Source organism: Kribbella sp. NPDC058245, from assembly GCF_042882005.1.
In the GTDB taxonomy this organism is placed as follows: domain Bacteria; phylum Actinomycetota; class Actinomycetes; order Propionibacteriales; family Kribbellaceae; genus Kribbella.
Genome location: NZ_JBHVWY010000005.1, coordinates 360,153 through 473,244, shown reverse-complemented (window position 1 = coordinate 473,244; position 113,092 = coordinate 360,153). Strand labels below are relative to the sequence as shown.

The 113,092-nt window shown below is 67.6% G+C and carries 108 protein-coding genes and 1 pseudogene (1 of these 109 running past the window's edge); 42 read left to right on the top strand and 67 right to left on the bottom strand.

From position 1 onward, the window contains the following. The 3 genes in view from ACFVWG_RS14460 to ACFVWG_RS14450 are tightly spaced (each overlapping or abutting the next) and all read right to left on the bottom strand, a layout consistent with a single transcriptional unit that may run on beyond the window. Positions 1-278 carry the 5' portion of an NB-ARC domain-containing protein gene (locus ACFVWG_RS14460; protein ID WP_391543709.1) on the bottom strand. It extends 2,050 nt beyond the left edge of the window, so 278 of the gene's 2,328 nt are visible here — the first part of the coding sequence; its start codon is at positions 276-278; its stop codon lies beyond the left edge, outside the window. After that, a complete protein-coding gene (locus ACFVWG_RS14455; RefSeq protein ID WP_391543708.1) occupies positions 271-2,619 on the bottom strand; it encodes an ATP-binding protein in 2,349 nt (782 codons plus the stop codon). Before ACFVWG_RS14455 ends, ACFVWG_RS14460 begins: the two co-directional genes overlap by 8 nt. Continuing rightward, positions 2,609-3,526 carry an SMP-30/gluconolactonase/LRE family protein gene (locus ACFVWG_RS14450; protein WP_391543707.1) on the bottom strand — a complete coding sequence of 306 codons (918 nt, stop codon included), beginning with the start codon at positions 3,524-3,526 and terminating at the stop codon, positions 2,609-2,611. The genes ACFVWG_RS14455 and ACFVWG_RS14450 overlap by 11 nt, the downstream gene beginning before the upstream one ends. A 223-nt stretch (positions 3,527-3,749) precedes the next feature. Between ACFVWG_RS14450 and ACFVWG_RS14445 the strand changes: the two genes are divergently transcribed. Further along, positions 3,750-5,537: an acetyl/propionyl/methylcrotonyl-CoA carboxylase subunit alpha gene (locus tag ACFVWG_RS14445; protein ID WP_391543706.1), complete on the top strand. Its 1,788-nt coding sequence runs from the start codon at positions 3,750-3,752 to the stop codon at positions 5,535-5,537. Here ACFVWG_RS14445 and ACFVWG_RS14440 read toward each other — a convergent pair. Then, a complete protein-coding gene (locus tag ACFVWG_RS14440; RefSeq protein ID WP_391543705.1) occupies positions 5,534-5,920 on the bottom strand; it encodes a hypothetical protein in 387 nt (128 codons plus the stop codon). The genes ACFVWG_RS14445 and ACFVWG_RS14440 overlap by 4 nt on opposite strands. Before the next feature lie 151 nt (positions 5,921-6,071). Between ACFVWG_RS14440 and ACFVWG_RS14435 the strand changes: the two genes are divergently transcribed. Then, positions 6,072-7,421 carry a serine hydrolase domain-containing protein gene (locus ACFVWG_RS14435; RefSeq protein WP_391543704.1) on the top strand — a complete coding sequence of 450 codons (1,350 nt, stop codon included), beginning with the start codon at positions 6,072-6,074 and terminating at the stop codon, positions 7,419-7,421. Here ACFVWG_RS14435 and ACFVWG_RS14430 read toward each other — a convergent pair. From ACFVWG_RS14430 to ACFVWG_RS14415, 4 genes are all read right to left on the bottom strand, one after another. Further along, on the bottom strand, positions 7,411-7,596 hold the full coding sequence (locus tag ACFVWG_RS14430; RefSeq protein ID WP_391543703.1) for a hypothetical protein: 186 nt from the start codon (positions 7,594-7,596) through the stop codon (positions 7,411-7,413). The genes ACFVWG_RS14435 and ACFVWG_RS14430 overlap by 11 nt on opposite strands. An 88-nt stretch (positions 7,597-7,684) precedes the next feature. Further along, positions 7,685-8,089: a hypothetical protein gene (locus ACFVWG_RS14425; protein ID WP_391543702.1), complete on the bottom strand. Its 405-nt coding sequence runs from the start codon at positions 8,087-8,089 to the stop codon at positions 7,685-7,687. Positions 8,090-8,095: 6 nt separating this feature from the next. Next, positions 8,096-8,596 (bottom strand): hypothetical protein, encoded by a 501-nt coding sequence (locus ACFVWG_RS14420; protein WP_391543701.1) that lies wholly within the window; start codon positions 8,594-8,596, stop codon positions 8,096-8,098. A gap of 78 nt (positions 8,597-8,674) precedes the next feature. Then, positions 8,675-9,331 (bottom strand): hypothetical protein, encoded by a 657-nt coding sequence (locus ACFVWG_RS14415; protein WP_391543700.1) that lies wholly within the window; start codon positions 9,329-9,331, stop codon positions 8,675-8,677. A gap of 236 nt (positions 9,332-9,567) precedes the next feature. Here ACFVWG_RS14415 and ACFVWG_RS14410 point away from each other — a divergent pair, with 236 nt between their 5' ends. Both ACFVWG_RS14410 and ACFVWG_RS14405 read left to right on the top strand, forming a co-directional pair. Then, the gene (locus ACFVWG_RS14410) at positions 9,568-11,484 is read left to right on the top strand and encodes a hypothetical protein (protein ID WP_391543699.1); all 1,917 of its coding nucleotides are present in this window, start codon (positions 9,568-9,570) and stop codon (positions 11,482-11,484) included. A 12-nt stretch (positions 11,485-11,496) separates the two neighbouring features. Then, positions 11,497-12,363 (top strand): peptidylprolyl isomerase, encoded by an 867-nt coding sequence (locus ACFVWG_RS14405; protein ID WP_391543698.1) that lies wholly within the window; start codon positions 11,497-11,499, stop codon positions 12,361-12,363. A gap of 68 nt (positions 12,364-12,431) precedes the next feature. Here ACFVWG_RS14405 and ACFVWG_RS14400 read toward each other — a convergent pair whose 3' ends face one another. From ACFVWG_RS14400 to ACFVWG_RS14390, 3 genes are all read right to left on the bottom strand, one after another. Continuing rightward, positions 12,432-13,583, bottom strand: coding sequence for a glycoside hydrolase family 76 protein (locus tag ACFVWG_RS14400; RefSeq protein ID WP_391543697.1), 1,152 nt, complete (start codon positions 13,581-13,583; stop codon positions 12,432-12,434). 78 nt (positions 13,584-13,661) lie between these two features. Then, positions 13,662-14,882 (bottom strand): SpoIID/LytB domain-containing protein, encoded by a 1,221-nt coding sequence (locus ACFVWG_RS14395; protein WP_391543696.1) that lies wholly within the window; start codon positions 14,880-14,882, stop codon positions 13,662-13,664. Further along, positions 14,879-16,429, bottom strand: coding sequence for an N-acetylmuramoyl-L-alanine amidase (locus ACFVWG_RS14390; protein ID WP_391543695.1), 1,551 nt, complete (start codon positions 16,427-16,429; stop codon positions 14,879-14,881). The genes ACFVWG_RS14395 and ACFVWG_RS14390 overlap by 4 nt, the downstream gene beginning before the upstream one ends. A 163-nt stretch (positions 16,430-16,592) precedes the next feature. On the opposite strand from ACFVWG_RS14390, the gene ACFVWG_RS14385 reads away from it, so the two are divergent. Continuing rightward, on the top strand, positions 16,593-17,432 hold the full coding sequence (locus ACFVWG_RS14385) for a hypothetical protein (RefSeq protein WP_391543694.1): 840 nt from the start codon (positions 16,593-16,595) through the stop codon (positions 17,430-17,432). A 212-nt stretch (positions 17,433-17,644) separates the two neighbouring features. Here ACFVWG_RS14385 and ACFVWG_RS14380 read toward each other — a convergent pair whose 3' ends face one another. The 4 genes from ACFVWG_RS14380 to ACFVWG_RS14365 all read right to left on the bottom strand — a co-directional run bounded on the left by ACFVWG_RS14380 (position 17,645) and on the right by ACFVWG_RS14365 (position 25,801). Then, a complete protein-coding gene (locus ACFVWG_RS14380; RefSeq protein ID WP_391543693.1) occupies positions 17,645-18,031 on the bottom strand; it encodes a VOC family protein in 387 nt (128 codons plus the stop codon). A 143-nt stretch (positions 18,032-18,174) separates the two neighbouring features. Then, complete coding sequence (locus tag ACFVWG_RS14375; protein ID WP_391543692.1) at positions 18,175-22,266, bottom strand: S8 family serine peptidase; 4,092 nt, start codon at positions 22,264-22,266, stop codon at positions 18,175-18,177. A gap of 225 nt (positions 22,267-22,491) precedes the next feature. Next, positions 22,492-24,357, bottom strand: coding sequence for a hypothetical protein (locus ACFVWG_RS14370; protein ID WP_391543691.1), 1,866 nt, complete (start codon positions 24,355-24,357; stop codon positions 22,492-22,494). 64 nt (positions 24,358-24,421) lie between these two features. After that, complete coding sequence (locus ACFVWG_RS14365; RefSeq protein ID WP_391543690.1) at positions 24,422-25,801, bottom strand: NAD(P)H-quinone dehydrogenase; 1,380 nt, start codon at positions 25,799-25,801, stop codon at positions 24,422-24,424. 31 nt (positions 25,802-25,832) lie between these two features. Between ACFVWG_RS14365 and ACFVWG_RS14360 the strand changes: the two genes are divergently transcribed. Together ACFVWG_RS14360 and ACFVWG_RS14355 are read left to right on the top strand one after the other, a co-directional pair. Continuing rightward, positions 25,833-26,294, top strand: a complete 462-nt coding sequence (locus ACFVWG_RS14360) for a gamma-glutamylcyclotransferase (RefSeq protein ID WP_391543689.1) — start codon at positions 25,833-25,835, stop codon at positions 26,292-26,294. A gap of 126 nt (positions 26,295-26,420) precedes the next feature. Beyond that, positions 26,421-28,049 (top strand): phospho-sugar mutase, encoded by a 1,629-nt coding sequence (locus ACFVWG_RS14355; protein WP_391543688.1) that lies wholly within the window; start codon positions 26,421-26,423, stop codon positions 28,047-28,049. A 12-nt stretch (positions 28,050-28,061) separates the two neighbouring features. Here ACFVWG_RS14355 and ACFVWG_RS14350 read toward each other — a convergent pair whose 3' ends face one another. The 4 genes from ACFVWG_RS14350 to ACFVWG_RS14335 form a co-directional block, all read right to left on the bottom strand. Next, positions 28,062-28,508: a hypothetical protein gene (locus ACFVWG_RS14350; RefSeq protein WP_391543687.1), complete on the bottom strand. Its 447-nt coding sequence runs from the start codon at positions 28,506-28,508 to the stop codon at positions 28,062-28,064. 159 nt (positions 28,509-28,667) lie between these two features. Beyond that, positions 28,668-29,585 (bottom strand): neutral zinc metallopeptidase, encoded by a 918-nt coding sequence (locus ACFVWG_RS14345; RefSeq protein ID WP_391543686.1) that lies wholly within the window; start codon positions 29,583-29,585, stop codon positions 28,668-28,670. Positions 29,586-29,708: 123 nt separating this feature from the next. Beyond that, positions 29,709-30,605 carry an alpha/beta hydrolase gene (locus ACFVWG_RS14340; protein WP_391543685.1) on the bottom strand — a complete coding sequence of 299 codons (897 nt, stop codon included), beginning with the start codon at positions 30,603-30,605 and terminating at the stop codon, positions 29,709-29,711. Then, entirely contained in the window at positions 30,602-31,162 is a 561-nt protein-coding gene (locus ACFVWG_RS14335) for a PH domain-containing protein (RefSeq protein WP_391543684.1), read from the bottom strand. The genes ACFVWG_RS14340 and ACFVWG_RS14335 overlap by 4 nt, the downstream gene beginning before the upstream one ends. A 46-nt stretch (positions 31,163-31,208) precedes the next feature. Here ACFVWG_RS14335 and deoC point away from each other — a divergent pair, with 46 nt between their 5' ends. Genes deoC through ACFVWG_RS14320 form a run of 3 tightly spaced genes read left to right on the top strand, consistent with a single transcriptional unit; the run spans position 31,209 to position 34,470 of the window. Next, positions 31,209-32,165 (top strand): deoxyribose-phosphate aldolase, encoded by a 957-nt coding sequence (deoC, locus tag ACFVWG_RS14330; protein WP_391543683.1) that lies wholly within the window; start codon positions 31,209-31,211, stop codon positions 32,163-32,165. A gap of 3 nt (positions 32,166-32,168) precedes the next feature. Then, positions 32,169-33,605: an aldehyde dehydrogenase family protein gene (locus ACFVWG_RS14325; protein ID WP_391543682.1), complete on the top strand. Its 1,437-nt coding sequence runs from the start codon at positions 32,169-32,171 to the stop codon at positions 33,603-33,605. Beyond that, on the top strand, positions 33,595-34,470 hold the full coding sequence (locus ACFVWG_RS14320; protein WP_391543681.1) for an aldehyde dehydrogenase family protein: 876 nt from the start codon (positions 33,595-33,597) through the stop codon (positions 34,468-34,470). Before ACFVWG_RS14325 ends, ACFVWG_RS14320 begins: the two co-directional genes overlap by 11 nt. Positions 34,471-35,215: 745 nt before the next feature. On the opposite strand, the gene ACFVWG_RS14315 is transcribed toward ACFVWG_RS14320, so the two are convergent. Together ACFVWG_RS14315 and ACFVWG_RS14310 are read right to left on the bottom strand one after the other, a co-directional pair. Then, positions 35,216-35,833, bottom strand: coding sequence for a hypothetical protein (locus ACFVWG_RS14315; protein ID WP_391543680.1), 618 nt, complete (start codon positions 35,831-35,833; stop codon positions 35,216-35,218). 44 nt (positions 35,834-35,877) lie between these two features. Next, the gene (locus tag ACFVWG_RS14310; RefSeq protein ID WP_391543679.1) at positions 35,878-36,897 is read right to left on the bottom strand and encodes a serine/threonine-protein kinase; all 1,020 of its coding nucleotides are present in this window, start codon (positions 36,895-36,897) and stop codon (positions 35,878-35,880) included. A gap of 60 nt (positions 36,898-36,957) precedes the next feature. Between ACFVWG_RS14310 and ACFVWG_RS14305 the strand changes: the two genes are divergently transcribed. Beyond that, a complete protein-coding gene (locus ACFVWG_RS14305; protein WP_391543678.1) occupies positions 36,958-37,494 on the top strand; it encodes an RNA polymerase sigma factor in 537 nt (178 codons plus the stop codon). Here ACFVWG_RS14305 and ACFVWG_RS14300 read toward each other — a convergent pair. From ACFVWG_RS14300 to ACFVWG_RS14285, 4 genes and pseudogenes are all read right to left on the bottom strand, one after another. Further along, positions 37,481-38,761: pseudogene (locus tag ACFVWG_RS14300) on the bottom strand (S28 family serine protease). The gene ACFVWG_RS14305 and the pseudogene ACFVWG_RS14300 sit on opposite strands and share 14 nt — an antisense overlap. 43 nt (positions 38,762-38,804) lie before the next feature. Then, positions 38,805-41,261 (bottom strand): aminopeptidase N, encoded by a 2,457-nt coding sequence (gene pepN, locus ACFVWG_RS14295; protein WP_391543677.1) that lies wholly within the window; start codon positions 41,259-41,261, stop codon positions 38,805-38,807. A 10-nt stretch (positions 41,262-41,271) separates the two neighbouring features. Next, positions 41,272-41,634, bottom strand: coding sequence for a hypothetical protein (locus ACFVWG_RS14290; RefSeq protein WP_391543676.1), 363 nt, complete (start codon positions 41,632-41,634; stop codon positions 41,272-41,274). Between the two features lie 10 nt (positions 41,635-41,644). Further along, complete coding sequence (locus ACFVWG_RS14285) at positions 41,645-42,730, bottom strand: FAD-dependent oxidoreductase (RefSeq protein WP_391543675.1); 1,086 nt, start codon at positions 42,728-42,730, stop codon at positions 41,645-41,647. A gap of 70 nt (positions 42,731-42,800) precedes the next feature. On the opposite strand from ACFVWG_RS14285, the gene ACFVWG_RS14280 reads away from it, so the two are divergent. After that, positions 42,801-43,496: a TetR/AcrR family transcriptional regulator gene (locus ACFVWG_RS14280; protein WP_391543674.1), complete on the top strand. Its 696-nt coding sequence runs from the start codon at positions 42,801-42,803 to the stop codon at positions 43,494-43,496. 23 nt (positions 43,497-43,519) lie between these two features. Here the strand turns inward: ACFVWG_RS14280 and ACFVWG_RS14275 are convergent, their stop codons facing one another. Then, positions 43,520-44,395, bottom strand: a complete 876-nt coding sequence (locus ACFVWG_RS14275) for a LysR family transcriptional regulator (RefSeq protein WP_391543673.1) — start codon at positions 44,393-44,395, stop codon at positions 43,520-43,522. Between the two features lie 88 nt (positions 44,396-44,483). On the opposite strand from ACFVWG_RS14275, the gene ACFVWG_RS14270 reads away from it, so the two are divergent. Both ACFVWG_RS14270 and ACFVWG_RS14265 read left to right on the top strand, forming a co-directional pair. Beyond that, positions 44,484-45,221 carry a sulfite exporter TauE/SafE family protein gene (locus ACFVWG_RS14270; RefSeq protein WP_391543831.1) on the top strand — a complete coding sequence of 246 codons (738 nt, stop codon included), beginning with the start codon at positions 44,484-44,486 and terminating at the stop codon, positions 45,219-45,221. Between the two features lie 13 nt (positions 45,222-45,234). After that, positions 45,235-45,504 carry a hypothetical protein gene (locus ACFVWG_RS14265; protein ID WP_391543672.1) on the top strand — a complete coding sequence of 90 codons (270 nt, stop codon included), beginning with the start codon at positions 45,235-45,237 and terminating at the stop codon, positions 45,502-45,504. Here the strand turns inward: ACFVWG_RS14265 and ACFVWG_RS14260 are convergent. From ACFVWG_RS14260 to ACFVWG_RS14235, 6 genes are all read right to left on the bottom strand, one after another. Beyond that, positions 45,486-45,959, bottom strand: a complete 474-nt coding sequence (locus tag ACFVWG_RS14260) for a YkvA family protein (RefSeq protein WP_391543671.1) — start codon at positions 45,957-45,959, stop codon at positions 45,486-45,488. The genes ACFVWG_RS14265 and ACFVWG_RS14260 overlap by 19 nt on opposite strands. 922 nt (positions 45,960-46,881) lie before the next feature. Next, positions 46,882-47,523: a S1C family serine protease gene (locus tag ACFVWG_RS14255; protein ID WP_391543670.1), complete on the bottom strand. Its 642-nt coding sequence runs from the start codon at positions 47,521-47,523 to the stop codon at positions 46,882-46,884. 321 nt (positions 47,524-47,844) lie between these two features. Continuing rightward, positions 47,845-48,783 (bottom strand): VWA domain-containing protein, encoded by a 939-nt coding sequence (locus ACFVWG_RS14250; RefSeq protein ID WP_391543669.1) that lies wholly within the window; start codon positions 48,781-48,783, stop codon positions 47,845-47,847. Continuing rightward, positions 48,780-49,799: a DUF58 domain-containing protein gene (locus tag ACFVWG_RS14245; protein ID WP_391543668.1), complete on the bottom strand. Its 1,020-nt coding sequence runs from the start codon at positions 49,797-49,799 to the stop codon at positions 48,780-48,782. Before ACFVWG_RS14245 ends, ACFVWG_RS14250 begins: the two co-directional genes overlap by 4 nt. A gap of 11 nt (positions 49,800-49,810) precedes the next feature. Continuing rightward, entirely contained in the window at positions 49,811-50,833 is a 1,023-nt protein-coding gene (locus tag ACFVWG_RS14240) for an AAA family ATPase (protein WP_391543667.1), read from the bottom strand. After that, the gene (locus tag ACFVWG_RS14235) at positions 50,830-51,291 is read right to left on the bottom strand and encodes a hypothetical protein (RefSeq protein ID WP_391543666.1); all 462 of its coding nucleotides are present in this window, start codon (positions 51,289-51,291) and stop codon (positions 50,830-50,832) included. The genes ACFVWG_RS14240 and ACFVWG_RS14235 overlap by 4 nt, the downstream gene beginning before the upstream one ends. Before the next feature lie 127 nt (positions 51,292-51,418). Between ACFVWG_RS14235 and ACFVWG_RS14230 the strand changes: the two genes are divergently transcribed. The 3 genes from ACFVWG_RS14230 to ACFVWG_RS14220 are packed head-to-tail and all read left to right on the top strand — an operon-like array spanning position 51,419 to position 55,490. Next, complete coding sequence (locus ACFVWG_RS14230) at positions 51,419-52,114, top strand: response regulator transcription factor (protein ID WP_391543665.1); 696 nt, start codon at positions 51,419-51,421, stop codon at positions 52,112-52,114. Then, positions 52,111-53,364, top strand: coding sequence for a sensor histidine kinase (locus ACFVWG_RS14225; RefSeq protein WP_391543664.1), 1,254 nt, complete (start codon positions 52,111-52,113; stop codon positions 53,362-53,364). Before ACFVWG_RS14230 ends, ACFVWG_RS14225 begins: the two co-directional genes overlap by 4 nt. 59 nt (positions 53,365-53,423) lie before the next feature. Next, positions 53,424-55,490, top strand: coding sequence for a hypothetical protein (locus tag ACFVWG_RS14220; RefSeq protein WP_391543663.1), 2,067 nt, complete (start codon positions 53,424-53,426; stop codon positions 55,488-55,490). Here the strand turns inward: ACFVWG_RS14220 and ACFVWG_RS14215 are convergent. The 7 genes from ACFVWG_RS14215 to ACFVWG_RS14185 form a co-directional block, all read right to left on the bottom strand. After that, the gene (locus ACFVWG_RS14215; RefSeq protein ID WP_391543662.1) at positions 55,487-55,918 is read right to left on the bottom strand and encodes a DUF3592 domain-containing protein; all 432 of its coding nucleotides are present in this window, start codon (positions 55,916-55,918) and stop codon (positions 55,487-55,489) included. The genes ACFVWG_RS14220 and ACFVWG_RS14215 overlap by 4 nt on opposite strands. Before the next feature lie 42 nt (positions 55,919-55,960). Beyond that, the gene (locus ACFVWG_RS14210; RefSeq protein WP_391543661.1) at positions 55,961-56,398 is read right to left on the bottom strand and encodes a DUF3592 domain-containing protein; all 438 of its coding nucleotides are present in this window, start codon (positions 56,396-56,398) and stop codon (positions 55,961-55,963) included. A 26-nt stretch (positions 56,399-56,424) separates the two neighbouring features. Next, entirely contained in the window at positions 56,425-57,840 is a 1,416-nt protein-coding gene (gene xylB / locus ACFVWG_RS14205; protein WP_391543660.1) for a xylulokinase, read from the bottom strand. A 133-nt stretch (positions 57,841-57,973) separates the two neighbouring features. Beyond that, positions 57,974-59,440: a mannitol dehydrogenase family protein gene (locus ACFVWG_RS14200; RefSeq protein ID WP_391543659.1), complete on the bottom strand. Its 1,467-nt coding sequence runs from the start codon at positions 59,438-59,440 to the stop codon at positions 57,974-57,976. Further along, a complete protein-coding gene (locus ACFVWG_RS14195) occupies positions 59,437-60,270 on the bottom strand; it encodes a carbohydrate ABC transporter permease (protein WP_391543658.1) in 834 nt (277 codons plus the stop codon). The genes ACFVWG_RS14200 and ACFVWG_RS14195 overlap by 4 nt, the downstream gene beginning before the upstream one ends. Positions 60,271-60,278: 8 nt before the next feature. Further along, entirely contained in the window at positions 60,279-61,229 is a 951-nt protein-coding gene (locus ACFVWG_RS14190) for a carbohydrate ABC transporter permease (protein WP_391543657.1), read from the bottom strand. 92 nt (positions 61,230-61,321) lie between these two features. Beyond that, positions 61,322-62,713: an ABC transporter substrate-binding protein gene (locus tag ACFVWG_RS14185; RefSeq protein ID WP_391543656.1), complete on the bottom strand. Its 1,392-nt coding sequence runs from the start codon at positions 62,711-62,713 to the stop codon at positions 61,322-61,324. A 118-nt stretch (positions 62,714-62,831) separates the two neighbouring features. On the opposite strand from ACFVWG_RS14185, the gene ACFVWG_RS14180 reads away from it, so the two are divergent. From ACFVWG_RS14180 to ACFVWG_RS14165, 4 genes are all read left to right on the top strand, one after another. Beyond that, positions 62,832-63,785, top strand: a complete 954-nt coding sequence (locus ACFVWG_RS14180) for a sugar-binding transcriptional regulator (protein ID WP_391543655.1) — start codon at positions 62,832-62,834, stop codon at positions 63,783-63,785. 5 nt (positions 63,786-63,790) lie between these two features. Further along, on the top strand, positions 63,791-64,579 hold the full coding sequence (locus tag ACFVWG_RS14175) for a phosphotransferase (protein WP_391543654.1): 789 nt from the start codon (positions 63,791-63,793) through the stop codon (positions 64,577-64,579). A gap of 76 nt (positions 64,580-64,655) precedes the next feature. Beyond that, positions 64,656-65,252 (top strand): uridine kinase, encoded by a 597-nt coding sequence (locus tag ACFVWG_RS14170; protein ID WP_391543653.1) that lies wholly within the window; start codon positions 64,656-64,658, stop codon positions 65,250-65,252. Between the two features lie 60 nt (positions 65,253-65,312). Next, positions 65,313-65,939 (top strand): hypothetical protein, encoded by a 627-nt coding sequence (locus ACFVWG_RS14165; protein WP_391543652.1) that lies wholly within the window; start codon positions 65,313-65,315, stop codon positions 65,937-65,939. A gap of 164 nt (positions 65,940-66,103) precedes the next feature. Here the strand turns inward: ACFVWG_RS14165 and ACFVWG_RS14160 are convergent, their stop codons facing one another. From ACFVWG_RS14160 to ACFVWG_RS14135, 6 genes are all read right to left on the bottom strand, one after another. After that, on the bottom strand, positions 66,104-67,378 hold the full coding sequence (locus tag ACFVWG_RS14160; RefSeq protein WP_391543651.1) for a thymidine phosphorylase: 1,275 nt from the start codon (positions 67,376-67,378) through the stop codon (positions 66,104-66,106). After that, on the bottom strand, positions 67,375-67,767 hold the full coding sequence (locus tag ACFVWG_RS14155; RefSeq protein ID WP_391543830.1) for a cytidine deaminase: 393 nt from the start codon (positions 67,765-67,767) through the stop codon (positions 67,375-67,377). The genes ACFVWG_RS14160 and ACFVWG_RS14155 overlap by 4 nt, the downstream gene beginning before the upstream one ends. Positions 67,768-68,162: 395 nt before the next feature. Further along, positions 68,163-69,449 carry an ABC transporter permease gene (locus tag ACFVWG_RS14150; protein ID WP_391543650.1) on the bottom strand — a complete coding sequence of 429 codons (1,287 nt, stop codon included), beginning with the start codon at positions 69,447-69,449 and terminating at the stop codon, positions 68,163-68,165. Continuing rightward, the gene (locus ACFVWG_RS14145; protein WP_391543649.1) at positions 69,446-70,639 is read right to left on the bottom strand and encodes an ABC transporter permease; all 1,194 of its coding nucleotides are present in this window, start codon (positions 70,637-70,639) and stop codon (positions 69,446-69,448) included. The genes ACFVWG_RS14150 and ACFVWG_RS14145 overlap by 4 nt, the downstream gene beginning before the upstream one ends. After that, complete coding sequence (locus ACFVWG_RS14140) at positions 70,640-72,190, bottom strand: ABC transporter ATP-binding protein (RefSeq protein WP_391543648.1); 1,551 nt, start codon at positions 72,188-72,190, stop codon at positions 70,640-70,642. 85 nt (positions 72,191-72,275) lie between these two features. After that, entirely contained in the window at positions 72,276-73,355 is a 1,080-nt protein-coding gene (locus ACFVWG_RS14135; protein ID WP_391543647.1) for a BMP family protein, read from the bottom strand. A gap of 272 nt (positions 73,356-73,627) precedes the next feature. Here ACFVWG_RS14135 and ACFVWG_RS14130 point away from each other — a divergent pair, with 272 nt between their 5' ends. Then, the gene (locus ACFVWG_RS14130) at positions 73,628-74,809 is read left to right on the top strand and encodes an amidohydrolase (protein ID WP_391543646.1); all 1,182 of its coding nucleotides are present in this window, start codon (positions 73,628-73,630) and stop codon (positions 74,807-74,809) included. 65 nt (positions 74,810-74,874) lie between these two features. Next, complete coding sequence (locus ACFVWG_RS14125; RefSeq protein ID WP_391543645.1) at positions 74,875-75,039, top strand: hypothetical protein; 165 nt, start codon at positions 74,875-74,877, stop codon at positions 75,037-75,039. Between the two features lie 170 nt (positions 75,040-75,209). Here the strand turns inward: ACFVWG_RS14125 and ACFVWG_RS14120 are convergent, their stop codons facing one another. Next, positions 75,210-76,790: a methylmalonyl-CoA mutase gene (locus tag ACFVWG_RS14120; RefSeq protein ID WP_391543644.1), complete on the bottom strand. Its 1,581-nt coding sequence runs from the start codon at positions 76,788-76,790 to the stop codon at positions 75,210-75,212. 119 nt (positions 76,791-76,909) lie between these two features. Between ACFVWG_RS14120 and ACFVWG_RS14115 the strand changes: the two genes are divergently transcribed. Together ACFVWG_RS14115 and ACFVWG_RS14110 are read left to right on the top strand one after the other, a co-directional pair. Next, on the top strand, positions 76,910-77,140 hold the full coding sequence (locus ACFVWG_RS14115) for an AbrB/MazE/SpoVT family DNA-binding domain-containing protein (RefSeq protein ID WP_391543643.1): 231 nt from the start codon (positions 76,910-76,912) through the stop codon (positions 77,138-77,140). Beyond that, on the top strand, positions 77,127-77,567 hold the full coding sequence (locus tag ACFVWG_RS14110; protein ID WP_391543642.1) for a type II toxin-antitoxin system VapC family toxin: 441 nt from the start codon (positions 77,127-77,129) through the stop codon (positions 77,565-77,567). Before ACFVWG_RS14115 ends, ACFVWG_RS14110 begins: the two co-directional genes overlap by 14 nt. Positions 77,568-77,572: 5 nt before the next feature. Here the strand turns inward: ACFVWG_RS14110 and ACFVWG_RS14105 are convergent, their stop codons facing one another. After that, positions 77,573-78,007, bottom strand: a complete 435-nt coding sequence (locus tag ACFVWG_RS14105; protein ID WP_391543641.1) for a type II toxin-antitoxin system VapC family toxin — start codon at positions 78,005-78,007, stop codon at positions 77,573-77,575. Continuing rightward, positions 78,008-78,301, bottom strand: coding sequence for a toxin-antitoxin system HicB family antitoxin (locus ACFVWG_RS14100; protein ID WP_391543640.1), 294 nt, complete (start codon positions 78,299-78,301; stop codon positions 78,008-78,010). It lies immediately after the preceding gene. Between the two features lie 195 nt (positions 78,302-78,496). Between ACFVWG_RS14100 and ACFVWG_RS14095 the strand changes: the two genes are divergently transcribed. Continuing rightward, positions 78,497-79,621 (top strand): glycosyltransferase family 4 protein, encoded by a 1,125-nt coding sequence (locus ACFVWG_RS14095; RefSeq protein ID WP_391543639.1) that lies wholly within the window; start codon positions 78,497-78,499, stop codon positions 79,619-79,621. Next, positions 79,618-80,847 (top strand): glycosyltransferase, encoded by a 1,230-nt coding sequence (locus tag ACFVWG_RS14090; protein ID WP_391543637.1) that lies wholly within the window; start codon positions 79,618-79,620, stop codon positions 80,845-80,847. Before ACFVWG_RS14095 ends, ACFVWG_RS14090 begins: the two co-directional genes overlap by 4 nt. Here the strand turns inward: ACFVWG_RS14090 and ACFVWG_RS14085 are convergent. Further along, a complete protein-coding gene (locus tag ACFVWG_RS14085) occupies positions 80,844-81,659 on the bottom strand; it encodes an MBL fold metallo-hydrolase (protein WP_391543636.1) in 816 nt (271 codons plus the stop codon). The two genes, ACFVWG_RS14090 and ACFVWG_RS14085, sit on opposite strands and share 4 nt — an antisense overlap. A 321-nt stretch (positions 81,660-81,980) precedes the next feature. Here ACFVWG_RS14085 and sdhC point away from each other — a divergent pair, with 321 nt between their 5' ends. Genes sdhC through ACFVWG_RS14065 form a run of 4 tightly spaced genes read left to right on the top strand, consistent with a single transcriptional unit; the run spans position 81,981 to position 85,230 of the window. Beyond that, positions 81,981-82,313 (top strand): succinate dehydrogenase, cytochrome b556 subunit, encoded by a 333-nt coding sequence (gene sdhC / locus ACFVWG_RS14080; protein WP_380106187.1) that lies wholly within the window; start codon positions 81,981-81,983, stop codon positions 82,311-82,313. A gap of 1 nt (position 82,314) precedes the next feature. Further along, complete coding sequence (locus ACFVWG_RS14075; RefSeq protein ID WP_391543635.1) at positions 82,315-82,770, top strand: succinate dehydrogenase hydrophobic membrane anchor subunit; 456 nt, start codon at positions 82,315-82,317, stop codon at positions 82,768-82,770. A gap of 13 nt (positions 82,771-82,783) precedes the next feature. Then, a complete protein-coding gene (sdhA, locus tag ACFVWG_RS14070) occupies positions 82,784-84,526 on the top strand; it encodes a succinate dehydrogenase flavoprotein subunit (RefSeq protein WP_391543634.1) in 1,743 nt (580 codons plus the stop codon). Further along, positions 84,526-85,230 (top strand): succinate dehydrogenase iron-sulfur subunit, encoded by a 705-nt coding sequence (locus ACFVWG_RS14065; RefSeq protein WP_391543633.1) that lies wholly within the window; start codon positions 84,526-84,528, stop codon positions 85,228-85,230. The genes sdhA and ACFVWG_RS14065 overlap by 1 nt, the downstream gene beginning before the upstream one ends. 8 nt (positions 85,231-85,238) lie before the next feature. Here the strand turns inward: ACFVWG_RS14065 and ACFVWG_RS14060 are convergent, their stop codons facing one another. After that, complete coding sequence (locus ACFVWG_RS14060; RefSeq protein WP_391543632.1) at positions 85,239-86,279, bottom strand: hypothetical protein; 1,041 nt, start codon at positions 86,277-86,279, stop codon at positions 85,239-85,241. A 117-nt stretch (positions 86,280-86,396) separates the two neighbouring features. Here ACFVWG_RS14060 and ACFVWG_RS14055 point away from each other — a divergent pair, with 117 nt between their 5' ends. The 3 genes from ACFVWG_RS14055 to ACFVWG_RS14045 are packed head-to-tail and all read left to right on the top strand — an operon-like array spanning position 86,397 to position 88,493. Beyond that, positions 86,397-86,888, top strand: a complete 492-nt coding sequence (locus ACFVWG_RS14055; RefSeq protein ID WP_391543631.1) for an RNA polymerase sigma factor — start codon at positions 86,397-86,399, stop codon at positions 86,886-86,888. Then, positions 86,881-88,137: a hypothetical protein gene (locus ACFVWG_RS14050; RefSeq protein WP_391543630.1), complete on the top strand. Its 1,257-nt coding sequence runs from the start codon at positions 86,881-86,883 to the stop codon at positions 88,135-88,137. The genes ACFVWG_RS14055 and ACFVWG_RS14050 overlap by 8 nt, the downstream gene beginning before the upstream one ends. A gap of 53 nt (positions 88,138-88,190) precedes the next feature. Further along, positions 88,191-88,493, top strand: coding sequence for a hypothetical protein (locus ACFVWG_RS14045; protein WP_391543629.1), 303 nt, complete (start codon positions 88,191-88,193; stop codon positions 88,491-88,493). Here the strand turns inward: ACFVWG_RS14045 and ACFVWG_RS14040 are convergent. The 3 genes from ACFVWG_RS14040 to ACFVWG_RS14030 are packed head-to-tail and all read right to left on the bottom strand — an operon-like array spanning position 88,490 to position 92,314. Further along, entirely contained in the window at positions 88,490-89,317 is an 828-nt protein-coding gene (locus tag ACFVWG_RS14040; RefSeq protein WP_391543628.1) for a M55 family metallopeptidase, read from the bottom strand. The two genes, ACFVWG_RS14045 and ACFVWG_RS14040, sit on opposite strands and share 4 nt — an antisense overlap. Beyond that, positions 89,314-89,535 (bottom strand): SCO4848 family membrane protein, encoded by a 222-nt coding sequence (locus ACFVWG_RS14035; RefSeq protein ID WP_391543627.1) that lies wholly within the window; start codon positions 89,533-89,535, stop codon positions 89,314-89,316. Before ACFVWG_RS14035 ends, ACFVWG_RS14040 begins: the two co-directional genes overlap by 4 nt. A 22-nt stretch (positions 89,536-89,557) precedes the next feature. Beyond that, a complete protein-coding gene (locus ACFVWG_RS14030) occupies positions 89,558-92,314 on the bottom strand; it encodes an AAA family ATPase (protein WP_391543626.1) in 2,757 nt (918 codons plus the stop codon). Between the two features lie 494 nt (positions 92,315-92,808). Here ACFVWG_RS14030 and ACFVWG_RS14025 point away from each other — a divergent pair, with 494 nt between their 5' ends. Beyond that, positions 92,809-93,174, top strand: a complete 366-nt coding sequence (locus ACFVWG_RS14025) for a hypothetical protein (RefSeq protein ID WP_391543625.1) — start codon at positions 92,809-92,811, stop codon at positions 93,172-93,174. Positions 93,175-93,455: 281 nt separating this feature from the next. Further along, positions 93,456-93,629, top strand: a complete 174-nt coding sequence (locus tag ACFVWG_RS14020; protein ID WP_391543624.1) for a hypothetical protein — start codon at positions 93,456-93,458, stop codon at positions 93,627-93,629. Positions 93,630-93,647: 18 nt separating this feature from the next. Here ACFVWG_RS14020 and ACFVWG_RS14015 read toward each other — a convergent pair whose 3' ends face one another. The 4 genes from ACFVWG_RS14015 to ACFVWG_RS14000 all read right to left on the bottom strand — a co-directional run bounded on the left by ACFVWG_RS14015 (position 93,648) and on the right by ACFVWG_RS14000 (position 96,141). Continuing rightward, entirely contained in the window at positions 93,648-93,896 is a 249-nt protein-coding gene (locus tag ACFVWG_RS14015) for a hypothetical protein (protein ID WP_391543623.1), read from the bottom strand. Positions 93,897-93,937: 41 nt separating this feature from the next. Beyond that, a complete protein-coding gene (locus tag ACFVWG_RS14010) occupies positions 93,938-94,399 on the bottom strand; it encodes a hypothetical protein (RefSeq protein ID WP_391543622.1) in 462 nt (153 codons plus the stop codon). Continuing rightward, positions 94,396-95,622, bottom strand: a complete 1,227-nt coding sequence (locus ACFVWG_RS14005; protein WP_391543621.1) for a recombinase family protein — start codon at positions 95,620-95,622, stop codon at positions 94,396-94,398. Before ACFVWG_RS14005 ends, ACFVWG_RS14010 begins: the two co-directional genes overlap by 4 nt. A gap of 156 nt (positions 95,623-95,778) precedes the next feature. Next, positions 95,779-96,141 carry a response regulator transcription factor gene (locus ACFVWG_RS14000; RefSeq protein WP_391543828.1) on the bottom strand — a complete coding sequence of 121 codons (363 nt, stop codon included), beginning with the start codon at positions 96,139-96,141 and terminating at the stop codon, positions 95,779-95,781. A 227-nt stretch (positions 96,142-96,368) separates the two neighbouring features. Here ACFVWG_RS14000 and ACFVWG_RS13995 point away from each other — a divergent pair, with 227 nt between their 5' ends. The 5 genes from ACFVWG_RS13995 (at position 96,369) to ACFVWG_RS13975 (ending at position 99,825) form a co-directional block, all read left to right on the top strand. Further along, positions 96,369-97,010, top strand: coding sequence for a hypothetical protein (locus ACFVWG_RS13995; RefSeq protein WP_391543620.1), 642 nt, complete (start codon positions 96,369-96,371; stop codon positions 97,008-97,010). A gap of 157 nt (positions 97,011-97,167) precedes the next feature. After that, complete coding sequence (locus tag ACFVWG_RS13990) at positions 97,168-97,608, top strand: hypothetical protein (RefSeq protein WP_391543619.1); 441 nt, start codon at positions 97,168-97,170, stop codon at positions 97,606-97,608. A gap of 61 nt (positions 97,609-97,669) precedes the next feature. Further along, complete coding sequence (locus ACFVWG_RS13985; RefSeq protein WP_391543618.1) at positions 97,670-98,020, top strand: hypothetical protein; 351 nt, start codon at positions 97,670-97,672, stop codon at positions 98,018-98,020. Between the two features lie 211 nt (positions 98,021-98,231). Next, positions 98,232-98,801, top strand: a complete 570-nt coding sequence (locus tag ACFVWG_RS13980) for an RNA polymerase sigma factor (RefSeq protein ID WP_391543617.1) — start codon at positions 98,232-98,234, stop codon at positions 98,799-98,801. A 160-nt stretch (positions 98,802-98,961) separates the two neighbouring features. Continuing rightward, entirely contained in the window at positions 98,962-99,825 is an 864-nt protein-coding gene (locus ACFVWG_RS13975) for a hypothetical protein (protein WP_391543616.1), read from the top strand. Positions 99,826-100,270: 445 nt separating this feature from the next. On the opposite strand, the gene ACFVWG_RS13970 is transcribed toward ACFVWG_RS13975, so the two are convergent. The 10 genes from ACFVWG_RS13970 to ACFVWG_RS13925 all read right to left on the bottom strand — a co-directional run bounded on the left by ACFVWG_RS13970 (position 100,271) and on the right by ACFVWG_RS13925 (position 111,643). Then, positions 100,271-101,506: a TniQ family protein gene (locus ACFVWG_RS13970; protein WP_391543615.1), complete on the bottom strand. Its 1,236-nt coding sequence runs from the start codon at positions 101,504-101,506 to the stop codon at positions 100,271-100,273. Next, on the bottom strand, positions 101,503-102,408 hold the full coding sequence (locus tag ACFVWG_RS13965) for a TniB family NTP-binding protein (RefSeq protein ID WP_391543614.1): 906 nt from the start codon (positions 102,406-102,408) through the stop codon (positions 101,503-101,505). The genes ACFVWG_RS13970 and ACFVWG_RS13965 overlap by 4 nt, the downstream gene beginning before the upstream one ends. 5 nt (positions 102,409-102,413) lie before the next feature. Next, positions 102,414-104,063 carry a Mu transposase C-terminal domain-containing protein gene (locus tag ACFVWG_RS13960; RefSeq protein WP_391543613.1) on the bottom strand — a complete coding sequence of 550 codons (1,650 nt, stop codon included), beginning with the start codon at positions 104,061-104,063 and terminating at the stop codon, positions 102,414-102,416. 286 nt (positions 104,064-104,349) lie between these two features. Further along, the gene (locus ACFVWG_RS13955) at positions 104,350-105,873 is read right to left on the bottom strand and encodes an amino acid permease (protein ID WP_391543612.1); all 1,524 of its coding nucleotides are present in this window, start codon (positions 105,871-105,873) and stop codon (positions 104,350-104,352) included. Between the two features lie 82 nt (positions 105,874-105,955). Beyond that, on the bottom strand, positions 105,956-106,675 hold the full coding sequence (locus ACFVWG_RS13950; protein WP_391543611.1) for a FadR/GntR family transcriptional regulator: 720 nt from the start codon (positions 106,673-106,675) through the stop codon (positions 105,956-105,958). Between the two features lie 9 nt (positions 106,676-106,684). Continuing rightward, positions 106,685-107,464: a 3-oxoacyl-ACP reductase gene (locus tag ACFVWG_RS13945; protein WP_391543610.1), complete on the bottom strand. Its 780-nt coding sequence runs from the start codon at positions 107,462-107,464 to the stop codon at positions 106,685-106,687. Next, positions 107,465-108,799 (bottom strand): aldehyde dehydrogenase family protein, encoded by a 1,335-nt coding sequence (locus ACFVWG_RS13940; protein WP_391543609.1) that lies wholly within the window; start codon positions 108,797-108,799, stop codon positions 107,465-107,467. It lies immediately after the preceding gene. Continuing rightward, on the bottom strand, positions 108,796-109,521 hold the full coding sequence (locus ACFVWG_RS13935) for a gamma-glutamyl-gamma-aminobutyrate hydrolase family protein (RefSeq protein WP_391543608.1): 726 nt from the start codon (positions 109,519-109,521) through the stop codon (positions 108,796-108,798). Before ACFVWG_RS13935 ends, ACFVWG_RS13940 begins: the two co-directional genes overlap by 4 nt. Then, positions 109,502-110,857, bottom strand: a complete 1,356-nt coding sequence (locus tag ACFVWG_RS13930) for a glutamine synthetase family protein (RefSeq protein ID WP_391543607.1) — start codon at positions 110,855-110,857, stop codon at positions 109,502-109,504. The genes ACFVWG_RS13935 and ACFVWG_RS13930 overlap by 20 nt, the downstream gene beginning before the upstream one ends. A gap of 60 nt (positions 110,858-110,917) precedes the next feature. Beyond that, positions 110,918-111,643, bottom strand: coding sequence for a BPL-N domain-containing protein (locus ACFVWG_RS13925; protein WP_391543606.1), 726 nt, complete (start codon positions 111,641-111,643; stop codon positions 110,918-110,920). 330 nt (positions 111,644-111,973) lie between these two features. On the opposite strand from ACFVWG_RS13925, the gene ACFVWG_RS13920 reads away from it, so the two are divergent. Then, the gene (locus tag ACFVWG_RS13920) at positions 111,974-112,915 is read left to right on the top strand and encodes a zinc metalloprotease (protein ID WP_391543605.1); all 942 of its coding nucleotides are present in this window, start codon (positions 111,974-111,976) and stop codon (positions 112,913-112,915) included. Positions 112,916-113,092 lie beyond the last annotated feature (177 nt).

Sequence of the window (113,092 nt, the reverse complement as noted above, 5' to 3'; positions counted from 1 at the left end):
GCGATCTGCTCGACCCGGCCAACGAAGTCCGCCACGTCGTTCGGTAGCCGCTCCGCCGACGGCCGCGCAGCCGCCGCCTGCAGCTCAGCTCGCGCGTCCGCGTCGAGGCCCAGCCCGTCGCTCAGCAGCTCGACAGTCTTCACCCGCGGCGACCGCCGACGCCCCGTCTCCAACGTCTTGATCGCCTCGACGCTGACCCCGGACGCCGCCGCGAGCTGCTCCTGCGACAACCCGGCCGCCTTGCGGAACTTCCGGAGTACCGGGCCGAAGTCAGCCATCGGACTTCACCAATCTGCGAATGTCAGCTGCTTGCGGGGAGCCGTGGCGGGTCAAGAGGTCCAGGGCGGATTGCCATTGGGCGCCGGCTTCGATGGGGCGGGCGGCGGCGTGGAGGACGTGGCCGAGGCGTTCGCGGACGCGGGCTTCGGCTTGCCAGGTTCCTTGGACTCTGTGGAGGGAGGCGCGGAGGTGGTGTTCGGCGAGGTCGAGGCGGCCGCGGGCCAGTTCGACGCGGCCGAGGCCTTCGAGGGCCTCGGCGACGGCGAACTCGTCGCCGTCCTCGAGCGCCGCGGTCCGGGCTTCTTCGAGGTACGACGACGCGGAGTCGAGCCGGCCGGTTTCGCGGTAGGACAGGCCGGCGAGGCAGAGCAGCCAGTAGCGCTCGTGGGGCGTGCCCAGGCGTCGTATCACCTCGACGGCGCGGTCGAGCTCGCGGTCCTGGGCAGCGGTGTCGCCTTGTTTGCCGGCGGCCAGGCCGAGGATGAGGCGGCCTTCGGCTTCGGCGACCTCGTCGCCGCTGCGGAGGGCGACGGCGACGCCGCGGGAGGCGGAGGCGATTGCTTCGTCGAGGCGGTCGAGATCGACCAGGTAGTGGCCGAGGAAGACCTCGGCCTCGATGTAGGCCCGGTCGTACGAGCGAATCTCGGGCGCCGCCAACGCCATGGTCATGTAGTCGACCGCTCGTTGGTGCAGACCGGCCGAGGCGCACTGCTGTGCGACCTCGAAGGGCAACAGGGCGGCGGCGAACGGGTCGGTGAGCGACTCCGGTACGCCGAGCGCCAGCGTGCCCAGCAGCACACCGTCGGAGTGCCGGCGGCGGACGTAGCAGTACGGCAGCAGACCCAGTACGACGCGAGCCAGCACCGCGCGAGACCCGGTCGCGGTAGCACGTCGTACGGCGCCGATGATCTCGTCGATCTCCTCGTCGAACCACGCGAAGATCTCGTCGAGGGTGAACTGCTCCGCGCCGGCCACCCAACTGTCGTCGTACCAGGCCTTGGAGAGGTCGTCGGCGAACCGGGCCATCCGGGTACGCCAGCCCATCGCGAGGCACAGCTGGAGGACTCGCAGTTGCGCGGCTTCGCGGGCCCCGGCGTCGGTCAGGGCGGCGGTCGTCTCCTTGACGTAGCTGCGGACCAGGTCGTGCATGCGGTACCGATGCGGGCCGACGGACTCGATCAGGTACAGATCGACCAGGCGCTCCAACCGGCGGCTCACGTCATCGACGGGCAGGTCGAGCAGCGCCGCGGCGACGCGCACGTTGAGTTCGTCGCCCTCGTGCAGCCCGAGGAGCTTGAACGCGGCAACGGCGTCGGTGTCGCGCTCGGTCGCCGCGGCCAGGGAGAACTCGATGCTCGCCCGTACGTCGCGGTCGGCGGTCGCCAGCTCGTCCAGCCGGTGCCGGCTGGTCTCCAATCGCCGTACCAGGTCGGCGACCGCCCAGGTGGGTTCGTCCGCGAGCCGGGCGCCGGCCAGGTGGAGCGCGAGCGGAAGACCACCGCACAACCGGACGATCGCCAACGCGTTCACCGGATCGCGAGCAATCCGGTTGTCGCCGACAATCTGGGCCAGCATCTCGATGCCGTCCTGATCCGGCAGTACGTCGAGCATCACGTGCACGACACCGGGCAGCGCGGTCATCGCCCGGCGGCTGGTGATCAGCACCGCGCAGGTTGATGCCCCCGGCAACAATGGCGCCACCTGGGCCGCATCGGCCGCGTTGTCGAGAACCACCAGGACGCGGCGGCCGGACAGCGCCGACCGGTAGCGCGAGGCTGCTTCGTGGGCGTCGCCTGGATCATCCGGACCCTGTACGCCGAGGCTGTCCATCAACCGGCTGAGAGCCTCCGGCACGGTCATCGGCCGGCCCGGTCCGAAGCCGCCCAGGTTGAGGTACAGCTGGCCATCTGGGTACCGATCGGCGACCAGATGGGCCATATGAACAGCCAAGGCGGTCTTGCCGATGCCGCCCATCCCGCCGATGGCGGACGTCACCACGACACCGGGCCGCGACTCCTGCGCGGTGAAGGTCTTCTCGAGCTCAGCCACCTGGTCCTCGCGGCCGACGAAGGCGTAGACGTCATCCGGCAGCTCACGCGGGATGGTGACCCGGGCCTTCGTCCGGGCGCCGGCCGTGTAGAGCTCCGCGCGCTGCTGCGGAGCCAACCGCAGCCCTTCGGCCAGGAGCCTGAGCGTGCCCGACCGCGGATGCCGGCGGCGGCCGGACTCCAGGGTCTTGATCGCTTCGACGCTCACACCAGATGAGGCCGCCAGCCGCTCCTGCGACAGACCGGCAGCCTTGCGGAACTTCCGCAGTACTGGGCCGAACTCAGTGGTCATAAGGCTGGGTGGCGCCGTTGACCGTCGTGAAAAGGGAGTAGATGGACGTGGTGGCGGTGATGAAGAGACGGTTGCGCTTGGCGCCGCCGAAGGTCAGGTTGGAGACGGTCTCGGGAACGTGCAGCTTGCCCAGCAGCGTGCCGTCCGGGTGATAGACGTGGACGCCGTCCGCGGCCGAGGCCCAGACGCGGCCGGCGGTGTCGATCCGGATCCCGTCGAAGGCGCCGTTCCCGCACTCGGCGAAGACCTCGCCGCCGCTGATCCGGTCGCCGTCCACCTGGAACACCCGCAGGTGCGCGCGCTCGGTGTCTGTGATGTAGATCAGCGACTCGTCCGGCGAGAAGGCCAGTCCGTTCGGTCCGTCGAAGTCATCGGCAACCCGGGTCAGGACGCCGTCCGCTACTCGATAGACATGGCAGCCGTTGGTCTCGATCTCCCCGGCGTTGCCCTCGTAGTCGCTGGAGATCCCGTACGACGGATCCGTGAACCAGACCGAGCCGTCCCGCTTGACCACGACGTCGTTCGGGCTGTTGAACCGGTGGCCCTCGTAGGAGTCGGCCAGCACGCTGATCCGCCCGTTGTGCTCGGTCCGGGTGACCCGGCGGTTGCCGTGCTCACAGCTGACCAGGCGACCCTCCTGGTCGAGGGTGTGACCGTTCGTGTTCCCGGCCGGCGTCCGGAAGGCAGAGACCTGGTACGACGTCTCGTCCCAGCGCAGGATGCGGTCGTTCGGGATGTCGCTCCAGAGCAGATACCGCCCGGCCGGCGAGTAGACCGGCCCCTCGACCCACCGCCCACCCGTCCACAGCCGCTCCAGGTGGTTGTCACCCCGGATCCCGCCGAACCGGTCGTCGAACTTCTCCCACTCCGCCGGAACGGTCCCCGCCAACGGTTCAAGGATGGTCATCCGCACACTCCCAGGTCGAGGCATCAGCGCGAGCCTATTGTGATCGCCGACCGCCATCACCCACCAACTCCCGTGCGACACGCCCGGCCACGCTCAGCGCCGCGCCGGTCGGGGCCGCTGAGCGACGTTGGTGGGTGACCCAGGTCGGCCGACTGTGACGAACAACCTCCCCAGGTCCAGAGTTTGGACTCTAGAGTGGCCCCAGGCTTGGAAGGAGTCGTCTGTGTCTGAGAGCAAGCAGATCACCAAGGTGCTGGTCGCCAACCGGGGCGAGATCGCGGTCCGGGTCGTCCGGGCGGCGGCCGACGCCGGGCTGGGCAGCGTCGCCGTGTACGCCGACCAGGACCGGGACGCACTGTTCGTCCGGCTGGCCGACGAGGCGTACGCGCTGGACGGGTCGACCCCGGCCGACTCCTACCTGAACATTGCCAAGATCCTGGACCTGGCGGCCCGCTCCGGTGCGGACGCGGTGCACCCGGGCTACGGCTTCCTGGCCGAGAACGCCGAGTTCGCCCAGGCCGTCATCGACGCCGGGCTGATCTGGATCGGCCCGCCGCCGTCCGCGATCGACTCGCTCGGTGACAAGGTCAAGGCGCGGCACATCGCCGAGAAGGTCGGCGCGCCGCAGGTCCCCGGTACGCCGAACCCGGTGGCCGGCGCCGACGAGGTGGTCGCGTTCGCCCAGGAATACGGCCTGCCGATCGCGATCAAGGCGGCGTACGGCGGTGGCGGCCGCGGCATGAAGGTCGCCCGCACCCTGGAAGAGATCCCGGAGCTGTTCGAGTCCGCGACCCGCGAGGCGGTCAGCGCGTTCGGCCGCGGCGAGTGCTTCGTCGAGCGGTACCTCGACAAGCCGCGGCACGTCGAGACCCAGTGCCTGGCCGATGCCCACGGCAACGTCGTGGTCGTCTCCACCCGGGACTGCTCGCTACAGCGCCGCTACCAGAAGCTGGTCGAGGAGGCGCCCGCGCCGTTCCTCACCTCGGACCAGCTCGAGACTTTGTACAAGTCCTCCAAGGCGATCCTGCGCGAGGCCGGGTACGTCGGCGCCGGGACCTGCGAGTTCCTGGTCGGCCAGGACGGGCTGATCTCGTTCCTCGAGGTGAACACCCGCCTGCAGGTCGAGCACCCGGTGAGTGAAGAGGTCACCGGCCTCGACCTGGTCCGGGAGATGTTCCGGATCGCCAACGGCGAGGAGCTCGGGTACGACGACCCCGCGGTGAGCGGTCACTCGATCGAGTTCCGGATCAACGCCGAGGACGGCGGCCGCGGCTTCCTGCCCGCACCCGGCACGCTGACCAAGTGGAAGCCCCCGAGCGGCCCAGGCGTCCGGATCGACGGCGGGTACGACGAGGGCGAGACCGTCCCCGGCGCCTTCGACTCGCTGGTCGCCAAGCTGATCGTCACCGGCCGCGACCGCACCCAGGCGCTCGAGCGGTCCCGCCGGGCGCTGCGCGAGTTCGTCGTCGAGGGCATGCCGACCGTGGTCCCGTTCCACACCGCGGTCGTCTCGGACCCGGCGTACGTGGGCGACGACGGCTTCAAGGTGCACACCCGCTGGATCGAGACCGAGTACGACAACCAGCTCACGCCGTACGACGGCCCGACCGCCGACGCGCCTGAGGACGCGGAGCGCGAGAAGGTCACCGTCGAGGTCGGCGGCAAGCGGCTCGAGGTCGCCCTGCCCGCCGGGTTCGGGGTTTCTGCCGGCGGTGCTGCCGCGGGCGCCGGCGCTGGCGCGAAGAAGAAGCCGGCCCGTCGGGCCGGCGGTTCGGGCAAGTCGGCCGCCGCCTCGGGTGACTCGCTGACATCGCCGATGCAGGGCACGATCGTGAAGCTGGCCGTCGAGGAAGGCGCGACGGTCGCCGCGGGCGATCTGATCGTCGTCCTCGAGGCGATGAAGATGGAGCAGCCGCTGAACGCGCACAAGGCCGGCACCGTGACCGGCCTGACCGCCGAGGTCGGCGCCACCGTGTCGGCCGGCGCCGTCCTCTGCGAGATCAAGGATTAGTAGCTGAGCGTGCCCTTGACGACATAGCCACCCTTGCCGGTCACCGGTGAGAGCAGGACGATGAAGCACTCGCCCTTCTCGACGCCGGTGGCCAGGGTGTGGCTCGGGGCCTTCTTGGTGAAGGTCTGGAGGTCGCCCAGGTCGGCTCCTTCACACCGCTCGACGAAGACCTTGGTGTTCTTCTCCAGGGTGGTCAGGTTCAGCTTGATGTCGCCGCCGGTGGCCACGTAGGTGCCACCGGTCGACCAGGCCTTGCTGTCGACCGTGACGAGGTGCTGGTAGGGCTGCGTCGTCCGCGCCTGCACCGGCGCCGCGTGCGCCGCCATCGGAACCACGGCCAGCGCCGCCACGCCCAGTGCCGCCCCGATCGTTCGAACCTTCATGCTGAGCTCCCTTGGTGTGGATACCGAGTATCTAGATACCCAGTATGCACAGCAGAGGGTCACCGCGCCTACCCACTTTTCCTACTTGAACACTGTTCAGGTTCGGGCTACAGTTCCTTGAACGGTGTTCAAGTCGAGAAGGGTGAGGACGATGGAGCTTCAGGAATTCGTGGCCGCCAAGGCTGCCGAGCTGGGCGTGCCAGGCGCGGCGATCGGCGTACTGATCGATGGTCAGGAGGTGTTCTCCGGCCACGGAGTGCCGCGGATCGGCGGTTCCGAGGCGATCGACCGGGACACGCTCTTCCACATCGCGTCGGTCTCGAAGACCTTCACCGCGACCGCGCTGATGCGGCTCGTTGCCGAGGGCAAGGTCGAGCTCGACGCCCCGGTACGGCGTTATGTCCCGGAGCTGCGCCTGGTCGACGAGGACGTGGCTGAGCGGATCACGGTCCTGCAGCTGCTGAACCACACGGCCGGACTCGACTGGGGCGTGGCCGGTAGCTTCGACCTGACGCTGGCTCAGTTCGTCGAGAGGCTGGCCGAGCTGCCGCTCATCGCCGAGCCGGGCGCAAGGTCGTCGTACAGCCAGGCCGGGTTCAACCTGGCCGGCCGGATCATCGAGACCGTGACCGGCCTGCCGTACGAGAAGGCGATGGCCCAACTGCTGTTCGAGCCGCTCGGTCTGACGAACACGGTCTTCGATCTGGACGACGTGATGATGCGGAAGTTTGCCGTCGGCTACAACCCGGACGAGCACGGCGTTCTCCAGCCGGCCACACCATGGAAAGCCTGGGCGGCCGGGGACCACGGCAACAATCCGGGTGGTGGCGTGGTGTCGACCGTTGGCGATCTGTTGCGGTGGGCAAGGTTCCACCTGGGCAGTGGTGACGGACTGATGTCAGCCGCGGTACTGCACAGCATGCGCGACGAGACCATCGCACTGCGGGCCAGCTCGCTCGGTGACGGACTGGGGGTCGGCTGGTTCCGGAAAACCATCCACGGGGTACTGACGATCGGCCACGGCGGTTCGGGAAACGGACAGTACGCCGACCTCCTCGTCGTACCGGCTGCTGGTTTTGCCGTTGTCTCGTTGACGAACTCCGGACCTGAGGGCTATCAACTCAACCAGGCCGTGCTCCGGTGGGCGCTTGAGCACTACCTCGGTCTGGTCGAGAGCGAGCCTTCGCCACTCCCGTACGACGATGCGCGCGCCCGGGAGCTGGCGGGTCGCTATCAGAACGATGCGATGAACGTGGACTTCGTTGCCAATGGCACCGGAATCACCATCGCCGTCGAAATCAAGCCGGAACTCCGGGCCGGCTCTGATGCCGAGATGCCGCCGGACCTCGCGGCCGCGTCGCTCGAGCTCCTGGCGGACGACGAGTTCATCGTCACGGGTGGCGCCTTGGCGGGTCAGCGCGGCTACTTCACCCGCGGTGCGGACGGCCGGATCACCGGTGGTGACCTGGCCGGCCGCCTGTTCGCCCGGGCTAGCGGGTGATGTTCGCCGAGTAGGCGTACCAAACCGTGGCCGACGACGCGACGTACGCGCGATACGCCCGGCTGCGGTTGGTGGCGATGGTGTAAGTCGCGGCACCGGTCGAGCCGGGCACGACGTACCCAAGATCCTTCCAGGTCGAGGAACCCGGGTCCTTGGACTGGAAGAGCACCCGCATGAACCCTCCCCAGTCCGAACGAATCGCCGCAGCATCCTGGTCTACGCCCGAACCCACCAACCACCAACGCACGAGCAGACCTTGGAGATCAATGGCTGCCGAGATCGATACTGATGATGAACACCACCGCATGGGCATCGCTGCCGGGTGATACGCGATAGGTCCGATTGAACCGGTAGTCGATCCGGCCGGCACCAGTGATCTCGTAGTGATAGACACCGGACGTCCCATCCGGCTTGGCTGCGAAGTGCTTGCCCTTCATAGCCGTGACCGTGCCTAGTTTCGGGGGCCTGTCCGGTTGCTGTGTGAGGTGGTCCCATGCCTGCTGCGCATTTTGCAGTCCGCACCGATCCGCCAGATCTCGCCACATCTGCTGATGTTTCCGGTGCACCAGCAAACGCCACTGCGGCGCCTGGTCAGGCCGCCCTTCCGGAGCTCTGGCCGCGACATACGGCCGGTATCGCCCCGGCTGAGGGCCGGTCGATTGATTCACCGCGAGTTACTCCTCGCCTGGACGGCCGACCTCGACCCAGTCATCAGGGTCGATGGAGTCTGCGCTGAGAATCTCTTGTGCTACAGCGTCGTTAAGGGTTCTGGCGCTCCGTTTCCAACCTTCCAGTTCCGCATCCATCAGGCTCATGTCGTCGCCCGCGGCCGCCCTGATGAGCGCCGCATTCATCTCATAGCGGAAGGTGATGAGATCGTCTTCGTCGAACACCGCGACGAAGGCCCACTCTCCGAAGTCGGCAGCGCGACGATCAGCACGCGGACGCGCCAAGGCGTTGTCGAGCATCAAGTACGCAACGGCGTAGTCGCGCATCGCGGCCAGGTGCGTCAAGTTCGCCGCGCGCAGCATCACCAGCGATTCGCCCTCAGGCGTGCGTAGTTGCGCCTGACCATTGCGGGCTGCATCGATGAACTCCCGCCGGGCACTGCCCGCCAGATCGGACGTTTGGTAGATGCGGTCACGCGTTGCGCTCATCGCCACCCCCTCCATCATCACCAAGATCTTACATAAGATCCTGGCAGCAAGGGTAGCGCGTGGCCGGCGCATCGCCCAGGGATCGAGCGAGCCTGCTTACCGGACATCACTCAGAGCAAGCGCTTGCCAGGTCTTCGCGACGTACTCGGAGACAGGCAGGAGGTTGGCCGACGCATGGGCGACCAGTATTCGTTCGACGTGCGCCAGGAGGCCCTTGACCAGGGCGGCAGCGGGTACGCCCGGGCGATTGGCTACGACATACAGAAGGGCGCCGAACTGGTGCACCACCGCACACATGTCATCGAGGTCAAGGTTCTTCTGGATTCCCCACGGCTGACCGCCGGCACGAACCACCACGTGGGCAATCAGACAGGTCTGTGCAGCCGCCAGCCCAAGATTCGCCTGCCGTGCGTCTTGCTCCGTGCCGTCTTCGGGCACATAAACCACTTCGACGAGCTCGCTGATGATCTCCGCGACAGGGCAGCCGGACAGCTCGGACACCATGTCGATCAGATCGCCGAGTGTGGACGACATCGCGAAGTAGCACGCCTCCGCCAATTCGCGATTCACCACATGGCTGAGGTGATGGTTGATGAAACCGCAGACCGTGTTGACCATGTCGTCGCCGTGATCGTCGAGGTACTCGTCGATGAGTCGATCGCGGAGCTTCAGATCGCGCGCTACCACGTGCGCAGCGATGATCTCCTGTGCGCATCGTCTGACCTCACGATGCTGGTCGACAATCTCCCCCACTACTAGCCCCTTCCCCCGCAGTCATGTTGCCACATCATCACCCTGTGTTACCAGTTGCCGCGGACGCTTCCCTTACACCGCTACTCCTCACCGCGCTCGGCACCCCGGTCGGGCACCGGCCGTCTCCCCCGCAACCGCCGTTCGCGTCCGGACGCGGCAAAGGAACTGCCGCCGCGTAGCGGTGTCCTTTGGCTCGCTTATAGTCACCGGGTTCAGGTGAGGGTGAGGAGCGGGTTATGTGGCGAGCGCGGGCTCGGTATTGGTTCGACAGCACGATGTCTCGAGGTACGCCGGCCTTGGTCGGGTGGCTGGGACTGGCGTCGACGTTGCTGGTGCTGATCGTTTCGGTGCTGGTGATCTGGCTCGTGCCGGATGACGTGCAGCAGCACGGGGGCTGGCCCGAGGTCTTCTGGATGACGTTGATGCGGGCGATCGACGCCGGGACGGTGAGCGGGGACTCCGGAAGTCCGGGGTTCATGTTCCTGATGCTGGCGATCACAGTCGGCGGGATCTTCGTGGTGAGTGCCTTCATCGGCGTGCTCACCGCGGGACTGGAAGGCAAGATCGCCGACCTGCGCAAGGGCCGGTCGAAGGTTGTCGAGCGCGGGCACACCGTCGTACTGGGGTGGTCCGAGCAGGTGTTCACGGTGGTGACCGAGCTGGTCCAGGCCAACCACAGCAAGCGGCGTTCGTGTATCGCGATCCTGGCCGACAAGGACAAGGTCGAGATGGAGGACGCGCTGCGGGCGCGGGTCGGCGACCTGGGCCGGACAGTGGTGGTGTGCCGGACCGGGAACCCGTTACGCCCGGCCGATCTCGACCTGGTGAACCTGGCCGAGGCGCGGTCGGTGATGGTGCTGCCGCCGCCGGTCGAGGACGCGGACATCCAGGTGATCAAGATCCTGCTCGCCCTCGGCGACCGGTCCCGCGCCAGCGGCGGTCCGCAGGTTGTGGCCGCGGTCAACGATTCCGACAACCTCGCCGCCGCGCAGTTGGCCGGTGGTCCGCGGACCCAGTTGGTGGGAGCGGACGACCTCGCGGTCCGGCTGATCGTCCAGGCGCATCGGCAGTCCGGGCTGTCGGCGGTCTGCACCGACCTGCTCGCCTTCGCCGGGACCGAGTTCTACCTGCGGGCCGACCCGTCGACTGCCGACCAACCGTTTGGTGAGATCGCGCGGAGCTTCGACCGCGGCGTCCTGGTCGGTCTGCGGACCGCGTCCGGTCGGGTCGACCTCAACCTGGCCGCCGACCGGATCATCGACGCGACCGACGAACTGATCGTGCTCGCGGACGACGACAGCTTGATCCACCGGGCGCCCACTCCGACCCCGATCGTCGCGGCGGCGATCGCTCCGGAGGTACGGCGTACGGCGGCTCCCGCGCGGACCCTGATGATCGGCTGGAACAAGCGCGCACCGCAGATCGTCGCGCTGCTCGACGAGTTCGCCGTACCGGGATCGCACCTGCAGGTCGCCGGACTTGACGAGGTCCGGCTGGGCGAATACAGCCAGCTCACGGCCGGTACGACGTACTGTGACCCGACGAACCGGGCTGAGCTCGAAGCGCTCGACGTGGGCAGCTATCAGCACGTGATCGTGGTTTCGGCCGATACGCGGGGTGAGCAGGAGGCCGACGCGCGGACGCTGCTGACGTTGCTGCACCTGCGGGATCTCGGGCAGCGGCTCGGCGATCCGTTCTCAATCGTCAGCGAGATCAACGACGACGCGAACCGGGAGATCGCGCAGGTCACGCGGGCCGACGACTTCGTGGTGAGCGAGAAGCTGATCAGTCTGCTGCTCACCCAGTTGACCGAGAATCGGCATGTCGCCGGGGTGTTCGCGGAGCTGCTCAGCCCGGATGGGGCTGAGATCTACCTCAACCCGGCGGCGGACTATCTGCTGCCCGATGAGGCGGCGAACTTCGCGACGGTGGCGGAGGCGGCCCGGCTGCGCGGTGAGACGGCGATCGGGTACCGGACGCATGCCGAGTTCCATCGGTCCCCCGCCTACGGCGTGGTGCTGAACCCGGCTCCGGCCGTGGCGCTGACGCTCGGCGTGGCGGATCGGGTGATTGTGCTGGCTGATCACAGTTCAGGTGATTTAACAGACAGTTCTCAGGTTGAAGCTGTAAGTTCCCTGCAGACATCACGGTGAGGGAGGGTTTGCATGTCCAAGAGGACCCACGAGCAGCAGCTCGCGGCGCGGAAGGCCAAACGGCAGGCCGAGCGGCAGGCTGAGCGCGCGCGGCAGCGGCGGAATCTGGCCATCACGGTCACCGCGGTGGTCGCGGTCGTCGCCGTCCTGGTCGGAGTCTTCGTGATCTTCGGTCCGAAGGACAGCGACACCCCGGTCGCCGGCGACACGCCGTCGACGGATGCGCCGGCCGGTCCGGACAACAAGCCGAAGAGCATCCCGACCGCCCTCGCCGCCACGCCGAAGCGGGCGACCGCGCTGCCCGCCGAGGTCAGCTGCAGCTACAAGAAGGGCGCGGAGCCGGCCAGCAAGAAGGTCAACCCGCCGGCCGACGGCAAGACCAAGGCGTCCGGTACGTCGAAGGTCAGCCTGAACACCTCGGTCGGTGACCTCCAGGTCACCCTGGACAGCGCGCTGGCCCCCTGCACGGTGAAGAACTTCCTGAGCCTCGTCGGCCAGAAGTACTTCGACAACACCTCGTGCCACCGGCTGACCGTCGGTGAGGGCCTGCAGGTCCTCCAGTGCGGCGACCCGAGCGGCAGCGGCAGCGGTGGCCCCGGCTACAGCTTCGCCGACGAGGTCTACCCGACCCTGAAGTACGGCCGCGGCATCCTCGCCATGGCCAACTCCGGCCCGAACACCAACGGCAGCCAGTTCTTCATCGTCTACGGCGACGCCTCCGGCCTCGGCCCGCAGTACACCGCCTTCGGCACCCTCGACGAGCCCAGCCTCAAACTCGTCGACAAGGTCGCCGAAGCCGGCGTCAAGCCCCAGAACGGCCCCACCGACGGCGCCCCCATCACCCCCGTCAAGATCAACTCCGCCACCGCAGCAGCCTGACCCGAACACCACCGCGCCGCCCGTCATCACGACGGGCGGCGCGTTGCGTTTGCCCCTCCAACCTTTGGTCAGGCTAGGAGGTGGTACTTCGAGCGGGGCCAGGCGAGGAGGGCGTGGACCTGGGTGATGCCGGACTGCTGGAGGAGTTCGACGGTGCCCTCGCGGAACTTGTAGAGGTTGGTGGCGGGGTCGCGGGTGGTGTTCCAGTTGTCGTCGGCGTAGGCCTGCATGGCTTTGCGGTAGCGGGAGTCCGGGGCTACCGAGTCCAGGATCAGCAGGTTCTTGAACCAGATGGAGTTGAAGGCGGCACCGTTCTTCGCCAGGATCTCGCGGGTGTTGTAGAAGGCGAGCGAGGCGTTCGCGACGGACTTGGCGTCACGCAGGTAGCGGTGATCACCGGTTGCCTTGTACAACAACACGCCGGCCCCGAGCATCACGCCCTGGTTGTAGCTCCACTGCGTCTTCTCGATGTTGCCGGCCAGGTCGATGTGGTCCCAGTAGAGACCGTTCGGCGCGAGCATGCAGTCCTGCGCCCACTGGTACATCCGCTTGGCCCAGGTGAGGTACGACCGGTCCCGCGTCAGCAGGTACAGGTGCGCACCGAGCTCGGCGCCCGGTCCGTTCGAGACCGTGTTCCGGTCCTGACTCCACGGCGCCTGCGTCCAGTAGACGCCACCGGCACACGGATGCGCGGGATCGGTGTCCCACCCGTGCACGACCAGCGCGAAGATGTCCTTGGCCCGGGCGAGCGACGTACGGTCGCCGGTGCGTTGGTAGTTCTGGATCAGGTTCAGCCCGATCCATTCGTTGTCGTCGTAGAACTTGTCGCCGCCACCTCCCAGCGGCGGGCGCACGTAGGAGTCGTACCCCTTCGGCGTCGTCGTGGCATTCCAGTACGACGCGTAGGCGTCGAGCCGTCGTTCCGCCTCAGCCGACGCCTTGTGGCCGGACCCTGGAATCCCGGCGATGTCCTCGGCCGCGATCGCGGCCTGCGAGTACGGCCAGACGTACGAGTACGGGTTGGTCTGCTGGTTCGGGTACTCCTCACGCAGCAGCCCCTGCCCTGCATCGAAGTACGTGTTGATCGCGTCGTACGACGCCTTGGCGCGAGCCGCCGGACTGGTCACGGCGCTAGCGCCTGACGTCGACAGCGACCCGACGACCGCGACCGCCACCAGGCCGGCCACGATCCGAGTTGATATACCCAATTTCCTGCGCATCGACCGGCTCCTCTGTGGGCGGTGGCGGATGACATCGATGTCATGTTCTAACCGTCGCAGGGAGATCTCGTCAATGGCTCAGCGACTGACCGCTTGGTCCGACGCAGTTGACATATCAAGTGGCGTGACCGGGAACGCGATCCACGCCGACTTCAGATGCAGCCGCCCGCGGAGCTGATCAGCGCTGAGCTCACGGCGTCCCTTCGACCCGACCGCCTCGACCCGCGCCGCGCGTCCACCGCTCGGTCCGAAACCGGTTCGAGTGACCACCCGGAGCGAGCGGATCGTCCCGACGTCGAACGCGGCCTGGATGTCGGCCGTCTTCCGCGTCACCGTCCACGTGACGTTCGGATTCCCGTTTCCGGGATACGCATCCCAGCTGTCCACCTTCATCACCTGGTACGGGACCTGACCGGCCGCGGTCGCCCCGCCGTTCGACGAAGAGAACTCGGCGATGATCGGCTTGCCCTTGTAGAGCCGCACCTGATCAGCGGTCGCGGTGATCGCCGCGTTCGTCGCGCTCTTCTCGTCCTCGTATCCGCCGTAGACCTGGCAGGCGATCGTGTCGCAGAGATCGTAGGCACGCTTGGCACTACGACTCCGATGGAAGACCGAATAGGTGCGTGCGGCAACCGCCTGCGCCTGCAATGCGGCAGGACGCCAACTGGACAAGGCTTCTCGCGGTACGACGCCACGAAGGTAGTACTCGAGTGAGACCACGTTCACCGTGTCGAGATGCTTGCCCGGGACATCGATCGCCCGCAGTCCGCCGCGATACCGCCGTACCGCACCGGACGGCAAGATGAGACTCGTCAGGACCGGACCCTCGAACTGCGACATCGAGGTGAACGTCTTCCAGAGCGTCCACTTGCGGGTCTTGGTGTTGTAAGAACTGACCTTCGTCCCGTGCTCGCCGTTCGGATCGATCGACCACTGGTTCCTGGTCGATGCCTTGGGCAACGTATAGAGCTTTTCCTTGGCCAGATCACGAACCCGTAGATTGTTGACCGCGGCAACCCGGATGCCGTCCGTCGTGTCTGCGCTGATCCGGACCCGGATCCGGCCGGTCGCCTTCCCGACGGTCGTGCCCGGGTAGTAGAAGTCGAGGATCTGTTTCGCCGACTTCCCGGCCAGCGCGGCGCCCTGAGCGCCGTACTGGGACATGCCGCGACCGTGGCCGAAGCCGCGGCCGCTGATCGAGGTGTTCGTGCCGGCGGTCGGCTCGAATTCCCGGGCCTCAGCGGTCGCGCTGATCACGGCGGATGCGATGACGACTGCGACAATCAGACGCTTCTTCATGTGACACTCCGGTATTGGACGAGAACCGTACGAGTGTGGGCGTGGTAGGTCAGCCAGCCGCGCTGGTACTTCTGCCGCAGGCCGCCCTTCACCTTGTAGATGTCGGTCATCGGCAGGCCGAGCCGGGAACGCTCCGCACCGATCGCCACGTACTTGCGGTAGATCAGACCGGTCACCGGGCGGACGCCGTACGGCTTGGTCCAGTAGAAGCCGCCGTCGCGGAACGACTGCACGCGCGTCCCGCCGACCCGGCCGTTGCGGACCTCGGTTGTCGGCAGGCCGAGACCGGTGTCGGGACCGATGCGGCGGTAGCGCTGCCGGAAAACGCCCGCGGTCGAGTGCGCGCCGGTGGAGACGGAGTAGTAGATGTCGCGGGTGGCGAACTGCGTCGCCCAGCCGGTCCGGGTCCGGTGCTCACCCCAGAATGGTTGCCCAAGGCTCCGGAATCCGATCGTCTTCGCGAACCGGTAGATCGGCGTCGAAACCGTGCCACCCATCAGTTTCAGTACTCGTTGCTTCAGCCAAGGAAGTTTGGCGTACAGCTGTTTGCCTGGACAGTCGGTCGCTTTGGTATCGCGGTGACCGGAGATGGTGTTCACCCGGTGCCGGGCGAGCACGATGCTCGAGGTCGGCGAACGGTAGTTGGCGTCGAGCTTCCACGCGATCACCCGAGCCGTTGCCTCCAGCATCGAAGCGGGTGGCGCGGCCTTGTCGAAGTTGCCGATCAGCGAGACGCCGAACGAGTTGCTGTTGAAGGATTCCGTGTGCGCGCCGAGGACGGGCAGCTGGGCGCCGCCGTACCGGCCCTCGAAGGCGCGACCGAAGCGGTCGACGAGGAAGTTGTAGCCGATGTCGCACCAGCCGCGGCCCTTTACGTGGTACGCGTACGTCGCGCGCAGCATCGCCGGGACCTGCGCGCGGGTGTAGTCGTTGCGATCGGCAGTGTGGTGGACGAACGCGGCCAGCACGGTCTTCGTGTACTTCGGCCGCGTGCAGCCCTTGTTGACAGCGCGCAGCCGCTCGTCGGCACCCCAGCGCTTGCGGCTCCAGACGTTCGGCATCGGGTACGGCGTTCTGCTCGCGGCCGGCCCGATGTCTTGGACGGCTGGCGATTCGCCGCTGTCGCCGGGGAGCACGCCGGGCTGGATCAGCGTGACCTTGGCACCCTTGATCGTCGTACCGGCGGCGTCGGTCGCGCTGGCCTGGATACCGCTCGCGTCGCCGACCCACAGCGGTTCGGTGCCGGGGTTTCCTTCCGGGGTGTCAGGACCGTGACCGTCCTCAACCTGCAGGGGCTGCCAGTCGGTCCATTTGTCGCCTTGCTTGATCCGGACCTTGGCGTGGACGTTCCGTACGCCGTTCGGCCAGGTGACGCCGACCATCGCGAACGGCGTGGTCTCGGCGGCCACCGACGGCCCGGTGATCGCGATCTCCTGGTACGTCGCCGCGGGCGGATCGTCGGCGTACTGATCAGTCGGCAGCAGGTGCGGAGCGACCAGCGAGAGGCCGGTCACCGAGAGTGTGAGGAGCCGGAGGGTCTTGCCCATCGAACAGCCTTCCAACGCAGGGCAATGCGGTCGCTGGGCGGCGGTAATCGATTATGCGCGCTGCGTGACGACATTCGCGGGATTGGGTCACCCTGCGTGGCGTGCCGGGTTTGCGATGTTCGGTAGGCTCACCGTAAAGCCCCCATTTTTGAAGAGGCCCGACATGACGTACATCCTGATCATCGCCGTCGTGGTGATCGCGGTGCTGGCATATCGCTCGTACCGTCGGACCCAGTTGCAGACCCGCAAGCAGCACGAGATCACCGCCGGTGAGCTCGAGTCGGTCAAGCGCACGGCCGACGAGGACATCACCCGGTTCGGCGAGGAACTGCAGGACCTCGATCTGGAGATGGTCGGCAAGGACCTCGGCGACGGCGCGCGGCAGGACTACCAGCGCGCGCTCGACTCCTACGAGTCGGCCAAGCAGGCCGTCGCGCAGGTCACCGAGGCCGAGCAGATCAAGCACGTCATCGAGATCCTCGAGGACGGCCGCTACGCCTCGGCCTGCGTCCGCGCCCGGGTGAACGGCGAGCCCCTGCCGCAGCGTCGCCCGTCCTGCTTCTTCAATCCCCAGCACGGCCCCTCGGTCGTCGACGTGATGTGGTCGCCGCCCGGCGGCGCACCCCGTGAGGTTCCCGCCTGCGCCGCCGACGCCGAGCGCGTCCGCGCCGGCGCCGAGCCCGACGTCCGCAAGGTCATGGTCGGCCCGCAGCGCGTCCCGTACTGGGAGGCCGGCCCGGCCTACTCGCCCTACGCGCAAGGCATGTTCGGCGCCCTCGGCGGCGTGATGACCGGCATGTTCCTCGGCACCATGCTCGGCGGCATGTTCGCCGGCGGCGGCTACGGCGACTTCGCCGGCGGCGACATGGGCGGCGACTACGGCGGCGGCGACATGGGCGGCGGCGAGATGGAAGGCCTCGGCGGCGGCGAAGGCGGCGACTCCGGTGGCTGGGACTTCGGCGACTTCGGCGGCGGCGGCGACTTCGGCGGCGGCGACTTCTAACCCCAGCGCACTTCCGGGCCCCGGCAACCACCACGGTTGCCGGGGTCCTCTGTTTCCCCCGGCGGTCGCCCTCCTCCCCCGGGACCATGTGAGGGGATCTCCCCCTGAGGTTGTCGGTTCTCTGCCCAAAATTTCAGGGGAGAAGGGGCAACCTCGACGGATATCCGTTCACATTGCCGGTGGGGAAAGTGGGCCCGGACGGTCGAGCGGGGTCAGCACAAGCAGAAGGGGTGACCGTCGGGGTCGAGCATGACGCGGACGTTGTCCTGCGGTTGATCCGGGGCGAGCGTAGCGCCTGCCTGGACTGCCCAGGCGACGGCAGTGTCGAGGTCGTCCACACCTATGTCGAGGTGGATCGTCGCGTGCTGCGTACCGGGCTGGCTCGGCCAGACTGGGCGTTCGTACTCGCGGTCGGACTCGATGTTGATCGTCGGACCGGTCTCGCCCTCGGGTGGGTGGAGCTGAGCCCAGCCACCGCGCGGTCCTTCGTGGGCGATCGGCCAGCCCAGCAGACGCTCGTAGAACCCGGCCAGCTCCCGCGCGCGTCCTCGTGCTGCCGAGATCGTGACCGCACCGACCTGCATCCGTGGTCGTTCCATGCCGCGACCTTACTGAGCGTCCGCACCCACCTCAATGGCTGTACGTAAGAACGGGTAGTGGTCGCCCGTGGCCTTCCGCCCCGGCGTGAGCCGGGGCGGGGAGACCGCTGAAAGGTGACTACTACCCGTTCGTCGGTACGGCGTTATCTGGTGATCTTGATGGGGACTGACAAGGCTGAGGGAGCTGTGGTCGGGCCTAGCAACAATTCGCCGTTGTAGGTCTGGCCTGCGGTCATGGCTTTGGTGTAGTTGACGTGCAGGGTTACGGGGGTGTTGGCGGCGACCGGGCCGGTCGGGAGGCCCGAGACGGTCAGGTCGTTGCCTTGGATGGCGTTGACGTTGAAGGTGAAGGACGGCGTACCGGCGACGGCGAAGCCGTGGACCCAGATCTGGTAGTTGCCGTCGGGCGGGCTGACCAGGTCGACCGCCTCGTTCGCCGTACCGCCGGCGGAGGAGGCGACGATCTCGGACGGCGAGAAGACGCCGTCGTTGTTGGCGTCACGGAGGACGTAGAGGTCGAGGTCGTTACCGGCCATCGCGGTGCTGACGCTCAAGCGGGAGGCGTGGTTCAGGGTGATGTTCCGCTTGAAGCTCGATGAGGCCGGGTCGTCCGCGTTGTCCTGGTGAGCGGTTTCGGTCGTCGTACTGGGCTGGCTGAGACCGAAGGCCGAGGCCTTCAGGCCGTCCAGCGCGACGCTCGACTCGAACTTCACGTCGAACGCGCCGCTGTCCGAAGTCGCAGTCTGTACGACGGATGCCGGGGCGACCGATGCGCTACCGACGTCGACCTTGAACGGGGCGTTGAACTTGTCGCCCTGCCAGCCGACCTGGTGCAGCGCGAACGCTTGCAGGCCTTCCTGGGCCGGTGCGGTGACCACGTCGGCCGGTCCGCCGGTGGCCGTGTTGAAGCGCCAGACACCAGTACGCACGTTGGTGTTCGGGCTCTTCCCGACCGTGTTCAGCGTGTACGGCGCGCCGAACACCGAGTCGGGCTCCACCTGGAAGTGGTTCTGCGATCTGCCCATGATCAACGTGTCGAGGTCGGTCGCCGGGCCGGCGTCTTTCCACGACGTGTTGACCAGGAACTTGGTGCCCTCGGCCGGTGTCTTGGGCACGTCCAGATAGAAGAATCGCCAGTCACCGGATTCGGCTCGCCAGGTCCAGTCGTTCGCACCGAACACGGACCCGTTGTTGTAGGTGTAGTTCTGTTGCGCCCGAGCCACGTCCTCACCACCGAAGGTGGTTGCCCCAGTCAACTTTCCGCTGGCGTCCTGCGCCGCCTTCGCCGCGACAGCGACGGAGACCGGCACGACCATCGAGTCCGAACCACGGTTCAGTACGACGGCGCCCGAGTACATCCCGTACGGCGTCTTCGCGGGTACCTTGATCGACGCCGTGAACGAACCGGTCGTGTACCGCGGCGTGCTGATCCACTTCCAGTCGCTGTTCTTGTACCAGTCGATCGAGATCGTGAAGTGGGTCACCGGGATCGACGCGTTCTTCGCGGAGTGCTGCAGGCCCAGGAACAGGCCGTCCGCCATCCGCGACGCCGGGTCGCGCACCAGGGACTGCAGTGCGTTCGAGCCGGCCCGGTGGTACATGAAGCGGCCGTACTCGCCCTGCTCCATCTCGGACTTCGCGAAGTCGAGGTCCAGGAAGCCGTCGATGTTCGAGCTGGTCGTCTTGTCGGTGTGGTTGACAACGCCGTTGTGGTCCTTGTCGGTCCACAGCTTGCCGTCGTGGTTGACATCGGTCCAGTTGTACGTGAGCAACCGCCACGCCTGGTCCTCGGTCAGGTTCTTGTCACCGTCGAACTCGTCGCGCGGATACTCGACCTTGATCAGCATCAGGTCCGCGTCCTTGTGTTTCTTCACGCGCGACGTGAGATCGAGCAGGTAGTCCGGAGCGTTGAAGTTCCCCGTACTCTCCTGCTTCAGATCCTTGCTGGTAAAGGAGAACGTGTCGTTCGCCGTGCGGACGAGCTGCCGGTCACTGACCTGCCAGACGCCCGGACCCTTGACGGTGAACTTCTGCGAGTCCGTCCCACCCGGTGCGATCACGTTCGCGAACGCCGGATACTCCGTCCCGCGGTAGTCACCAACTCGCCAATCGGACGGCGACACCACGGCCCGGCGGCCGAATGCACTCGCCACTGCCTTACCGGCGTCGATCGACCCCGAGCCCTGCACGTTGGCGTCGTACCCGAGGTCCTTGGCTGACGTCTTCAGGATGTCCTTGGCGGTCTTGTAGAAGCCGGCGGGCAGGTTGGTGCCGTGCGCCTTCTCGTAGGCCTGGTAGATCAGCGCGGTCGCGCCCGCCGCCACCGGAGTCGAGCGGCTCGTGCCACCCCACGTGGTCCAGGCGTCCCGTCCGTCGAGGATCGTGTTCAGCGTTGCGTCACCCGGTGCATAGGCGCCGTCGGCAACTACATCGACGCCGTTGGCGCCGTTCGACTGGAAGCCGCGGTTCGACCACTCGACGACGTCGTTGTCCATGATCTGCTTGGTGCGCACGATCGAGTCCCAGCCGGTCGCCCCGAACTGCGTGGACGCACCGACCGCGATACCGGCCGTCGGCGACGAGCCCGTCGTACCGAATCCTGGCGCACCGTTACCGGTCGAGAACAGCGGCGTCGTCTTCTGGCCGTTGTGGATGACGTCGGCTTCCTGGCTGGCCGCGTCCCAGCCGTCGTTGTCGACGGTGGACTGCCCGTAGGAGTTCGACGTGACGTCGACGCCCTTGCGGGTGGACAGCAGATACCCGAACTGGGTGGAGAAGTCGAAGCCCATGTAGATGTCACCGAACGGCGCGAGCTTGGCGTGCGGCGCACCACCGAGGACGGCACCGGCGTACTTGCCACCGGGGATGTCCTTGAAGGTCGGCGCCTTCCCGTTGATGACGGCCTGACCGACGATGTTCGAGGCGGTCAGCGTGCCGTGCCCCTCGATCTGCGGGTCGAAGTCACCCGTCCAAGCGAGAAGATCACCAGCCCCGTACGACGTGTCGTGGACGCCGAACGCGTCCTGACCACCGGGGACCTCGGTCTTGCCGTCGGAGATGAAGTACAGCAGGCCACCCGACAGGTCGGTGTAGCCATCACCGTTCATATCCCGGTACGACGCCGGCGAAGCCTTGGTGACCGGCTTCTCGTCGGCGAACGAGTGGTCGTCGTCGAGGTCGACGTACACGGTGTCGTAGACACCGGCGGTGTGCGGGTCGGTCACGAGGTAGGCCGGGCGCTCGCCGTACAGCTGAAGCAGGTAGTCGTCCGGGTGACTGCCGACCTTGACCGTGCCGGACTTGCTCCAGGACGCCGGGAAGTCGTAGGCGTGCTCGTTGGTGCCGGTCGGGGCGCTGAAGTTGCGCGAAGGGCCGGTCTTGGTCGCGAAGTTCACCGAGCACGTCGTACCGGTCTTGGCGCACGTGGACGCGGTGGTCTTGGTGTACCAGGACAGGCCGTCGTCGACCTGCGTCGGCGCGGACAGCCACTGCAGCGTGCCGTACGGGTCGAAGGCCTTCGGCCAGCCGTTCCACCCGGCCTTGGTCCCGGTCTGGCCGGTCCAGGTCTGCCAGGTGTTCAGCAGGTCCGGATGCCCGAAGTCGGTGCCACCGTCGAGCACGCCGACGGTGATGCCCTTACCGGTGATGCCGGCATTCCAGGCTCCGGTGAAGTCGTGGGTCTTGGCGTCCAGCAGGTTCTGCCTGCGCAGCTTCTCGAAGTTCGAGCCGCGCGGCGCGGGCGCCTGGTCGTACGGCACCTCGCTGGTCGTCAGCTTGGCCCGAGCGGCCTGCTTCTCGGCCTGCGTCGGAGCCTTGTGCAGGTCCGGGTCGGGGTCGTTCAGCGGCTGCCCGGTCTTGCCGAGCTCCACCGGCCGCACCGACACCACACCCTTCGCGGCGGCCAGCTTGGGCAGGGCCTGGAGCGGGATCGACCCGAGCACCATCCCGTTGTCACCGGACCCGGCCACGCGCACGTTGTCCAGCACGGCTTCGGCCGCCGCAGGATCGCCTTGCACGGTCGCGAACACCGGCACCGACGCGGTCTCACCCTTCTTGACCTTGGCCTCGAGCTTCGGATCCAGCTTCGCCAGTAACGCGTCGGCCGCCGTCTTCACCTGCAACGGACCAACCGGCGTATCAGCCTGGGTGGCAGCCCGTACCGGCGCCGACACCGACGCCAGCACCAGAGCCGCCACCGCCGTCGCGGCAGCACCACGCGACACACGTCGTCTCATGCATTCCCCTCCGGACACGCGAGCGATCCCCCGATCATTCACCGGGAATGTAAGCCCGCCCGGACCCCGCGCAAAAGCGATTGGGCGCAGCCAATTCGCGCAGTTTTCGAGCAGTGGTAACTATTCGTGTCCAATACAAATAACGCCGCGGCGCACCGGCGCCGATTTCTCCCGGAACGCCGCCGAAGTCCCCGATCACGCAGAGTCAGCACAGTGAACGAAGGTTTACCCGTGCTTCTTCCAGGAGGACACCCCGGTCTTCTCGTCAGTGACCAGGCCGCTGTTGAGCTCGAAGTGCATGAGGTCGCCGTTGTCCCCGCCGAGATCCGTCCCGCCCCACTTCATCGCCGGATCGGAGGCGCGGATCGCCTCCACGATCTCCTTGCGGATCGTGAAGGTCCGATCGGCCGGATCACCGTGTTTCTCGTTGGGACCGAAGGGCGCGTCCATCATGTTCGGTTTCTGCTTGTCGACCGGCGTCTTCGACTTGGGGTTGGGTTTCCAGTCCGGGTTGGCTTCCTCCGGCGCGGTCAACTGGGCGTGGTCCTCGGCGATCAGCTGCCGCAGCCGGCCTTCTCGTTCCGCGACCGGCGGCGGTGGGGTACCGAAGACACCACCGATGGCGACCGGGGCGCTGTCCCGGAGCCGCGCCTGCAGCGCTGCGGGGTCCTTGGCCAGCGCGAAGTAGTCGTGCATCGCCAGCGCCTCTTCCTTCTGGCCGTCGTACGACGGTGGGCCGCCTGGAACGATCGAGGCCCGGCCGAGCATCAGCCAGGAGATTCGGTGGTAGATCGGGGCCAGCTTCCGGTCCAGGGCCTTCTCGCCTCTCTCGTTCATCAGGTACGGCATCGTCGCGGAGTTCACGTCGATGGCCAGGCCGTAGGTGTGCAGACCGTGCGCACCGGCCTGCAGACCACCGATATGGGTGATTCCCCAGTCGGAGGCCTCCATCGGCCGGCCCTCGGTCGCGGCGATCTTCTCCCGGGCGCTCGCGTCCGCGCGGATCAACGCGTCGGCCATCCGCTGGTGAACCGCCAACACCGTCACCCCGAAGACGCGGACGCTCTGCATCGAGGCCAGCAGGTCGGCGTACGACATCCCCGTCAGATTCCTGCTGCTCTGGTCGATGGTGCTCGTCGCCCCGGTCGCCGCGACGGCCGTGTCCTTCGCCGCGGCCGGCCCAGCCGCCGCTGCGGGGATGATCGGGGCCGGAATGCCGAGGAAGCCGCGGAGAGCGTTCTTCTGATCGATCGGCACCCCGGTGAAGGCGCGTTCGACCTTCGCGATCTGGCCAGGCTCCAGGTCGCCGCCGATGCGCTTCAGCTGGCCCGCGGTCAGCATGGCGCGGAGTCGGTCGACGCCGGCCCCGCCTGCGGCGTCGAGCGTCTTCTTGCGCAGCATGAAGGTCAGGCGGTCGTCAGGCTGCTCAGCCGCCCAGGCCGCACCCGTCGCCGCCTCCTGCCCGTTCAGCCAGCTGAACGCCGTCATCGCCGAGGTGACCGGAGTACCGCTGACCCCGGCCAGCACCGTGCCCAACCACGGTGCATCGACGCCGACCGCCGTACCGAGTCCGTTCGCCAACTCCTGCCAGTGCGCCTTGTCGAGCATGGCCAGTGCCCTCTCCTGATCGGCCACGGCCAACCCGTTCAAGAGCTCGTACGCCGATTGCAGGTCGCCGCCACGAATCATGTCGTGCAGGCGCTCGGCGCGCGCCGCGGCGGCCCCCGGCACACTGGCCATCTTCAGCGCGAGCGAGAGTCGCGGTACGTCGACCGCCGGTGCGCCGCCGCCGTCCAGGAGCTGCCCAAGCTCCTTGCGCTTCTTCGCGCTCGTCCCCTGAAGGATCTTCACGATGTCGTCGGTCGAGAACCCGTTCAGGGTCGTCAGCGCGGTCGGGTAGTCGGGCGGTGTCGCGGCCAGGGCCTCGATCGCGGCCTGTGCGTGCTCGCGCAACCACGGCCCGACCTTGCCGCCGGCCGCATTCCCGGCCTTGGCCAGCGCCGCCTGCGGGTGGTCCGACGCGTCGTCGGCCGGACGCGGCGCAGCCGTCCGCGCCCGCTCCTCCTCCGCGACAGCGCGCTCCCCAGCCACAGCTCAATGCTAGGAACTGTCACCCCGATCGACCGTGCCCCGAAGGGCACGGTCGCGGGCACGATCAGCTCCGCAGGTGCAGGCGACGAGCCGCCTCGGCGATCGAGCCGGTGACGGAGGGGTAGACGGTGAAGGAGGCGGCGACCTGGTCGACCGTGAGGCGGGCGGCAACGGCCAGGGCGATGGGGTGGATGAGCTCGGAGGCGCGCGGTGCGACCACCACGCCGCCGACGATGATGCCGGTGTTCGGCAGGCAGAAGAGCTTCACGAAACCGTCGCGAACGCCCTGCATCTTGGCGCGGGCATTGTCGGACAGCGGCACCTTGACGACCATCGCCGTACTGCCGCCGGCGTCGACGGTCGCCTGGGTGAGGCCGACCGTGGCGATCTCCGGGGCGGTGAAGACGTTGGCCGAGACGGTGGACTGGTCCAGCGGGGCGACGGCGTCGCCGAGGGCGTGAGCCATCGCGATCCGGCCCTGCATGGCGGCCACCGAGGCCAGCATCAGTACGCCGGTGCAGTCGCCGGCCGCGTAGACGCCGCGGGCCGTGGTCCGGGAGACCCTGTCGACCTGGACGAAGCCGCCGTCGGTCAGCGACACGCCCGACTCGATCAAGCCCATTTCGTCGGTATTCGGCAGCGAACCGACCGCCAGCAGGGCGTGCGAACCCTCGACCGTCCGGCCGTCGGTCAGGGTGACGACGACACCGTCACCGACCCGCTTGACCGACTCGGCCCGGGACTTGCTCAGCACGGTCAGACCACGCCGCTTGAAGACGTCCTCCAGTACGGCGGCCGCATCCGCGTCCTCACCGGGGAGGACGCGATCACGGGACGAGACCAGGACCACGTCGCTCCCCAGAGCGTCGTACGCGCTGGCGAACTCCGCACCGGTGACACCGGACCCGACGACGATCAGCCGCTCGGGCAGTTCGTTGAGCTCGTAGACCTGCTCCCAGGTCAGGATCCGCTCGCCGTCCGGCTCGGAGCCCTTGAGCACGCGAGGCCTTGCACCAGTGGCGATCAGGACCACGTCGGCGGCCAGCCGCTCGTCGCCGACGACCACCGTCTCCGGCCCGTCGAGCCGGCCGCGGCCCTTCACGATCCGGATCTTGTCGGAGTCGAGCCGGCGCTCGATGCCCTCCGACTGAGCCGTCGCCAGCGCCTTGACACGCCGGTTGACCACGCCGAGGTCGACCCGCACGAGGTTCGCCGGGTCGTCGTCGCCGTCATCGACCCGGACGCCGAGCTCGCCGGCCTCCTCCACCTCGGTCATCACCTCGGCGGTGGCGATCAGCGTCTTGCTCGGAACACAGTCGGTCAGGACCGCGGAACCGCCGATTCCGTCGGAATCGACGACCGTCACCTCCGCTCCCAATTGGGCGGCCGCACTCGCCGCTTCGTACCCACCTGGACCGCCACCGATGATCACAACTCGCGCCACGAGACGCCATTGTTCCGTATCCTGATTTCTCGTGACCCTGTACGCCGCGTTTGCGTCGAATTTGGACCCGAACCTGATGGCCGAGCGGTGCCCGTACTCGCCGCTGCGCGGGACCGGCTGGATCGCCGGCTGGCGCCTCACCTTCGGTGGCGAGGAGCTCGGCTGGGAGGGCTCGATGGCGACCGTCGTCGAGGACCCGTCCGACCCCGCCAACCAGGTCTTCGTGGCGCTCTACGACGTCCACCCCAAGGACATCGAGCGCCTGGACGAGTGGGAGTGGATCGACCAGGGCGTCTACCGCAAGATCCAGGTCCGGGTGCAGACCCTGGACGGCGAGCAGCTGGCCTGGATGTACGTCCTGAACGCCTACGAGGGCGGTCTCCCCTCGGCCCGCTACCTCGGCATCCTCGCCGAGGCCGCCGAAGCCGCCGGCGCCCCCGACGACTACGTCGCCGAACTCCGCGACCGCCCCTGCCAATCCTCCGGCCACTGATTTCGCAACGTCCGAAAACACGCCGACCACGCACTGCAGCTGTTCGGACGCTAGCGGTGGGGATTGATGAGCGTCCGAAGAATCGCCGACGACGCCAGCGCGTCCTTCGGACGTTAATCTGCGGGGGTGACTGATGAGCTGCGGGCGGCCGCTGAGGCTTGGTTGAGTGAGGACCCGGACCCGGATACGCGGGCTGAGCTGGAGGGGTTGCTGGCGGCGGGTGACACCGTCGAGCTGGCGGACCGGTTCGCCGGGACGCTGGAGTTCGGTACGGCGGGTCTGCGGGGAGCCGTGGGTGCCGGGCCGAACCGGATGAACCGGGTCGTGGTGATCCGCGCGGCGGCCGGGCTGGCGGCGTACCTGAAGGCGAACGGGCTGACCGACGGCCCGGTCCTGATCGGGTACGACGCCCGGCACAAGTCCGACGTGTTCGCGCAGGACACGGCCGCCGTGATCCGCGGGGCCGGGCTGGACGCCGTACTGCTGGATCGGCACACGCCGACCCCGGTGATCGCGTTCGGGATCCGCCACCTCAAGGCGGTCGCGGGTGTCGTGGTGACGGCCTCGCACAACCCGCCGCAGGACAACGGCTACAAGGTGTACCTCGGGGACGGCTCACAGATCGTGCCGCCCGCGGACGCGGAGATCGCGGCCGCCATCGCCGCGGTCGGCCCGCTGGAGTCCGTGCCGCGCGGCGACGACTGGCAGACCACCGGCGACGACCTCCTGAACGCCTACCTGGACCGCATCGCCGAGCTGGTCCCGGAGGACGCCCCGAGGGACCTCAACGTCGCTTACACGCCGCTGCACGGCGTCGGCCGGATCCTGGCCGAGGACGCGGTCGCCCGCGCCGGCTTCGCCGTACCGGCCGTGGTCGCCTCGCAGGCCGATCCGGACCCGGACTTCCCCACGGTGAACTTCCCGAACCCGGAGGAGCCCGGCGCGATCGACGCGGCCCTGGAGCTCGCGCGCGAGATCAACGCCGACATCGCCGTCGCGAACGACCCCGACGCGGACCGCTGTGCGGTCGCCGTACCGGGTCCTGATGGTTGGCGGATGCTGCGCGGGGACGAGCTCGGCGCGCTGCTCGGCGAGTTCCTGCTCGCCAGCAGCCCGACCGGGGTCGCTGCCTGCTCAATCGTTTCGTCGTCGTTGCTCGGCAAGATCGCGACGGCCTACGGCGTCCGGTACGTCGAGACGCTGACCGGCTTCAAGTGGATCGGCCGGGTACCGGAGTTGGTCTTCGGCTACGAGGAGGCGCTCGGGTACTGCGTCGATCCGACGGCCGTGAAGGACAAGGACGGCGTCTCGACGCTGGTCCGGGTGCTGGAGATGGCCGCTCGGGCGAAGGCCGAGGGGCGAACGCTGCTCGACCTGCTCGACGATCTCGCCAACAAGTACGGCCTGCACGCCACCGACCAGCTGTCGATGCGGGTCGAGGACCTGAGCCTCATCCAGACCGCGATGGCGAACCTGCGGGCCACTCCCCCGACCACGCTGGGCACGCACAGCGTCGTACAGACGGATGATCTGGCTGCTGGTTCGGAGGCGCTGCCGCCGACGGACGGCCTTCGGTACACGTTGTCCGAAGGCGCCCGCGTGGTCGTGCGTCCGTCCGGCACCGAGCCGAAGCTCAAGTGCTACCTCGAGGTCGTCATCCCGGTGCAGAACGGGGATGTCGCCGCGGCGCGAGTCGCCGCGGCCAAGGACCTCGAGGGAATCAAACAAGCACTGTCCACAGCCCTGGGGCTGTAGCAGCAGGAACTCTCAGTGCGCCGCAGCGGCTTCGGCCTGCTCGGTGCGCAGGGAGGCCTGCAGCGACGAGTGCAGGATGCGCAGGGTGCTGGTCGACTGCATCAGCGCGTCCCGCTCGTCGGGGTTCCGACTCGCCAGGCTGGTGATGTCGTTGATGGCCGCGTCGATCCGGCTGATCCGGTCGGCGACCGAACCCTCCTGGCTGCTGGCCCGGCGGATCGCGTCGGACGTGACCGTCCAGACGTCCTCCTTGTCGTTGGTACGCCGGGACATGTCGACCATCTGGCTCAACGCGGCCAGATCACTGGCGACCTGGGTCCGCTCCGCCGGCGTGCTGATCCCGGCGGTCGCCTGGCGGAGCCGGGTGACATGCCCGGACAGCTCCGACCAGCTGCTTCTACCGCTCTGGATCTTGTCCAGCACCTTCGCGTACTCGGTGTTGAACTCGTCGTAGTTCACTGTCCTTGACTCCTGCCGTTCGACCGTTCGACTACAGAACTGTAGGGCGTGCGGATTCGAAACAAGTAACCACACGATCGCAGATCGTGTGGTTGTCGCCAAAACGCAACAGCCGCCTGGTACGGCAACGCGTACCAGGCGGCTGAGTTACGTAGGAAATCAGGAGACCCGCGCCGGCGCCGACTCGTAGGTGTTGCAGCGAGCCGCGGTCGTGGTCGAGCTGGTCGCGTAGAAACCGTGCTCCGACCACCAGCCGTGGTTGGCCATCGAGCCGTGGTCGCGCGGGTAGCCCTTCTGGTCACCCGAGTGCTGCACCAGCCAGCGCCACTCGGTGTAGAGCGCGCCGGTCATCGGGTAGAAGCGCCGGTTCGCGCCGATGTAGGCCGACCCCAGGCAGGACGCCTGCAGCTCCCGGCGACGGTTCTCCTCCAGCTTGGCGGCGTTGGTCTTCATCGCCCGCTGGCGCCACCAGGACGCGTCCATGATGCCGGTCTGCTCCTGGATGTGATGGCCGTACTCGTGCGCCATCGTGTTCGTCGCGTAGACCCGCGCGTACGTCGAGTTCTGCTTCCACAGGCTGACGACGACGTTCGCCGGGAAGTAGATGTTGTTCTCGCAGTAGAACGCCCGCGTCAGCGTGACGACACCACACAGGGTGTTGGCGGTCTTGGCCGTGGTGATGTGCAGCTTGGGCGCCGCCGTGGACTTCGCGCCGGCCGCCTTCAGGATCGGCTTCCAGGCGGCGTACAGGCACTTGTAGACCTGGTTGCTGTACTGCGTCACACCGGCCACCGTGCGCATGGAGACGTTGACCTCCTTGCACCGCGAGGCCGGGATCGGGCCGGTCTTGTAGAGCTTGTTGTAGCGAACGATCTGCAACGCCGACGAACCGGTGTAGCCGGCCTTCGCCGTGGGCGCCTGGACGTCGGCCGCCGACCCGGCGGACTCGCCGACGACAGGGGCCGGCCGGACGTCGGCCGGTGCGGCCTGCACGTTGACCGGGGCAACAATCGCCAGGCCGGTCAGCGCAGCGACGCCGGCCAGACCACGGCGGGTGGTACGGGAGAGGTTGACCATGTGCTCCACTCTCGAAGTTCAGGGGACTGTCTGTGCCCATCCTGGGCTGACCGGGGGTTCATCCACCGGCCGGGACACGAACTCCGACGTCTTTCGTTGGGTCCCAGTTCCCCCGGGTTCGCATCAGTTCCGGAGGCGTCCACCGAGAAAGGCCAACTGCGCCGGTAGCATCCGCCGCCAGTATCCCTGGGTATGTCCGCCGGCCTGTTGCCCACCCGCCGCGTGCAGCTCGGTCCGCAGGTCGGCGGCCGCCGCGGCGAACGGATCGTCCCGTCCGCAATCGATGCGCACGGCAACATCTTGGAGCCCGACCGGGCGTCCGAAGAGCTGGCCGGCCTCGAAGTCTTCCCGGCTGTCGAAAGCGCCCGGGGCGACGTCCTTGTAGTCCCGCCATATCGCCGGGCTGAGCGCGCCGACCGCGACCGCGCGGGTGCCCGGCCGGACCCGGCGCTGCCAGGCATGCAGCGCCGCGAACAACAGGGCGCCGTACCCACCCATCGACCAGCCGAGGACGCCGTACCGGGCAGTGTCGAGACCGCGATTCGCCAGCAGGGGAAGGAATTCCTGGTCGAGCATGAACCCCGGATCCTCGTCGGTCACCCGGCGATGCCAGTAGCTGTCCGGCCCACCGTCCACGGTCGCCAGCGCAAACGGCGGCGACCCAGCCTGTACGGCGGCAGTCAGGTACCGGTCGATCCCGAGATCACGAACAGCCGACGTGTGATCACCACCACGTCCATGCAACACCAGTACGACGGGCAACGGGTCGGACGGCTGATGACCATCCGGGTAGATGATCGAGTACCCGACCGCCGTACGGCGACCGAGCGAGCTGAACGTGCCCGACACCACAGGTCCAGCCGGTACGTCGGGCACCACGCCATCCGGACCCGTCAATCCGAGAGCCTCGTGCACGCGGCCGCGTCCGGGGATCACCCCGGTCTCGAGTCCGACAACTCCCGCCGTACCGGCGACTCCTGCGACCACGCCGGTGCGCAGGAGCGCGCGACGGGAGATCAACGGAACAGTGCGGCGACGATCGCGATGACAGCCAGTACGGCGATCGCCGCCAACTCGGGACGGGCCCAGTTCGTCTTGACCGCACCACCGTCGACTGCGCCGTACTGGTCCATGTGCGCCTCGATCCGGCCGACGACCAGGTCGGCGCGGGACAACGAGCTGTCCGGCCGAAGCTTGCGACCGCCGACGCGCTGCTTGCGCAGGTCACGCATCACGAGCTGCACCCCCGGTGCGCGGAAACGGCCGGCGTCGGTGTGGACCCGGAGGATGTCGGCGACATCGGCACCGCTGACCTGGTTCCACGGGATGACGCGATCGCGCAGATGGTTACGCAGCACGATGGTCTCCGGGCTGAGCGTGACCGACGGACGGATCAGGCCGCAGTACGCGAGCACCATCAGGATGGCGATCACACTGCCGACCATGATCCCGGAGGCGGTGCGCCACTCCAGCACGATGTCCAGCAGTCCGACCGCTCCGATGGCGATCACGATCCACCCGGAGATCCGGTTGGAGGTGGACAAGTACTGCTCGGTCTCGGTGTCGTTCGACTTCACCCGCACAACGTAACCGGTTGTCCGGATCAGCACTATGCTGCCGAGGGTGACCACTACCGACAGCGGCGTCGACAGTCTGGCCGACGTGACCTCGTCCGAGGACCGGCTGCGCCGGTTCCTGCTCGGTCTGCCGGGCGTCGACCAGGTCGGTGCCGAGGCCCGGGCCGCCACGCTGAGCACGCGCTCGATCAAGACCACGGCCAAGGCCTACGCACTGGACCTGGCGATCCAGATGATCGACCTGACCACTCTGGAAGGCTCGGACACCCCGGGCAAGGTGCGCGCCCTGTGCGCCAAGGCCAAGCGGCCGGACCCGGCCGACCAGACCGCGCCCCAGGTGGCCGCGGTCTGTGTGTACCCGGACCTGGTGGCGACGGCGAAGTTCGAGCTGCGCGGGACCGGCATCAACGTGGCGAGTGTGGCGACCGCCTTCCCCAGTGGACGTTCGAGCCTGGCGATCAAGGTCCAGGACACCAAGGACGCGGTCGCGGCCGGGGCCGACGAGGTCGACATGGTGATCGACCGCGGTGCCTTCCTGTCCGGGCGGTACGGCCTGGTCTTCGACGAGATCTCCGCGATCCGCGAGGCCGCGGGTGACGCACATCTCAAGGTGATCCTGGAGACCGGCGAGCTGGTCACGTACGACAACGTCCGGCGTGCGTCCTGGCTGGCCATGCTGGCCGGCGCCGACTTCATCAAGACCTCCACCGGCAAGGTCTCACCGGCGGCGACGCTGCCGGTGACCCTGGTGATGCTGGAGGCCGTCCGCGACTACCACGAGTCCACCGGTCTGCACATCGGCGTCAAACCGGCCGGTGGCATCCGGACCGCGAAGGACGCGATCAAATACCTGGTCACGGTCAACGAGACCGCCGGACCCGACTGGCTGGACCCGGAGCTGTTCCGCTTCGGCGCCTCCAGCCTGCTGAACGACCTGCTGATGCAACGCACCAAGCTGGCCACCGGTCATTACCCCGGCCCCGACTACTTCACGCTGGACTGAGGCATGAGCAGATTCGAGTACGCACCGGCCCCGGAATCGCGGGCCATCGTCGACATCAAGTCGTCGTACGGGCTGTTCGTCAACGGCGCCTTCGTCGAGGCGACGGACGGCAAGCCCTTCAAGACCATCAGCCCCGCCTCGGAAGAGGTGCTGGCCGAGATCAGTGAGGCCGGGCCGGCCGATGTCGACAAGGCGGTTCGCGCCGCCCGCAAGGCGTTCGAGAAGGTCTGGGGCCCGATGGCCGGCCGGGACCGCGCGAAGTACCTGTACCGGATCGCGCGGTTGATCCAGGAGCGGGCGCGTGAGCTCGCCGTACTGGAGTCGCTCGACAACGGGAAGCCGATCCGCGAGTCGCGTGACGTCGACATCCCGTTGGTGGCCGCGCACTTCTTCTACTACGCCGGCTGGGCCGACAAGCTCGAGTACGCCGGTGCCGGTGACGACCCGCAGCCGTGGGGTGTCGCGGGTCAGGTCATCCCGTGGAACTTCCCGCTGCTCATGCTGGCCTGGAAGATCGCACCCGCGCTGGCCGCCGGCAACACCGTCGTACTGAAGCCGGCCGAGACGACGCCGCTGACCGCGCTGGCGTTTGCCGAGATCTGCCAGCAGGCGGATCTGCCGCCGGGTGTGGTCAACATCGTCACCGGTGCGGGCCGCACAGGTCAGGCTTTGGTCGAGCACCCCGACGTGAACAAGGTCGCCTTCACCGGCTCGACCGCCGTCGGCCGCGCGATCGCGAAGTCCGTCGCGGGCACCGACAAGGCGGTCACGCTCGAGCTCGGCGGCAAGGCGGCGAACATCGTCTTCGAGGACGCGCCGATCGACCAGACCATCGAAGGCATCGTCAACGGCATCTTCTTCAACCAGGGCCACGTCTGCTGCGCGGGTTCGCGGCTGCTCGTCCAGGAGAGCGTGTACGACGAGGTGCTCTCGCGACTGAAGCGCCGGATGAGCTCGCTGCGCGTCGGTGATCCGCTCGACAAGAACACCGACATCGGCGCGATCAACTCGGCCGCGCAACTGGCTCGCATTCGTGAGCTGTCGCAGGTTGGCGAGGACGAAGGTTCCGAGCGCTGGTCGCCGGAGTGCGAGCTGCCGGCGCAGGGCTTCTGGTTCCCGCCGACCGTCTTCACCGGCGTCTCCCAGGCACACCGGATCGCCCGCGAGGAGATCTTCGGGCCGGTGCTGTCGGTGCTGACCTTCCGCACCCCTGCCGAAGCCGTGGAGAAGGCGAACAACACTCCCTTCGGGCTCTCGGCCGGGATCTGGACCGAGAAGGGTTCCCGGATCCTCTGGATGGCCAACCAGCTGCGCGCCGGCGTGGTCTGGGCCAACACGTTCAACCGCTTCGACCCGACCTCGCCGTTCGGCGGCTACAAGGAGTCGGGCTACGGCCGCGAAGGCGGCCGTCACGGCCTGGAGGCTTACCTTGCCCACTAAAGACGGTGCTCGCCTCGAGGTGCGCAAGACGTACAAGCTCTACATCGGCGGCGCCTTCCCGCGCAGCGAATCCGGCCGCGCGTACGCGGTGAACAACACCAAGGGCAAGTTCCTGGCGAACGCGTCGCAGGCCTCCCGCAAGGACGCCCGGGACGCGGTTGTCGCGGCCCGTAAGGCGTTCGGCGGCTGGTCCGGCAAGACGGCGTACAACCGTGGTCAGGTGCTGTACCGGATCGCCGAGGTGATGGAGGGGCGGCACGAGCAGTTCAGCTCCGAGGTCGCCGCCTCCGAAGGCCTCTCGATCTCCAAGGCCCGCGCGGTCGTGGACGCCTCCATCGACCGCTGGGTCTGGTACGCCGGCTGGGCCGACAAGCTCGCCCAGATCGTCGGCTCCAGCAACCCGGTGGCCGGCCCCTACTTCGACTTCTCGTTGCCTGAGGCAACCGGTGTCGTCGCCGTACTGGCTCCGCAGGACTCCAGCCTGCTCGGCCTGACCTCGGTGATCGCCCCCGCGATCGTCTCCGGCAACACGGTCGTCGCCGTCTCGTCGTACGAGCGTCCCTTGCCTGCGGTGACGTTGGGCGAGGTGATGGCGACCTCCGACCTCCCCGGTGGTGTCGTCAACCTCCTCACCGGCTCGGCCTCCGAGATCGGCCCCTGGCTGGCCTCGCACATGGACGTCAACGCCATCGACCTCTGCGGTATCGAGAGCCCCGACGAAGCCCGCGACCTCGAAGCCGCCGCCGCCGAAAACCTCAAGCGAGTACGCCGTCCCGCTCTCGAGGACTGGTCGGAATCCCCCGGCCTCTCCCGCCTGACCCAGTACCTAGAACTCAAAACCGTCTGGCACCCCATCGGCGTCTGACCGCCCACGCCACCACTGGTGGCGCGAGACAGTCAACAACCGCCGGAGACCCCGCACCATAGGGCTCCAGCCTCCACAACCTGTCCCCTGCCACCACATGTGGCGGGGGCGGGTCAGCGGATGGTGGTTTGAACAGGAACTGGTGGGCGTGAACAGGTAGTAACTTGTTCAAGGCCCCCGGAACGTGCACGCCCCCGACGACCTCCCGGGTTTCGGACGTTAGGGGTTTGGCGGTGGTGGTGGCCGCTTTGCGGAGATCTACTGCCGCTCCGTGGCAGTAACTCCACGCAAAGCCGCACTCCGGATGTTTTTCGGGCCTATACGCCGAAAAAGTCACTCATCACGAGCTAGCGGACCGGAACGCGGGGGTTGTTCGCGTTAAGTGGTGAGTTTTAGGGACCCGGTGACGAAATCCACCAATTAGCGGCGCGCCAGGGGCAGCCGGGCGCAACCCGCACCCCAAGCAACCCAACCCGCCGTAACCCACCACAACGCGTCACCGTTCAGGCCTCGTTGCTACCGGCCGCAACCGCAGCACGTAACCTCAACCGGCGGGAACGCGGTCACCGACCGCACCACTCTCCCTCAACCAGGCACCCACCCCAGCCACCCTCCACTGTCAATCGGCCGCAGCGGCGAGCAACCACAAGCCGACGAAACCGGCCGCAGTTGGAGCGGCGCGCAACCACACAACTCCGTACGAAAACCGACCTTGGGGTTATCCACTCAAATTGTCGCCGGGCGGTTAGCGGATGGTGGTTCGGGTGAGGGCTGGGTTGGGGTCGGGGTAGCAGCTGACCGGGGAGTTGATGGTGATGAACTTCCACTTGATTTTGGCGGTGAGGGTTAGGCCGGGGTCGTCGTACGAGGTGCCTTTGAGGCGGGTTTCGATTACGGCGCCTCGGCGGCCGGCCTTCAGGCGGACGGTCAGCGTCGGTAACTGGTAGGCGGCGCCGCCGGGGATGGGGCCGGCGACGGTGATAACGGCGACCCGGCCGTCCAGGCGGACCGATGGGGTGGAGTTGAGGCCGGAGCCGCCGGTGAGGGCGGCGCTCACGTACGACGTGTTGGCGGGGATCGGGACGCGGAGGGAGAGGTCGCGAACCTCTTTGAGCGTGAAGCCTTTGACCTCGCCGGGGAGTTGGCCGGGCTTGAGGTCGACGGTGATCGAGAACCGGTGGTTCGGCTTGACCGTCCCGGGCGCTTTCGCGTCGACGCCTTGGCGGAGCGACAGCAGGTGTTTGCCGAACTTGGTGTCGGCCCGGCAGGCGTAGCTCGCCACGGGTTGGGCTGCCGCGGGAAGGCCGAAGATCAAGGGGAGGACGGCGACACCGAGGATCAGCAGACTGCGGTGAGTAGCCATATCGCTACCCTAAGCATCCAAACGACTGCTTGAGGACCCTCGTCTCACTGGCCGAACAGGTACCAGCCACCGGCACCGGCGGCGACGAACACGACCGGCAGCGCCGCTGCGAACCACAGCCACGCGCGACGGCGGCGACGCCGTACAGGTGGGTTGGTCGCGACCGTGGTCGAGACCTCGTCGTCGGTGATGCTGGTGCGCTCCTGGGCGCGCAGCGGCGCCTCTTGCTCCAGCCGGTACGCCTCGGCCTCGAGCCGCTCGGCGAGCAGTTCGGCACGCTCCCAGCGATCGGTCGGGTCATAGGCCAGCGCTCGCGCGAAGATGTCATCCAGCCCGCCGACCGCGTCGTGCAGCAGCGGCTGCAGCGTCCCGGGCAGCAGATCCGGGTCGCGGTTGAGCACATCAGGGATCGAGGCGACGGCGTACGGCGGATGTCCGGTGAGCAGCGCATACGTCACCGCGCCGATCGCATAGATATCCGCGCGCTCGTCGAAACCGCCGTCCCCACGCCCCTGCTCAGGAGCCATGTACGACGGCGTACCGACCGCCTGTGTGAGTCCAGAGGCCTCCGCGGCCCTCTTGGCCAGCCCGAGGTCGGCGAGCACGATCCGGTGCGTACCGCCGCCGGATTCGATGCCAACGTTCTCCCGGAGCAGCAGGTTCGCCGGGGTGACGTCGCGGTGTACGACGCCCTCGTTATGCAGCGCGGCGACCGCCCGAGCCAGGTCCGCACCCCACCACAGCGCGTCGACCGGATCCAGCGTGCCTTGCCTCAGCAGGTCGCCGAGGGTGCCACCGCCCACGTAGTCCATGACGAAGTACGGGCGCCCGTCCGGCAGCCGGCCGAGGTCGAAGACGCGGACCACCCGGTCGCTCGCGATCCGGCGCATCAGCCGCGCCTCGGACAGGAACCGCTCCCGTACGTCGGCGCGCGAGGCCCAGTTGTCGGCGAGGACCTTGACCGCGACGTCCACGTCGAGGTCGTCGTCATACCCTCGCCAGACCGTCGCGAACGCGCCCGCGCCGATCTGGTCCTGCAGCCGGTACCGTCCGATGACATCCATCGCGAGCTATTGTCGTCCACATCCGGTCCTACCGGCGATAACCACACTCTCTGGGGGAGTATGAACGAGGAGCTGGAAGCGCTCGCGGCACGGACTCTGAAAGACGAGTCGAACATGCCCGAGTTGCTGCAAGCGATCCGGCCGCTGGTGCAGCGCCGGGTGGCGAAGTTCCTCCCGTACCGCGAGGACGCCGAGGAGGCGGTCCAGGACACCCTGCTCCAGGTGGTGAACAAGCTGCACACCTTCAAGGGCACCGGCAGCTTCGCCGGCTGGGTGACGATCGTGGCCACCAACCAGGCCCGCCAGACCTACCGCTCGCTCAAGCGGCGCGCCGTCGAGCAGACCTCCGAGTACATGCCGGAGGCCGTCGACCCGCGCACTACCTCGGTCATCGCCGGCTCCCGTCTCGACCTGCTGGAGGCGCTCGAACACCTGGAGTCCAGCCACCCGCAGCTCGTCCAGCCGCTGGTCCTGCGTGACCTGGGTGCGCTCTCGTACGCCGAGATCGCCGACGAACTCGACGTACCGCTGGGCACCATCAAGGCCCGCATCCACCAAGCCCGCAAGGCCGTCGCCGAGCGCCTCACTGTGCGCTGACCCAGCTCCGCAGCAGTTCGGTCGCGGCCGACCGCTGAGCTGTCGGCAGGTTGGCGATCGTCGCGTTGTGGTTTCCAGCCGGTACGACGTACGTGTGGCACTCGTGTGGACACGGCACGAACTGCTCGGCGGACCAGGGGTCGTTGGCGCCGTAGATGTAGAGCATGCGGGTCGCTGTGGTCCGCGCCCAGTGGTCGATGTCGGGCATGGCGTTCGCGTCATGGTGAGGCGGGTGTTGTAGAGCCGCGGGGGCGGCGCCGGCCTCGGGATAGTGCAGGAGACCTTTGAGTCAGGTCGTGCCGGACGCGACGTCGGGCCAGTTGAGCTGCGCGGCCGCTTGGTAGTAGTAAGCCTGGTACGGCGCAACTCCGGCGTCCGAGTACGACGACCAGTCGACGATCTGCCCGATGAAGGTGAAGAGCTGCTGGTCGGTCGCGGATCGACCGGGAACCAGCAGGCAGCTGGACTGGGTGCGGTACTGCCAGAACTTGAACGGGGTGTCGAGGACCGCGGCCTCGAAGGCGCGATCAGCTGAGCCGTAGGCCTGGTCGTAGGTTTCGCCGAGGGCGACCAGCTTCGGGAGCAGGGTGGCGCGGCGGTAGAGGGCGTTGCGCTGGAGGGTCCGCAAGGCTTCGTTGCAGGCCGGGTCAGTACCCGCGTGCTGGATGAAGTCGACGTACGAGTCCTGCTCGTTGACCGTGTCCTGCGGCGCGACGTACGCGATCGTGGCGTCGACATCGGCCGGGTAGAAACGGCGGTGGTAGACCGACGTCATTCCGCCCTTACTCGCGCCGGTCGAAAGCCACTTGCCGCCGTACAAGGGTTTGAAGGCTTCGACGATTCGGTGATGGTCGGTGGCGGCCTGCCAGATGTCGAGCTTGGTCCAGTCGTTGCTCGCCGGGGTGGAGCGGCCGAAGAAGCGCTGCTCGACGTTCAGCTGGTTACCGTCGACCAGGCGGGTTGGTTCGGCGGCGTTGGCCCCCACCGTGCCGGTGTAGCCGGTGGTCTGCAGCACGGTCGGGCGCTCGAATCCCTTGTGCCACAAGGTGATTCGCTGCTCGAACTGCTCGCCGTCGGTCGCATGGTGGTCGGTTGGCTGGGAGTACCAGAGCACGAAGAACGGCTTGCCGTTGAGCAGCTGACCGCTCTCGATCCGGAGGCCGGCGATCGTCTCCAGCCGGGCCCGGACCGCAGCGACCGAGTCGAGGGCCGCTGCGGGAGCCACCGGAAGCAATAGGACCACAAGGAGCAGGCGGAACCATCGCATTCGGTGACCCCTCGAGCGCTAGCCGACACTCTGAGTGATCAGGTTAGCTGTATCGGCGACGAACCTCTACTGCTCTCCGCAGCTCGTCGAGGTAGTTCGCGACCGCCCGCCGGATCCCGGACGTGACCGTCGAGTCCTTGGTCAGCGCTTCGGCCATCCCGATCAGACCGGCGTCGATCGCATACTTGGGCACGATCCGGTTCGCGGTCAGCATCAGCACCATCCCGGCCCGGAAGTCCCCGGTCCCGGCGATGTCGGTGAAGAACCTCGCCACGTACGGCGCGGTGGTCGCCTCCTGCGCGGGATGCCAGAAACCCTCTGCCGTGGCGAGCAGTTCCCGGACGCCGATCTCGGGGTCGGTCATGATCCGCGCCCAGGCCGCTTCCTTGCCATCGGCAAGCGCCGCCCGGCAGCGCGCGGCATGCGTGACACCTTCTGAGGATTGATCTCGTGCCAGCTCAGCATCGATCTCGGCCGCGCCGAAGGCGTCGAGCCGGACCAGCTGGAGCGCGATCGCCCAGCGCAGATCCTGCCCAACCTCCAATCCGCTGGGCGTCCGCTCGCCGGCCAGCCAGCCTTTCAGCAGGTCCGCGTCGTTCGTGGTCGCGACGAACCCGCGGGCGGTGGCGAGCTGCAGGCTGCTACCTGGCTCGGCGGTCGCCAGCTTGGCCTCCAGCGCATCCGCGACCACACCGCGACTCTCGCCGTACGGGAGGTAGCCGCCAAGGACGCGATCCAGCAGCCAGCGGACGAGCGACTCGACGGCGACGTCGCTGTCCTCCGAACCGACAGTGGCGACGAAGAGCCCGAGCGCCTGGCGCGGATCGAGGTCGCCGGCCATCGTCGCGTCCCGGACCGCGTTCCAGATCACTGCGCGCGTCGTACTGTCCGCGATCTTCGGCAGTACGGCGGGCAGGTTGGCCAGCGTGGTCGCGTCGAGCCGGATCTTCACCCAGGTGTCGTCCTGCGCGTCCGGCACGATCACCGCGAGCTCGTTGCTCAGCGCAACTTCCGCCGTGTCGCCATCCAGCACCAGCTCGACGATCGTCGGCGTACCGGCTTCGTCGTATCCGCCGACAGTCAGCGTGTGCGGCCGGCGCGACTCGTCTGGGCTCTGCCGATGCAGGACAACACCGGTCGCCGTGCGCTCCGCGGTCAGCGTGTCCAGACCGGAGGTTCGCAGCCATTGCTCCGACCAGTTCGCGAGTCCGTCCGCCCCGGCCTCGGTGAGCTTGGCGATGAACTCGGCCAGATCAGCGTTGCCGTACTCATGCGCCGCCAGGTGAGCGTTGACGCCCTTGAGGAACACGTCGTCTCCGAGGTACTTCGCCAGCTGCTTGAGCACCGCCGCACCCTTGGCGTACGAGATGCCGTCGAAGTCGTCGAGCGACTGGCGCGCGTCCTTCAGGCTGTCCGGCGCGACCGGATGCGTCGAGCTGCTCTGGTCGGTCTGCATCCCCCACCACTTGCGCACGAAGGCGAAGTCCGTCCAGTTGCCCTTGTACGCCGTCGCATCCTCGGCCACGCGGTGAGCCATGTACTCGGCGAACGACTCGTTCAGCCACATGTCGTTCCACCACTTCATGGTGACCAGGTCGCCGAACCACATGTGCGCCATCTCGTGCACCAGAACCCGAGACCGGGTACTGCGCTCGGCCTCGGTCGCCTGGGCCCGGAACAGGAAGTCGTCGGAGACCGTGACGCAGCCCGGGTTCTCCATCGCGCCGAGGTTGAAGTCGGGGACGAAGACCTGCCAGTACTCGCCGAACATGTACCGCTGCGCGAACATCCGGTGGTACGCGTCGAACGCATCCCGCGTGCTCCGGAACAGGTCCTCCGCATCCGCCTCCAACGGCTCCTTCATCGACTGCCGGCACGCCAGTCCGAGCGGAATCCCGTCGTACTCGCTCCGGATCAAATGGAACGGCCCGGCGGCGATCGCGACGAAGTAGGTCGACAGCGGCTTGGTCTCGGCCAGTGCCCACTCCCCTGGCGCAGTCTGCGTGGCAGCGCCGTTCCCGAGCACCACCCAGTCCTCAGGACACTTCACCGTCACCGTGTACGGCGCTTTGAGATCGGGCTGGTCGAAACACGGGTAGTACCGCGGTGCCGACTCCAGCGACGACATGCCATAGGTGTAGACGCGCCCATCAGCCGCATCGACCGACCGAACCAGCCCCTCACCATCGACCGAGTACTTCTGGACGGCGTGGATCACCAACTCGTTCTCAGCCTGCAGCCCAGCCAGTGGGAAGCGACCAGCGGCGAGCGATTCCGGATCGAGCGACTGACCGTTCAGCTCGACCGAGAGCAGTCGCTCCGGCTTCACATCCACCCAGCTCGTCTCGCCGACCGCCGTGAACCTGATCCGGCTGGTCACCTCGAACGTGTCACCGGGATCGGTCAGATCGAACGCGACCAGGTACGACCCCACGGTCAGATCGGCGGCCCGCTGCCTGGCCTCTTTTACTGTCAGAGCTTCCACTGTCAGAGCACGCATGCCCTGCACGCTATCCGACTGACCGGGCAACAAGCTGAGCCAATGCCCGCACCTCCTCGTTGGTCGTCTCGGCGCTGATCCGGGTCAGCACCTCCGCATCCTCAGGCTGCGCGACACTGGCCAACACGTTCAGCGCGCTCAGGTGGTCGAAGCCGGCGCGAATGTCTTCGCTGGCCTCAACCGGCGGGCCGGCCAGGATCTGCAGCGCGACCTGCCGCGTCTCGTCGGCGAGCTCGCCGAGCGGGTTGCCGCCACTCACCTGCGTGTACGACGCCGCCACCTGGTACATGTTCAGCGCTCGGCACACCATGGCGATGTTGCTGCTGTGCAGCAGGGCCTGGAAGGCCTGCAGCGGAATGGCTTCAGCATCCATGCCCTGCACGCTAACCGAGTGGTTCGCCTTGGAAGAACCTCAGTACCTTCTGGGCCGCATCCGGCCCGCGCAGCAGATCGGCGGTGATGGCCGACATCTTCGCCGTTCTCGATGCGCGTGCCAGCATGGTCGGCTCGTACATCGCGACCGCCGCCTCCAGGTCCTGCGGGTGCGCCGCGATCGCGCGACCGAGGTCGGCGGCGTCCAGCATGGCGAGGTTGGCGCCCTCGCCGACCGGCGGCAGTAGGTGGGCCGCGTCGCCGAGCAGCGTGACTCCGGGCTCGCGCCGCCAACTGAAATTCATCGGCAGGATGCTGATCGGGCGCACCACGAACGGCGCGTCACAGGCCGCGAGTAGGCGATGGAACTGTGGCGCCCAGTCGGCAGGCAGCTCGGCCACCGCGTCCACATCGGTGGGGTCCGGTAGCGACATGCTGACGTCGATGGAGCCGTCGCCCTTGCGCTGCGCGGCCAGGTGCCGGTCCGGCCCGAAGACCCAGTAGTTGCCGCGACCGACCATCGCAGCGAGCTCTGGGTGGGCACGATCGGCATCTGCGATGGAACTCTGAACGAGAGTGTGCCCGCCATACGACGGCCGGATGTCGGACAGCAGCAGTCGAACCCGGGAGTTTGCGCCGTCCGCCCCGACCAGCAGGTCACACTCGACGGAATCACCGTCGACGAAATGAACGACGTACCGGTCGTTGACGCGCTCCGCGTGACTGAAGACGCGATCCCAGCGAACGGCGTCGACGGGTATCGAGTCCAGCAGCAGGTCACGCAGGTCTGACCGATCGATCTCCGGCCGAGCCATCGGTGCGTCATCCGGGGTGGTCTCCTCGAGCAGCATCGTGCCGGTGTGATCGAGGAGCCGTTGGTCCTGGCCCTCACGGCGTGCGAACCGGAGAAACTCCTGCTCGAGGCCGGCTTCCCGCAGCGCCGCTTGCCCAGTTTCCTCATGCAGGTCGAGCGAACTGCCCTGCACCCGGGCCTCCCTCGACACATCTCGCTCATAGACGACGGCCTCAATGCCACGCATGTGCAGCACACGGGCGAGCGTGAGCCCCCCTGGCCCACCACCAACGATCGCAATCATGAAAAGCTCCCTTCGATACGGTGTATCAATTTATACACCGTATCGGTCAGTACGGTGTAGAGTCCAATCCGTGGTGGACCTGATCTGGGAACGAGCCGAACCGCCCGAGCGGCGCGTACCGGGCCGACTGAGCCGAGTGGCGATCGTGAACGCGGCGCTCACGCTCGCCGATGCCGACGGCCTGGAGGCGGTGTCGGTGCGGAACGTCGCCGGCGCGCTCGACGTCGGCCCGATGCGGCTCTACCGGTACGTCGACACCAAGGACGAACTGCTCGATCTCCTGGTCGACGCCGTGTACGCCGAGATTCCGCCCGCGACCGGTTCCACCTGGTCCGAGGTCCTGCGATCGATCGCGCACGGCACCCGGGACGCGGCCCTGAAGCACCCGTGGTTCGCGGAGCTACTCGGCCGCCGCCCGCAGTTCGGGCCAGCCGCACTCGCGCGGACCGAGGCCTCCTTGACGGCCTTACGGGCGACTGGACTCGAGGATGTCGACCTCCTGATGGGATCCCTCGGAGCGCTCAACGCTTACGTGAGCGGCGCGGTCCGCAAGGAGCTCACCGAGCGCCGAGCCGAGGAGTCCACCGGTCTGAACGAACGGGAGTACCAGCACCTGACCGGCCCCTACCTCACCCGCATGTTCGCCACCGGGAACTACCCCAGCCTGGAACGCAGCGTGCGCGACGCCCGCCACCTGAGTCCGGCCGAGTCGTTCGAGCTAGGCCTCGATCTCCTCGTCGATGGCATCGCACCGCGCCTTGGCTAGGACCTGCCTCTTGAGTCCGCGCCCTAGCGCCCGGCCGCGGCGCGAAGATGTTCGGCCAGCAGGAAGGCCGGCTGCGGGGCATTGGCGGCGTAGCAGAGCAGATGCGCGCGGATGGACCACGAGTCCTGCAACGGGCAGATGTCGATCGACGTGAACGCGTCGACGGCTCGACGCGGAACGATGGCGAGACCTGCGCCAGCCGTCGCGAGAGTGATCAGCGTGTGCAGAGTCGGCACGAGGGTCCGATAGCGCGGTACAGGCGCATGAGGACCGAGGCGCTCCTCCATCCACAGCGTCAGCGGCGAGACCCGGTCGAGCGCGACCAACGGGTGCTCGGCAACCTCGTCGTACGCGATCGAAGGTCGTCCGGCGAGGACCCCGCCGGCCTGGCCGATCACCACGAGCGAGTCGTCGGCGAGCGGTTCGGTCCGGAGCGGGGTCGGTTCGTCGTCCAGGATCACGCCGAGATCGGCTTCTCCGGCCGCGAGGATCTTGACGCTCCGGACGGTACGGCGTTCCTTCACATTGACGTCGTACTCCGGATGGTCGCGGAGAAACGTGGCCAGCGCGGTCGGGACGAGTTGGTGCATCGCCGACCCACCAGCGACGAGGCGAACCGGCTCAGACCCAGAGACGGCGTACGACGCGACCGCACTTTCCAGGCGAGTGGTCTCGGCCAGCACCTCGCGCGCATGCCTGGCCAAAGTGGCACCGGCGGGAGTCAGCCGGACCCCTCGGCGCTCGCGGATCAGCAGCGGTACGCCTGCCTGCGCCTCCAGGGCTCTGACCCGCGCACTGGCCGAAGGCAGGCTGAGGTGCATCGCTCGCGCGCCGCCGGTGATCGAGCCTTCGGCGGCGACCTGCGTGAACAGGCGAAGGTCGTCCAGGTCGTACCGCATGGATTCAGCCTACGCCTCAGCCTTAGGCTGGCTACGGGGATCGCGCATTGTGGAGTCCCGATCCAGGCCTGATCCTCGAAGAGTGCTGATGATCCTGCTGGCCGGTATCGCCGCCGGCGCCCTGAACGCCGTGGGCGGCGGCGGGAGCTTCGTCGCACTCTCCGCCTTGGTCGCGGGCGGCATGCCACCGGTAATGGCCAATGCGACCTCGACGGTCGCGCTACTCCCGGGCAATGCGACCAGCGCCTGGGTCTATCGGCGCCAGGTGACCGTGTTCGAGCAGGTGTCGACACTGCGACTGACGTTGGCCAGTGTGCTCGGCGGGGCACTTGGTGCCGGCCTGTTGTTGTGGTTGCCGTCGGCATCTTTCGACCTGGCGCTCCCGTGGCTGCTCGCCTTCGCGACACTGATCCTCGCGTTCGGCAAGCGATTGAACCGCGCGATCAACCTCGGTACCCCAGGGCCGGCGGTCATCCTGGCCGGGCAATTCCTGCTCTCGATCTACGGTGGCTACTTCGGTGGTGCCGTCGGCGTGATGATGCTGGCGTTCTGGACCGCCACCACCTCACTCGACACCGCTCGCGGCACCCCGCTTCGAGTCATCCAGGTCGGCGCTGTGTTCCTGACGGCGGCGGTCATCTTCGTGTTCGCCGCCGATGTGCTAGACGAGCCACGGCATCTGATCTCCATGCTGTGCGGCGCGATCATCGGCGGTTACGTGGGAGCCCATGCGGTCCGGCGACTGCCACACGTCGTACTGCGCACCCTCGTCCTGGTCACCGCGATCGCGATGACGGTCCTGTTCTTCGTGCGAGCGTTCGGATGAACCGAGCGTTCGGATGAACAGGGCCCAGTTGGCGATGGCGTACCAAGCCTGCGAGGTCTCGGACCTGGCTCGCTCGGCGGCCGAACTGGACGACCCGGAGGCGGCGCTGGCCCAAGCGGAGCTCGTGCTGTCCGCGGCGCGGGAGTTGGTGAACGCGGCAACCCGGTTGGCGTACCGAGCGTCCGACGTACCGACTGATCCTTTGCAGTTGTTCGCCTATCAGCATCCTGACGAGGCTGCGGGCGATGTCGAGGACTGGCTCGGTCAGTCGAGTGGGCGCTGACGGATCTCTTGGCGTTCGTGGTTGATGTAGAGGCCGGCCGCGGTCGAGACGCTGGTCAGCAGCCAGACCAGGACGCCGGCGTCGTCGGTGACACCGATGACCGGCAGGAGGTCGGGCAGGATGTCGAACGGCGACACCAGGTAGATCAACGCGAACACCCACAACCCCATCCGGGTCTTCGGTAGGTCGCCGTACGTGCCCTGGCGGGCCGCCCGGAGCATCCGCGGCAACGCGCGCGCCCGCTCGATCACGTCCCCGACCGGCACCGGCTCGCCCTTGGCGATCTTCCGCGCCCGGACCTTCCGCTTCCGGAGGAAGCCGAACACCGACGCCCCGGCCCCGATCACCAGCAACGCCACACCCACCACTGGCGCCGGCAGCCCGATGACGTCGGCGTCCCGGAACACCAACGTGCCCAGCCCGATCAGCGCCAGCAACCCACCGAAATACACCATCCACCCACTCTAGAGCCCGACACGTCCGTCCCGCGGCCCACGCGGATCGCCACTCCGCAACCCGCCGCGCCCGCCCCACCATCTGATGGCCGGGGCCCGGGGGCGCTTGGGTTGCGGCCGCGCCCGGTGGCCCGCGTTAATTGGTGGATTTTCGTCACCGAGTCCCCAAAACTCACCCATTAGCGCGATCAACCAGCGGATCGGTCCGGCTGCTCGTTACCGGTGACTTTTTCGGCGCATGGACCCGAAAAGTTCACCCGTAACGCGGAACATGCCCCCATGCCGGCCGTCCCGTTCGCTGGGTGGAACGTTTGTCCACATGGCGACCAGTACCGTCTGCTCGGCGCGGATCTTGGACCTCAGCCACAACCCGGAAGCCCAGACAACGGGAACGCGATCGCCGGCCGAACCATCCCCCTCAGCCCGCGCCCACGCCAGCCACCCGCCACTGTAAATCGGCCGCAGCGGCGAGCAACCACAAACCCACGCCCCCGGCCGCAGACGGAATGGCGAGCAACCACCCCGCCGTACCGGCCTCGCCGCGGTCGCGGCGGCGAGTGACCAGCACGCCGTACGAGCCACCAACCGGGGGCTTGAACACGAAGTGGTGGGCGGGAACAGGTCATAACTTGTTCAAGGGCACGACCGGGGGTGCGAGCCCCCGACGAGTGCATATGACGAGTGCACGTGAAGAGCGGCGGCGGGGAACCACGTGCGCACATGCCCGGCAGCGGTTGGAGTGGCGAGCGACCATCCGCCCGCACGCAAACACACCGTTCTCGTCCCTGACACATCGTTTCAGCCCGGCCCGATTTCGCTGGCTAGGCACCGAGGTTGGGGGTTCTACACCGAGGTTGGGGGTTCTACACCGTTAACCAGGGTGCAGAACCCCCAACGCGAGTGGCTAGCCAGCCAAATGGGGTTAGTCGATGAGGCCGCGGACGATGGTGGTCATGCGGTCGACGGGGATGGCGAAGCCGATGCCGATGCTGCCGGAGCGGGAACTGCCGAGGGTGGCGATGGCGGTGTTGACGCCGACCACCTGACCGGCGGCGTTGACGAGGGGGCCGCCGGAGTTGCCCGGGTTGATGGCGGCGTCGGTCTGGATGGCGGACTGGCGGGTGTTGTTGTCGCCGAACCGGGCCTGGCGGTCGACGGCGCTGACGATGCCGGCGGTGACGGTTCCTTCCAGGCCTAGTGGTGAACCGACGGCCAGGACCGGGTCGCCGACATGCAGCTGTGCGGACCGGCCGAGCGTGAGCGCGCGCAGTCCCGACGCGTCGGCGGTCGAGACCTGGAGCACGGCGAGATCGTTGTTCGCGTCGACGCCGAGAACGTCCGCGTCGACCTGGCGGCCGTTCGACAGAACCAGTGATACATCGCTCGCTCCTTCCACCACATGGGCGTTGGTGACCACGTGCCCCTGCGGGTCGATCGCAAATCCGGAGCCGGTCGCCTGCCCGGCACGTACCGACACCACTCCCGGCAGCACACTCGCCGCAGCCGCCGAGATCGACCCCTGCTGCGCCCCACCCGCTGGAGCCGCCGCCTGCGGCAACTCCACCGAGTCGGGTCCACGTTCCCAACCTCCCGTCACCGCACCCGCCAACCCACCGGTGACGAGCGAGAGCGCCAACGTCCCAAGCACAAGGCCGGTACGGCGGCCGCCTGACCGGGGCGGTGGGGCGGGGAAGGAATTGAGCGGACCCGTCACCCCGGCCTGAGGTGCCGCCGCCACCAGAGAGGGGGGAGCCAGTGGCGCGGCGGAGGCCGGGGTGACGGAGAAGGTGGGTGGAGCAGGTGGCGGTGCCGCCGGCGGAGGTCCGGGAACGTAGTCCGGGCCACGGAAGGGCTTTCCTAGGTGTGGAGACATGTCGGGCTCCTACTACGGGAGGCGGGAGAACCAGAGGAGAGAGGCCAGTGCGGCCAGGAGCGCCGCGGCCAGGGCGACACCGGCGACGAGGTTGGTGATCTCGCGCGGTTCGGTGGTCCACCCGATCGAGGACTGCAGATCGGAGTAGACGTCTCGGAGTTGCTCATCGGACTCGGCCGCGTAGGACGAGCCGTTGGTCGACTCGGCGAGCGTCTGCAGTGCCTGCGTGTCCGCCGGAACCGGGACCTCGCGCCCATCCAGGTTGACCGTGCCTTCCGGCGTACCGTAGGCGATCGTCGACACCGGAACACCAGCCTGTACGGCGGCCTGCGCGGCCTCGTCGATCGGGCTGCCCGAGGTGTTGCCACCGTCGGAGAGCAGCACGATCCGGCTCGGCGGCGGGTCATCCGGGTCGATCGTCCGGACCGCTTGCAGGCTGGTCAGTACGGCGTCCCCGATCGCGGTGCTGTCCCGCAACTGCAGACCGTTGATCGCGTCGACCGTGGCCTGGTGGTTGGTGCTCGGAGCCGCTGCCACCGTCGCGGTCCGGGCGAACGCGACCAGCCCGACATTGAACTTCTCCGGCAGGTTCTGCACGAACTCGACCGCTGCCTGCTTCGCGACCTCGAACCGGTTCGGCGCCACGTCCGTCGCAGCCATCGAGTTCGACACGTCCATCGCGACCACGACCGTGGCTCGCTCTCGCGGGACGCGGATGTCGGCCACCGGGCGGGCGATCGCAATCGTCAACACAGTAAGGGCTGCGAGGAAGGCCGCGGCTGGCGCGTGCCGGCGCCAGCCGGGCCGATTGGGGGCGACCTTCTCCAGCATCGGCAGGGTCGCGAACCGGATGGCGTACTTGCTCCGTCGGCGCTGGGCGATCAGGTACGCCGCGACCAGGGCCGCGACCAGCACCAGTAGCCAGAGCCACAGGGGTTGCTCGAATCTCATCGGACACCGGTCCTCGAAGTCGGGGGCCGACGGACACTCGCCCGACGGCGGGAGGTGGCGAAGGCGGCGACGTCGCGGACCCAGTCGTCGTCGGTCCGCAACACCAGGTGCGCGGCGCCGGCACCACGGATCGCCTGGGTGGTCCGATCGCGGTGCGCGGCCATCGCTTCGGCGTACCGGCGGCGTAGTCGCTTGCTGCTCGTCTGCACTTCGCGACGGCGACCGGTCTCGGGATCGACCAGCGTGAGCAGACCGACCTCAGGCAGTTCGAGCTCACGCGGATCGAGGACCTCGATCGCCAGCACCTCGTGCCGGGCAGACAGTCGACGCAACGCATCAGCCCAGCCAAGCGCGCCCTCACCTTCACCTGAACGCCGGGCGGCGGCTCGACCGATGGATCCGCCGGCGACGATTCTTGGCGTGAACGGGTCGTCGTGGAAGTCGGAGACGACCACCCGGAGCCCCGGCCTTGGATGTTCGCGATTCAGCCGCGAGATCGCACGGGCGAGGTCGGTCGGCGGGTACTCACCTGGCGTTGCCCTAGGCAACGAAAGGAGCGTGCGCAGCGAGCGCCGGAGCTGGGCCGCACCAGCGGCAGCGGGTACTCGCCGTACCTCGTCACCGATCGCGATCCGGACGCCGAGCCGGTTCCCGGGACCGCTGGCCAGCAGGCCGAGCGCGCCGACGATCGCGATCGCCAGGTCCCGCTTCTCGCTGAGCGCGGTCCCGAAGTCCATGCTGGCGGACGCATCCAGCAGCGCCCAGGTCTCCAGCTCCCGCTCGGCAAGCGGCGCCCGGACGTGCGGGTCGAGCGACCGCGCGGTCACGTTCCAGTCCATCCGGCGGACGTCGTCCTGACCGGCTTGGTACGGCCGCGCCTCGTTCGGCTCACTGCCGGGACCGCTGCGCAGCCCGGTGATGTCACCGTGCAGAAACCCTTCCAGCTTCCGCTTCACAGTCAGCTCGAGCGCCCGCAACGCCCGCTCCCGACCTGCAAGGAGGTCAGGCCCGGTCATGAGGCCCCTCATCAGGCGGCCGAGCCTTGCGCGACGTCGGAGTCGGACGGTACGACGTGCGGCTGCTCGATGGTGTGCAGGATCCGCGCGACGATCGACCGCGGGTCGACGCCGTCCGCGAGCGCGTCGAACGTGAGCACCAAGCGATGCGACATCACGTCGAGAGCAACGTCGTACACATCGGCCGGCAGCACGTAGTCCCGACCGCGCAGCAGCGCCAGCGCACGACCGGCCGCGACCAGACCGAGGGTTGCTCGCGGGCTAGCACCGAACTCCAGTACGCCGGCCAGATCCGCCAGCCCGTATTGCTGCGGAGCGCGAGTCGCGTGCACCAGGCGGACGACGTACTCGGCCACGGCGTTGTGGACGAACACCTCTTCCGTTGCCTGCTGCAACTGATGGACCTGCTCCGGAGTCAGTACGCCGTTCGCGTGTGGACGCCGGGCGCTCATCCGCTGCAGGATCGTCAGCTCCTCGATCGGGCTCGGGTAGTCGACGGTGATCTTGAGCAGGAACCGGTCCCGCTGCGCCTCGGGGAGTGCGTAGACACCGTCGGACTCGATCGGGTTCTGGGTGGCGAGCACGAGGAACGGGTCGGGCAGCCGGTAGCTGGTGCCGCCGATGCTGACCTGGTTCTCGGCCATCGCCTCCAGCAACGCCGACTGCACCTTGGCGGGAGCCCGGTTGATCTCGTCGGCGAGGACGAGGTTGGCGAAGATCGGTCCGAGCTCGGTGTCGAACCCCTCGGTGGACGGCCGCCAGATCCGGGTGCCCATGATGTCGCCCGGGACCAAGTCAGGAGTGAACTGCAGCCGGGCGAACCGGCCACCGATCACCTCAGCCAACGTCCGGACCGCGAGCGTCTTGGCGACTCCGGGCACACCCTCCAGCAGACAGTGGCCTCGGGCAAGCAATCCGACGAGCATCCGCTCGACCAGCTGGTCCTGTCCGACGACGACCCGCTTGACCTCGAACAACGCGTGCTCGAGGGCGGCCGCCGTCACACCGGGACGCGCAACATGTGTCTCGGTCATGCGTCGTCAGCCGGGTTCTGCTCAGGCTGCGCGGGCTGGGTCTGCTGCGGCTGCGCGGGCTCCGTCTGCTGGGGCTGCGTCGGCTGGGCAGGCTGCGTCGGCCGTGCAGGCCGGCCTTGGCTGCCATTCTTGTCCGGGCAATCACCCCGGTGCCGCCCATCACCCTGCTTCGGCTTGGTACTCGGCGCCGTGCTCTGGTCCGGCGTACTCGGCGCCGGTGCGCTCGGGACCGACGTACTGGGGACCGACGTACTGGGGGCCGACGTACTGGCAGCCGACGTACTGGGGCTGGGCGTCGCCGCGGTTCCCTGGTCGGCGGCCGCGCCCTGGTCGTAGGTCACATAGCCCTGTTCCGGCGCCGGGTCGTCGCCTCCCACCGCGTAGGCGACCCCACCGGCCCCCAGGGCCGCCACGGCAACCGCCGCACCGAGGACGAGCCGCTTGCCTGGGATGTTCATCGAGAAGCTCCTTCGGTTGAATTGGTCCCCACCTCATCAAGGACCGCCGAAAACGACCGGAAAGGAGAACGAAAGCCGAGCGAAAGAGCTGACCGGCGGACCCGGCCAACACCGCTACCTTGGTCTGGTGCGACTACTGGTGGTGGAGGACGAGGAAGGCCTGGTCAGCGCGTTGCGCTCCGGACTCGGTCGGGCCGGCTATGCCGTGGACACGGCACTGACCGGAGCCGAGGCGGTGGAGAAGCTGGCGACGACGGCGTACGACCTGGCGATCCTGGACATCACGCTGCCGGACACCAGCGGGCTCGACCTGTGCCGCGCGGTCCGCCGCGGCGAGATCGAGGTCGCGTCCGGGCGGGAGTTGCGGGTGCTGATGCTGACCGCGCGCGCCTCGCTGGCCGATCGGGTCCGCGGTCTGGACGAAGGAGCCGACGACTACCTGACCAAGCCGTTCGCGCTGGTCGAGCTGCTGGCCCGGATCCGCGCGCTGCTGCGCCGCGACGTGACGAACGGCAGTACCCAACTGCACGTCGGCGACCTCGTCCTCGATTCAGCCCGCCACCTGGCCACCCGGAACGGTCGCGAACTCGCGCTGACCCTCAAGGAGTTCGGCGTACTGCGGTATCTGATGTCGCGGCCAGGTCATGTGGTGTCGGCCGAGGAACTGCTCGAACATGTCTGGGACGAGAATGCGGATCCATTCACCCAGAGCGTCCGGGTGACGGTCGGGACCTTGCGTCGCAAGCTCACCCAGGACGGTGAAGAAGCAGTGCTGGAAACAGTGATCGGCCGCGGCTACCGGCTCCGAGGTGAGGACACATGAACCTCCCGCCGTTCACCCAGACGATCCGCTTCCGGCTGACGCTGACCTACTCGGCAGTGCTGATCGCCCTGTCCGCGTTGGTCCTCGGCGGGGTCTACTTCGCGCTCCGGGCCTATCTGAACCCGCAACCGCTGAACCCGATCACCGTGAAGCCGTACTACAAGGACCACAGCGGCAAAATCCAGGTCCAGGTCGGATCGAAGTTCGAGGCCGCGGATATCGCCAGCTTCCAGTCGGCGGTCAACTTCCAGACCCTCGAGACGCTGCGGAACTACTCCGCGGCAGGCATGGGCGCGCTGTTCCTGGTGAGCCTCGGGACCGGCTGGTGGTTGTCCGGGCGCGCACTACGGCCGGTACGACGGATCACCGAGACCGCACAGGAGATCTCCGCGACCGACCTCTCCCGGCGAATCGCTCTCGAAGGTCCACGCGATGAGCTGCGCAACCTTGGTGACACCGTGGACGACATGCTCGAGCGACTCGAGTCCGCGTTCGTCGCGCAACGGCAGCTGGTTGACGACGCTTCCCACGAACTACGCAATCCACTCGCGGTCATCCAGGCGAACGTCGACGCCGTACTGGCGCATGACGACACCCCGTCCGAGGAACGCGCGCAGGCGACGGCGATGGTGAGCCGCGCGATCCAGCGGATGACCCGGCTGGTCGAGGACCTGCTCGCGTCCGCCCGCCGCTCGTCACCCGCGTTCGTGGACGCCGACGTGGACCTCGCGACGATCGCGAGTGAGGCGGCCGAGGAGTACGACCTGCTCACCGCGGATCGCGAACTCCACGTCGTACGACGTCTGTCTCCCGGACCGATCGCCGCGGGCGACGCGTCCGCGTTGCGCCGCGCGGTCGACAACCTGCTCTCGAATGCCGTCCGGCTCGCCCGTGGCGGCAGTCAACTCATCCTGGCCGTCGGCAGCCAGAACGGCTGGGCGTGGATCGCCGTCCGCGACGAAGGCCCCGGCATCGCCGCCGACGACGCCGACCGCGTCTTCGACCGCTTCTACCGGGCCGGCCGTCCGCAACCGCCCGCCACCGTTCCCTCCACCGGCCAACGCCGCGCGGGCCTCGGTCTCGCCATCGTCCGCCAGATCGCCGAGTCCCACAGCGGCACCGTCGCCCTGCACTCCGAGCTGGGTGTCGGCAGCACGTTCGTCATCTGGCTCCCCGACCGCTCGCTGACCGACGATGTCCGCCGTACACCCGCTCCGCCCGCGGAAGATCCGCTCGGCCCCAGGATCTGACGTTTCGGCTGGAGTCGAAGGGGTTCTCCACCTGCGGGTCACTGCGGCACCGTCAACACATGCGCAAAGTGCTTGCTGGGTTGGTCGTGATGTTCCTGGCGGTCTGCCTGCCGATACCGGCACAGGCCGTGCCGATCGGTGGCGGGACGCCGATGGCGGCCGGCTATGCCTTCTATCCCAGGGTGATTCGGCTCGAGCATCAGCAGCAGGGCAACGGGATGCTGGTCGCCGCCCTGGTCACGAACAACGGCAAGGACTGGGTCGGCGCGATCCACCACAGCACCGACAACGGCCTGACCTTCACCAAGGTCGGCGAGGCCAACGATCCGGACAACAAGTTCGGCATGTGCTGCCACACGCTCTACGAACTGCCGCAGGCCGTCGGCGCGATGCCGGCCGGAACCCTGCTGTGGGCGGCGTCGATGGGTGCCGACGCGGGAGCCGGCCGGCAGATGAGCGAACACGTCTGGAAGTCGGCGGACCAAGGCCGGACCTGGACGTTCCTGGCCGAGGTGGACAAGTCGCCGAGCGCGGCCGGGACCTGGGAGCCCGAGTTCACGGTGGCGACCGACGGTCGGCTGGTGATGTTCTACTCCGACGAGACCGACGGCGTGCACAGCCAGAAGCTGGTCGAGCATGCCTCGGTCGACGGCGTGACCTGGACGGGACCGCGGGACGTGGTGGCGTTGACCGATACGACGGCCCGGCCGGGGATGGCCGTCGTACGGAAGGTTCCGGACGGTAGCTATCTGATGAGCTACGAGATCTGCGGCGGATCGCACGTCTGCGAGGCCTATGTCCGCTGGTCGACCGACGGGTGGAACTGGGGTACGGCGACCGATGCCGGCACCCGGGTCCGGACGGCGGACGGGCGATATCCAGCCAGTACGCCGACGATCACGGTCAGCGGGAATACCGTCGTACTGAACTCGATGCGGGTGCGGAACGCCGACGGGTCCTTCGCGGCCGGGGACGGGAAGATGTTCTTCGGGAACGCGGCGAGCGGGCACGGGGACTGGTTCGAGGTGACCGCGCCGGTGCAGATTCCGGATCCGGGGAACGGGGTGTGCCCGACCTGGAGCAACCCGCTACTCGGTTCAGCGGACGGGAAGTCGGTGTTCCAGATCGCGACCGACTACGACGCGGGTGGGTTGTGTCGCGCCTGGCCCGGCGCGGGAGCCGCCGTACCGGTGGGAAGTCGGTCGGCGGTCGAGGCGGGGCAGGTCTTCCTGACGCAGTACCAGCAGCATCTGTTTGCGACGAGCTCGACCGGCACGCTGCGGCACTGGTTCTGGGACAGCCGGGACGGGATGCACAACGACAGCTGGGGTACGGCGGTCGCCGGGCAACCGGTCTCACTCCTGTACGGCGCGCAGCAGCACGTGTTCTGGCGATCGACGAGTGGTGCGTTGGAGCACTCGTTCTGGGACCCGGCGAGCGGCAGCTACCACGACACCTGGGGAACCGGGCTGGCCGGCGACCCGGCCGCACTGGTGAACGGGAGTGCCCAACACACCTGGGCGGTCGATGCCTCCGGCAACCTTCAGCACTGGTGGTGGTCACCCGGCCAGGCCGTCCAGCGCAACACCTGGGGCAGCGGGCTCGCGGGACGGCCCAGTGCCCTTCTGGTTGCGGATGCCGAGCATGTCGTCGTACGAACCACCGACGGTCGCATCCGGCACATCTGGTGGACGGGACCGCAGGGTTTCCGGAGCGAGACGATCGGCAGCGACGTCACCGGGGATCCCGTCACCGCGCAGATCGGCGACGCCCAGCACATCTGGGCGACCACCTCGAACGGCGACCTCCGGCACTGGTGGTGGAACGCCCGCGAAGGCTGGCGAACCGACGTATGGTCCACGGGCGGCGCGGTCGGCCGCCCCGCGTTCCTCCAGGTCGGCGACGCCCAACACCTCTGGCACCGCACCACGGCCGGAGAGTTGGTCCACGTCTCCTGGTCCCCCAGCACCGGCCTCGTCCGCGAAACCATCGGCACCGGCATCACCGGTGACCCAACGGCCGCGTCCGTCGGCTCCTCCCAACACGTCTGGTCCCTGGACGCCGCCAACGCCGCCCAACACTGGTGGACCGAAGGAACCACCCTCCGCCACGACACCTGGAGCTAGTACCGCAACTTCACGACCCCGGCGATCGCGAACCCCACCGCTACCACCCCGTACAACCCTGCGGGCAGTCCGTAGTCAAGGCCGTAGTCGGCGGTCTGCATGAGCTGAGGGTGGTCGCGATCGTAGATGACTTCGATCGGCTGCCCGACCTCGGCGTCGAAGAAGTGGGTCGTGTCCGCCTGCACCTTCGCCCCACCGCGAGTCACGAACTCGACCACCAGGTGCTCGGTCTTGCCCCCGTACCGGTCGACCACCGTGCCCGTGACCACCTCGCCGCGATGCCGAAGCGCGTACAGATCGTCCACCTCGGACCAGCCGACGCCGACGAAGACGAACGCCATGATCACCAGCACCACGCCCTCGTACCCCAGCCGCCACCGCCGCGGCGGCCGCGGTCGCGGAGTCCCCTCCGGTCTGCTGTGCTTCACGGCTGGTACGACGCACGGCCTGGCGCGTCGGCTCCCGAGCTCTTAGCGGACGGCGATTCCCCGGAGGCGGTTGATGACGTTGTAGCGGAGGTCGACGAGGGAGAAGAGGACCACAAAGACCGCGAAGCCGCCGTACACGAGGACGGGGAAGGTGTAGGCGAGGCTGTAGTTCGCGGCCTGCATGCGGTGCGGCTTCTCGCGGTCATAGCGGACCTCAATCGTCTTACCGACCTCGGCGGAGTAGTAATGCGAGGTCTTCGCCGTCACCGGTTGGCCGTCGCGGGTGAGGTAGTTGACCTTCATCGTGTCGGTACGGCGACTGTGCTGCACGTCCACCACCGTCGCCGTGACCACCTCGCCGCGGTGCCGCAGCCAGTACACGTCGGCAACCTGCATCGACCCCAGCACCAGCAACGCCAGCGCTCCCACCAAGGCAACGACGAATCGAACGGTTACGCGCGGTTGCTGTTGCTGGGTCACGCCGCCACAATGCCCGATCGACCGGGTCAGCTCCCGTTGTACGGCGACGACAGGAGGGGGCGGGTGTTGGTGAGGACCTGGGCGTAGTTGGCGCGGATCTGGGCGGCGTCGACCGACACGGCCGGCTCGGGCTTGCCGAGGGGGTTATGCCAGGTGGGGAGGGTTCCGGTGAGGGCCCAGGCGGCTTGCCGGGCGGCACCGAGGGCCACGTACTCAGCCGGTTCGGGGAGGACGACCTCAGCACCGAGCAGAGCCGGAGCGAGAGCCTGTACGGCGCGGGAGCGGGCGCCGCCGCCGAGCAGGAGCAGGCGGTTGACGGGGATGCTTTGGGCGCGGAGGGCGTCGACCGCGTCGGCCAAGCCACAGAGCAGGCCCTCGACTGCGGCGCGAGCCATGGTGGCGGGCTGCATGGTGGCGCGGGTGAGGCCGTAGACGAGGCCGGTGGAGTGCGGGAGGTCAGGCGTTCGTTCGCCGTCAAGGAAGGGCAGCAGGACGAGCCCTTGGCTGCCGGGTGACGAGAGAACGGCTTCGTCGAACTCGGGCAGCGTCATGCCGAGCAATTGCGCGGTCGCCGACATCACGCGGGCGGCGTTCAGCGTGCAGACGAGCGGCAGGTACTCGCCGGTCGCGTCCGCGAACCCGGCGACAAAGCCACTCGAGTCTGCGGTCGAGTGCGCGGAACGGGCGAACGCCGTACCGCTGGTTCCGAGCGAGATCGCGACATCGCCGGCCTGCAGGTCGAGGCCGAGCGCGGCCGCCGCGTTGTCCCCGGTCCCCGCGGCCAGCGCCGCGCCGGACGCCGTACGACCGACAATCTCGGCCGGCCCGGCGACGCGCGGAAGTTTTAGCGAACGCCCGAAAGCGCGCTCAACCAAGTCTTCGCGGTAGCTGTTCGTAGCCGGCGACCACCATCCCGTCCCGGATGCGTCACCACGGTCGGTGGTGATCCCCTCGATGCCGGTCCGGTCAGCGGCGAGCTGGTGGGTCATCCAGTCATGCGGCAGTACGACGGCCGCAGCGCGGGCAGCCGCTTCGTGATCGCGGATCCAGCGGAGCTTGGTGACCGTGAAGGACGGAACCGGGACCGAGCCGACTGCTTCGGCCCAGGCTTCGGGGCCGCCGAGTTCGGCGATCAGCTCGGTGGTGGCGTCAGCGGAGCTCGTGTCGTTCCACAAGACCGCTGGGTGGACGACTGAACCGGCCTCGTCGAGCAGGACCATGCCGTGCTGCTGCCCACCGATGGCGATCGCCTCGACGCCGTCGAGCAGGCCGGCCGACGCGATCTCCCACGCCTTCCACCACTCCTGCGGGTCGACCTGCGTCCCGTCCGGATGCGGCGCCCGGCCCTCACGCAGTACTGCGCCGGTCTCGGCATCGCACACGACCACCTTGGTCGCCTGGGTGGAACAGTCCACCCCTGCGACCAGTCTCGGCTCGGGCATTTCGGCTCCTTGATCTCGACGGCGGACCTCCACCACCGTCTAACCTCCGCCGAGCCGGCCCTCGCACGCTCAGCCGAGCGTGCGGAAGGGCCTTCGGGACGACTTAGTGGGTGATGGCGGTCCGGGTCTCACCCTAAAGCGCTTCGAGCGTCGCCCGCGCGCCCATCTCGTGGAGCGACTGCAATGCCGCCTTGTACGTCGTCACGAACCGCTCGTCCGAGGCGACATCCCCGAAGAGATCGGGGTCCGAGATGAACACCAGCGGGTCCTCGCGGTTGTGTTGCGCCCGCTCAACGAGCTTGTCGCGCAGCCGGTCAACCACCTCGATCGGCTCGCCCTGTTCATCCACACCCTCGGCGTACCGGGCCCACGACGCGACAACCAGCGCCGAGCGCTTGATCTCTCGGCCGGCCGCGAGCTGCTCGCGGATCACCGGGACCAGCCACTTCGGGATGCGGTCCGAACTCTCCGCGCACAGCCGCGCGAGCGTGTCCTTGACCTCCGGATTCGCGAACCGCTCGATCAGCTGATGCCGGTACCGATCGAGGTCGACCCCAGGCACCGGCGGCAGCGTCGGCGTCCCTTCCTCGGTCATGTAGCCGAGCAGGAAGTCGATGAAGAGCTTGTCCTGGCACACCTCGTGCGCATACCGGTAGCCGGACAGATACCCGAGGTAGCACAGCGCCTGATGCGACGCGTTCAGCAGCCGTAGCTTCATCAACTCGTACGGCTCGACGTCGTCGACGATCTGAACGCCGACCTCCTCGTACGCCGGTCGCTCACCGCCGAAGTCGTCCTCGAGCACCCACTGGGTGAACGGCTCACACACCACCGGCCAGCCGTCCTCGATCCCGAACCGCTCAGACAACGCAGAGCGGTCGGCATCGGTGGTGACCGGCGTGATCCGGTCCACCATGCAGTTCGGGAACCGGACCTCATTCTCCAAGTGATCCGCGAGCGCAGGATCCTTCAACCGGGCAAAGGCCGCGAGCATCTTCTTGGCCACATGCCCGTTCCCCGGGATGTTGTCGCACGACATCACCGTGAACGGCGGGACCCCGGCCGCCCGTCGCCGGGCCAGCGCCTCGACCACGAACCCGAACGCGCTCCCCGGCGTCGCACCCGGTTCGAGGTCGGCGGCCAGCCCGGCGTCGGACGTGTCCAGCTCCCCCGTCACCTGGTTCACGTGGTACCCGCCCTCGGTGATCGTCAGCGAGACGATCCGCGTGGACGGATCCACCAAACGATCCAGTACGGCGTTGGCGTCGTCCGGCGCGAACAGGTAGTCCACGATCGAGCCGATCACCCGCGGCTCGAGGGTCCCGTCCGGGTGCTTGATCACCAGGGTGTACAGGTGATCCTGCGCGGATAGCACGTCGTACATGCGCTTGTCCTGGGGCAGTACGCCGACACCGACGATGCCCCAGTCGAGCGCCTTGCCGTCGTTCATCAGCGCGTCGAGGTACATCGCCTGGTGGGCCCGGTGGAATCCGCCGACCCCGAAGTGCACGATGCCCGGGCGGACCGCCGTACGGTCATAAGCCGGTACCGCGATCTCCTTGCCAAGGGCCCCTAACGCGGCCGTGTTCAGGTCGGTCACTTGACCGCCCCCAGCGACAGACCCTGGACGAGCTTGTCCTGGGCCGCGAAGCCGGCGATCAACACAGGCAGCGAGACCACGATCGACGCGGCACACACCTTGGCGAGGAACAATCCTTGGCTGGTCACGAACCCAGTCAAGAACACCGGCGCCGTCTGCGCCACTGTGCCGGTCAGCACCCGGGCGAAGAGCAGCTCGTTCCAGCTGAAGATGAAGCAGATCAGCGCCGCCGAGGCGATCCCCGGTGTCACGACCGGCGCGACCACGGACCGTAGCGTCCTGGTCAACGACGCGCCGTCGACCGAGGCCGCCTCGAGGGTCTCCACCGGAACCTCGGACAGGAAGCTACGCAGCATCCAGACCGCGATCGGCAGGTTCATCGAGGTGTAGAGAATGATCAGCAGCCAGATGTTGTCCAGGAACCCGACCGACTGCGCGAACAGGTAGATCGGCAGCAGACCGGCCACCACCGGCAGCATCTTCGTGGACAGGAAGAAGAACAGGACGTCGGTCCACTTACGAACCGGCCGGATTGACAGCGCGTACGCGGCCGGGAACGCCAGCAGGAGCACGAGCAGTGTGGACAGCACACTCGCCGTCAACGAGTTCGCCAGTGACGGCCAGGGTCCGGTGTCGAAGAACGCCTTGTAGCCGCCGAGGCTCAACGGGGCCGCGATGTCCGGCGGATTCTTGGCCGCGTCCTCCTCGGAGTGGAACGAGGTCAGCAGCATCCACAGCACCGGCATCACGAACAGCAGGCCGACGACCCACGCGAGCCCACTGAGGACGAACCCACCGCCCCGATTCTTCTTGCCAGTAACGATCGTCACGCCACCGCTCATCGGCCGGTCTCCTCTCGGAACAGCGTCGACACCGACCGCAGGGCGAACGTCGCGATCGCGATCGTGCCGATCACCACGATGACGCCGGCCGCGGAGGCGCGTCCGTAGTCGTGAGCGGTGTAGAAGGTCTGGTAGATCGTGTACGGGAGGTTCGCCGTACCGAGGCCGCCCGACGTGATCGTGAAGACCGCGTCGAAGTTCTGCACCACGTAGATCGAGCCGAGCAGCGCGGAGAGCTCCAGGTACTGCCGCAGGTGCGGCAGCGTCATGTAGCGGAAGATGTCCCACTGGCTCGCACCGTCGATCCCGGCCGCCTCGATCACGTCCAGCGGCCGGCTCTGCAGCCCGGCCAGCAGGATCAGCATCATGAACGGCGTCCACTGCCAGACCAGCGCGAAGATGATCGACCACAACGGCTGGTTGCTGATCCAGTCCGGCTGTGGGGCGTTGTCCCCGAAGATCCCCTTCAGCAATCCGTTGAAGAGCCCGTACGACGGGTTGTACAGCGCGTGCTTCCAGAGCAGCGCGGCCGCCACCGGTACGACGAGGAACGGCGTGATCATCATCGTCCGGACCGCACCGCGGCCGCGGAACTTCCGGTCGAGCAGCAGCGCGATCCCCAGCCCCAGCAACAGGCTGATCAGTACGACGCCCGCCGTGAGCAGGATCGTCACCCAGATCGCGTGCCGGGTGTTCGCGTCGGTGAGCACGCGGCGGAAGTTGTCGATCCCGGCGAACCCGCGCTCGTCGGGGTAGTACGCGTTCCAGTCCATGAAGGACGTGATCAGCGTGACCACGAACGGCAACTGGGTCACGACGATCATGAAGATCAGCGCCGGCATCAGCGGCGCCCGCCGGGCCCAGTCGCCGGTGGCGCGCATCAGCGACTTCTCGCCACCGGAGTGCTTCGGCTTCACCGCAGGACTCGCTTTGGTGTCAATGCTCATCGACGTCCTCGCTTCGCTCCGGGCGCCGACAAGACACGGAGCAGGCTGTGCTCAATGATGAATTCGCTGCGCTCATTCATGGCTCACTCCCCTCACTTCGCCGCGCGCGAGCGATACCGCTCGGCGACGTCGTCGGCGAGCACTTGCCCGCGTTTCAGCGCTTCGTCCACACTCATCCGCCCGGCGATCGCCGAGCTCACGTCCTGGCTGACCTGGGTGCCGAGGTCCGGGAACTCCGGGATGTCGACGAACTGGATCCCGAGGGCCGGCCGCGGCTGCGTTCCGGGGTTCTTCGGGTCGGCGGTCTCGATGGCCGCCTTGGTCGGCGCCGCGAAGGCCGCCGCGTCCTTCAGGTACGCCGGGTTCTCGTACGTCGATGCCCGCTTGCCGGCCGGGACCCGGGACCACCCGAGCTTGTCGCCGACGAGCTGCTCGTACTCCTTGCTGGACGCCCACGAGATGAACTTCCACGCGTTGTCCTGCTTCTTGCTGGCCTGCTGGATGCTCCACGACCACGCGTACAGCCAGCCGGAACTGTCGGTCTCCTTGACCGGGGCCGGGGCGTAGCCGATCTTCCCCTTGACGGGTGAGTTCGGTGCCTCGAGTGATCCGGCGGCCGAGGTCGCGTCGTACCACATCGCGACGTTGCCCTGGATCAGGTTGTTCAGGCACTCGGTGAAGCCGGCCTGCGGTGCGCCCGCCTCGCCGTGGCTGCGGACCAGGTCGACGTAGAACTTGGTCGCCGCGGTGAACTGCGGCGAGTTCACCTGCGCCTGCCAGTCCTGCGTGAACCAGGTGCCGCCGAACGTGTTCACGACGGTCGTGAGCGGGGCGAAGATCTGGCCCCAGCCGGGCTGACCGCGCAGACAGATCCCGCGCATGTCGGCCTGCGCCTTGTCGACCTTCGCGGCGATGTCCGCAACCTCGTCCCAGGTCGGCTTGGCGGGCATCGTGACGCCCTTCGCCGCCAGCACGTCCTTGCGGTACATCAGGAACGACGACTCGCCGTAGAAGGGTTCGCCGTACACCTTGCCGTCCTCACCGGACAGCGACTGCGTCATCGGCTTCAGGATGTCGTCCTGGTCGAACTTCGGGTCCGCCGCGATGTGGTCCGACAGCGGGGCGATCCACTTGCTCTTGGCGTAGATCGGGATCTCGAAGTTGCTCAGGGTCGCGACGTCGTACTGACCGGCCTGGCTGGAGAACTCCTGGCTGATCTTGTCCCGGACGTCGTTCTCCGGCAGCACCGTGAAGTTCACGTGGATGCCGGTCTCTTTGGTGAAGTTGTCCGCGGTCAGCTGTTGCAGGTCGACCATCTGCGGGTTGTTCACCATCAGCACGTTGATGCTGTCCGCGCCGCCACCGCCGGCGCCACCACCCCAGCCGGCACAACCGCTGACCGCACTCACCAGAAGTGCGACACCGATGGCCCCGACGCGTTTGCGCTGTCCCAGCACAAGCCACTCCTTCGCTGGTCTGCTCATTTGAGCATGCCTCTGCTCACTGCCCCGAGTGAATCGGAACGGGGGTTGACCTGTCAAGAGTCTGTGCAACACTGGTGCACGGCTCTGCTCATATGAGCGACTTGTCTTGGGAGGTGTGATGGAGCCCATCGCGGGGGGACCGGCCCAGCTGGTGCTGACGGCGTCGATCGCGCGCCGGTACTATGTCGACGGCCGGTCCAAGGTGGAGATCGCCGACGAGTTCCGGCTCAGCCGGTTCAAGGTCGCGCGGCTGCTCGACCAGGCCCGCAGCAGCGGTCTGGTGCGGATCGAGATCAGCCACCCGGGCAACGTCGATCTCGACCTGTCCGCCCGCCTCCAGGAGACCTTCGGCCTGCGTCGCGCGATCGTCGTGGACACCCCCGAGGACGACCCGGCCGCGTTGCGACTCCAGCTGGGCAAGGCCGCCGCGGAGCTGCTCACCGAGATCGTCACGGCGGACGACGTACTGGGGCTTGCTTGGGCGCGCGCCGTCACGGCGATGACCGATCAGCTCACCTCGCTCGCCGCGGTCCCCGTCGTACAGCTCACTGGTGCGTTGACGCGTCCTGATGTCGAGGCGAACTCGGTGGAGCTGGTGCGGCACACCGCGCGGTTGTCCGGAGGACCGGCGTACCTGTTCTATGCCCCGCTGGTGGTTCCGGATGCGACCACGGCGCGCGCCTTGCGGCAGCAGCCCGAGGTCGCCGAGGCGATCGGGCACTTCGACGCGGTCACCAAAGCCGTTGTGGGGTTGGGTTCCTGGGCACCCGGTCAGTCCACTCTGTACGACGCGATGGACGAGAACGCGTGTGAGCAACTGCAGAAGCGCGGCGTGGTGGCGGACATCTCCGGGGTGTTCGTCGACGCGAAGGGTGTGCCGGTCCAGAGCAAGGTGACCGACCGGGTGATCGCGATCAACGCCGAGCAGATGAACGCGATCGACGAGGTGATCGCGATTCCGTACGGTCTGGGCAAGGTCGAGGCGGTGCGCGCGGCGGTTCGCAGCGGCCTGGTGAACGGCATTGTCACCCACAGTCCACTGGCCAGGGCTTTGCTCGACGCAGTGGACTGACCACAATGAGCGAGGTGGAAACTCCTCTGCTCGGTGGAACGGCCAACCGCGGGCTCGTCGTACGGGTTCGCGACACGGTACGACGGCCGCTGCGCGCGAGCAGTCCCGCTGTTCACGCCGTACTGCGGTATCTCGCGGAGGTGGGATTCGAGGGTGCGCCGCGGTTCCTGGACGTCGATGCGCAGGGGCGTGAGGTGCTGACGTACCTACCGGGCGAGACGGTCACTCCGCCGTACCCGGCCTGGGCGATGACGGACTCCGCGCTGGACAGCGTGGCCGTGCTGCTGCGGGAGTACCACGCGGCGATCGCCGGGTTTCCGTCCGCGGACTTCGAATGGTCCGAGCCGGTGCCGGCGGCGTACGTGGACGGGACGGTCAGCCACAACGACCCGAACCTGGACAACATCGTGTTCCGGGACGGCGTCGCGGTCGCCCTGATCGACTTCGACCTGGCCGGACCAGGGTCGGCGTTGTGGGACGTGGCCGCGGCCATCCGGTTGTGGGCTCCGCTACGGCCGGAGGACGACATTCACGACGTACGGCGGGGTCGTGTGCTCAGTCGGCTGCGTCGCTTCGCGGACACCTACGGACTGGACGAGGCTGATCGCCGGCGGCTCGTCGCGGCAACGGCCGACAATCACGTCTGGTGTATGGACTACGTCCGCCGCGGCTCCGAGACCGGGCACCCCTGGTTCCACCAACGCTGGACCACCGGCGAAGCCGCCCTGACCGCACGCACTGACGCATGGTTCACTCGCCAGGCCCAGGCACTACAGGACGCTCTGCTGCGATAGCCGCTTTCAGCTTTGGCACACCTGGTTATCGGTGGGTGGGCTCCGGTGTTACCGGGTGGTGGCGGAGAATGGGCGGGTGAGTTCGCGTGTGGTGTTGCTGGCCGGGCCGTCGGGGGCCGGGAAGTCGCGGTTGGCGGAGCTGACCGGGCTACCGGTCGTGCGGCTGGACGACTTCTACCGTGACGGTGACGACGAGGCGATGCCCCGCTCGCCGCTCGGCATCGTCGACTGGGACGACCCCGCCTCCTGGGACGGCGACCGGTCCGTCGCCGCTCTCGAACAGCTCTGCAAGACCGGTCAGGCGGATCTGCCGATCTACGAGATCTCCGCCGACGGGACCGTCGGTCACCGTGAGTTCAGCACCCAGGGCTCACCGTTGATCATTGCCGAGGGCATCTTTGCCGACCAGATCACCAGTGCCCTGAAGGATCGCGGTCTGCTGGCCGCCGCCATCTGCGTCCGGCATCACCGTTTGGTCACGTTCGCCCGCCGCTTCCAGCGGGACCTCCGCGAGCACCGCAAACCGCCGTTCACGCTGCTCCGCCGCGGCCTCCTGCTCCTGCGCGACGACCCGCAGGTCGTTCGCCGCTGTGTCGAAGCAGGCTGCGAACCCATGATTCCCAAGGCGGCGCGCCGACGGATCGCTGCACTGTTGGCCGAATCACAGAGATAGTTCGGTCTTTGTTCACTTGCGCCTGCTCGGATGGGCCTTGTGAACCGATCGGCTCCTGGTATGGCCGCCGTCGTGACCGCCCTGCTGCTCGGTGCAACCGCCTGTGGCAGTGACGCGGGCGCCGCCGTGCGCCCTGCCGATGCGCCCGCTCCCAGCTCCGCTGTCGACCAAACCGCCAAGAGCGCCCTGGCCGGCCTGATCGTCCTCCCGACCGGTTTCATCGCCGACCCGAAGAACACCACGGGCCCCTTCAGCACCGAGACCTACCTCGAGAGCTACTCCCCCGAACCCGCCCTGGACCGAGCCCTCCTCCTCAACGCCGGCTTCGCCGAGGGCTACCGCGCCACCCGGCTGAGCCCCGACAAGAAGAAGCGCTACATCATCCAGCTCTTCAAAGCGGAATCCCCGGCCAAGGCAAAGGCCCTGCAAGAAGGCTTCTGGCGCCAAGAGTCCCGAACCCACCCCTTCCGCGTTCCCGGCGCCCTCAGCAACGCCCACGCCGCCTACGACGCCGGTACCGAGAAGAACGAGGCCACAGCCGAAGCCAGCGTCGTAGCCGGCTCCCTGGTAGCCCTCCTGACCGTGCGCCAGTCAGCCCCCCTCGGTACGACGGTCCACCCAGACACCGCCCTCATCACCACCCTGGCCGCCCAACAACGAGCCCGCCTAACCAGCAAGTCCAGCTAACCCCAGCTCGCGTTAGCCCCGGCCACCACTGCTGCCCCGAGACAGGGAGATATGGCCGGAGACCTGTGGCATGAGGTCTCCGGCCAACGGAAGGTGTCTCCGGCCACCACTGGTGGCGTGGGCCGGCGTCAGTGGCGCCTGAGCCCGCCGGCTTCCGCTTGCTTCTAGCCGATGCGGTCGATCACGAGCGGCCCAGCCTCGTACGACGCTGAGACCTCGACCGCGTCGGCCAACGACTCCAGCGCACGCTCAAAACGGCTCGAGTCGTCAGCGTGCAACGTCAGCAACGGCTGACCGGCCGTGACCGTGTCACCCGGCTTCGCGTGCATCACCACGCCGGCAACCGCCGAGACCGGGTCCTCCTTACGCGCCCGACCGGCCCCGAGACGCCAGGCCGCCACGCCGACCGCCAACGCGTCCAGCTTGGACAGCACCCCAGAAGCAGGGGCCGGTACGACGTGCTGCTCCGGAGCGACCGGCAGTACGGCGTCCGGGTCACCACCCTGAGCCGAGATCATCGCGCGCCACGCGTCCATCGCCGTACCGTCACGCAGCTTCTCCGCCGGATCGACATCCGTCACTCCAGCAGCGGCGAGCATCTCGACCGCGAGCGCGATCGTCAGCTCGACGACGTCCGAAGGTCCGCCACCCGCCAGTACTTCAACGGATTCGCGAACCTCCACAGCGTTTCCGGCGGTCAGCCCGAGCGGCACCGACATATCGGTGAGCAGGGCAACGGTCTTCACCCCAGCATCGGTGCCGAGAGCAACCATCGTTTCGGCCAGCTCGCGGGCATCGGCCAGGTCCTTCATGAACGCGCCCGAACCGACCTTCACGTCCAGCACCAGCGCGCCGGTACCCTCCGCGATCTTCTTGCTCATGATCGAACTGGCGATCAGCGGAATCGCCTCGACAGTGCCGGTCACATCGCGCAGCGCGTACAGCTTCTTGTCCGCCGGCGCGAGCCCGTCACCAGCCGCACAGATGACCGCCCCGACGTCCTCGAGCTGCCGCATCATCTCGTCGTTCGACAGCGCCGCTCGCCAGCCCGGGATCGACTCGAGCTTGTCCAGCGTGCCACCGGTGTGACCGAGGCCGCGACCGGACAGCTGCGGTACGGCGACGCCGCAGGCCGCGACCAGGGGCGCCAACGGCAACGTGATCTTGTCACCGACCCCGCCGGTGGAGTGCTTGTCGGCGGTCGGGCGGGAGAGCTTCGCGAAGTCCATCCGCTCGCCGGAGGCGATCATCGCCGCGGTCCAGCGGGCGATCTCGCGGCGGTTCATCCCGTTCAGGAGGATCGCCATCGCCAGCGACGACATCTGCTCGTCGGCGACATCGCCGCGCGTGTAGGCGTCGATCACCCAGTCGATCTGCCCGTCGCTCAGCTCACCGCGATCCCGCTTGGTACGGATCACGTCGACCGCGTCGAAGCTCACTTCTCCTCCAGAAACTCGGGCCCGAAGGCCTCGGGCAACAACTCACGCAACGGCCGGCTCCCGGTCGCCGTCTCGATCTGCAGGTCCGGCCCGCCGTGCTCGTGCAACAACTGCCGGCACCGCCCGCACGGCGTCAGCAACGCCTCGTGCTGATCCACACAGGTGAACGCGACCAGGCGCCCACCTCCCGTCCGGTGCAGCTCCGAAACCAGTCCACACTCAGCGCACAAGGACAACCCGTACGAGGCGTTCTCCACGTTGCACCCGGCAACCACCCTGCCGTCCTCCACCAGCCCCGCCGCCCCCACGGCGTACCCGGAATAAGGCGCATAAGCCCGCCCCATCGCCTCCACCGCGGCTTCCCGCAGTACCTTCCAATCCACATCCACCACCCCAGCATCCCCCACAACCCCCCTCCTTCCCACAACCCGCCACCCGCCCCATCACCGAACCCCCATTTGATGGGCCCACCCACCCCATTTGATTGGCGGGCCCACGCGAATGTGGGTCCGCCCACCGCATGCGACTAGCCCACCCACAACCGGATAGGCCAGCCCACCAAACGCCCGGGACTGCCCACCGGCTCAGGGCCGCTCTACCTCGACCACCATGCTTGGTGGTCCCACCGATCCCCATTTGATGGGCTGACCCATGCGAGTGTGGGTCTGCCCACCGCATGCGGCTCGCCCACCCACAACGGGATGGGCCAGCCCACCAAATGGGATCGGGGGTGGGGCGGGGTGGGGCGGGGCAAAGGGGCGGGGGGGCGGGGGGCGGGGTGGGGTTACTCGGTGACGTAGGGTTCGCCGTCTGCTTTGGGGGCTCGGACTCGGCCTACCAGGCCGGCGACCGCGATGATGGTGGCCAGGTAGGGGGCCATCAGCAGGAGCTCGCCGGGGATCGGGGTCTGGATGATCTGGAGCTGGGACTGCAGCTGGGTGGCGAAGCCGAAGAACAGGGCCGCGACCATCGCGCCGATCGGGTGCCAGCGGCCCATGATCAACGCGGCCAGCGCGATGAAGCCGTTACCCGCGGTCATCTCCTTCGCGAAGGAACCGGCGTACCCGACCGTGAAGAACGCGCCACCGAGCCCGGCGAGGACGCCGGCCCACAGCACTGCGGAGTACCGGACTCGCTTGACCCGGATACCGACGGTGTCGGCCGCCTTCGGGTGCTCGCCGACCGCGCGGACCCGGAGGCCCCAGCGGGTCTGGAAGAGCACGAAGGTGACGATCGCGACCGCGATGTAGGTCAGGTAGACCAGCACGGTCTGGTTGAACAGGATCGGTCCGATGAACGGGATGTCACCCAGTCCGGGGATCTTCACCGCCGACAGCACGTCCGGCGTGTTCAGGTGCGCCGCGTCCTCCTGCAGGAACTGGTCGAACAGGAAGCCCGTCACGCCGGTCGCGAACACGACCAGGACGACGCCGAGCACCACCTGGTTCACCAGGTACTTGATCGAGAACACCGCGAGCAGCAGAGCCATCAGTACGCCGGACGCCGCTGCCGCGATCAACGCCGCGACCGGGCTTCCCGTCGTACTGGCGACAACCGCCGCCGTGAACGCGCCGACCAGGAACTGCCCCTCGATCGCGATGTTGATGACACCGGCCCGCTCACACAGCACACCGGCCAGCGCGCCGAGGATCAGCGGGGTGGCGAAGTTCAGCGTGCCCTGGAACTGGTTGGCCAGCGGGAAGGTCTTGCCGGCCGCGGCCCAGCACAGGAAGGCGCCGATGAAGCTGACGCCCAGTACGACGGCCAGCCAGCCGGACCACTTCTGCGGGACCCGGCGTAGTACGTAGGCGACCGCGGCGAGGACGCCGAGGGCACCGAGCAGCAACGCGACCGGCTTGGCCGGCAGACCGAGCAGGTTGCCGGTCAGATCGCCGGAGACCAGCTGGAACGTCGCTTTGCCGCTCTTGGTGAAGATCGCCAGACCGAGGCCGATCAGCGCGAAGACCAGCATCAGACCGCCGACGCGCAACCGGCGAACGCGGTCCGCCGGTGCTTCGATCGCCACCGGAGCGGCGGCCGGTACGGCGTCCTGAACCGTCGAGGAGCTCATCCGTTCCAACCCTTCGCGAGGATGGTCCCGGATCCGGGATCCTTCGGCAAAAACCGGAAGACCGAGCGGACCAGTGCGGGAGCCGCCACGAACAGCACGATCGTTGCCTGCAGCACCGTTGTCAGCGTCAGCGGGGTCTGCGTGATCAGCTGCATCTGCAGACCACCCGCGTTCAGTGCACCGAAGAGCAGACCGGCCAGCACGGTGCCGAGCGGCGTACCGCGGCCGAGCAGCGCGACGGTGATCGCGTCGAATCCGACCGAGGCGGCCACGCCGTCGGTCAGCGGCAGGTCGGTACCGAGGACCTGCTGCGTCCCGGCGAGGCCGGCGAGTGCACCGGCGACGACCATCGCGATCACGTAGGCCCGGCCGACCGACATACCGGCTGTCTTCGAGGCGTCCGCGTTCGCACCGACCGCGCGGAGCTCGAAACCGATCGTCGACTTGTTGAGCAGCCACCAGACGAAGACCGCGGCGACCAGCGCCAGCAGGAAGCCGAGATGCAGCCGGGTGTCACCGAACTGCGGGTACTGCGCGTTGGCGTCGACGACCGGTGAGATCGGGTCAGCTCGGCCGGGCCGCTGGAACGTCGTTGTCGTGAGCAACCACTGCAGCAGATAGATCGCCACATAGTTCAGCATGATCGTGACGATCACTTCGTGAGCGCCGGTACGGGCCTTCAACAGGCCGACCACACCGCCCCAGATGGCGCCACCGATCAGACCGGCGACGATCGCGACGATCAGGTGCAGGACCGGCGGCAGGTGCCACGCGAATCCGACGTACCCGGCGAGGACCGCGCCCATGATCAGCTGGCCCTGGGCGCCGATGTTGAACAGTCCGGTCCGGAACGCGAGCGAGACCGCGAGGCCGCCGCAGATCAGCGGGGTGGCCTGGGTCAGCGACTCGCTGATCGGGTCGATCCCGCCGATCGCGCCGACCGCGAGCGCCTTGTAGGCCTCGCCGACCGCCGAGAGCGCCGCGGAGATGGTGTCCATCGGCGCCGCGCCGAAGTACCCGACCGCTGTCTTCACGTCGTCGTCGCCGACGATGATCAGGATCGCGCCGACCAGCAGCGCCAGCACGATCGCGCTGAGCGAGACCAGCCCCTGGACCGCCCACGACGGCAGCCCGGACCGCGACACCTTGACCGGCCGCTGCACTGGGGCCGGTGCTGTTTCAGTGCTCATCTAGATGGTTCCCAACGTGGTCGGGTTCTCGATCGCGACGACGTGCGCCTCGGACTTGGAGGCGCCGGCCATCATCAGGCCGAGCTCGTCGCGGGGGGTGTCGGCCGGTACGACGCCGACCACCTTGCCGCGGTACATCACCGCGACCCGATCGGCCAGGGCCGCGATCTCGTCCAGCTCGGTCGAGACGATCAGGACCGCCGTACCCTGGTCGCGCTCTTGCACGATCCGGCTGTGCAGGAACTCGATCGAGCCGACGTCCACACCGCGGGTCGGCTGCGAGGCGACCAGCAGCTTCAGCGGCCGGGACAGCTCGCGGGCGAGCACGACCTTCTGCTGGTTGCCGCCGGACAGCGACGACACGGTCAGGCCGATGCCCTGGGTGCGGATGTCGAACTCGTCCACCCGGGCGCGTGCGTTCTCGTCGATCGCGTCCGTGTTCAGCGCCAGCCCGTTGCCGAACGGCGCGTTGCGGAACAGGTCGAGCACCAGGTTCTCGGCGACCGTGAACGAGCCGACGAAGCCGTCGTGCCCACGGTCCTCCGGGACGTACCCGATGCCGGCGTCGAGTCGGTGCCGGGTCGACTTCCCGGTCAGCTCCTGACCGTCCAGCGTGATGCTGCCGGCGGCGATCGGGGTGAGGCCGAGCAGCGCCTCGGCGAGCTCGGTCTGGCCGTTGCCCTGGACGCCGGCCACCGCGAGGATCTCGCCGGCCCGGACCTCCAGGTCGATGTTGTCGACGGCGGTGAAGCCACGCTCGTCGATCACGGTCAGACCGGTGACGCGCAGTACGGCGTCCTGGGGCTGAGCCGGTTCCTTGTCGACGACCAGGTCGACCGCACGGCCGACCATCAGCTCGGCCAGCTCCTCCTCGGTCGCGGAAGGCTCGGCCTGGCCGACCACCTTACCGCGGCGGATCACGGTGATCTTGTCCGCGATCGCCTTGACCTCTTTGAGCTTGTGGGTGATGAAGACGATCGAGGTGCCGTTCTCCTTGAGCTGGCGCATCACCGTGATCAGCTCGTCGATCTCGGCCGGCGTCAGCACCGCGGTCGGCTCGTCCAGGATCAGCACCTTGGCGTCGTTCGTCAGCGCCTTGATGATCTCGACCCGCTGCTGGACTCCGACCGGGATGTCCTCGACCAGCGCCTCGGGGTCGACCTCGAACCCGTACCGCTCGGAGAGCTCGGTGACGAGCCGGTTCGCCTTCTTGCGGTCCAGTACGCCGCCCGGGTGGGTGTTCTCCCGGCCGAGCATGATGTTCTCCGCGACGGTGAAGACCGGGACCAGCATGAAGTGCTGGTGCACCATGCCGATGCCGTGCTTGATCGCGTCGCTCGGTGAGGTGATCTTGACCTTGTCGCCGTCGATCACGATCTCGCCGGAGTCGGGCTGCAGCAGCCCGTAGAGCATGTTCATCAACGTGCTCTTGCCGGCCCCGTTCTCGCCGAGCAGGCAGTGGATCTCGCCCGGTTCGATGACCAGGTCGATGTGATCGTTGGCGACCAGCGAGCCGAAGCTCTTCGTCAGGCCGGACAGCTCGAGATGCATCCTGCAGCCTCTCTCATTTCAGACCGAGAGCCAGGAAGGCGACCGTGTGGTCTGCCTTCCTGGCTCGCACCGTACTACGCGGTGGTCAGGACGCCTGCGGCTGCGCCTTGGACGTGATGGTGATCTTGCCGCCGATGATGTCGGTCTTGATCTGGTCCAGCTCGGTCTTCAGCTCGGCCGGGACCTTGCTGTCGAACTCGTGGAACGGAGCCAGCCCGGTGCCGCCGTTCTCCAGCGTGCCGATGAACTGCTTGTTGTCGAACTTGTTGTCGACGACCGAGGTGACCGCGTCCTGAACGGCGACGTCCATGCCCTTCTTGACGCTGCTGATCAGGACCGAGCAGTACTCGGCGGCGGACTCGCAGCCGTCGGTGTCGACCCAGATCGCGTTGACCTTGCCGTTGCTGGCCTTGGCGGCCTGCAGACCACCCAGACCCGACGGGCCGGCCACCGGGAAGATGATGTCCGCGCCCTGCGTGATCAGGTTCTGGGCGTTGTTCTGGCCCTTGGCCTTGTCCTCGAAGTCACCGGTGAACAGGCCCTCCTGCTTGGTCTCGTCCCAGCCGAGCAGGGTGACGTTCTTCGACTTCTGCTTGTTGTAGTACGCCACGCCCTCGGCGAACCCGTCCATGAAGATCGTCACCGGCGGGATCTTGAGGCCGCCGAAGGTACCGACCTTGCCGGACTTGGACATCGCCGCGGCCAGGTAGCCGGCCTGGAAGGAGGCCTGCGCGGTGTTGAAGCTGAGCGGCTTCACGTTGGCGATCGGCTTGGCCGGCGCCGAGTCGACGATCGCGAACTTGATGCCCGCGTTCGCGTTCGCGGCCTTGTCGGTCGCGTCCTCGAGCTTGAAGCCGACGGCCACGATCACGTTGCACTTGGCCGCGACCATCGCGGTCATGTTGGTCGGGTAGTCGTTGTCCGACTTCGACTCGGCCTTGACCTCGGTCAGGCCCTTGGCCTTCACCGCGTCCTGCAGACCCTTGTACGACGTCTGGTTGAACGACTTGTCGTCGAAACCACCCGAGTCGGAGACCATGCAGGCCTTGAACGCCTTGTTGTCCGAGCCTCCGCTCGTCCCGCTTTCCGTCGGCTTGCTACCACAAGCGGCAACGGCGAGCGTCAGTACGCCCACAATCGCGGTTCCCCGCACGAACTTCTTCACCGGACGTCTCCTTCGTCGTACCAGACTGTTGGCCCGCACGCCTGCCCCTGCGTGCCATCCGCAGACTATAGGGGCGGCCCGTGTTAGTTAGAACGCCAAGTTGACCTCGATACCGGAAAGTGACCGGCGCTTTCGTCACATTTCCGCAACTCCTGCGGCGCGATCACCGAGCGCCTGGCAGCGGTCACACTGCGCACGCTCCGTGGTTGCGCTCACCGTGTGTCGCGCTAACAGTGGGTGAACGATTCAGGGCTCATGTCACAATCGCGGGCATGAGTCATCAGTTGCTGGTCGCCGACGTCCTCGCGCGGGTCGAGGAGGTGCGCGAGACCACGCTCGACCTGCGGCGTGATCTGCACGCCCACCCCGAGCTCGGCTGGCACGAGGTCCGGACCACCGAGGTCCTGGAGCGCGTACTGAAGGACGCCGGGCTCTCCCCGCGCATCCTGCCGACCGGGACCGGCCTGATCTGCGACATCGGCTCCGGCGACTCGTGTGTCGCCCTGCGCGCCGACATCGACGCGCTGCCCGTACCGGACGGCGTCGAGGCTCCCTGGCGGTCGACGATCGACGGCGTGGCGCACGCCTGCGGGCACGACATCCACACCGCGGGTCTGGTCGGTGCCGGGCTGGTGCTGGCCGGGATGGCTCGTGACGGCGCATTGGACCGCCGGGTTCGCCTTATCTTCCAGCCGGCCGAAGAGGTGATGCCGGGTGGTGCGCTCGGCGTGATCGCGGCGGGCGGACTGGACGGCGTACGACGGATCTATGGCGTGCACTGCGATCCGCGCCTGCAGGTTGGTCAGGTCGGCCTGCGTGTCGGCGCGCTGACCGCGGCGGCCGACCGCATCCTCGTCCGGCTGAGCGGACCCGGCGGTCACACCTCCCGCCCGCACCTCACCGGCGACCTCGTCTACGCCCTCGCCACCCTGGTGACCGAACTCCCGGCCGCGCTGTCGCGACGCGTCGACCCCCGAGCCGGCATGTCGCTCGTCTGGGGCCGCATCACCTCCGGCTCCGCCGCCAACGCCATCCCCTCCCGAGGCGAAGCCGAAGGCACCCTCCGCTGCCTCGACGTCAACGCCTGGCGCCAAGCCGCCGACCTCATCCCCCAACTCGCCAACCAGTTGGTCGCCCCGTACGGCGTCCAGGTCGACACCGAGGTCACCCACGGCGTCCCGCCGGTCATGAACGACCCCACCGCCATCGACGTCTTCCGCTCCGCCGCCCAGCAAACGCTAGGAGCCGGCGCGATCGCCCCCACGGATCAGTCCCTCGGCGGCGAAGACTTCGCCTGGTACCTCGAACACGTCCCCGGCGCCATGGCCCGCCTAGGCGTCCGCCCGCCCACCCTCGACACCACAGGCGACCTCCACACCCCCACCTTCGACCCGTCAGAAGAGTCCATCTCCCTAGCCACCACCCTCCTCACCTCAGCCGCCCTCCTCGACTAGCCCCCGCTCCGCGGCTGCCTGCCCGGCGGCGAGCGCGTCGCGCAACAGCGGAGGAAGATGACGGCATGGCTGCGAAGCACAAGTTGTCGGTGACGGTCGACCGAGCTCTGATCGAGGCTGCCCGCGCCGCCGTGGCTGCTGGGCGGGCGGCGAGCGTGAGCGCGTGGGTTAACGACGCTCTCCGTCGCGAGTTGGCCTCCGAGCAGAGGCGGACGCCAGACACTCAGTAAGTCGCGATCGACCGCCGGCTTTCACGCCTGGCTCGGCTTATTGGGCAGGCGAGTGCGGTACTTGGTGAGTGGCACAGGTCCGCTCCGACAACCTGAGCCCGTACGACGCGGAGCTCCCGCCGGAGGCGCAAAGAACTGCCGCCGCGGAGCGGTGTCTGTGTGCGGTGTCCTTAGAAGGTGTCGGCGGGGACGTAGACGCCCCAGACTTCGCGGAGGGTGTTGCTGACTTCGCCTACGGTGGCTCGGGCTTTGAGGGCGCGCTTCATCGGGTAGAGGCAGTTGTCGGTGCCTTCGGCGGCCTTCTTCAGCTCGGCCAGGGCTTCGTCCACCTCGGCCTGGTCGCGTTCGGCGCGGAGGGTGGCCAGGCGGGCCACCTGCTGGGCTTCGATGGCGGGGTCTACGCGGAGGGGCTCGTAGGGTTCTTCGTCGGTGATCTTGAACTTGTTCATGCCGACAACGACGCGCTCGACCGAGTCGATCTCGAGCGAGATCTGGTACGCCGACTGCTCGATCTCCTGCTTCTGGAAGCCCTTCTCGATCGCGGCGACCGCACCGCCGTACTCCTCGACCTGGTTCATCAGCTCGACGGCTTCCGCCTCGACCTTGTCGGTCAGGGCCTCGACGACATACGAGCCGGCGAAGGGATCGACCGTCGCGGTGATGTCCGTTTCGTAGGCCAGCACCTGCTGCGTTCGCAGCGCCAGCCGCGCGGCCTTCTCGGTCGGTAGGGCGATCGCCTCGTCGTACGAGTTGGTGTGCAGCGACTGCGTCCCGCCCAGTACGGCGGCCAACCCCTGCACGGCGACCCGGACCAGGTTGATCTCGGGTTGCTGGGCGGTCAGCTGCACGCCCGCGGTCTGCGTGTGGAAGCGCAGCATCTGCGACTTCGGGTTCTTCGCGCCGAACTCGTCCCGCATCACCCGCGCCCAGATCCGACGCGCGGCGCGGAACTTCGCGACCTCTTCGAGCAGCGTCGTCCGCGCCACGAAGAAGAACGACAACCGCGGTGCGAACTCGTCGACATCCAGTCCGGACGCGATCGCCGCCCGCACGTACTCGATCCCGTCCGCGAGCGTGAACCCGATCTCCTGCGCGGGCGTCGCTCCCGCCTCAGCCATGTGATAGCCGGAGATCGAGATCGTGTTCCAGCGCGGCAGTTCCGCCTTGCAGTACGCGAAGATGTCGCTGATCAGCCGCAGCGACTCCTTCGGCGGGTAGATGTAGGTCCCCCGCGCGATGTACTCCTTCAGTACGTCGTTCTGGATCGTCCCCGTGAGCTGTTCACCGGCGACGCCCTGCTCCTCGGCGACGAGTTGGTACAGCAGCAACAGCACCGAGCCCGGCGCGTTGATCGTCATCGAGGTGGACACCTGGTCCAGCGGGATCCGGTCGAACAGGATCCGCATGTCGTCGATCGAGTCGATCGCCACCCCGACCTTGCCGACCTCACCGGACGCGATCGGGGCGTCGGAGTCGTACCCCATCTGCGTCGGCAGGTCGAAGGCCACCGACAGTCCCATGGTCCCCGCGTCGATCAGCTGGTGGTACCGCTGGTTCGACTCCGCGGCCGTCCCGAACCCGGCGTACTGGCGCATCGTCCACGGCCGCTGGGTGTACATGGTGGGGTAGACACCCCGGGTGTACGGGAACTTCCCCGGCTCCCCCAGTTTCTCCGCGGGATCGAACCCGTCCAGCGTGCCCGCGTCGTACACCGGCGCGAACTCGAACCCGGACTCACTGCGATGACTCATCTCCCCACCGTAGGCGCAACCACCCCTCCACTGGTATGCACCACCCCCGTGAGATCGGGCACTACGGCGCGGATGAGGGTAGGATTCCTACTCGTCGGATTCCTACCGAGGAGGCATCGATGAAGCTCAGGGCCAAGGGGCAGGTGACGATCCCCACCGAGGTCCGGGAGCACCTCGGGCTGCATGAGGGGGACGAGGTCGAGTTCGTGATCCGCGGCAATGTCGTGCATGTCGTCAGGGGCAGGAACAGTCGGTCGCAGGGCCGGCAGGTTGCGAGCCGGTTGCGGGGGCGGGGCTCCAGCGGGATGAGCACCGACCAGATCATGGACCTGCTTCGTGGCGAGGACTGACCTGAGCGTCGTCCGACGGCCGACGACGCTGGTGGACGCATGCGTGATCCTCGACCTGACCACGAATGATCCGCAGTGGGCCGACTGGTCCGAGGAAGCGCTGGCCAACGCGGCCGATGACGGACCCCTGGTGATCAACGCGATCGTGTACGCCGAGGTGTCGGTCGACTTCGCATCGATCGAGGAGCTGGACGACACACTCGACGAGAGCGGAATCCGTCGCGAGCCGCTGCCGTTCGAGGCGGGCTTCCTCGCGGGCAAGGCGTACCTCGCCTACCGCAAGCGCGGTGGCTCCCGGCGATCGCCGCTGGCGGACTTTTACATCGGCGCACACGCCGCGGTCGCCGGGCACCGCCTGCTGACCAGGGATGCCATGCGCTACCGCACCTACTTTCCCTCGCTCAGCCTCATCACCCCGAACAGCTGAGGCCTTCAGAGCACCAGGAAGCCGAGCTTGGCCGCCACTTCCGCCTGAGCCGAGTCGCGGCTGGCGAATCCGCAGGACTCCGGCGACGCCAGCGGCAACGCGGCCAGCTCGGCCACCGCCAGGTGCAACGCATCCAATGACCTGATCGCATACTCGCGAACGATCTCGACCGCCCGCGCCTCGACCGCCACCGCGTCCGGGCGGAGCAGAGTGACCGGGCCGTCAACCGCCGTGTCCGCCTCGAACGCCGCCAGGAGGTCATCCAGGTTCGCACGACCACCACGGGCTGCACGCGTCAGAGCGCTGGTGACCCCGACCAGCGTCCAGGTGGACGTCACCAACGCATCCTCGCCGACCAACAGATCGTTTGCGGCCGCGTGCCCGTCTTCGTCCGGCAGGTAAGCGCGTACCAGCACGGACGAGTCGACATAGATGACCATTCAGCGGCCGTCTTCCATGATCTCGTCGACCACTTGTCCCAACCCGCGCGCCGAATCGAGCGCTGCTCGCCGTTCAGCCGGAGACAGCAGCCGGCGCGGCGCGTGCGGTTCCGCCAGCACCCCCAACTGATGGGCCTTGGCTCGCAGCCGTCGTCGTAACGAGGCAGCGTCTTCCTCGATCACGTGGTCGAGGAGTTCAGTCGCCAGCGCATTGACCGACCGCCCCTGTTCCTGGGCGCGAGCCGTCAACCTGGCATGCAGGTCGTCAGGTACACGAAGTAGCAGCTGTCTCATGGGTGCATGATATCAATCCAACTCGAATCGTGCTATCACCTGTTGCTGTCCCCGCCCGTTCGCGTTCTGGCAGCGACGTGACGCCCGCACGTCACCGGGCAGACATCAAGCGTCCTTGAAGGCGTCGACAGGGAATCCACAACGTGTCACGGACACGTCGCCGAGGGTTCATGCGCGGTGGGGAACCTCCGAAGTGTGCGAATCGTGATGGTTGCCGAGACCTTCCTGCCGCAGATCAATGGCGTGGCGAACACGGCTCGCCATGTCGCCGACCGGCTCCGGGCCCGCGGGCACGAGCTGCTCATCATCGCGCCCGGACCGGGCCCCGACAGCTACGGCGACGTGCAGGTGATCCGGGCGCGGAGCTTCCGGACACCGGGGTACAAGGAGTTCCCGGTCGGGCTGCCGGACCCCTCGATCGAGCGGGCGATGGCCGAGTTCAAGCCCGATCTGGTGCACCTGGCCTCGCCGTTCATCATCGGCGCCTACGGGCTGCGCGCGGCGCGCCGGCTCGGGCTGCCGACGGTCGCGATCTTCCAGACCGACATCGCCGGGTTCGCCCGGCAGTACCCCTGGTTCGCCGCCGCGGACCGCGGGATCTGGCGCTGGGTACGGCGGACGCACTCGCGCGCCGACCGCACCTTGGCACCGTCGACCGCGTCGGTGGAGGCCCTCGTGCAGGGCGGCGTCCCGCGGGTCTACCACTGGGGCCGCGGCGTGAACCTGGACCTGTTCGACCCGCAGCACCGCGACGAGAGCTGGCGCCGCGAGATCTCCCCGGACGGCAAGCCGATCGTCGGGTACGTCGGCCGGCTGGCCGCGGAGAAGAAGGTACGGCGGCTGGCCGAGCTGACCGATCTGGACTGCCGGATCGTGATCGTCGGCGACGGGCCGGACCGCGCCTCGCTGGAGCATGCGTTGCCGCAGGCAACCTTCCTCGGGATGCGCCGGGGCGCTGACCTGGCCTCGATCTTCGCCGGGCTGGACGTCTTCGTGCACACCGGTGAACACGAGACCTTCTGCCAGACCATCCAGGAGGCGCAGGCCTCCGGCGTCGCCACCGTCGGCCCGGCCGCCGGCGGTCCGCTCGACCTGATCCACCCCGGCGTCAACGGTCTTCTCTTCGAACCAGGCGAGGCCGGTTCGCTGCGCACCGCCGTCAAGACCCTGCTCGACCACCCCGAGGCCCGCGGCCGGATGGCGGCCAGCGGCCTCCAGCGAGTCCAGTCGCGCACTTGGCCGGCGGTGGTCGACGACCTGGTCGACCGGCACTACGCCCAGGTCCTCCGCGATGCGGCCGCCGTACGGCGGGTCGCGTGAGTAGCCTGCGGATCGCTCAACTCGCGAACTTCGTCGGACCGACCTCGGGCGGGATGCGGACCGCGATCGAGCACATCGGTCAGGGGTACGTCGATGCCGGCGCGGACCGGATCGTCATCACTCCAGGCGAGCGGGACGCGATCGTCGAGACCGAGTTCGGCACGGTCGTCCGGGTGAAGGCGCCGAAGGTGAGTGGCGGCTACCGGCTGATCACCACGCCATGGAACGTGATCGACGTACTGAAGAAGTTCCAGCCGACCACCGTCGAGATCTCCGACAAGTCGACACTGCTCCCGGTGGCGCGTTGGGCGCGCAAGAACGACATCGGCACCGTCCTGTTCAGCCACGAGCGCCTCGACGCGATGCTGGCTCTCGGTGCAGCGCGACCCGGTCAGCTGGGCGGGCACGACGTACTGCGTCCCGGCCGGATGCTCGGCGAGGTCACCACCTACACCAGCCGCTGGACCGGCGAGAGCGTCCAGCGGCGAGCCGAGGGCGTGAAGGCCAGCCAGCTGCATGTGGTCGCCACGGTGGCCGCGCTCTACAAGATCCTCAGCCGCACGTACGACGCGGTCGTGGTGACGTCCCGGTACGCCGCAGCCGAGTTCGACGACGTGACCACGCCACTCGTCCGGATCCCGCTCGGCGTCGACCTGGAGACCTTCCACCCGTCACTCGGCCAGCCGGCAGATGACGGCGTACTGAAGCTCGTGCACGCCGGTCGGCTGTCCCGCGAGAAGAGCCCGCACCTCGCGGTCGCCACCGCTGCCGAGCTGCACCGGCGCGGTGTGAAGCTGCAGATGGATGTGTACGGCACCGGCCCGCACCTCGACGAGCTGCTCGAGATCGCCGGCTCGGCGCCGATCACCTTCCACGGGTACGTCGACGGTCGTCACAAGCTGGCCACGCATCTGGCCGAGGCGGACATCGCCCTGTCGGTCTGCCCGGGCGAGACGTTCGGCCTCGCCGTACTGGAGGCTCTCGCCGCCGGTACGCCGGTCGTCACCGCGAACACGGGTGGCGCCCGCGAGCTGGTCGACGAGACCTGTGGCCGCTGGGGCCAGGCCAACCCGGCTGCCCTGGCTGACGCCGTACTCCAGCTGGCGCAGGTCCCCGGCCGCCGAGCCGCAGCCCGTCGCCGGGCCGAGCTCTACGACTGGGACACCTGCATCCGCCACATGCTCGCCCTCCACACCCGACTCGCCCAGTCCCGCATCGCTGCCTAGGTGAGGTGGTCGTTCGCGCCGCTGGTCCAGGCCATGTGGCGATCAGCAGAACGCCGTACGACGGCCTTGGCGTCGACCGGGATGACCGAGCCGAAGTTGTTGTAGAGCCGGTCGAACTCGTACGGGTCCAATGCCTTCGCCACTCGGTCGACGACAGCCCCGGACAGCGGAATGCGGTTCGGGTAGCTGCGCATGAAGGCCACCGAGGCGCGGTCCGGGTTCGCGAAGATCGTGTCGCCGGACAGCACGACTCCCTTGCCCTCGGCACCATCTGCCCAGTGCACGACCGCACTCCCCGGGAAATGACCGCCAGGCTGGATGACGGTTACTCCCGGCAACGGCTTCAGCACGCCGGTCCATGGCGTGATGACCGCATCCTGCCGAGCCACCCAATGAGCGTCCGGTTCGGAAACATAGACCGGCACATCCCCCAGCCGGTGGCTCCACTCGACCTGGACGCCGTACATATGGGGGTGGCTGGCAACGATCCCGACCACGTCGCCGAGCTCCCGGATCCGCCGTACGGCGTCATCATCCACATAGCCGATCGGGTCCCACAGAAGGTTGCCCTCGGCAGTTGTCACCAGCATCGACTGCTGCCCGATCCCCACCGGCGGCTTCGACGTCACGCCGTACAGGCCTGGCTCTACCTCCTCGACGGCTACCGACGTGCCCGCCGCAGACAGCTCTTCCAACGTGGTCCAGTGCTGACCGTCGGCCGGTACCCACTGCCGCTCGTCGGCGCAGATCGCGCAGACCTCAACCTGCTCGGAGTGCTCCACCGCACAGGTCGCACAGATCCAGAAGCTCACCGTAATCTCCCCTCAGTTGGTGCCCAGACTCTCGACCCTCAAGTCCAGTTGAAGTCAAGAACACGTCAGGGTCAGCCGTCGAGGGCCAGTCGTGACCCAGGTCGCAGGGCCATTTCAGGGGACCCTCCGACACGCGCGAGAGCGATGTCACACCTGTCAGGACAAAAGCGCCAACCCAGCGGGACTACCATCGAACCCGGCCGGGTTTTCCTACCGGGCCGAGCCGATCGCGGCAGCCGCACCGGCTCTGATCCGAGATCCGATCGGAGGATCGGTTTGCCCAGCAAACCAGCCGGCACGCTCTACCGTGGCCGGGAGGGCATGTGGTCATGGGTCGCGCACCGGATCACCGGCGTGGGAATCTTCTTCTTCCTGCTCGTGCATGTGCTCGACACAGCTCTGGTCCGGGTGTCGCCGGAGGCCTACAACGAGGTCATCGGCACCTACAAGAACCCGATCGTCGGCCTGATGGAGGTCGGCCTGGTCGGGGCCATCCTGTTCCACGCGTTCAACGGCATCCGGCTGATCCTGGTCGACTTCTGGGCCAAGGGCCCGCGGAACCAGCGCAAGCTGATGATCGGCGTCGGCGTGATCTGGGTCGTCCTGTTCGTGCCGTTCGTGATCCGGCACCTGACCCACGTCTTCGGAGGCTGAGATGAGCGAGATCGCCACTCCCCGCTCCAGCACTCGTGCGCGCTCACTCAAAGGCGGCGGCCGGAACCGGTCGGGCCAGACCAACTTCGAGCTCTACAGCTGGCTGTTCATGCGGCTGTCCGGGCTCGCGCTGGTGGTCCTGGTCCTCGGTCACCTGTTCGTGAACCTGATGCTCGGCGGCGGGATCACCGCGCTCGACTTCGGCTTCGTGGCCGGCAAGTGGGCCAACCCGCTGTGGCAGGTCTGGGACCTGCTGATGCTGTGGCTGGCGATGCTGCACGGCAGCAACGGGATGCGCACGATCATCAACGACTACGCGGAGAAGGACCAGACGCGGTTCTGGCTGAAGGCCCTGCTGATCACCGCGGCGATCGTGATCGTCGTCCTCGGCACGCTGGTCATCTTCACCTTCGATCCCTGCCTGGACCCCAGCTCCACGCTGTCGGTCTGCAAGTAAGGAACCTCAGGATATGCAGCGGCATCAGTACGACGTAGTCATCGTTGGCGCGGGTGGGGCCGGCATGCGCGCCGCCCTCGAGTCGAGCAAGCGGACCCGGACCGCGGTGCTCACCAAGCTCTACCCGACCCGGTCGCACACCGGCGCGGCCCAGGGCGGCATGTGCGCCGCGCTGGCCAACGTCGAGGAGGACAACTGGGAGTGGCACACCTTCGACACGGTCAAGGGTGGTGACTTCCTGGTCGACCAGGACGCGGCCGAGGTGATGTGCCGCGAGGCCGTCGACGCGGTCCTCGACCTGGAGAAGATGGGACTGCCGTTCAACCGGACCGCCGAGGGCAAGATCGACCAGCGGTTCTTCGGTGGCCACACCCGCAACCACGGTGAGGCCGTCGTGCGGCGGTCCTGTTTCGCCGCGGACCGGACCGGCCACATGATCCTGCAGACGCTGTACCAGCAGTGCATCAAGCAGAACGTCGAGTTCTTCAACGAGTTCTACGTTCTCGACCTGCTGATGGTCGGCGGCCGGGCGACCGGTGTCGTCGCCTACGAGCTGGCCACCGGCGAGCTGCACATCTTCAGCGCCAAGTCGATCGTGTTCGCCTCGGGCGGCTTCGGCAAGGTCTTCCGGACCACGTCCAACGCGCACACGCTCACCGGTGACGGCATGGGCATCGTGTGGCGCAAGGGCCTGCCGCTGGAGGACATGGAGTTCTTCCAGTTCCACCCGACCGGTCTGGCCGGTCTCGGCGTCCTGCTGTCGGAGGCTGCTCGTGGTGAGGGCGGCATCCTGCGCAACTCGGACAACGAACGCTTCATGGAGCGCTACGCGCCGACCGTGAAGGACCTCGCGCCCCGCGACATGGTGGCGCGCGCGATGGCGAACGAAGTCCGCGAGGGCCGTGGCTGTGGGCCGGACAAGGCGTACGTGATGCTCGACCTCACGCACCTCGAGCCCGCGCACATCGACGCCAAGCTGCCGGACATCACCGAGTTCGCCCGTACCTACCTGGGCGTCGAGCCGTACACCGAGCAGATCCCGGTCTTCCCGACCGCGCACTACGCCATGGGCGGCATCCCGACCAACATCAAGGGCGAGGCGCTGGCCAACAACGATGATGTGATCCCCGGCCTGTACGCCGCGGGTGAGGTCGCCTGCGTCTCGGTCCACGGCGCGAACCGCCTGGGCACGAACTCGCTGCTCGACATCAACGTGTTCGGCCGGCGGGCCGGTATCGCCGCCGCCGAGTACGCCGCGACCGCCGAGTTCGAGGAGCTGCCGGCCGAGCCGGAGACCTTCGTGGTCGACCTGATCGAGGGCATGCGGAACGCGACCGGCCAGGAGCGGGTCGCCGCGATCCGGGCCGACCTGCAGGCCACCATGGACCTGAACGCGCAGGTGTACCGGACCGAGGGTTCGCTCAAGCAGGCGCTGGTCGACATCGAGTCGCTCAAGGAACGGTTCGCCCAGGTTTCCGTCCAGGACAAGGGCAAGCGGTTCAACACCGACCTGCTCGAGGCGGTCGAGCTCGGCTTCCTGATCGACCTGGCCGAGGTGCTGGTCGTCTCCGCCCTTGCTCGTAAGGAGTCCCGCGGCGGTCACTTCCGCGAGGACTACGACAAGCGGGACGACGTCAACTTCATGCGGCACACGATGGCGTATCGCGATATCGATGCTGAAGGCAACGTAAATATCCGGTTGGACTACAAGCCGGTGATCCAGACCCGCTACAAGCCGATGGAGCGGAAGTACTGATGGACGTCAAGGTCAAGATCCTCCGGTACAACCCTGAGGTCGTCGACGAGGCGGAGTGGAAGACGTACTCCGTCACCCTGCAGCCGACCGACCGGGTCCTGGACGCACTGCACAAGATCAAGTGGGAGCAGGACGGCACGCTCACGTTCCGCCGGTCCTGCGCGCACGGCGTCTGCGGTTCGGACGCGATGCGGATCAACGGCCGCAACCGGCTGGCCTGCAAGACGCTGATCAAGGACCTGAACCCGGAGAAGGAGATCACCGTCGAGCCCATCAAGGGCCTGCCGGTGCTCAAGGACCTGGTCGTCGACATGGAGCCGTTCTTCGACGCCTACCGCTCGGTGATGCCGTTCCTGGTCACCAGCGGCCACGAGCCGACCCGCGAGCGGATCCAGTCCCAGGCCGACCGCGACCGCTTCGACGACACCACCAAGTGCATCCTCTGCGCCGCCTGTACGACGTCCTGCCCGGTCTTCTGGTCCGACGGCCAGTACTTCGGCCCGCAGGCCATCGTCGGCGCCCACCGCTTCATCTTCGACAGCCGCGACGAGGGCACCGAGCAGCGCCTCGAGATCCTGAACGACAAGGAAGGCGTCTGGCGCTGCCGGACCACCTTCAACTGCACCGACGCGTGCCCCCGAGGCATCGAGGTCACCAAGGCCATCCAAGAGGTCAAGCGCGCCCTGATCTTCCGCCGCGTCTGACCCGTCGCCTAGGCCAGTTGGTGGGTCCAGGCGAGTTGGAGGAGGGCAGCCCCAGCTGCCTGCATCGGTTGGTGGTGGACGAAGTTGTCCACCACCTCGGCAGTGAAGGGTTGGGGTTCCAGGACTCGGCCTTCGTCGTTGGCTTCGACTAAGCCACCGAACAGCTCGTCGAAGATGGGTGCGTCGATCGACAGGACTGTGAGCAGGTCCGTCGCGAAGGTCAGCGGGTCAACGCCCAACCCCACGCAGTACGCCCGCACCTCCCCGGTTTTTAGGCCGGCCGCGAGACGTGCGGCGAACGGCCAATCGTCGTACTGGATGGGTGCCTCGCCGTAGTCCTCCGACTCACCGAGTAGTTCCTCGGCCAGTTCGCGGACGACGTTTCGCCAGAGGGAGAAGTCGTTCTGCTCGTTCCCGGCGGCGTCGGCGCTTGGTTGGAAGATGCCAACGGGGACGACTTGGTAGAGGCCACCGGCGTGGCCGACCTTGGCTGGATCACGCCAGTGCAGGAAGAACCTCGGCTCCTGATCGGCGCGGATCGTGAGCGTGCTGATCGCGATGTTGGTCGGCCGTCGCGTCACGTCCCATGGGTCGCCGATGGCCTTTCTTAGGCTCCCGCGCTGCGCCGCGTACTCGTGGGCGGCGGCCTCACCCGTGTTGATGCTGTCGAAGTAGGTGCCGCGGCCAAAGCGCAGTACAGGATCCGGCCCGGCCAGGTCCGCGAACGTCAGCCGGTACGTCGGCCGATCCTCGAAGACGGCTGGAGGCGCCAGCCCCTTGATCGCCTCCGCATAAGACCCGAACTCCGCCGGCAGCAACTCCCTCGCAAAAGGTTCATGTCCCGTCACCCCGGTCAAGACCGCGCCGGCATCGAACTCAAGCCCCACTGACATCAGCGGTACGGGCTCGGCCGGAATCCACGACGCCGGCGCCAGCAACGGCGTCCCCGCCACGCGACGCTCCGCCGGGTAATCCTCAGCCGCGTCGACGGCCAACTGATACCGGTTCCCCACCAAATGACGCCGTACGTCGAGCCACTCATCAGCCACAAGCACTGAGCCTAGCCAGCGGATGATGTGAGCTGAATCACATCCAGCAACCAACGTCGCCCGCTCGGGAGTCGTGCTGGCAGAGGCTGGGTGCTGACCGGGGAGGGGTGGTGGGCGGTGGACGACGTGCGTGAGCTGTACGACGGTTGCTACCGCCGGCTGGTGGCCCAGCTCTTCGTCGTCTGTGGCAACCTCGCCGAGGCCGAGGACGCCGTCCAGGAGGCGTTCATCCGGGCACTCGAGAAGCCGCGCCGGTTCAGCGAGATCGAGAACCCCGAGGGCTGGCTGCGCACCGTCGCCCTGAACATCGTCCGCAGTCGCTTCCGTCGCGCCGCCACCTTCCAGCGGCTGATGCGCCGTACCGGTCCGACCGCGGACTCGGTCCCTGGCCTCTCCCCTGACCACGTCGCGCTGGTCGACGCGCTTCGCCGGCTGCCCTGGGAGCAGCGCGAGGTGATCACGTTGCACCACATCGTCGATCTGCCGGTCCGCGAGGTCGCCGCGCAGCTCGGCGTACCCGAAGGAACCGTCAAGGCCCGGCTCGCCCGCGGTCGCACCCGCCTCGGCCCACTAGTGCGCGATTTCGTCGAGGAGGTCGACCATGTCTGAGCTGAAGGAACTGGCTTGGGCGGTGCACGACTCCGTCCACGCGCCCGCTTTCCTGAGCCTCACCTACCGGGTACGGCGTCGCCGCCGGCGGCGCGTGGCCCTGGTGGTCGCGACGGCCGCCGTACTGGCGCTGGTGATCGGGCTGCCGATCAGTCGGCTCGAGAACACTCAGGTCGCCGCGCAATCGTCGTACGTGCCAGGTGACGGCGTTTCCTACTCCCCCGGCTCCGATGCCGTCGGAGAGAGCCTCGTCGCCGATCCCGAGTCCGAGCTCAGCTCTGTCGCCGTGATTGACCCGAACCGCTGGATGTCCGCTTGGTCCAGCTGTCTGCCGTCCTGCCGTTACAGCGCGGTCGTGAAGTGGGACGGGGTCAAGGTGGCTATGCCGGTGCGGTCGACGCCGTACCAGGTCCTGCGCCGGGGCGACGAGCTCATCCTGCTCGGTCGTCCGCAACTGGGGACCGCAGAGGACGTCACGTGGCCCGACAGCTTCCTGGTGCGCTTCACGGAGAACGGGCCGGTCCGTACGGTCCTGCGCTACGCGCGACCGTCCAAGACCTTCTCCACCACCAAGGAGGTGCTGACGGACTCGCTGGCACCGGGAGCCCTCGACGTGGTGAACGTCGAGAGGTCCACCCTGCGTCGGCTTCAGCCTGTCGGCAGTCTCTACTCGACCTCGCCGGTCCGCGACGACTCCGGCCGTTGGTGGATCCTCGACGACGCCGGCGGCAGCCGGGTCCGGTGGACCGACGACGGCAAGAACTGGCAGCAGACAACGCTCGACGAGAGCATCGGCTCTGGCTTCCTCGCCGTCAGCCGGAACGGCAGGACGCTCCTGGCCGGCTCCGTGCTGCCCACACCGGACGGTCCCGCCCGCATCGGGGTGCTGAAGATGTCGACCAACGGCGGTACCGACTGGCGCACGATCCCAACGCCACCAGGCCTCCGCGCCGACAGCCCGGCCGCCTTCAACGACGGCACCGCGTTGCTCCTCAGCGGCGACGGAGGAGAACAGCGTCGGCAACTCTTACGCATTCAGGACAACAAGCCGACAGCCCTTCCGGCCAACAAGCTCTGGCGGTCGAGCACAACTACCGCACCGCTTTCCGACCTGCGGGGCGACGAGAACCTCCTGTCCGCCGTCCTGTGGGCCGGCTACAACCCGGACCTCGACCACCCACCCTTTCCCTGGTCGGTCATCGTGAGCACCGATCAGGGCAAGACCTGGAGTTCCTTTGTGCCGCGGTAGCGCGACAGGCTTGCGCGCGTGGGACTGGTGACGCGTCGCCCATACTGGCGGGCATGGACTGGACGAGACAAGCGAACGCGCGGCTGATCGCGGTGGGGTACACGGTGGGGTTTCTGGCGTGGCTGATCGCCGTTGTGTGGATTCTGTACGGTCAGTTCACCGGCGCCTCGGCCGGGCAGATGGTGGTGGGCATCGTCTTCTTCGCGATCGGCCAGGCGCTGATGATCGTCGTGGCTTTCAGCCTGCGCAAGAACTTTCCGACCAGCCGGGCCCCCAGTTCGTTCTCCCAGGCCTGGCAACGGCTGAGTCTCGGCCTCGAACTCCCGCCTGCCGTCCGACTACTACTGGGTCGTTAGCAGTACGGCGGGTTTGAGGTGACCGCGGTCGCGACGCGGAGGAAGAGGTTGAAGAGGCGGTAGAGCTGGACCATGTCTCCCGTCACCGTCACCGTGCGATCGTCGACGCGGATCACTCCGGGGATCGCTTGAAGATGCGACGTGACCGAGGCGGACTGCCAGCGGACGCTCAGGGTGCGCGAGGCCTGAGGCGGGCTGACGGCCGAAAGTGAGCCTAGGGCTGAAGCGACGCCGGATTCGATGGCGGCGCGGGCCTCCGCGACCGGGACGAGCTGGGCGGCGAAGCGATCCTTGGCGTATTTCACGGGGACTGTATGGATGCGGTTGTTCCAGGCGGCGGCCTCGGCACAGGCGGCGTCATCGCCGGTGAGCAGGACCAGAGGGACGCCGTACGCCGATGCTGTCGCCTCGAAGAGGCCTATCTCGCCGGTCACCTGGTCGTCCAACCAGATGTCCTCGATCTCGTGGCCCATGAAGCTGTGGCTGAGGACGCCGAGGATGCCGGCGCGGGCGTGGAAGCCGACACACAGGACCGCGTCGTACGAGGGATCCAGCCCTTCGATCATGCCCATCGGCTTCGGACGGCCTTTGATCAGGACCGCGCGGGGATCGAGGAGGTCCGGCAGCAGGTTGCGCATCGGGCCGTGGGCGTCGTTGACCAGGACGGAGGTGGCGCCGGCGGCGTACGCGCCGCGGATCGCCGCGTTCACGTCCTCGGTCATCATCACCCGGCCGCGCTCGTAGTCGCGGCCAGGCGGCTGGACGTCCTCGGCATCGACCAGACCGGTGATGCCCTCCATGTCCGCGCTGACGTAGACCTTCACGACGACGAGACCTTGGCCGCCTTGTAGGCCTTGACTCCCCAGGTGCCGAGGACGGCGGCGATCACCAGGTTCACGATGATCAGGATCGTGTGCGCCACGTAGTACCCGGTCGGGCGGTCCTCGGTGTCGACGAGCGCCTTGATGAAGCGCAGATAGGTCACGACGTTCCAGATCGCGATGCCGAGCAGGACCAGAGCGTGCTTGCGTTCGAGTTTCACCCCGCCATTGTGCCCGGAGGGGTCACGAGCCCGGGCGGTCCACCATGCGGAGCAGCTGGGTGCGATTCGCCACTCCGAACCGGCGGTAGAGCCGGGTCAGCTGGGACTCGACCGCCTTGACCGACAGGTACAGGGCGGCGGCGATCTCGCGGTTGGTGGAACCGTCGCGGACCATCGCCACGATCTGCTGCTCGTTGTCGGTCAGCTCGGACGGCTGACGGCTCCGGCTGGGGACATCCAGGCGGGCCAGCTCGGTCTCGGCCACCTCACGCCAGGCCGGAGCGCCGTACGTCTCGAACTGCTCGATCGCGTCCAGGAACGCCGTCCGCGCCACCGAACGTCGCCGGGCCTGCCGCGCAACGCGGCCCCGGGTCAGCTCGCAGCGAGCCAGGTCGAGCGGGTAGACACGGTCACCCGCGCCGCCGATGGTCTTCTCCAGCAGCTCCAGGGCCGCGGCCGGATCGCCCTGCTTGGCGATCAGCAGGGCCTCGGACCGGGCCAGGCCGATGGTCACGACCGGCCGGTCCAGTGTCTCGGCGCGCGCCCGGATGTCGGCGATCAACGCGGCTGCGTCATCCAACCGCCCGGCGGCGACAAGCGCCTCGGCATAGTCCGCGTGCCACGGGATGATCACCGGGTCGAACGGCATCGCAGCCTCGCCGGACTCCGCGATCGCGTCGAAAGCCTCGACAGCACGCTGCGGGTCACCCGTCAGCACACCGACGATCCCCTGTACGGCGAGGGCCGGGCCGGTCCACTCGTCGTTGCCGACCAGACGGGCTCCCTCGAGCGCCGCGTCCGCGAGCTGGCGGGCCATCACCGCCGTACCGCCGGCCCACTCGGCGCGGCTGGCGATGACGAGTCCGACCTCGGCCTCTTCACCGATGTCCTGCATCAGCTGGTAGCACTCGTGGCCGGCGCTCAAGGCATCTGCGCCACGGCCGCTGCGCTCGTAGATCGCGGTCGCGGAGATCAGCACCGAGGCCAGCCAGCGCATCGCGCCACCGTCCCGAACCTCCTCGACGAGAGCGCTGATCGCAGTGATCGCCTCGTCGGTCCGGCCGCGGAACAGCTCGCGCATCGCCGCCATCTGGCGAGCGTTCACGACTGCCTTGGTCAGCGGCAGGTCGCGCGCCAGCTCCGCCGCCTGGGACAGCAGCGAGTCCGCGCTCTGGCCGGCGTCACGGGACATCAGCACTGAGCTGGCCGCACTCAGCGCGTCAACCAGCGCCTCGGTGTCGCCGGACGACCGGGCCAGCTGCTCCGCCACACGGGCGTGCTCCTGTGCCTCGTCGAGACTGCGATCGAAGTACGCGCTGTTGCTAAGGCCAATCCGCACCCGCGCCTCAAGCCGGTCGTCGCCCCGGGCAACGTCAAAGGCATCGGCCAGCAGACCAACCCGGCACTCCCGGTCCGGCCACGCAGCGTCGACCTGCAACAGCAGCGCCGGCACCTTGGTCTCCGGCAGCGTCGCAGCCTGTACGGCGAGGCGCGCCATCTCGGCCGACTCCGCCAGATGCCCGGCGGCAGCAGCGTCATCAGAGGCTCTGGTCAGACGGCGAGCCCGCTCGTCCGGCAGGCTGCTCGGCGTCCGCTCGGCGGCCAGCCGCCAGAGGGTCGCAGCCGCTCCGGGCGCACCGCGGCCCGCAGCCACGGCGGCGGCCTCCTCGATGGCGGCTGCGAGGTCGGCGTCCGCCTCTTGGGTAGCCAACGCGCGGTGGGTCGCGTTCTCGACCGGTTCGTCGACGACTGCCGCGAGCTGGGCATGCGCCTGCCGACGAGCGGCCGACGTCGCCTCGGCGTACACGTACTCACTCAGGAGCGGGTGAGCGAACCGCAGCCGCTCCGACGCGATGTCGATCAGGCCCAGCGCCTCCGCCTCGGCCAGCTCAGCCTCGATCGGGCGGCTGAGGGACTGCGCGAGCTGAGTGGTCGTAGGCCGCGGGGACGACGCCGCATGCAGGAGCAGCTCGTGTGCACCGAGGCTCAGGTCGGACAGGCGGTCGCCGAGCAGCGTCTTCAGCCGACTGGACACCGGCAGCGGGTCATTGGGCGAGACGCCCTGCGGGTGCCGCAGCACGGCCCGGCCGAGCTCCAGCGCCATAAACGGGTTACCCGCGCTCGCGGTGAAGATGCGCCGCGCCGTCCGGACCGGGAGCGGGCTGGACAGCCGCTGACGCAACAGGCCCAGTACGTCGGGCTCGGTCAGCGGAGGTACTTCCAGCTGCAGCACCGGCTCGGGGCAAGCCTCAGCCATCACCGGGAGATCACCGTCAGCCACCTGCTCGGTGGCCAGCATGTGTACGCCGTCAGAGAGTCGCCGGGCACAGAACGTGAGCACCTCGAGGCTGGACGGGTCCACCCATTGGATGTCGTCGACAACGAGCAGGACCGGACCATTCGCCGCCAGGCGACGTAGTACATGCAGAACGGCGAGGCGGACCGCCAGCTCGTCACGGACGGTGTCCGGGGCGCTCGCCTTGAGCAGAGCGACCTCAAGCGGCTGGCGGAGGTGGTCCGGCAGCACCTGCCAGGCCAGCTCGAGCTGGTTCGAGAGGAGGTCGAGGAGCGTGACGTAGGGCAGTCCGGCTTCACTCTGTGACGGAGCGGCGCTCAGAACGCGGCAGCCGGCTTTCGTGCGGTCCGCGACCAGAGCTCGGCCCATGGCTGACTTGCCGATGCCGGTCGGGCCATAGAGCAGCACACTGCCGCTGGTCTCGAGCTGCTTCTTCGCACGCTCGACCAGACTGCTCCGCCCAACCAGCTCGTCGTCAGTCACATAACTCCTCGAAGGTTTACCTGCGATTAAAACAGGCAACGACCGCCCGACACGGCGCGTGTCACATGAGGAAACCGTCTCGACACCATCCTGTCACCCGAAGCTGCGGCGTCAGAGCGGTCAGCACGGCACGATCGTGCCGGGGCACCAGATGGCGCCCCAGCCAAACCTGAAACGTTCAGAAAAAGACCACCAAATCCACTGGTCTACCGACCATCATCGCCCGATCCGACACCCCGCCCACGCCACAGCTGGTGGGCTTGAACAGCAACTGGTGGGCCGGCACAAGCTATTACCTGTCCCAACCCCCAATTAGCTGTCTCCCGCCACAACTGGTGGCTGGGTACGGGAACGGTGGGTTGAGACAAGCAGTGGTGGCCGGAGACCCCGCACCTGTCGATGTTCGAAGTCGTCTGCACGGATGTCCGTACTCGCCTGCAATGACGAGGTAGTTGGCCGTTCCGTCGGTGGTGAAAGCGAGCTTTCATCGGAGGATGGCCACCACCAGCGTTCGCTACACCGCCGGACGGGTCCGGACCGACCTGCGTCGCATCATGCGGCAGCTGGACAGCGGCGCGGACCCGCCGTCATCGGATCGGCGGCTCGCAGCGCTGGCGTCAGCGCGATCTCTGCAGGACGAGCTCCAGCGGATGATCGACCAGACGATCATCGTCGCCCGGCGAAACGAGCCAGTTGTGACCTGGCGCGAGATCGGTGATGCCTTAGGCGTTACCGGGCAGGCGGCTGCTCAGTACGCCAGAGCCCACGGGCTGGCGGTCGATCCGGTGAAGGCCGACGACTACGGCCGGCTTGTCGCCCAGGCGCGCCAGCTCCGCCAGGCCGAAGCCGGCATCGTATGACCGGACGTCCGGGGCCCGCGGGCGCATGTACGCCAAACTGTCGGTTCTCCCGGGCATGATCGGCTGCTATGGAGTGCGGATGCGAGTTCTACGAGCCGTGGGAGCACCAGGACGGGGAATGTTCCTGTGGTCACGCCTTGGCTGATCATCTCGGTCAAGGCAAGTGCATTGCTCGAACCGAGGTGGCTCCGGCGCCAGCCGAGCCGGCGCCCCGGTACCGCTGGTACGGGAGCGGATCGTAACCGCCGGCCCCTGTCGGTCCCGGCCGGTAGCCTGCCGGCATGGCTCGCAAACCCGATCCTGATGTCCAACGCGCTGCTGATCTGATCGATGACCTGGAGACGGAGGATCTGTCTCTCGATCAGCGCCTCGCTTTGGCGCGGACGCACGCTCTGGTCAGCATCGCTCGCTCTCTCGACAGCCTCGATCGCAGCGGCATCGACATCATCCAGTAGGGGCGGCACGAGGTCGGGCTACTGCCCGACCTCGCCGTCCAGAGACCCGTCGCGCAGGTCGTTCAGGGCGGCCAGGTAGCCGACCTCGGTCGCCTCGATGAGCATCCGCAGGACGGCGTCGGGCAGGTCACCGGACCCGAAGGCTGACCACACGTTGGCCATCGCTTCTTGGGCGAGGCCTTCGTCGTGCGGATCGCGGGCCGTGGCCACGTAGAGGTTCGAGGTCAGCTCTGACCATTCGGTCACATCGGTGTCGGTGAAGGGCATAGCGGACAGTATTCACGGGCCTGGCGGCACGCGGGTGTCGTTTACTGTCCCGGCTCGGTGCTGCGGTTGTAGGCCTCGAGGGTGGTCTGGGCGACGGCGTACACGCCGCAGCAGGGGCAGGTCGTGAGTGTGTGGGCTTCGGCCGGTGCCGGGTAGATGGTGTGGCAGCTGCGGAACCAGCGCAGCACCGGTAGACGGTGGGGCGCGAGGCAGAGCATGTCGACGACGTCGACGGTCGGATCGTCGAGGTCGATCTCGTCGCCAAGGACTCGCGGGCTGAATTCCTGGCACCAGCGGCAGCGGTATTCCGGCGGCATCGGCGCCTTCACCTTGTTGCGAGCGGCGGGTTCATCGCGGATCCCGCCGCGACGGTAGCCCTGGACACCGATCCGGCCGCATTCGGAGCACCGGATGTACACCGGCGGCGGAACGTCCTTGGTGTAGTAGGTCACGTCGTCGACCGCACGGGCGACGCGCTCGACCGCTGCCCGCAGCGCCCTCATCGCAGACCGCCGACGGCAGCGGCCGAGGCTGCGGTCTTGGTGGCGGGCCGGCAGCAGACCCAGCCGTTGCCGTACGACGTTTCGGTCCAGCACCGGCCGGTGCGGATGAGCTCGCTGACCACGACCTCGGGCAGCTCCTGCGGGTCGGTGTCGCGGGCAACGTCGGCGAGCTCGCCGGTCAGGAGCGGCCCGTCGCCGCAGGCGAGGCAGGCCACGGCGTAGACGGTGTGGGGCTGACACCGCCCGCAGTGCCGCGTCACCTGGATCCGGTCACCGTTGGCGCTGGTCGACCACCACTCGGTCTGCAGCTCTTCGCGCAGCCGCGCGGCGACAGTCTTGCCGTTCGGCACGGTGCCACAGCCTGGACAGGCCAGCCGCTGCGGCCCGGCCGGGCTGGTTGGTGCTGAAGTGCTCAGCGCAGCGGCGAGTCCGGTGGTGATCTCGGTGAGCGACGTCGCGGCAAGAGTGCGGTGCACGGTCGCACGGCTGGCGCCGACCGACGCGGCGATCTGCCGGATCGACAGCCCGTCGGCCTTGAGCCGATGCGCGGTCCCGATCTGTGCCGGCGTCATCGACTTCCCCCGACCGGTCGGGGTGAACGTACGGCGGGCGTTGTTCCGAACCTGATGCTCGCGGGCAATCCGGTACACCGTGGCGCGTGAGACGCCGTACTTCGCGGCGAGCTCGTCGACCAGTGTCCCGGCCGAAAACTCGCCGGCCAGGTCTTCCTCGAGCTGGGGCGTGAGCTTACGGGGCCGGTGCGCGTTCTTCCCAGACTCACGCGCCGACGCGACCCGCTCCTGCTTGTAGATCAGCTCGACCTGCCCGAGGAACAGCAGCAGTGCCTTGGCCATCTCGGTAGCCGGGCCGGGGCTGCGGGTGTCGAACGGGATCGGGCCGCCGATGACGTTCACGTGGATCCCGGCGTCGGTGAGCTCGGTGAACAGGTGCAGCATCTCGGTCTGCGACCTGCCGAGCCGATCGAGTTCGGCGAGCACCAGGACGTCGCCGGCGCGCAGCCGCGGCCGCAGCTCCTGCCAGCCTTGCCGGTTGAGGTTCTTGCCGGTGAGCTTGTCGACGTACAGCCGCCGCCCGTCGCCGGTGGCAGGGTCGGCCGGGATGCCGTAGGTGGTCAGGGCGTGGATCTGGCGGTGCAGGTCCTGCTTCTTGGTCGAGACGCGGGCATAGCCCCACTCGATACCGGTGACGACCGTCGCTGTCATGTCCCGAATGTAGCGAAACTGACGCCGCTACAGCGGTGAGACTGAGACGGCGTTTCGCGTGTTTCTCCCGCCAGGTCCGGGCGTCTCACTGGTTCGTCTTGGAACCTTAGTTCCGAGATCCTGAGACAGACCCGGATTTTGGGCTCCAACCGGTGGTTACCGGGGCTTGAGGAGCATCGGAACGGCCAGCGGCGTTAGCGAGTCGCAGTGGCTGAGGCACCGCCACCCAGTCGGTTTCGGAGGCCATCGGCCAGCGGTGAACACTCCGCACGCGTAGCAGCGGGAAACTATCTCGGTCCTGTTACGTGCAGCGCATCGCCTCAGTGCGTTCGACACCTGGTAGCCGACGGTGTGTCTGCTCACGTGCAGTTTGTGCCCGATCTCTTCGTCTGACAGACCGGTTGCTACGAGTGTCAACACTTCGAGTTCACGCTCGGTCAGACGATTTGAGGTGCAGCAGCAGTCCAGCCGTTCATCCCACGTCTTATTCACGACGAGCCCCCAGGCTTTGACGCGCATGGTAGTCACGCGCTCACGGAGGGCGATGTTGCCGTATGTGCAGCGGATTGAACAGGTACAACCCGTACAACGCTGTCATGTATGGGTTGTATGGGTCCGTCCTTGCACTCGGAGCCCCTGCCTGGTCCAGAAGCCTTGAGATTTGCCAATCTTCGGGATGCGCGGTCGTCGTCGGGCTTGAAACAGTCGGGAGCTGTAGATCCGCCCCTACGAACGGAGCTAGACCCATGTACATCAACCGGCTGGCCAAAACGGCTGCGGCCGCGTTTTTGGCCACGGCCATGCTTATCACCGCAAGTCCGGCACAGGCCCACCCGGCCCCTGAGGGGCCGTCGTCGGCCTCAAGCGACCTCTTCCCCCGGTTCTCCCTGACCCCAGGCCAGGCGATGGAGCTCCAGCGCCAGATCGACCAGCAGATTGCTGCCGCCCCAGGCGGCCGGCAGATCAGTCAGAACGAAGTTGCCTACGACGGCGGCCATGCCATCGTGACATTCAACATCCCAGGGAGGACAGGCTCTCCCGCTTCTTCGAAAGTTGCCGCGCCTGATGCTGTGACGTCAGATGTGAATGGCTGCCCCTACGGCGACTTCACACAGTGGAACTGCGTGTACGAGTTCGCGAACTTCAACGAAGGAACCAACGGCCGGCGGCTTCAGTTCAATGAGTGCGGCGGCCGCGACCTCAATACCTACAACTTCCGTGACAAGACGTCGTCCTGGGTCAACACGACCGGCAAGAAGGTTCATGTCAGCAACTTCACGACGACCGGGTCGCTGGTGCTGCTGTGGGAGGAGCCTAGCCATAGCAAGAGCTCTCAAGTCACTCCCGCGAATGACAACAAGGCGGACTACATCGACATTAGATGCTAACGAGGAAGCAGAATAGTTTGTCGCCCACGGAGCGATATTTTCCGCCCCGCTTCCCTGGGAGTCCGACGATGCAGACCGAGAATACCCGGCCTGTCGTGAATGAACGTCACAGAATCATCGGGATCACTTGCATATCCCGGGCAGCTAGGAGGCAGGAATGAAGAACAAGAGATGGCGCGCCTCCGTGGGCGCGATGACTGTTACCGCAGTAGCCGTCGGTATCTCTGCGGTATTTCCAACGCAAGCCCATGCGGCAGCGCCGTCGTTCCCTGGATGTTCTGTGATTGACGACTATGTCCAGTGGGAGTCTGATCAGTATGGCCGTTGGGTAGCAGCATTCATCAAATACAAATGCAACACCGGCAAGGACTACAGCTTTGCCGGCCGCCTCCAGCGTGTGACGAGCGGCGGACCGGAGAGAGTAGTCGATGGTGGGCACGGCGGTGTTGACACTGCTCCCTACCTCGGCTTCGGAAGTAACAACTGCACGACGACGGCGTCCACGACCTATTACGTGACCTACCAGCTTCAGATAGCCGGACAGGAAAAGCTCTACACAACACCAAGGCGCACACTGCCCTGTTACGCCTTAAGGTAAGTGCTCAGCCGGATCGGTTACGTCGATGGAGGAACTCATGTCAGTCGGTGAGAGTGCAGGCATGACTGCACTGCTGGCTCCAGATCACGCAGGTGCCGCCAGAGAAGGTTCCCCGGTCTTCCACACGGGCCTGTGGCTCAGCCCGAGCCGGACGCTGCTCTTCATCGCAGTAGTGGTTGAAGGAGAAGCGCCTTCGGCGCAACGCCCCTCAATCACGATTGACGGCAGCGAGGGGTTCAGGATCGACGGCTTCTCGTACGTCATGGGCTCCGCACCCCGAGGCGGCTTCACCTGGTTGCTACAAGCTGAGGTCGATCACGACAGCGCGCCGCTCCTGTCAGGCGGAACGCTGACCATGCGATACGGGAATGGTGAGTTCGAGTACAGCGCACCGTTGACGCGCTTCTCCTAGCCGCACGAATGAGGGGAGGGGCTGGCTTTCTAGACATGCCAGTCCCTCTTTTGGCGTTCGCGGCATATGGCCTCCTGAGCGGCCCCGCACCACGAGCCGGATCAGGTCTGAGCGGCTCCTTGGTGGACAGCCGCTCCGCTGGTGACGCGTGGTCACGACGAATGTGTCGCGGTAGGTGTAATGAGTTGGGGTCGGGGAGTCATAGGAGGGTGTGACGAACACGGAGGAAGCACCTCAGGATGCGTTCTGCCGTCTCTACGCCGAGACGTGGCCGGCCGTGCTCAAGTACCTGCGGAGGCGCTGCGGGGCAGATATGGCCGAAGACCTCGCGAACGAGGTGTATCTGATTGCCTGGCGGCGCTGGAGCGACGTACCGAGGCTGCGCGAGCTGCCGTGGCTCTACGGAGTCGCTCGGAACTTGCTGCTTGAGCGTTCGCGCAGGGAAAAGAGCGGCGAGGTCCTCGCACATCGGATCGCCCGAGAGCCAGCCGTACATGAGGATTTGGCCGCTGGCGTCGTAGACGCCGTCGAAGTTCGCCGAGCCCTTGCAAGCTTGCGGCAGAGAGACCGCGAGATCCTGCTGCTGTGGGCGTGGGAGGGGCTGGCCACCGCTGATCTGGGCAGGGCTCTGGGCTGTAGCGCCACGACTGCGGCAGTGCGGCTCTATCGCGCACGGCGCCGGTTCCTTGCGCAGTACTCCGTTGCGGATCATGACCCGACGTCCGACGCACTGGTCCGTACTGGACTGGGAAAGGCTGTGCACACTGATGAAGCCAACTGACCACTCTGTCGCTGACCTGATTCAATCGATCGACCCAGCCCAGGAGACCCCGGCGACACCCAGCACTGACGTCCTTCGCGAACGTGCACGCCAGTTGACGATCGCATCCTCGCCGCTCAACCCGCCTCGGCAGCGACGCCCGCGCCGGCTTGTACGCCCCGTGCTGATCGCGGCAGTCGGGATCGCAGCGCTCGCAGTCGCCATCCCTGCCCTGATCCCAGCTTCCACCCCCCAAGCCAAAGCAGCGACACCCCCGACGCTCACCTTCACCACCGACGCGCGGAGCAGCGGCGAGGTCCTACGGTCGATGGCCGCCGAACTCCGCAAACAGCCCGCAACTCCCCAAGCCACACGCCGGCACGGCGGCATCTTCACAACCGAGGGCTACTCGCTGAGCACCAGTGAAACCGCCAAGGACGCTGCCATCAGCGCCTGGTTCTCCAAGAAAATCACCACCGACATTGAAATCGGCTCAGACGGTACTGGCACGACGCGCACGACGACCGTGGGCCAGAGCCCGCATTTCGCGAACGAAGCTGACCGCAAAACCTGGACCGACAGCGCTGCCGGAGACGACCCAGGCAGCCAGACGACCACCAGTCCCACCCCCGCCGAGACGGCGGCCTGGTACACCCGGCCCGCTCTCGGCACGGACGCGTTCCTCAACAAGCTATTCACCCGTCAACCAGACCGATCGACAGACATGCTCTTGAACGGGATCGCGGAAAACCTAGGCTCCGCAGTGCTGGAGCCAGCACAGCGCGCGGCTCTGATGGATGAGCTCGCCTCCCGGAACGATGTCCGCTTCATGGGGGCCACCATCGATCGGGCTGGCCGGAAAGCCTACGGATTCGCTCACGATAGTGACCGTGCGGGCCTTCCCACACAGCATCTGCTGCTGATCAGTCCTGAAGGTGACCTCTTGTCCTACGAACAGGTACTTACTCGCGATGCGGGAAAACTCAACGTCGCCATCCCGGCAACGATCTCCTACACGCTCTACCTTTCAGCCACCTACCGCTAACAGCGGCCCGTAGGCTGGCGGAACACGTCAACCGCGCCGGCTGCCGCCGAAGGTCAGCGGCAGCCGAATCTCTCCCCACGACGATGCTCTTGTAGTACTTCTCCCGGAGAAGAGAAACTTGCTCGTTCGTCGTTCATTCGGCTTTGCGATCTGCCAGTGAACGGACGGGAGTTGTATCAGCGTCCGCACATCCGGGGGGAGTGGCCCCCGCCCGGTTAGCCGCGTAGACGACAGTGCGCTGTCCACTCTGTTGCACCGACCTGCACCCAGCCCGACAGCGTCTTCCGGTCATCCTTGTTGGCTGCGGCGAGAACGGGGGCTTAAGCAGCGTCGGACCCATTAGCGGCGCCGGTAACTCCGCCCGCTACGGTTCACTAACGCCGCTGGCCGCTCCGATGCTGCTCAAGCCCCTTACCGGCCGGACGTCCCGACCGCTCTTAGTCGCTCAGGTCAGATCGGTGCGGGCAATGTCGGCCGCACTGGGTAGGAACTGCGTCGGGACCCCGGCGCCGAACAGGAAGCTGCGCTGCTCCTCGAATCGATCCAGGGTCCGGCACTTCCTGGTGAGCATCTGCAGTACGTCGCGTGCGACGTCCGGATCGGTCTTCGCCAGCTGCAGGAGCTTCTCGGCTTCGGCCAGAAGGTCGTCCCACGCCGTACGGCGGCGCGGGGCAGGCTTGTCACCGCTGTAGACGTGGCGGGGGGCTGGTGGCTGGATCGCGGAGCCGAGCCGGCCTTCGGCGACGATGTCGCCGCGGGCTGCCAGGTCGAGAGCTGTCGCTGCCGCGGTCATCATGGCGTGCTGCTGCTCAGGATCCAGCACCTCGTACGGCGTCCAGACGTTCAGGCCGGCGCGCGGCGGCAGGCCGGTGGTTTCCCAGATCTTGGTCAGGGTTGCCCGTGGCCGGGTGTGGAGAGTCGAGGCCGCGAGGCTGACCTCGTCGAGCAGCGCACGTAGGAGGCGGAACCACACCGCAGCAGGCACTGCCCGGCCGGGCAGGTCCACGAAGCCTGTGGTGAGGGCGCTGTGGGTGTACCGCTCAAGCGTGGCCAGTGGTTCGGGGAGCGGTCGTGGTGGCATCGGCCGGCCGTCGTGCAGGAGGGAGTGGTAAGTCGCCTCGTACAGGTCATCGAGGTAGCAGCCGTGCACGCCGCAGCCGAGCTGCAGCGGAAGCCGCCACATCAAGTGTTGGCCCCGGCCGGGCTCGGTCAGGCAGACGGGGCAGGTGCGGTTGAGCGGCTTCGGCGGTTGCCACGGCCCAGCCCACCGGCGGGAGCGGCCCTCGGGGTCGTAGATGCGGGATTCGCCGAGCGGGAACAACACCGGGTTGTCCCGGATGTAGTTGTAGAACACCTGCAGCACGCGGTTGCTTCGCACGGGCGGGAGCTCGTCGCTCAGGCACGGTACCCACCCGGCCAGCGTCATCGCCTGCAGCCGCTCGACCGGTACGCCGGTGCGCTTGCTCAGCGCGGCCAGTACTGCTGGTGGCGGGTCGACGTCGAGGCGGTAGGCCGTGTACGGCTGAGCGACGGGCAGGTTCTGTGGCCCGATCAGTTGCTCGGTCGTCAGCCGGTACAGCACCGCGATCCGGTCCAGCCACGACGACAGCGACTCCAGCTGATCGGGCGGTGGATGCAGCGGCCATCGCACCGGCACCGTGTCAGCGGAGGGGTAGGTCATGTGAGCTCGCGCTCGAACAGGCGGCGCCGTTCAGTCGGTCCGGCGTAGGCCGCCTGCTGCAGTGTTGTCTGGTTGATCGATTCCTCACCGGTGACGATCGCGACCGTCGCGGCTTCGGTCAGAAGCGTGGCGAGTTCGCCGATCGTTCCTTCGCAGCGGGTCAGCAGGTACGACGTCATGTCCGGTGTGGCGATCGGCGACGGCCGGTGCAGCGGGAACGATGCGGCGAAGCTGGCCATGAGCGAGCACGCCTCGGCGGTCGGCTCCCACCGCGACAATGCCAGGGGTGCGAACCGGTTCTCCAGCTGGTCGTCGGCCCGGATCGCGAGGTACGCCTCGTGGGTACCGACACCGACCAGCGGGATCCGCAGCTCGTTGCCGAGGAACCGCAGCAGGTTCAGGAACTCGCGTCGCCGGTCACTGGTGCCGCCGAAGACGTTGTGCAGCTCGTCGATGACGAGCATCCTTACCCCGGCACCGCGCAGCAGCTGCAGCACGACCTGTTCCAGATGGGCGATCTGGTAGGTCTTGCGCAGCGGTGCGCCCAGCGCGGTCAAGATCGTGCTGTAGAACCGGGTCACCGAAGGATTCGACGGCATCTGCAGCGCCAGTACCGCGATCTCCTCGCGGTCGGTGTGCGAGATGACCGGGTGGTCGCGGCGGAACTTCTCGATGATCATTGACTTGCCGTTGTTCGTCGGGCCGATCAGCAGCAGGTTCGGCATTCGCTGCTTGGCCGGCCACGTCAGCAGCGTCTCCAGCCGCTGCAGTGCCTCGTTGGCGGCCGGATAGCCGATCCAGCGATCGGCCCGGACATACTCCAGCCGCTCACCTGCCGGAAGTTCGGCGATCGGCCGCACCGACTCGTGCAGGTGACTCAGATTGAAACCGCCTGCCTCCATTGCGGTCACCACTGCTCGATCACCTCGAACGGCTTGACCGCGCTTGGCGGGGTGTCTGCCGGTGGCAGTACGACCGGGGCGATGGCAGCCGTTACGGCGGTACGCCGCTCCCGGTCCCGCCGCGCCTTGCGGGTCGTCGCTGCGGCCGTGTCGGTGATGTCGCGCATCTGGGCCACCGTCGCGAACAGGGCCTGCTCGTCGACGTCGGCGCGGCCCTGCTCACGCAGGCGGCTGATCGCGGCCTGCTGCTCCCAGATGCTGATCGGCGGCCGCGACAGGATCCGGTACGGCACCGGCAGGTACGTCGTACCGTCTGGATCCAGTGCCCAGATCCGGGAGATGTCGCGCGGATCCCGGCGCAGCACGAACTTCCCGAGCTGGGCGCGCTGAGCAATCCACGGCTTGAGCGCGTCGCAGTAGTACTGCACGTGGTCGACCAGGAAGCCGCTGCGCGTGATGGTGCGCCGGATGACCGGCAGGAAATCGATCAGGAACGCGGTCTCGTTCGACACCATGCCCGGCGTGCCGTCCCGCTGCGCGAGCTCGGTCCAGACCGCGGCCGGTGTCCGGCTCAGGCCGTCGTGGATCTGGCCGTGGTAGTTGGCAACCGCCAGCACCAGCCATGCGTTCAGCTCGGTCATCGTCATGACCGCGCGGCCATCGGAGTCATAGGCGCCGCGCTCAGCGACGTTGGAGAACGTCGTACCGGGCAGCTCGTCGTGGACCAGGCGCATCATCGTGCCGATCACCCGCTCCACGATCCCGCCGAAATGCGGCAACCCCGGCGGCCGGTACGACACCTCGATGCCGTGCTGCTCACAACCCCGGCGCAGCGCCTCGCTCTTGAACTCCGAGGCGTTGTCCACGTATAGCTCGTACGGCTTCCCACCCATCGGCCACACCGCATCGACGCCCAACTGCTCCAGCCAGGCCTGCTTGTTCGTCACCATCCGCGCCAAGCACAGGCCGACCGACGTCGCCGAAGGAGCTTCGAGCGTGACCACCAGGCCGACGATGCAACGGCTCGCCACGTCGATCGCCACCGTCACGTACGGGCGGCCGATTGGAAGCCGATGCCGTTCGTCGACCACGATCACGTCGACCGGTGTGTGGTCCATCTGGACTTGCTGCAGCAGCTGCGTGATCGGTGGCGGTGCACCGCCGGCCGACTGCTTTGTCCGGGCAGCGTCACGTCCCTGCCGCGCCTGCGTAGCCTTCAGTGGATCCAGCTGCGCGACTCGTCGCAGCACCGTACCGCGCGACGGTACTTTCAGGCCGCGGACCCTGCACAGCCTGGTGATCTCACGGCAGATCGCCGCCACCGAGCGGCGCTGACAGGTGAGATACCGCGCCTGCAGCACCTGCTGGACGATCACCTCGACATCGTCGGGAAGACGGCTCCCGCCGCGGCCACCGGTGGATCGGCCCGGCAGCAGGTCCGACACCACCCCGCCGCCGGTACGCCACCGGCCCAGCAGCGCGTAGACCTGGCGCCGCGACAGCCCGAGCTCGGTCGCGGCCTCGTCCACAGCGGTCACGCTGGCCGCGTCGAGCGCGGCCAGGCGGCTGATCACCGCGGCTTGCCGTACGGCGGTCTCCCACAGCTCGTCAGACGCGGTCAGTACGCCGCGTTCAGATACTTCGCTCTCGCCCACGCGCCGTCTCCATGCCCGAAGCAACTACCGAGCTCGTGACGCTAGTGCAGACGGCTTCGGTACACCCTGATGACTCGCACGGTCAGTGCAGACGACTTCGGTACATCGCAATGACTCGAAGTCGTCTGCAAAGCGGCCACTTCGGAGCGGTAGATCTGTGCAGACGACTTCGAACATCGACAGCACCACAGGTCCCCGGCCCCAAGTAACTGTCTCCGGCCACTAGTGGTGGCCGGGGGCCGCAGCCGGGGCGGGCGGGGGCTGCGGGCGGGGGCGGGTGTGGGGTTTACAGGATGTCGAGGTCGCGCTCGATGGCGGCCAGCTCGGCCTCGGAGCCCTGGACCTTGGGGCCGGTGAACCAGCGGCGGGCGGAGGCGAACCAGTAGGTGGTCGCGAAGCCGAGCACGACGAGCACCGCGATCGGGGTGTAGTTGAAGTTGCTCCCGGTGACCGGGCTGACCTGCGGCAGCATGAACAGGATGGTGATGAAGACCACCCAGACGATCGCGATGACGCCGATCGGGCGGCTCCACCGGCCGAGGGACCACGGTCCGGGCTGGAAGTTGTTGCCCTGGATCAGGCGGAGCAGGGTCGGCAGCACATAGGCGATGTAGAGGCCGATCACCGCGATCGACGTGACAGCGGCGTACGCGGTGGTGTTCCACAGGTACGGCAGGCCGAGCACGAAGGCGCCACCGGCGGCCAGCCAGATCGCATTGGTTGGTGTGCGGGTCTTCTGGTTGATCTTGTGCCAGAGCGACGAGCCGGGCAGCGCGTTGTCGCGGGAGAAGGCGTAGATCATCCGCGAGTTCGCGGTCACCGACGACATCCCGCAGAACAGCTGCGCGCCGATCACGACGAGCAGCAGGATCTTGCCCAGCGTCGCGCCGACCGCATCGATGAAGATCTGCGCAGGCGGTACGCCGGTAGCGCTGTCGAGGGTGCCCTCGTAACTCTGGATCGCGAACGTCAGACCGATCAGCAGCACCCAGCCGGCGGCGAGCGAGACCAGGATCGACATCACGATGCCACGCGGGCCGGAGCGGGCCGCGTCGTGGGTCTCCTCGGTCATGTGCGCGGAGGCGTCGTACCCGGTGAAGGTGTACTGCGCGAGCAGCAGGCCGAGCAGGCCGACGTAGAAGGTGGAACCCCAGCCGGTGTTGTTGACGAAGTGGCCGAAGACGAAACCAGCCGACTGGTGCTTGTCCGGGATGATCACGAGCGCACCGACGATGAACAGCACGCCGACGATGTGCCACCACACGCTGATGTCGTTCAGCCGGGCAACCAGCTTCACGCCGAGCGAGTTGAGCAGCGCGTGCACCAGCAGGATGAGCCCGAACAGCAGGATCGTGTGGCCGGGTGATGCGCTGATGCCGAACTGCAGGTCGAGGAAGGCGTTCAGGAAGAACGCCGCGCCGAAGTCGATACCGGCTGTCACCGCGACCTGACCGAGGAAGTTGAACCAGCCGGTGAACCAGGCCCAGGCCGGTCCGTTCGACGGGGCGAGCTTGGCGGCCCAGTAGTACAGACCGCCCGCGGTCGGGTAGCTCGAGCAGACCTCCGCCATCGCCAGACCCACGAACAACGTCATCAGGCCGACGAACGGCCAGCCCCAGACGATCATCGCCGGACCGCCGGTGTTCATCCCGAACCCGTACAGCGTCAGGCAGCCGGACAGGATCGAGATGATCGTGAACGACACGGCGAAGTTCGAGAAGCCGGACATCGTCCGCGACAGCTCCTGGGCGTACCCGAGCTGATGCAGGCGTTGCTCGTCATCGGTCATCGGGGTCTTGTCTTGGCTCACAGGGTCCTCCTCGGCGACGCGGCGGGGAACTGCACGAGAGGCGCCCTCAATGGTCTAGCGGAAGACCATTGGTGTCAATGGATCAGGCGAGGAAGCCACGCAACAGCACCGCCGTACCGGACAGGTGTTCCCGCATGGCGGCGCGCGCGGCGGGCGCGTCGCCGGCCAGAATCGCGTCGACGATCGCCTGGTGCTGCTCGTTGGAGTGCTCGAGATTTCGTTCCAGCAAAGGGATTGCGTCGAGCAGCTCGTTCAACCGCATCCGTACGTCGGCCGTGGCCGAGGTCAGCGAGGCCGAGCCGGTGACCTCGGCGATCGCGAGATGCAGGCGAGAGTCGAACCGCCGGTAGTCGGTCAGTTTCGCGGCCTTGGAGTCGGCCAGGCACTGCCGGAGATGCCCCTCCTCGGCCGCGGTGAGAGTGCGGTTGGCGGCGACTTCGGCCGCGCCGGTCTCCAAGGCGATCCGCAGAACGAGGGCGTCGTCGAGTCCCTCACCCAGCTCGCGGGCGATCCGTTTGGCCGGTGTACGACGGGGTTTCGGCAACTGCTCGTTGACGAACGTCCCGCCGTACCGGCCGCGGCGGGACTCGACGTACCCGGCCTCGGTGAGCGCGTGGATCGCCTCCCGCAGGGTGACCCGGCTGACGTTCAGGCGGGTCGCGAGATCCCGCTCGGCCGGCAACCGGTCACCCGGCCTCACCACACCCAGCTTGATTGCCTGCAGCAAGCGCTCGACTGTCTCCTCGAACGGGTTCCCGGTCCGGACCGGCCGGAACACGGCATCGTCTGCAGGCGTAACCATGGGCTGAGCTTAGAGCGGGGTCACGTAGGCGCCGGAGATGCCGCCGTCGACGAGGAACGTGTTGGCGGTGATGAACGACGAATCGTCGCTGGCCAGGAACGCGACCGCGGCGGCGATCTCCTCCGGCTCGCCGAAGCGGCCCATCGGCACGTGGACCAGCCGACGTTCGGCCCGCTCCGGGTCCTTGGCGAACAGTTCGGTCAGCAGCGGCGTGTTCACCGGCCCCGGGCAGAGCGCGTTGACCCGGATCCCCTGCCGGGCGAATTCGACACCCAGCTCGCGGCTCATCGCGAGCACACCACCCTTGGAAGCGGAGTACGAGATCTGCGACGTGGCCGCGCCCATCACCGCGACGAAGGACGCGGTGTTGATGATGGAACCCTTGCCCTGGCGCTGCATGTACGGGATCGCCGCCTTGCAGCACAGGTACACCGAGGTCAGATTGACCTCCTGGACCCGTCGCCAGGCCTCGAGCCCGGTGTCCAGGATCGAGTTGTCGTCCGGCGGCGAGATCCCCGCGTTGTTGAACGCGATGTCGACGCTGCCATAGGTGTCGAACGCCTGCTGGAACAGGTTGTCGACCGCGGCCGCGTCGGTGACATCGGTGGCGACGAACAGCCCGCCGACCTCGTCCGCCGCGGCCTTCCCGGCGGCGGGGTCGACATCGCCGATCACGACCTTGGCGCCTTCCGCGGCGAACCGGCGTACCGTCGCCAGACCGATCCCGCTCGCACCGCCGGTCACCACCGCGACGCGCCCCTCGAGGCGGCTCGCCTTGACGTCAGTCATTCAGTCCTCCGTGCTGATGAAGATGTTCTTGGTTTCGGTGAACGCGGCCAGCGCGTCCGGACCGAGCTCGCGGCCGAGCCCGGACTGCTTGTAACCGCCGAACGGTGTCGAGTACCGCACGGACGAGTTCGAGTTGACCGACAGGTTGCCGGCCTCGACACCGCGGCTGACCCTGATGGCGCGACCGACGTCGCGGGTCCAGATCGACCCGGACAAGCCGTACTGGGAGTCGTTGGCGAGCCGCAGCGCGTCGGCCTCGTCCTCGAACGGGATGACGCTGACGACCGGGCCGAAGATCTCATCCGGTACGACGTAATCGAGTACGGTCGGCGGGAACCAGAACCCAGGGCCGCTCGGCGCATCCCCTTGGAACAAGGGATTCTCGACGTACGACGTCACGCGGTCGTGCTGCCGTTGGGAGATCAGCGGGCCCATCTCGGTCGCAGGGTCCGTCGGGTCCCCGACCTTGAAGTTCTTCACGGCCGGTTCGAGAAGCTCCAGGAAGCGGTCGTGAACGCTGCGCTCGACCAGGATGCGGGAGCGAGCACAGCAATCCTGGCCGGCGTTGTCGAAGACCCCGTACGGCGCCTGGGCCGCGGCCTTCTCGAGGTCCGCATCAGCGAAGACGACGTTGGCGGACTTACCACCGAGCTCGAGCGTCACGCGCTTCACCTGGTCCGCGCAGCCGGCCATGATCTGCTTCCCGACGGTGGTCGAGCCGGTGAAGACGACCTTCCGTACGGCGGGGTTGGTGACGAACCGTTGACCGACGACCTTACCTTCGCCGGGGATGACCTCGAAAACGCCTGGCGGCAGACCGGCTTCGAGCGCTAGCTCACCAAGGCGGATCGCGGTCAGTGGTGTGAGCTCAGCAGGCTTGAGGACGACTGTGTTGCCGGCGGCAAGGGCCGGGGCGAAACCCCAGCCTGCAATGGGCATCGGGAAGTTCCACGGGACGATGACGCCGACGACGCCGAGCGCTTCCTGGAAGGTGATATTGATGCCCCCGGCAACGGGAATCTGCTGGCCGAGCAGGCGTTCCGGGGCAGCGGAGTAGTAGGTGAGGACGTCGCGGACGTTGCCGGCTTCCCAGCGGGCGTTGCCGATGGTGTGACCGGCGTTCTCAACCTCCAACGCTGCGAGGTATTCGAGGTCGGCGTCGACCGCGTCGGCGAAGCTTCTGAGGAGCCGACCACGGTCGGCCGGCGTGACGTTTCGCCAGGTCTCGAAGGCTTTGGCGGCTCTCGCGATCGCAGCGTCGGCCTGCGCCTCGGTGGCGAGTTCGATCGGGCGGATGACCTTCTCGGTCGCCGGGTTGATCACGTCGTACGTCATGACTGCTGTCTCCTGGATGCATCGATCAGCGCGGTGAACAAGCGCAGATCCTCGGGGTTCTCCTCCGGGTGCCACTGCACGCCGAGCGCGAACGCGTGCCCGTCGACCTCGGCCGCCTCGACGGTTCCGTCACCGGCGCGCGCGGTCACTGTCAGCGCGGGAGCGACGGCGTCGAGCGCCTGGTGGTGGTAGCAGTGCACGCTGCTGCGATCCCCCAGGAGGCGTTCGGTCAGGCTGCCCGGTTCGACCTTGACCTCGGTGCGCCCGAAGACCGCGGGTGACGGGCGGTGCTCGTCGCTCGTGATCAGATCGGGCAGGTGCTGGTGAAGCGTGCCGCCGAGCGCGACGTTGAGCACCTGCAGACCTCGGCAGATCGCGAGCAGCGGCAGGTCGGCATCGAGCGCCGCCTGAATCAGCACCACCTCATGCGCGTCGCGGCCCGGCCGGGTGTCGACGGTCTCCGGATGCGGAGTCGCGTCGTACGCGGCGGGGTCGACGTCGCAGCCGCCCGCGATCACCAGCCCGTCGAGGATGTCGAGCACGGACGGGTCGGTGCCAACGGGTGGCAGCAGGATCGGTACGCCGCCGGCCTTGGCGACCGCGTCGAGGTAGACGCGGGGCAGGAGGGCAGCTTCACGCTGCCACACACCCCAGACGGTCGGTTCGAGATACGTGGTGATCCCGATCCGCGGCCGTCGGGCGTCAGAGGCGTTCGAAACCACGGATCCGCTCCCAGTCGGTGACAGCGGCGTCGTACGCGTCGAGCTCTACGCGGGCTGCGTTCGTGTAGTGGTCGACCATCTCGTCGCCGAAGGCCTCGCGAGCAATGACCGAGCCGGTGAACAACGCCGCTGCTTCTCGTAGCGTGGACGGCACGTGCTCTTTGTCGGACGCATAGGCGTTGCCCTCGAGCAGGGGCTCGAGCTCCAGCTCGTTCTCGATCCCATGCAGACCGGCCGCGATGATCGCGGCGACGGCCAGGTACGGGTTCACGTCACCGCCGGCCAGGCGGTTTTCCACTCTCAGCGACTCGCCATGGCCGACAACTCTGAGCGAACAGGTCCGGTTGTCGACGCCCCACGCAACAGCGGTCGGCGCGAAGCTGCCAGCGACGAAACGCTTGTAGGAGTTGATGTTCGGCGCCAGCAGGTAGGTGAACTCCGAAAGGCACGCGAGCTGGCCGGCGATGAACCGCTCCATCAGCTCCGAGAAGCCATGGTCACGATCCCCCGCGAGTACGGCGTCTCCGTCGGCCGACCGGAAACTCACGTGGATATGGCACGAGTTGCCCTCGCGCTCGTCGTACTTCGCCATGAACGTCAGGCTCTTGCCGTGCTGGGCGGCGATCTCCTTCGCCCCGGTCTTGTAGACCGAGTGGTTGTCACACGTTGTGAGCGCGTCGTCGTACCGGAACACGATCTCGTGCTGCCCGAAATTGCACTCGCCCTTGGCCGACTCGACGTACAGGCCGGCGCCGGTCATCCCGTTGCGGATCGCGCGCAGCAGCGGCTCGACCCGGCTGGTGCCGAGGAGCGAGTAATCGACGTTGTACTGATTGCCGGGCGTCAGGCCCTGGTAGCGCTTGTCCCACGCCGCCTCGAACGTGTCGTCGAAGACGATGAACTCCAGCTCGGTACCGACGTACGCCTCCAGCCCCCGTGCCGCCAGTCGCTCCAGCTGCTTGCGGAGGACCTGGCGCGGTGAGGCGACGACCGGCGTACCGTCCAGCCACTCCACGTCACACAGCACCATCGCGGTGCCCTCGAGCCACGGGACCAACCTGAGCGTCTCGAGATCCGGCGCCATCACGAGGTCGCCGTACCCGCGCTCCCACGACGACATCGCGTACCCGTCGACCGTGTTCATGTCGACGTCGACCGCGAGCAGGTAGTTGCAGCCCTCGGTCCCGTGCGGGAGGACCTCCTCCACGAAGTACCGGGCGCCACACCGCTTCCCCTGCAACCGCCCCTGCATGTCGGTGATCGCCACCAGGACGGTATCCACCTGGCCGCCCGCCACCAGATCCCGAAGCTCCTGCACACCCAGCTGACCGGTCACGGCGGCTCCTCAGTCCAATGGTCTACCGACGGTCCATTGACTCAAGTGCCGGGGCAGATGTCAATGCAGGGTGGCCGTGATCAGGTCGACGCCGAGATCAAACTTCACGCCGTCGGGATTCGTCAGCCCGGCGTCGTCGTACCAGCTCTGGTCCGCCTCCGGGTGCGGGCCGACCACGCCGACCCGGCCCTCGCCGTACGGCGCAGTGAGCGCGGCGACCGTGCCGTTGTCGTACCGCGCGATGACGGTCGTGTCCGGCTTGAGGTCGATGAAGGCGGTGCCGTCCTGGAAGAAGACGTGACGTGGTTTGTCGCGCCAGGTCAGCGCGATCACCGTGTCCGCCTCGCCCTGCACCGTCGCGCCGGGCGTGTCGATGTAGCCGTCAGTCGTCGCCGGCACCAGGTCGAACCCTTCGGATCCGGCCAGATAAGCACCCATACAAATCCCCAGGAACCGGCCCCCGCCCCGCACCCAGTCCCGTACGGCGTCCGCCGTGTCCCGGATGTCGTCCCACGCACCCGCGATGTCCTGCCCGCCGCCCGGCTGCACGTAGAGCGCCGCCCCCGCCAAAACCTCCGGTGTGACCTTCACCTTCTCGCCAGGTCCGACGTACACGATCTTCGCCGACCGATCCCACGCCAGCACCAACGCAGCCGCCGCCTCCGACAACTCAGGCCCCGAAGCCACCCCGCGATAAACCAGCACCCGCCGCCGCGGCTCCCGCCACCCACACCCCGCCGCCACCGCCGCAACAGCGGCCACCACGGAGAACCGCCGCCGAGTCATCACCCATCCAACCTAACGGCCTCGCGTCGGCGATCCGGCGTACCAACGGACGGGTAGTGGTCGGCCCAACCGCGACCGCCACGACGTGCGACCGCGCCCAGATGCCGCTCGGCGACGACTACTACCCGCCCTTCGGTACATGTCGCAGGCCGTGGTTGATCTCCATGGTGGCCTCAGTCTGCGTCGGGGCCTACGCGGCCGTGGAGGTGGGCGGCGTGGTGGTGCCGTGACACTGAGCGGTCAGGGAATCGCTATGCGCGGTGCGGGGTGGTGCGGAAAATCGGGGGATTCGGCCGCACCGCCCAGCGGCCCGCTTCTGGAGGACGCTTTATGCGATCTTTCGTCACTCGTCCCCGCGCCTTGGCCGTGTTGCTGGCCGGTGGGGCGCTTGCTTTCAGTCCGCTTGGTGGTACGGCGACCGCGCAGCTGCCGGTCGAGCACACTGCTAACCCGTGTTTGACGCCGGCCGAGGGGCCGGTTGCTCGTGGTGGGTTCGGGAAGGACCACCGGGACCTTTCCGCGTCGGAGCAGCAGTCGATCGAGGCCAAGACGGCGGCGATCTTGAAGGCCAAGGCGGCGCGCGGGTTGGCGCCGAAGGCTGGGAAGCTGGCGGCCGCGACGGTGCCCGTCTACTTCCATGTGATGCGGAGCAGCAGCGGTGCCGGCGATGTCACGGCGACGCAGATCAACCAGCAGATCGCCGAGCTGAACGACAACTTCGGCGGCGGGGAGTCGAGTCAGGCGGCGAACACCGGGTTCACGTTCACGCTGGCCGGCACCGACCGGTTCAACAACGACACGTGGCACACCGACGGCCAGAGCACGACGTACCGGGCGCAGACCCGCAAGGGTGGCAAGAACGCGCTGAACATCTGGCTGCTCGACTTCAGCTACCTGGGGATCGCGACGTTCCCGTGGGACTACGCGTCGAACCCGAGCATCGACGGGATCCGGGTGCAGTACTCCTCACTGCCGGGTGGTTCGGCGACGAACTACAACCTCGGCAAGACCGCGACCCACGAGGCCGGGCACTGGTTCGGGCTCTACCACACGTTCCAGGGTGGCTGCACGAGCACGAACGACTCGGTCAGCGACACGCCCGCGCAGAGCAGCTCGTCGAGCGGCTGCCCGACCGGCCGGGATTCCTGCTCGCTGGCTGGCGTGGACCCGATCCACAACTACATGGACTACTCCTACGACTCCTGCTACAACCAGTTCACCCCGGGTCAGAGCACCCGGATCAGCAACATGTGGACGGCGTACCGGGCCTGACCGGAACAGGCCGCCAGATAGCGGTTTGCCCTTTGGGGCGTCTAGGCTGCCGCCGATGCGTTTGCTTCTGACGGCCTGGGGGAACCCCGCAACAGTGGGTGCGCGGCCACTGAAAGCGAACGACACCAAACAAAAAAAAGGCGGGGGGGCGATTATCACAGGAAAAACAAAAGCAGG

Excerpts from the sequence above, each read along its gene's own strand:
- ACFVWG_RS14455 (WP_391543708.1), bottom strand. The coding sequence starts at position 2,619 with ATGACCACTGAGTTCGGCCCAGTACTGCGGAAGTTCCGCAAGGCTGCC.
- ACFVWG_RS14450 (WP_391543707.1), bottom strand. The coding sequence starts at position 3,526 with ATGACCATCCTTGAACCGTTGGCGGGGACCGTTCCGGCGGAGTGGGAG.
- ACFVWG_RS14440 (WP_391543705.1), bottom strand. The coding sequence starts at position 5,920 with ATGAAGGTTCGAACGATCGGGGCGGCACTGGGCGTGGCGGCGCTGGCC.
- ACFVWG_RS14435 (WP_391543704.1), top strand. The coding sequence starts at position 6,072 with ATGGAGCTTCAGGAATTCGTGGCCGCCAAGGCTGCCGAGCTGGGCGTG.
- ACFVWG_RS14430 (WP_391543703.1), bottom strand. The coding sequence starts at position 7,596 with ATGCGGGTGCTCTTCCAGTCCAAGGACCCGGGTTCCTCGACCTGGAAG.
- ACFVWG_RS14420 (WP_391543701.1), bottom strand. The coding sequence starts at position 8,596 with ATGATGGAGGGGGTGGCGATGAGCGCAACGCGTGACCGCATCTACCAA.
- ACFVWG_RS14410 (WP_391543699.1), top strand. The coding sequence starts at position 9,568 with ATGTGGCGAGCGCGGGCTCGGTATTGGTTCGACAGCACGATGTCTCGA.
- ACFVWG_RS14405 (WP_391543698.1), top strand. The coding sequence starts at position 11,497 with ATGTCCAAGAGGACCCACGAGCAGCAGCTCGCGGCGCGGAAGGCCAAA.
- ACFVWG_RS14400 (WP_391543697.1), bottom strand. The coding sequence starts at position 13,583 with ATGCGCAGGAAATTGGGTATATCAACTCGGATCGTGGCCGGCCTGGTG.
- ACFVWG_RS14395 (WP_391543696.1), bottom strand. The coding sequence starts at position 14,882 with ATGAAGAAGCGTCTGATTGTCGCAGTCGTCATCGCATCCGCCGTGATC.
- ACFVWG_RS14390 (WP_391543695.1), bottom strand. The coding sequence starts at position 16,429 with ATGGGCAAGACCCTCCGGCTCCTCACACTCTCGGTGACCGGCCTCTCG.
- ACFVWG_RS14385 (WP_391543694.1), top strand. The coding sequence starts at position 16,593 with ATGACGTACATCCTGATCATCGCCGTCGTGGTGATCGCGGTGCTGGCA.
- ACFVWG_RS14380 (WP_391543693.1), bottom strand. The coding sequence starts at position 18,031 with ATGGAACGACCACGGATGCAGGTCGGTGCGGTCACGATCTCGGCAGCA.
- ACFVWG_RS14375 (WP_391543692.1), bottom strand. The coding sequence starts at position 22,266 with ATGAGACGACGTGTGTCGCGTGGTGCTGCCGCGACGGCGGTGGCGGCT.
- ACFVWG_RS14345 (WP_391543686.1), bottom strand. The coding sequence starts at position 29,585 with ATGGTCAACCTCTCCCGTACCACCCGCCGTGGTCTGGCCGGCGTCGCT.
- ACFVWG_RS14325 (WP_391543682.1), top strand. The coding sequence starts at position 32,169 with ATGAGCAGATTCGAGTACGCACCGGCCCCGGAATCGCGGGCCATCGTC.
- ACFVWG_RS14315 (WP_391543680.1), bottom strand. The coding sequence starts at position 35,833 with ATGGCTACTCACCGCAGTCTGCTGATCCTCGGTGTCGCCGTCCTCCCC.
- ACFVWG_RS14310 (WP_391543679.1), bottom strand. The coding sequence starts at position 36,897 with ATGGATGTCATCGGACGGTACCGGCTGCAGGACCAGATCGGCGCGGGC.
- ACFVWG_RS14305 (WP_391543678.1), top strand. The coding sequence starts at position 36,958 with ATGAACGAGGAGCTGGAAGCGCTCGCGGCACGGACTCTGAAAGACGAG.
- pepN (WP_391543677.1), bottom strand. The coding sequence starts at position 41,261 with ATGCGTGCTCTGACAGTGGAAGCTCTGACAGTAAAAGAGGCCAGGCAG.
- ACFVWG_RS14290 (WP_391543676.1), bottom strand. The coding sequence starts at position 41,634 with ATGGATGCTGAAGCCATTCCGCTGCAGGCCTTCCAGGCCCTGCTGCAC.
- ACFVWG_RS14285 (WP_391543675.1), bottom strand. The coding sequence starts at position 42,730 with ATGATTGCGATCGTTGGTGGTGGGCCAGGGGGGCTCACGCTCGCCCGT.
- ACFVWG_RS14275 (WP_391543673.1), bottom strand. The coding sequence starts at position 44,395 with ATGCGGTACGACCTGGACGACCTTCGCCTGTTCACGCAGGTCGCCGCC.
- ACFVWG_RS14270 (WP_391543831.1), top strand. The coding sequence starts at position 44,484 with ATGATCCTGCTGGCCGGTATCGCCGCCGGCGCCCTGAACGCCGTGGGC.
- ACFVWG_RS14265 (WP_391543672.1), top strand. The coding sequence starts at position 45,235 with ATGAACAGGGCCCAGTTGGCGATGGCGTACCAAGCCTGCGAGGTCTCG.
- ACFVWG_RS14260 (WP_391543671.1), bottom strand. The coding sequence starts at position 45,959 with ATGGTGTATTTCGGTGGGTTGCTGGCGCTGATCGGGCTGGGCACGTTG.
- ACFVWG_RS14250 (WP_391543669.1), bottom strand. The coding sequence starts at position 48,783 with ATGAGATTCGAGCAACCCCTGTGGCTCTGGCTACTGGTGCTGGTCGCG.
- ACFVWG_RS14245 (WP_391543668.1), bottom strand. The coding sequence starts at position 49,799 with ATGACCGGGCCTGACCTCCTTGCAGGTCGGGAGCGGGCGTTGCGGGCG.
- ACFVWG_RS14240 (WP_391543667.1), bottom strand. The coding sequence starts at position 50,833 with ATGACCGAGACACATGTTGCGCGTCCCGGTGTGACGGCGGCCGCCCTC.
- ACFVWG_RS14235 (WP_391543666.1), bottom strand. The coding sequence starts at position 51,291 with ATGAACATCCCAGGCAAGCGGCTCGTCCTCGGTGCGGCGGTTGCCGTG.
- ACFVWG_RS14225 (WP_391543664.1), top strand. The coding sequence starts at position 52,111 with ATGAACCTCCCGCCGTTCACCCAGACGATCCGCTTCCGGCTGACGCTG.
- ACFVWG_RS14220 (WP_391543663.1), top strand. The coding sequence starts at position 53,424 with ATGCGCAAAGTGCTTGCTGGGTTGGTCGTGATGTTCCTGGCGGTCTGC.
- xylB (WP_391543660.1), bottom strand. The coding sequence starts at position 57,840 with ATGCCCGAGCCGAGACTGGTCGCAGGGGTGGACTGTTCCACCCAGGCG.
- ACFVWG_RS14190 (WP_391543657.1), bottom strand. The coding sequence starts at position 61,229 with ATGAGCATTGACACCAAAGCGAGTCCTGCGGTGAAGCCGAAGCACTCC.
- ACFVWG_RS14185 (WP_391543656.1), bottom strand. The coding sequence starts at position 62,713 with ATGAGCAGACCAGCGAAGGAGTGGCTTGTGCTGGGACAGCGCAAACGC.
- ACFVWG_RS14180 (WP_391543655.1), top strand. The coding sequence starts at position 62,832 with ATGGAGCCCATCGCGGGGGGACCGGCCCAGCTGGTGCTGACGGCGTCG.
- ACFVWG_RS14175 (WP_391543654.1), top strand. The coding sequence starts at position 63,791 with ATGAGCGAGGTGGAAACTCCTCTGCTCGGTGGAACGGCCAACCGCGGG.
- ACFVWG_RS14165 (WP_391543652.1), top strand. The coding sequence starts at position 65,313 with ATGGCCGCCGTCGTGACCGCCCTGCTGCTCGGTGCAACCGCCTGTGGC.
- ACFVWG_RS14150 (WP_391543650.1), bottom strand. The coding sequence starts at position 69,449 with ATGAGCTCCTCGACGGTTCAGGACGCCGTACCGGCCGCCGCTCCGGTG.
- ACFVWG_RS14145 (WP_391543649.1), bottom strand. The coding sequence starts at position 70,639 with ATGAGCACTGAAACAGCACCGGCCCCAGTGCAGCGGCCGGTCAAGGTG.
- ACFVWG_RS14140 (WP_391543648.1), bottom strand. The coding sequence starts at position 72,190 with ATGCATCTCGAGCTGTCCGGCCTGACGAAGAGCTTCGGCTCGCTGGTC.
- ACFVWG_RS14130 (WP_391543646.1), top strand. The coding sequence starts at position 73,628 with ATGAGTCATCAGTTGCTGGTCGCCGACGTCCTCGCGCGGGTCGAGGAG.
- ACFVWG_RS14125 (WP_391543645.1), top strand. The coding sequence starts at position 74,875 with ATGGCTGCGAAGCACAAGTTGTCGGTGACGGTCGACCGAGCTCTGATC.
- ACFVWG_RS14120 (WP_391543644.1), bottom strand. The coding sequence starts at position 76,790 with ATGAGTCATCGCAGTGAGTCCGGGTTCGAGTTCGCGCCGGTGTACGAC.
- ACFVWG_RS14115 (WP_391543643.1), top strand. The coding sequence starts at position 76,910 with ATGAAGCTCAGGGCCAAGGGGCAGGTGACGATCCCCACCGAGGTCCGG.
- ACFVWG_RS14105 (WP_391543641.1), bottom strand. The coding sequence starts at position 78,007 with ATGGTCATCTATGTCGACTCGTCCGTGCTGGTACGCGCTTACCTGCCG.
- ACFVWG_RS14100 (WP_391543640.1), bottom strand. The coding sequence starts at position 78,301 with ATGAGACAGCTGCTACTTCGTGTACCTGACGACCTGCATGCCAGGTTG.
- sdhC (WP_380106187.1), top strand. The coding sequence starts at position 81,981 with ATGTGGTCATGGGTCGCGCACCGGATCACCGGCGTGGGAATCTTCTTC.
- ACFVWG_RS14075 (WP_391543635.1), top strand. The coding sequence starts at position 82,315 with ATGAGCGAGATCGCCACTCCCCGCTCCAGCACTCGTGCGCGCTCACTC.
- sdhA (WP_391543634.1), top strand. The coding sequence starts at position 82,784 with ATGCAGCGGCATCAGTACGACGTAGTCATCGTTGGCGCGGGTGGGGCC.
- ACFVWG_RS14065 (WP_391543633.1), top strand. The coding sequence starts at position 84,526 with ATGGACGTCAAGGTCAAGATCCTCCGGTACAACCCTGAGGTCGTCGAC.
- ACFVWG_RS14050 (WP_391543630.1), top strand. The coding sequence starts at position 86,881 with ATGTCTGAGCTGAAGGAACTGGCTTGGGCGGTGCACGACTCCGTCCAC.
- ACFVWG_RS14045 (WP_391543629.1), top strand. The coding sequence starts at position 88,191 with ATGGACTGGACGAGACAAGCGAACGCGCGGCTGATCGCGGTGGGGTAC.
- ACFVWG_RS14025 (WP_391543625.1), top strand. The coding sequence starts at position 92,809 with ATGGCCACCACCAGCGTTCGCTACACCGCCGGACGGGTCCGGACCGAC.
- ACFVWG_RS14020 (WP_391543624.1), top strand. The coding sequence starts at position 93,456 with ATGGCTCGCAAACCCGATCCTGATGTCCAACGCGCTGCTGATCTGATC.
- ACFVWG_RS14015 (WP_391543623.1), bottom strand. The coding sequence starts at position 93,896 with ATGCCCTTCACCGACACCGATGTGACCGAATGGTCAGAGCTGACCTCG.
- ACFVWG_RS14010 (WP_391543622.1), bottom strand. The coding sequence starts at position 94,399 with ATGAGGGCGCTGCGGGCAGCGGTCGAGCGCGTCGCCCGTGCGGTCGAC.
- ACFVWG_RS14005 (WP_391543621.1), bottom strand. The coding sequence starts at position 95,622 with ATGACAGCGACGGTCGTCACCGGTATCGAGTGGGGCTATGCCCGCGTC.
- ACFVWG_RS14000 (WP_391543828.1), bottom strand. The coding sequence starts at position 96,141 with ATGCGCGTCAAAGCCTGGGGGCTCGTCGTGAATAAGACGTGGGATGAA.
- ACFVWG_RS13995 (WP_391543620.1), top strand. The coding sequence starts at position 96,369 with ATGTACATCAACCGGCTGGCCAAAACGGCTGCGGCCGCGTTTTTGGCC.
- ACFVWG_RS13990 (WP_391543619.1), top strand. The coding sequence starts at position 97,168 with ATGAAGAACAAGAGATGGCGCGCCTCCGTGGGCGCGATGACTGTTACC.
- ACFVWG_RS13985 (WP_391543618.1), top strand. The coding sequence starts at position 97,670 with ATGACTGCACTGCTGGCTCCAGATCACGCAGGTGCCGCCAGAGAAGGT.
- ACFVWG_RS13970 (WP_391543615.1), bottom strand. The coding sequence starts at position 101,506 with ATGACCTACCCCTCCGCTGACACGGTGCCGGTGCGATGGCCGCTGCAT.
- ACFVWG_RS13965 (WP_391543614.1), bottom strand. The coding sequence starts at position 102,408 with ATGGAGGCAGGCGGTTTCAATCTGAGTCACCTGCACGAGTCGGTGCGG.
- ACFVWG_RS13950 (WP_391543611.1), bottom strand. The coding sequence starts at position 106,675 with ATGGTTACGCCTGCAGACGATGCCGTGTTCCGGCCGGTCCGGACCGGG.
- ACFVWG_RS13945 (WP_391543610.1), bottom strand. The coding sequence starts at position 107,464 with ATGACTGACGTCAAGGCGAGCCGCCTCGAGGGGCGCGTCGCGGTGGTG.
- ACFVWG_RS13940 (WP_391543609.1), bottom strand. The coding sequence starts at position 108,799 with ATGACGTACGACGTGATCAACCCGGCGACCGAGAAGGTCATCCGCCCG.
- ACFVWG_RS13925 (WP_391543606.1), bottom strand. The coding sequence starts at position 111,643 with ATGACTCGGCGGCGGTTCTCCGTGGTGGCCGCTGTTGCGGCGGTGGCG.
- ACFVWG_RS13920 (WP_391543605.1), top strand. The coding sequence starts at position 111,974 with ATGCGATCTTTCGTCACTCGTCCCCGCGCCTTGGCCGTGTTGCTGGCC.